At 34.1% G+C, this 115,343-nt stretch carries 119 protein-coding genes and 1 pseudogene (2 of these 120 only partly in view); 113 read left to right on the top strand and 7 right to left on the bottom strand.

What is annotated here, in order from left to right:
* From nadB to CaldiYA01_RS06410, 16 genes are all read left to right on the top strand, one after another.
* On the top strand, positions 1-262 hold the 3' portion of the coding sequence (nadB, locus tag CaldiYA01_RS06485; RefSeq protein ID WP_207178052.1) for an L-aspartate oxidase. It extends 1,355 nt beyond the left edge of the window; only the last 262 of its 1,617 coding nucleotides appear in the window; its start codon lies off the left edge, out of view; its stop codon occupies positions 260-262.
* A complete protein-coding gene (gene nadC / locus CaldiYA01_RS06480) occupies positions 263-1,099 on the top strand; it encodes a carboxylating nicotinate-nucleotide diphosphorylase (protein WP_207178050.1) in 837 nt (278 codons plus the stop codon).
* 22 nt (positions 1,100-1,121) lie between these two features.
* Positions 1,122-3,053, top strand: coding sequence for a molybdopterin-dependent oxidoreductase (locus CaldiYA01_RS06475; RefSeq protein WP_207178048.1), 1,932 nt, complete (start codon positions 1,122-1,124; stop codon positions 3,051-3,053).
* Positions 3,050-3,646 carry a molybdenum cofactor guanylyltransferase gene (locus CaldiYA01_RS06470; RefSeq protein ID WP_207178046.1) on the top strand — a complete coding sequence of 199 codons (597 nt, stop codon included), beginning with the start codon at positions 3,050-3,052 and terminating at the stop codon, positions 3,644-3,646. Before CaldiYA01_RS06475 ends, CaldiYA01_RS06470 begins: the two co-directional genes overlap by 4 nt.
* On the top strand, positions 3,609-4,205 hold the full coding sequence (locus CaldiYA01_RS06465; protein WP_207178044.1) for an NUDIX hydrolase: 597 nt from the start codon (positions 3,609-3,611) through the stop codon (positions 4,203-4,205). Before CaldiYA01_RS06470 ends, CaldiYA01_RS06465 begins: the two co-directional genes overlap by 38 nt.
* A gap of 21 nt (positions 4,206-4,226) precedes the next feature.
* The gene (locus CaldiYA01_RS06460; RefSeq protein ID WP_207178042.1) at positions 4,227-5,396 is read left to right on the top strand and encodes a class I SAM-dependent rRNA methyltransferase; all 1,170 of its coding nucleotides are present in this window, start codon (positions 4,227-4,229) and stop codon (positions 5,394-5,396) included.
* Between the two features lie 26 nt (positions 5,397-5,422).
* Positions 5,423-6,790: an RsmF rRNA methyltransferase first C-terminal domain-containing protein gene (locus CaldiYA01_RS06455; protein ID WP_207178040.1), complete on the top strand. Its 1,368-nt coding sequence runs from the start codon at positions 5,423-5,425 to the stop codon at positions 6,788-6,790.
* Positions 6,791-6,792: 2 nt separating this feature from the next.
* On the top strand, positions 6,793-7,494 hold the full coding sequence (locus CaldiYA01_RS06450; RefSeq protein ID WP_207178038.1) for a pseudouridine synthase: 702 nt from the start codon (positions 6,793-6,795) through the stop codon (positions 7,492-7,494).
* 24 nt (positions 7,495-7,518) lie between these two features.
* Complete coding sequence (locus tag CaldiYA01_RS06445; RefSeq protein ID WP_207178036.1) at positions 7,519-8,103, top strand: ECF transporter S component; 585 nt, start codon at positions 7,519-7,521, stop codon at positions 8,101-8,103.
* 12 nt (positions 8,104-8,115) lie between these two features.
* On the top strand, positions 8,116-8,466 hold the full coding sequence (locus CaldiYA01_RS06440) for an Asp23/Gls24 family envelope stress response protein (RefSeq protein WP_207178034.1): 351 nt from the start codon (positions 8,116-8,118) through the stop codon (positions 8,464-8,466).
* Positions 8,467-8,487: 21 nt separating this feature from the next.
* The gene (locus tag CaldiYA01_RS06435; protein ID WP_207178032.1) at positions 8,488-10,128 is read left to right on the top strand and encodes a DAK2 domain-containing protein; all 1,641 of its coding nucleotides are present in this window, start codon (positions 8,488-8,490) and stop codon (positions 10,126-10,128) included.
* A 7-nt stretch (positions 10,129-10,135) separates the two neighbouring features.
* A complete protein-coding gene (gene recG / locus CaldiYA01_RS06430) occupies positions 10,136-12,175 on the top strand; it encodes an ATP-dependent DNA helicase RecG (RefSeq protein WP_207178030.1) in 2,040 nt (679 codons plus the stop codon).
* Between the two features lie 98 nt (positions 12,176-12,273).
* Positions 12,274-12,471, top strand: coding sequence for an alpha/beta-type small acid-soluble spore protein (locus CaldiYA01_RS06425; protein ID WP_013290621.1), 198 nt, complete (start codon positions 12,274-12,276; stop codon positions 12,469-12,471).
* 124 nt (positions 12,472-12,595) lie between these two features.
* A complete protein-coding gene (gene rsmD, locus CaldiYA01_RS06420; RefSeq protein ID WP_207178028.1) occupies positions 12,596-13,150 on the top strand; it encodes a 16S rRNA (guanine(966)-N(2))-methyltransferase RsmD in 555 nt (184 codons plus the stop codon).
* Positions 13,147-13,653, top strand: a complete 507-nt coding sequence (coaD, locus tag CaldiYA01_RS06415; protein WP_013403385.1) for a pantetheine-phosphate adenylyltransferase — start codon at positions 13,147-13,149, stop codon at positions 13,651-13,653. The genes rsmD and coaD overlap by 4 nt, the downstream gene beginning before the upstream one ends.
* Positions 13,653-14,111, top strand: coding sequence for an ATPase (locus CaldiYA01_RS06410; RefSeq protein WP_207178026.1), 459 nt, complete (start codon positions 13,653-13,655; stop codon positions 14,109-14,111). The genes coaD and CaldiYA01_RS06410 overlap by 1 nt, the downstream gene beginning before the upstream one ends.
* On the opposite strand, the gene CaldiYA01_RS06405 is transcribed toward CaldiYA01_RS06410, so the two are convergent.
* Positions 14,106-15,083 carry a nucleoside recognition protein gene (locus tag CaldiYA01_RS06405; RefSeq protein ID WP_207178024.1) on the bottom strand — a complete coding sequence of 326 codons (978 nt, stop codon included), beginning with the start codon at positions 15,081-15,083 and terminating at the stop codon, positions 14,106-14,108. The genes CaldiYA01_RS06410 and CaldiYA01_RS06405 overlap by 6 nt on opposite strands.
* A gap of 67 nt (positions 15,084-15,150) precedes the next feature.
* Between CaldiYA01_RS06405 and CaldiYA01_RS06400 the strand changes: the two genes are divergently transcribed.
* The gene (locus CaldiYA01_RS06400; RefSeq protein ID WP_207178022.1) at positions 15,151-15,909 is read left to right on the top strand and encodes a patatin-like phospholipase family protein; all 759 of its coding nucleotides are present in this window, start codon (positions 15,151-15,153) and stop codon (positions 15,907-15,909) included.
* Here the strand turns inward: CaldiYA01_RS06400 and CaldiYA01_RS06395 are convergent.
* Positions 15,898-17,100 (bottom strand): nucleotidyltransferase, encoded by a 1,203-nt coding sequence (locus CaldiYA01_RS06395; protein ID WP_207178020.1) that lies wholly within the window; start codon positions 17,098-17,100, stop codon positions 15,898-15,900. The genes CaldiYA01_RS06400 and CaldiYA01_RS06395 overlap by 12 nt on opposite strands.
* 190 nt (positions 17,101-17,290) lie before the next feature.
* On the opposite strand from CaldiYA01_RS06395, the gene CaldiYA01_RS06390 reads away from it, so the two are divergent.
* The 16 genes from CaldiYA01_RS06390 (at position 17,291) to CaldiYA01_RS06315 (ending at position 33,461) form a co-directional block, all read left to right on the top strand.
* Positions 17,291-18,436 (top strand): acyl-CoA dehydrogenase family protein, encoded by a 1,146-nt coding sequence (locus CaldiYA01_RS06390; protein WP_207178018.1) that lies wholly within the window; start codon positions 17,291-17,293, stop codon positions 18,434-18,436.
* A gap of 32 nt (positions 18,437-18,468) precedes the next feature.
* Positions 18,469-19,257, top strand: coding sequence for an electron transfer flavoprotein subunit beta/FixA family protein (locus CaldiYA01_RS06385; RefSeq protein WP_207178016.1), 789 nt, complete (start codon positions 18,469-18,471; stop codon positions 19,255-19,257).
* 34 nt (positions 19,258-19,291) lie between these two features.
* Positions 19,292-20,290 (top strand): electron transfer flavoprotein subunit alpha/FixB family protein, encoded by a 999-nt coding sequence (locus CaldiYA01_RS06380; RefSeq protein ID WP_207178014.1) that lies wholly within the window; start codon positions 19,292-19,294, stop codon positions 20,288-20,290.
* A gap of 31 nt (positions 20,291-20,321) precedes the next feature.
* Positions 20,322-21,209 carry a ComEC/Rec2 family competence protein gene (locus CaldiYA01_RS06375; RefSeq protein WP_207178012.1) on the top strand — a complete coding sequence of 296 codons (888 nt, stop codon included), beginning with the start codon at positions 20,322-20,324 and terminating at the stop codon, positions 21,207-21,209.
* 18 nt (positions 21,210-21,227) lie between these two features.
* The gene (locus tag CaldiYA01_RS06370) at positions 21,228-22,013 is read left to right on the top strand and encodes a lipopolysaccharide biosynthesis protein (RefSeq protein WP_207178010.1); all 786 of its coding nucleotides are present in this window, start codon (positions 21,228-21,230) and stop codon (positions 22,011-22,013) included.
* Positions 22,014-22,057: 44 nt separating this feature from the next.
* On the top strand, positions 22,058-23,167 hold the full coding sequence (locus CaldiYA01_RS06365; protein WP_207178008.1) for a DegT/DnrJ/EryC1/StrS family aminotransferase: 1,110 nt from the start codon (positions 22,058-22,060) through the stop codon (positions 23,165-23,167).
* Entirely contained in the window at positions 23,167-24,480 is a 1,314-nt protein-coding gene (locus CaldiYA01_RS06360) for a nucleotide sugar dehydrogenase (protein ID WP_207178007.1), read from the top strand. Before CaldiYA01_RS06365 ends, CaldiYA01_RS06360 begins: the two co-directional genes overlap by 1 nt.
* Before the next feature lie 27 nt (positions 24,481-24,507).
* Positions 24,508-25,632, top strand: a complete 1,125-nt coding sequence (locus CaldiYA01_RS06355; protein WP_207178005.1) for a Gfo/Idh/MocA family protein — start codon at positions 24,508-24,510, stop codon at positions 25,630-25,632.
* Positions 25,629-26,369: an acyltransferase gene (locus CaldiYA01_RS06350; RefSeq protein WP_207178003.1), complete on the top strand. Its 741-nt coding sequence runs from the start codon at positions 25,629-25,631 to the stop codon at positions 26,367-26,369. The genes CaldiYA01_RS06355 and CaldiYA01_RS06350 overlap by 4 nt, the downstream gene beginning before the upstream one ends.
* Positions 26,335-27,525, top strand: a complete 1,191-nt coding sequence (locus tag CaldiYA01_RS06345) for an O-antigen ligase family protein (protein ID WP_207178002.1) — start codon at positions 26,335-26,337, stop codon at positions 27,523-27,525. The genes CaldiYA01_RS06350 and CaldiYA01_RS06345 overlap by 35 nt, the downstream gene beginning before the upstream one ends.
* The gene (locus CaldiYA01_RS06340; RefSeq protein ID WP_207178000.1) at positions 27,509-28,798 is read left to right on the top strand and encodes an O-antigen ligase family protein; all 1,290 of its coding nucleotides are present in this window, start codon (positions 27,509-27,511) and stop codon (positions 28,796-28,798) included. Before CaldiYA01_RS06345 ends, CaldiYA01_RS06340 begins: the two co-directional genes overlap by 17 nt.
* A complete protein-coding gene (locus CaldiYA01_RS06335) occupies positions 28,795-29,895 on the top strand; it encodes a glycosyltransferase family 4 protein (RefSeq protein WP_207177998.1) in 1,101 nt (366 codons plus the stop codon). The genes CaldiYA01_RS06340 and CaldiYA01_RS06335 overlap by 4 nt, the downstream gene beginning before the upstream one ends.
* Before the next feature lie 31 nt (positions 29,896-29,926).
* Positions 29,927-31,264: an LCP family protein gene (locus CaldiYA01_RS06330; RefSeq protein ID WP_207177996.1), complete on the top strand. Its 1,338-nt coding sequence runs from the start codon at positions 29,927-29,929 to the stop codon at positions 31,262-31,264.
* Positions 31,265-31,346: 82 nt separating this feature from the next.
* On the top strand, positions 31,347-31,853 hold the full coding sequence (locus CaldiYA01_RS06325; RefSeq protein WP_207177994.1) for a CarD family transcriptional regulator: 507 nt from the start codon (positions 31,347-31,349) through the stop codon (positions 31,851-31,853).
* A gap of 15 nt (positions 31,854-31,868) precedes the next feature.
* Positions 31,869-32,795: a YesL family protein gene (locus CaldiYA01_RS06320; protein WP_207177992.1), complete on the top strand. Its 927-nt coding sequence runs from the start codon at positions 31,869-31,871 to the stop codon at positions 32,793-32,795.
* A gap of 63 nt (positions 32,796-32,858) precedes the next feature.
* A complete protein-coding gene (locus tag CaldiYA01_RS06315; protein ID WP_207177990.1) occupies positions 32,859-33,461 on the top strand; it encodes a 50S ribosomal protein L25/general stress protein Ctc in 603 nt (200 codons plus the stop codon).
* A 344-nt stretch (positions 33,462-33,805) separates the two neighbouring features.
* Here the strand turns inward: CaldiYA01_RS06315 and argH are convergent, their stop codons facing one another.
* Both argH and CaldiYA01_RS06305 read right to left on the bottom strand, forming a co-directional pair.
* The gene (gene argH, locus CaldiYA01_RS06310) at positions 33,806-35,194 is read right to left on the bottom strand and encodes an argininosuccinate lyase (RefSeq protein WP_207177988.1); all 1,389 of its coding nucleotides are present in this window, start codon (positions 35,192-35,194) and stop codon (positions 33,806-33,808) included.
* Positions 35,187-36,398, bottom strand: coding sequence for an argininosuccinate synthase (locus tag CaldiYA01_RS06305; RefSeq protein ID WP_207177986.1), 1,212 nt, complete (start codon positions 36,396-36,398; stop codon positions 35,187-35,189). The genes argH and CaldiYA01_RS06305 overlap by 8 nt, the downstream gene beginning before the upstream one ends.
* 157 nt (positions 36,399-36,555) lie before the next feature.
* Here CaldiYA01_RS06305 and nadD point away from each other — a divergent pair, with 157 nt between their 5' ends.
* From nadD to leuS, 5 genes are read left to right on the top strand one after another with little or no spacing between them, the layout of a single operon-like run.
* Positions 36,556-37,146, top strand: coding sequence for a nicotinate-nucleotide adenylyltransferase (gene nadD, locus CaldiYA01_RS06300; protein ID WP_207177984.1), 591 nt, complete (start codon positions 36,556-36,558; stop codon positions 37,144-37,146).
* Positions 37,143-37,721: a bis(5'-nucleosyl)-tetraphosphatase (symmetrical) YqeK gene (gene yqeK, locus CaldiYA01_RS06295; RefSeq protein ID WP_207177982.1), complete on the top strand. Its 579-nt coding sequence runs from the start codon at positions 37,143-37,145 to the stop codon at positions 37,719-37,721. Before nadD ends, yqeK begins: the two co-directional genes overlap by 4 nt.
* On the top strand, positions 37,718-38,929 hold the full coding sequence (locus tag CaldiYA01_RS06290) for an LCP family protein (RefSeq protein ID WP_207177980.1): 1,212 nt from the start codon (positions 37,718-37,720) through the stop codon (positions 38,927-38,929). The genes yqeK and CaldiYA01_RS06290 overlap by 4 nt, the downstream gene beginning before the upstream one ends.
* A gap of 21 nt (positions 38,930-38,950) precedes the next feature.
* A complete protein-coding gene (rsfS, locus tag CaldiYA01_RS06285; RefSeq protein WP_207177978.1) occupies positions 38,951-39,283 on the top strand; it encodes a ribosome silencing factor in 333 nt (110 codons plus the stop codon).
* 46 nt (positions 39,284-39,329) lie between these two features.
* Positions 39,330-41,783, top strand: a complete 2,454-nt coding sequence (gene leuS / locus CaldiYA01_RS06280; protein WP_207177976.1) for a leucine--tRNA ligase — start codon at positions 39,330-39,332, stop codon at positions 41,781-41,783.
* A 28-nt stretch (positions 41,784-41,811) separates the two neighbouring features.
* Here leuS and CaldiYA01_RS06275 read toward each other — a convergent pair whose 3' ends face one another.
* The gene (locus CaldiYA01_RS06275; RefSeq protein ID WP_207177975.1) at positions 41,812-43,167 is read right to left on the bottom strand and encodes a D-alanyl-D-alanine carboxypeptidase family protein; all 1,356 of its coding nucleotides are present in this window, start codon (positions 43,165-43,167) and stop codon (positions 41,812-41,814) included.
* A 150-nt stretch (positions 43,168-43,317) separates the two neighbouring features.
* Between CaldiYA01_RS06275 and CaldiYA01_RS06270 the strand changes: the two genes are divergently transcribed.
* The 21 genes from CaldiYA01_RS06270 to CaldiYA01_RS06170 all read left to right on the top strand — a co-directional run bounded on the left by CaldiYA01_RS06270 (position 43,318) and on the right by CaldiYA01_RS06170 (position 62,387).
* A complete protein-coding gene (locus CaldiYA01_RS06270) occupies positions 43,318-43,977 on the top strand; it encodes a helix-hairpin-helix domain-containing protein (RefSeq protein WP_207177974.1) in 660 nt (219 codons plus the stop codon).
* Between the two features lie 65 nt (positions 43,978-44,042).
* On the top strand, positions 44,043-44,564 hold the full coding sequence (locus CaldiYA01_RS06265; protein ID WP_207177973.1) for a YceD family protein: 522 nt from the start codon (positions 44,043-44,045) through the stop codon (positions 44,562-44,564).
* 6 nt (positions 44,565-44,570) lie between these two features.
* Complete coding sequence (rpmF, locus tag CaldiYA01_RS06260) at positions 44,571-44,747, top strand: 50S ribosomal protein L32 (protein WP_207177971.1); 177 nt, start codon at positions 44,571-44,573, stop codon at positions 44,745-44,747.
* Positions 44,748-44,852: 105 nt separating this feature from the next.
* Entirely contained in the window at positions 44,853-45,452 is a 600-nt protein-coding gene (locus CaldiYA01_RS06255) for a 5-formyltetrahydrofolate cyclo-ligase (protein WP_207182753.1), read from the top strand.
* Positions 45,433-46,503, top strand: coding sequence for an HD-GYP domain-containing protein (locus tag CaldiYA01_RS06250; RefSeq protein ID WP_207177969.1), 1,071 nt, complete (start codon positions 45,433-45,435; stop codon positions 46,501-46,503). Before CaldiYA01_RS06255 ends, CaldiYA01_RS06250 begins: the two co-directional genes overlap by 20 nt.
* Before the next feature lie 31 nt (positions 46,504-46,534).
* Positions 46,535-49,957 carry a DNA polymerase III subunit alpha gene (locus CaldiYA01_RS06245; protein WP_207177967.1) on the top strand — a complete coding sequence of 1,141 codons (3,423 nt, stop codon included), beginning with the start codon at positions 46,535-46,537 and terminating at the stop codon, positions 49,955-49,957.
* 48 nt (positions 49,958-50,005) lie between these two features.
* Positions 50,006-50,254, top strand: coding sequence for a trp RNA-binding attenuation protein MtrB (gene mtrB / locus CaldiYA01_RS06240; protein ID WP_013403351.1), 249 nt, complete (start codon positions 50,006-50,008; stop codon positions 50,252-50,254).
* Between the two features lie 19 nt (positions 50,255-50,273).
* Positions 50,274-50,465, top strand: a complete 192-nt coding sequence (locus CaldiYA01_RS06235; protein ID WP_207177965.1) for a hypothetical protein — start codon at positions 50,274-50,276, stop codon at positions 50,463-50,465.
* Between the two features lie 26 nt (positions 50,466-50,491).
* Positions 50,492-51,460, top strand: a complete 969-nt coding sequence (pfkA, locus tag CaldiYA01_RS06230) for a 6-phosphofructokinase (protein ID WP_307729578.1) — start codon at positions 50,492-50,494, stop codon at positions 51,458-51,460.
* Positions 51,461-51,481: 21 nt separating this feature from the next.
* Entirely contained in the window at positions 51,482-53,233 is a 1,752-nt protein-coding gene (gene pyk / locus CaldiYA01_RS06225; RefSeq protein ID WP_207177963.1) for a pyruvate kinase, read from the top strand.
* Positions 53,234-53,260: 27 nt separating this feature from the next.
* Positions 53,261-53,680 carry an acyl-CoA thioesterase gene (locus CaldiYA01_RS06220; protein ID WP_207182678.1) on the top strand — a complete coding sequence of 140 codons (420 nt, stop codon included), beginning with the start codon at positions 53,261-53,263 and terminating at the stop codon, positions 53,678-53,680.
* A gap of 98 nt (positions 53,681-53,778) precedes the next feature.
* Positions 53,779-53,955: a 30S ribosomal protein S21 gene (rpsU, locus tag CaldiYA01_RS06215; RefSeq protein WP_011917352.1), complete on the top strand. Its 177-nt coding sequence runs from the start codon at positions 53,779-53,781 to the stop codon at positions 53,953-53,955.
* A 19-nt stretch (positions 53,956-53,974) separates the two neighbouring features.
* The gene (locus tag CaldiYA01_RS06210) at positions 53,975-54,421 is read left to right on the top strand and encodes a GatB/YqeY domain-containing protein (protein WP_207182677.1); all 447 of its coding nucleotides are present in this window, start codon (positions 53,975-53,977) and stop codon (positions 54,419-54,421) included.
* A gap of 140 nt (positions 54,422-54,561) precedes the next feature.
* On the top strand, positions 54,562-54,864 hold the full coding sequence (gene yqfC / locus CaldiYA01_RS06205; RefSeq protein ID WP_207182676.1) for a sporulation protein YqfC: 303 nt from the start codon (positions 54,562-54,564) through the stop codon (positions 54,862-54,864).
* Between the two features lie 3 nt (positions 54,865-54,867).
* Positions 54,868-56,013: a sporulation protein YqfD gene (locus tag CaldiYA01_RS06200; protein WP_207182675.1), complete on the top strand. Its 1,146-nt coding sequence runs from the start codon at positions 54,868-54,870 to the stop codon at positions 56,011-56,013.
* Positions 56,014-56,035: 22 nt separating this feature from the next.
* Entirely contained in the window at positions 56,036-57,013 is a 978-nt protein-coding gene (locus CaldiYA01_RS06195; protein ID WP_207182674.1) for a PhoH family protein, read from the top strand.
* 3 nt (positions 57,014-57,016) lie between these two features.
* Positions 57,017-58,468, top strand: a complete 1,452-nt coding sequence (locus tag CaldiYA01_RS06190) for an HD family phosphohydrolase (protein ID WP_207182673.1) — start codon at positions 57,017-57,019, stop codon at positions 58,466-58,468.
* A gap of 28 nt (positions 58,469-58,496) precedes the next feature.
* Positions 58,497-58,973, top strand: a complete 477-nt coding sequence (ybeY, locus tag CaldiYA01_RS06185) for an rRNA maturation RNase YbeY (protein WP_207182672.1) — start codon at positions 58,497-58,499, stop codon at positions 58,971-58,973.
* Complete coding sequence (locus CaldiYA01_RS06180) at positions 58,970-59,668, top strand: diacylglycerol kinase (RefSeq protein WP_207182669.1); 699 nt, start codon at positions 58,970-58,972, stop codon at positions 59,666-59,668. Before ybeY ends, CaldiYA01_RS06180 begins: the two co-directional genes overlap by 4 nt.
* A 13-nt stretch (positions 59,669-59,681) precedes the next feature.
* Positions 59,682-60,749, top strand: a complete 1,068-nt coding sequence (locus CaldiYA01_RS06175; protein ID WP_207182667.1) for a DUF3048 domain-containing protein — start codon at positions 59,682-59,684, stop codon at positions 60,747-60,749.
* A 15-nt stretch (positions 60,750-60,764) separates the two neighbouring features.
* The gene (locus tag CaldiYA01_RS06170) at positions 60,765-62,387 is read left to right on the top strand and encodes an MBL fold metallo-hydrolase RNA specificity domain-containing protein (RefSeq protein WP_207182665.1); all 1,623 of its coding nucleotides are present in this window, start codon (positions 60,765-60,767) and stop codon (positions 62,385-62,387) included.
* 9 nt (positions 62,388-62,396) lie between these two features.
* On the opposite strand, the gene CaldiYA01_RS06165 is transcribed toward CaldiYA01_RS06170, so the two are convergent.
* Positions 62,397-62,912 (bottom strand): hypothetical protein, encoded by a 516-nt coding sequence (locus CaldiYA01_RS06165; RefSeq protein ID WP_207182663.1) that lies wholly within the window; start codon positions 62,910-62,912, stop codon positions 62,397-62,399.
* A 101-nt stretch (positions 62,913-63,013) separates the two neighbouring features.
* On the opposite strand from CaldiYA01_RS06165, the gene aroC reads away from it, so the two are divergent.
* Together aroC and CaldiYA01_RS06155 are read left to right on the top strand one after the other, a co-directional pair.
* Positions 63,014-64,165: a chorismate synthase gene (aroC, locus tag CaldiYA01_RS06160; RefSeq protein WP_207182661.1), complete on the top strand. Its 1,152-nt coding sequence runs from the start codon at positions 63,014-63,016 to the stop codon at positions 64,163-64,165.
* A gap of 59 nt (positions 64,166-64,224) precedes the next feature.
* The gene (locus CaldiYA01_RS06155) at positions 64,225-65,349 is read left to right on the top strand and encodes a D-alanyl-D-alanine carboxypeptidase family protein (RefSeq protein WP_207182658.1); all 1,125 of its coding nucleotides are present in this window, start codon (positions 64,225-64,227) and stop codon (positions 65,347-65,349) included.
* 40 nt (positions 65,350-65,389) lie between these two features.
* Here CaldiYA01_RS06155 and CaldiYA01_RS06150 read toward each other — a convergent pair whose 3' ends face one another.
* Positions 65,390-65,620, bottom strand: coding sequence for an HPr family phosphocarrier protein (locus CaldiYA01_RS06150; RefSeq protein ID WP_207182656.1), 231 nt, complete (start codon positions 65,618-65,620; stop codon positions 65,390-65,392).
* A 203-nt stretch (positions 65,621-65,823) separates the two neighbouring features.
* Between CaldiYA01_RS06150 and mtaB the strand changes: the two genes are divergently transcribed.
* From mtaB to CaldiYA01_RS05890, 52 genes and pseudogenes are all read left to right on the top strand, one after another.
* Positions 65,824-67,128 (top strand): tRNA (N(6)-L-threonylcarbamoyladenosine(37)-C(2))-methylthiotransferase MtaB, encoded by a 1,305-nt coding sequence (gene mtaB, locus CaldiYA01_RS06145; RefSeq protein ID WP_207182654.1) that lies wholly within the window; start codon positions 65,824-65,826, stop codon positions 67,126-67,128.
* Positions 67,129-67,153: 25 nt separating this feature from the next.
* Positions 67,154-68,176: a phenylalanine--tRNA ligase subunit alpha gene (gene pheS / locus CaldiYA01_RS06140; protein ID WP_207182649.1), complete on the top strand. Its 1,023-nt coding sequence runs from the start codon at positions 67,154-67,156 to the stop codon at positions 68,174-68,176.
* Positions 68,177-68,203: 27 nt separating this feature from the next.
* Positions 68,204-70,579, top strand: coding sequence for a phenylalanine--tRNA ligase subunit beta (gene pheT, locus CaldiYA01_RS06135; RefSeq protein WP_207182648.1), 2,376 nt, complete (start codon positions 68,204-68,206; stop codon positions 70,577-70,579).
* A 6-nt stretch (positions 70,580-70,585) separates the two neighbouring features.
* Positions 70,586-72,730, top strand: a complete 2,145-nt coding sequence (locus CaldiYA01_RS06130; RefSeq protein WP_207182643.1) for an ATP-dependent helicase — start codon at positions 70,586-70,588, stop codon at positions 72,728-72,730.
* A 7-nt stretch (positions 72,731-72,737) separates the two neighbouring features.
* On the top strand, positions 72,738-73,184 hold the full coding sequence (locus CaldiYA01_RS06125) for a divergent PAP2 family protein (protein WP_207182635.1): 447 nt from the start codon (positions 72,738-72,740) through the stop codon (positions 73,182-73,184).
* Between the two features lie 724 nt (positions 73,185-73,908).
* A complete protein-coding gene (locus CaldiYA01_RS06120; protein WP_207182633.1) occupies positions 73,909-74,460 on the top strand; it encodes a hypothetical protein in 552 nt (183 codons plus the stop codon).
* 18 nt (positions 74,461-74,478) lie between these two features.
* Positions 74,479-76,329, top strand: a complete 1,851-nt coding sequence (gene dxs, locus CaldiYA01_RS06115) for a 1-deoxy-D-xylulose-5-phosphate synthase (RefSeq protein WP_207182631.1) — start codon at positions 74,479-74,481, stop codon at positions 76,327-76,329.
* Positions 76,326-77,135: a TlyA family RNA methyltransferase gene (locus CaldiYA01_RS06110; protein WP_207182629.1), complete on the top strand. Its 810-nt coding sequence runs from the start codon at positions 76,326-76,328 to the stop codon at positions 77,133-77,135. Before dxs ends, CaldiYA01_RS06110 begins: the two co-directional genes overlap by 4 nt.
* A 20-nt stretch (positions 77,136-77,155) precedes the next feature.
* Positions 77,156-77,509 carry a hypothetical protein gene (locus CaldiYA01_RS06105; RefSeq protein ID WP_207182627.1) on the top strand — a complete coding sequence of 118 codons (354 nt, stop codon included), beginning with the start codon at positions 77,156-77,158 and terminating at the stop codon, positions 77,507-77,509.
* A gap of 5 nt (positions 77,510-77,514) precedes the next feature.
* Complete coding sequence (locus tag CaldiYA01_RS06100) at positions 77,515-77,934, top strand: ATP-binding protein (RefSeq protein WP_207182625.1); 420 nt, start codon at positions 77,515-77,517, stop codon at positions 77,932-77,934.
* A 32-nt stretch (positions 77,935-77,966) separates the two neighbouring features.
* Positions 77,967-79,298, top strand: a complete 1,332-nt coding sequence (locus CaldiYA01_RS06095; protein ID WP_207182623.1) for a [Fe-Fe] hydrogenase large subunit C-terminal domain-containing protein — start codon at positions 77,967-77,969, stop codon at positions 79,296-79,298.
* A complete protein-coding gene (locus tag CaldiYA01_RS06090) occupies positions 79,298-79,636 on the top strand; it encodes a DRTGG domain-containing protein (protein WP_207182621.1) in 339 nt (112 codons plus the stop codon). The genes CaldiYA01_RS06095 and CaldiYA01_RS06090 overlap by 1 nt, the downstream gene beginning before the upstream one ends.
* On the top strand, positions 79,633-80,334 hold the full coding sequence (locus CaldiYA01_RS06085; RefSeq protein WP_207182619.1) for a PHP domain-containing protein: 702 nt from the start codon (positions 79,633-79,635) through the stop codon (positions 80,332-80,334). The genes CaldiYA01_RS06090 and CaldiYA01_RS06085 overlap by 4 nt, the downstream gene beginning before the upstream one ends.
* Before the next feature lie 108 nt (positions 80,335-80,442).
* Positions 80,443-80,925, top strand: coding sequence for an NADH-quinone oxidoreductase subunit NuoE (nuoE, locus tag CaldiYA01_RS06080; RefSeq protein ID WP_207182617.1), 483 nt, complete (start codon positions 80,443-80,445; stop codon positions 80,923-80,925).
* 42 nt (positions 80,926-80,967) lie between these two features.
* Complete coding sequence (locus CaldiYA01_RS06075; RefSeq protein WP_207182615.1) at positions 80,968-81,525, top strand: ATP-binding protein; 558 nt, start codon at positions 80,968-80,970, stop codon at positions 81,523-81,525.
* A complete protein-coding gene (locus tag CaldiYA01_RS06070) occupies positions 81,522-81,911 on the top strand; it encodes a (2Fe-2S) ferredoxin domain-containing protein (RefSeq protein ID WP_207182613.1) in 390 nt (129 codons plus the stop codon). Before CaldiYA01_RS06075 ends, CaldiYA01_RS06070 begins: the two co-directional genes overlap by 4 nt.
* Before the next feature lie 17 nt (positions 81,912-81,928).
* A complete protein-coding gene (nuoF, locus tag CaldiYA01_RS06065) occupies positions 81,929-83,725 on the top strand; it encodes an NADH-quinone oxidoreductase subunit NuoF (protein ID WP_207182611.1) in 1,797 nt (598 codons plus the stop codon).
* 19 nt (positions 83,726-83,744) lie between these two features.
* Positions 83,745-85,484, top strand: coding sequence for an NADH-dependent [FeFe] hydrogenase, group A6 (locus CaldiYA01_RS06060; protein ID WP_207182603.1), 1,740 nt, complete (start codon positions 83,745-83,747; stop codon positions 85,482-85,484).
* A gap of 162 nt (positions 85,485-85,646) precedes the next feature.
* On the top strand, positions 85,647-86,255 hold the full coding sequence (locus tag CaldiYA01_RS06055; RefSeq protein ID WP_207182591.1) for a Maf family protein: 609 nt from the start codon (positions 85,647-85,649) through the stop codon (positions 86,253-86,255).
* Positions 86,255-87,286, top strand: a complete 1,032-nt coding sequence (locus CaldiYA01_RS06050; RefSeq protein ID WP_013403314.1) for a rod shape-determining protein — start codon at positions 86,255-86,257, stop codon at positions 87,284-87,286. The genes CaldiYA01_RS06055 and CaldiYA01_RS06050 overlap by 1 nt, the downstream gene beginning before the upstream one ends.
* Before the next feature lie 16 nt (positions 87,287-87,302).
* Positions 87,303-88,154, top strand: coding sequence for a rod shape-determining protein MreC (gene mreC, locus CaldiYA01_RS06045; protein WP_207182589.1), 852 nt, complete (start codon positions 87,303-87,305; stop codon positions 88,152-88,154).
* A gap of 522 nt (positions 88,155-88,676) precedes the next feature.
* On the top strand, positions 88,677-90,782 hold the full coding sequence (gene mrdA / locus CaldiYA01_RS06040; RefSeq protein WP_207182587.1) for a penicillin-binding protein 2: 2,106 nt from the start codon (positions 88,677-88,679) through the stop codon (positions 90,780-90,782).
* A gap of 15 nt (positions 90,783-90,797) precedes the next feature.
* Positions 90,798-91,445, top strand: coding sequence for a septum site-determining protein MinC (minC, locus tag CaldiYA01_RS06035; RefSeq protein WP_207182585.1), 648 nt, complete (start codon positions 90,798-90,800; stop codon positions 91,443-91,445).
* A gap of 27 nt (positions 91,446-91,472) precedes the next feature.
* Positions 91,473-92,273 (top strand): septum site-determining protein MinD, encoded by an 801-nt coding sequence (gene minD, locus CaldiYA01_RS06030; protein ID WP_207182584.1) that lies wholly within the window; start codon positions 91,473-91,475, stop codon positions 92,271-92,273.
* A gap of 11 nt (positions 92,274-92,284) precedes the next feature.
* The gene (gene minE, locus CaldiYA01_RS06025) at positions 92,285-92,587 is read left to right on the top strand and encodes a cell division topological specificity factor MinE (RefSeq protein ID WP_013403308.1); all 303 of its coding nucleotides are present in this window, start codon (positions 92,285-92,287) and stop codon (positions 92,585-92,587) included.
* A gap of 1 nt (position 92,588) precedes the next feature.
* Complete coding sequence (gene rodA, locus CaldiYA01_RS06020) at positions 92,589-93,698, top strand: rod shape-determining protein RodA (protein ID WP_207182582.1); 1,110 nt, start codon at positions 92,589-92,591, stop codon at positions 93,696-93,698.
* A gap of 10 nt (positions 93,699-93,708) precedes the next feature.
* Complete coding sequence (gene mgsA, locus CaldiYA01_RS06015) at positions 93,709-94,137, top strand: methylglyoxal synthase (protein WP_207182580.1); 429 nt, start codon at positions 93,709-93,711, stop codon at positions 94,135-94,137.
* Positions 94,134-95,249: a putative cytokinetic ring protein SteA gene (gene steA, locus CaldiYA01_RS06010; RefSeq protein WP_207182579.1), complete on the top strand. Its 1,116-nt coding sequence runs from the start codon at positions 94,134-94,136 to the stop codon at positions 95,247-95,249. The genes mgsA and steA overlap by 4 nt, the downstream gene beginning before the upstream one ends.
* 6 nt (positions 95,250-95,255) lie before the next feature.
* Positions 95,256-96,200 carry a copper transporter gene (locus CaldiYA01_RS06005; RefSeq protein ID WP_207182578.1) on the top strand — a complete coding sequence of 315 codons (945 nt, stop codon included), beginning with the start codon at positions 95,256-95,258 and terminating at the stop codon, positions 96,198-96,200.
* A 40-nt stretch (positions 96,201-96,240) separates the two neighbouring features.
* Positions 96,241-96,909, top strand: coding sequence for a glycosyltransferase family 2 protein (locus CaldiYA01_RS06000; RefSeq protein ID WP_207182575.1), 669 nt, complete (start codon positions 96,241-96,243; stop codon positions 96,907-96,909).
* A complete protein-coding gene (locus tag CaldiYA01_RS05995) occupies positions 96,906-97,727 on the top strand; it encodes a hypothetical protein (protein ID WP_238480609.1) in 822 nt (273 codons plus the stop codon). Before CaldiYA01_RS06000 ends, CaldiYA01_RS05995 begins: the two co-directional genes overlap by 4 nt.
* An 85-nt stretch (positions 97,728-97,812) precedes the next feature.
* On the top strand, positions 97,813-98,640 hold the full coding sequence (gene speE / locus CaldiYA01_RS05990) for a polyamine aminopropyltransferase (protein WP_207182748.1): 828 nt from the start codon (positions 97,813-97,815) through the stop codon (positions 98,638-98,640).
* A gap of 17 nt (positions 98,641-98,657) precedes the next feature.
* A complete protein-coding gene (gene speB / locus CaldiYA01_RS05985) occupies positions 98,658-99,518 on the top strand; it encodes an agmatinase (RefSeq protein ID WP_207182571.1) in 861 nt (286 codons plus the stop codon).
* Positions 99,519-99,720: 202 nt separating this feature from the next.
* Positions 99,721-101,265, top strand: coding sequence for an acyl-CoA carboxylase subunit beta (locus CaldiYA01_RS05980; RefSeq protein WP_207182570.1), 1,545 nt, complete (start codon positions 99,721-99,723; stop codon positions 101,263-101,265).
* A 37-nt stretch (positions 101,266-101,302) separates the two neighbouring features.
* Entirely contained in the window at positions 101,303-101,494 is a 192-nt protein-coding gene (locus tag CaldiYA01_RS05975) for a hypothetical protein (RefSeq protein ID WP_207182569.1), read from the top strand.
* 8 nt (positions 101,495-101,502) lie between these two features.
* On the top strand, positions 101,503-101,886 hold the full coding sequence (locus tag CaldiYA01_RS05970) for an acetyl-CoA carboxylase biotin carboxyl carrier protein subunit (protein WP_207182568.1): 384 nt from the start codon (positions 101,503-101,505) through the stop codon (positions 101,884-101,886).
* Between the two features lie 28 nt (positions 101,887-101,914).
* Complete coding sequence (locus CaldiYA01_RS05965) at positions 101,915-103,306, top strand: oxaloacetate decarboxylase subunit alpha (RefSeq protein WP_207182567.1); 1,392 nt, start codon at positions 101,915-101,917, stop codon at positions 103,304-103,306.
* Between the two features lie 122 nt (positions 103,307-103,428).
* On the top strand, positions 103,429-103,593 hold the full coding sequence (locus CaldiYA01_RS05960) for a YpmA family protein (RefSeq protein WP_207182566.1): 165 nt from the start codon (positions 103,429-103,431) through the stop codon (positions 103,591-103,593).
* A gap of 13 nt (positions 103,594-103,606) precedes the next feature.
* A pseudogene (locus CaldiYA01_RS05955) lies at positions 103,607-104,469 on the top strand (MurR/RpiR family transcriptional regulator).
* A 6-nt stretch (positions 104,470-104,475) separates the two neighbouring features.
* Positions 104,476-105,105, top strand: a complete 630-nt coding sequence (locus CaldiYA01_RS05950; protein WP_207182564.1) for a histidine phosphatase family protein — start codon at positions 104,476-104,478, stop codon at positions 105,103-105,105.
* A gap of 22 nt (positions 105,106-105,127) precedes the next feature.
* Positions 105,128-105,550: a HutP family protein gene (locus CaldiYA01_RS05945; RefSeq protein WP_207182562.1), complete on the top strand. Its 423-nt coding sequence runs from the start codon at positions 105,128-105,130 to the stop codon at positions 105,548-105,550.
* A gap of 45 nt (positions 105,551-105,595) precedes the next feature.
* On the top strand, positions 105,596-105,970 hold the full coding sequence (gene aroH, locus CaldiYA01_RS05940; RefSeq protein WP_207182560.1) for a chorismate mutase: 375 nt from the start codon (positions 105,596-105,598) through the stop codon (positions 105,968-105,970).
* On the top strand, positions 105,967-106,647 hold the full coding sequence (gene cmk / locus CaldiYA01_RS05935; protein ID WP_207182558.1) for a (d)CMP kinase: 681 nt from the start codon (positions 105,967-105,969) through the stop codon (positions 106,645-106,647). The genes aroH and cmk overlap by 4 nt, the downstream gene beginning before the upstream one ends.
* Positions 106,637-107,212, top strand: a complete 576-nt coding sequence (locus tag CaldiYA01_RS05930) for a lysophospholipid acyltransferase family protein (RefSeq protein WP_207182555.1) — start codon at positions 106,637-106,639, stop codon at positions 107,210-107,212. The genes cmk and CaldiYA01_RS05930 overlap by 11 nt, the downstream gene beginning before the upstream one ends.
* A gap of 23 nt (positions 107,213-107,235) precedes the next feature.
* Positions 107,236-109,227 carry a 4-hydroxy-3-methylbut-2-enyl diphosphate reductase gene (gene ispH / locus CaldiYA01_RS05925; RefSeq protein WP_207182553.1) on the top strand — a complete coding sequence of 664 codons (1,992 nt, stop codon included), beginning with the start codon at positions 107,236-107,238 and terminating at the stop codon, positions 109,225-109,227.
* Positions 109,228-109,247: 20 nt separating this feature from the next.
* The gene (locus tag CaldiYA01_RS05920; protein ID WP_207182549.1) at positions 109,248-109,694 is read left to right on the top strand and encodes a PRC-barrel domain-containing protein; all 447 of its coding nucleotides are present in this window, start codon (positions 109,248-109,250) and stop codon (positions 109,692-109,694) included.
* A gap of 11 nt (positions 109,695-109,705) precedes the next feature.
* Complete coding sequence (locus CaldiYA01_RS05915; RefSeq protein WP_207182547.1) at positions 109,706-109,867, top strand: hypothetical protein; 162 nt, start codon at positions 109,706-109,708, stop codon at positions 109,865-109,867.
* Between the two features lie 69 nt (positions 109,868-109,936).
* The gene (locus tag CaldiYA01_RS05910) at positions 109,937-110,992 is read left to right on the top strand and encodes an AI-2E family transporter (protein ID WP_207182546.1); all 1,056 of its coding nucleotides are present in this window, start codon (positions 109,937-109,939) and stop codon (positions 110,990-110,992) included.
* Between the two features lie 103 nt (positions 110,993-111,095).
* Complete coding sequence (alaS, locus tag CaldiYA01_RS05905; RefSeq protein ID WP_207182543.1) at positions 111,096-113,741, top strand: alanine--tRNA ligase; 2,646 nt, start codon at positions 111,096-111,098, stop codon at positions 113,739-113,741.
* A 2-nt stretch (positions 113,742-113,743) separates the two neighbouring features.
* Positions 113,744-114,088 (top strand): histidine triad nucleotide-binding protein, encoded by a 345-nt coding sequence (locus CaldiYA01_RS05900; protein WP_207182541.1) that lies wholly within the window; start codon positions 113,744-113,746, stop codon positions 114,086-114,088.
* Between the two features lie 42 nt (positions 114,089-114,130).
* A complete protein-coding gene (locus tag CaldiYA01_RS05895) occupies positions 114,131-114,916 on the top strand; it encodes an NAD(+)/NADH kinase (protein ID WP_207182539.1) in 786 nt (261 codons plus the stop codon).
* A 28-nt stretch (positions 114,917-114,944) separates the two neighbouring features.
* Positions 114,945-115,343: the 5' portion of an arginine repressor gene (locus CaldiYA01_RS05890; RefSeq protein ID WP_013290515.1), read on the top strand. It continues 60 nt past the right edge of the window; only the first 399 of its 459 coding nucleotides appear in the window; it begins with the start codon at positions 114,945-114,947; its stop codon lies beyond the right edge, outside the window.

Here is a 115,343-nt window from a genome sequence, read left to right as displayed (position 1 = left end):
GCGAACAAAAGAAGGGCTTGAAAAATTGATAGATTACATTGTCTCAAGGTTAGAAATATTGAATACAATGAAACTCAGCACACAAAAAGAGATAGAATATTATAACATGCTCATGATAGGATATATTCTGGCAAATGCAGCGCTGATGAGAAAAGAAAGCAGAGGTTCTCATTACAGAAAAGATTTCCCGTACCAGGACGATGCTAACTGGAAGAAGCATTTGGTATACTCAAACATTTATGGATGGGAGGAAATATTTTAAATGCTAAATTTTTTGGTAATTGATAAAATTATTAAGGATGCACTTGTAGAGGATATGCCATATGGAGATATTACGACAGACTTATTAATTCCGCAAGAGAGCACGTCGAATGCTGTTTTATTGGCTAAAGAGAATGGAATTTTATGTGGAATAGATGTGGCAAAAAGGGTATTTGAGATATTAGATGGCGGCATAAAATTTGAAAAGTTAAAAACTGATGGAGACTATATTCAAAAAGGTGATGTTTTGGCCAAAATACAAGGAAAAACACGAGCAATCTTGATGGGTGAAAGGCTTGCTTTAAACCTTCTTCAAAGAATGAGCGGTATTGCAACATTTACAAATATGCTTGTCCAAAAGGTGAAAGGATACAGGGCAGCTGTCACTGATACTCGAAAGACCATTCCTCTTTTGAGAATGCTTGATAAATACGCTGTTTTTGTCGGTGGTGGAAAAAATCATAGGTATTCCTTGTCTGATGCGGTGCTAATTAAGGATAATCACATAAAGGCTATAGGGAGTATTACAGAGGCTGTAAAAAGGGCAAAAGAGAATGTCCCACATACAATGAAGGTTGAAGTGGAAGTGCGTAATATGCAAGAGTTTGAAGAGGCATTGCGATCGGGTGCAGATGTAATTATGCTTGACCATTTCACAGTTGATGAGATGAAAAGGGCTGTTGAGAAAGCTGAAGGAAGAGTTTTAATAGAAGCATCGGGAAATATAAATATTGATAACATTGAGGAGATTGCAAAAACAGGTGTTGATATTATTTCTGTTGGTTCTATTACCCATTCAGTAAAAAGCCTTGATATTAGCCTTGACTTTGTAGACTAAAGTTTTTTGGAGGCAAATTCTTATGAAAAAAAAGACATTTTGTCCACTTGACTGTTTTGACAGTTGTGCGATTGTTGCTCAGGTTGAAGATGGGAAAGCAGTAAAGCTTTATGGTGATAAAGACCACCCTATCACTAATGGTTTTTTATGCCCGAAAGGTTATAGATTGCTTGAGAAGGTTTATTCAAAAGAGAGGGTAACCACTCCTCTTTTGAGGGTCAAGAATGAATTTCACCAAATTTCCTGGAACCAAGCTTTTGACATGATTGCAGAGCAAATAAAAGAGATTTTAAAAAAGCACAACTCAAGTGCCATTTTACACTATAGTGGAGATGGGTACGAAGGGTATTTGAGAAATATTGAAAGATTGTTTTTTGATTATTTGGGAGGTACGACATACTCTGAAGGGAGTTTGTGCTGGGGAGCAGGTCTTCTTGCCCAGAAAATAGATTTTGGAAATTCGCTTTGTCATTCACCGTTCGACATTTTTAATTCTAACTGGATTGTTCTTTGGGGAAGAAACGCTCTGTGGACAAATCTTCACCTTTTTTATTTTGTCCATAAGGCAAAAAAACAGGGTAAAAAAGTAGCAGTGATTGACATTTACCCTACCGAAACATTCAAGGTAGCTGATATTGGGCTGATTATAAATCCTGGGTCTGACTCTTACCTTGCCTATGGAGCAATAAAGTATATATTGGAAAATGGAAAGGAAGATAGAGAATTTATCGAAAAGTATACCATTGGATTTGAAAAGGTAAAAGAAATTGCGAATAGATTAACATATGAAGAGATAGAGAAAAAGTGCGGTGTGAATAAAAAAGATATAGAAAACATTGCCAATATTTATATTCAAAGACCAGTGTCAACTTTTATTGGCTATGGTCTACAAAGATATACAAATGGAGTAAATACAATAAGAACAATTGACTATCTTGTTGCAATCTCAGGTAATGTGGGAATAAAAGGCGGAGGTTCAAACTTTGCTCACAGGTTCACTAAAAATATAGTTTCGGTTTTCAAAGACGATACCAGAGCTATAAATAAGCGCTTTTATAACAGAGCAAAACTTGGAGAATATCTAAAAGACCAGCAAAATCCACCAATTGAGATGGTTTATATATCTGCCGGAAATCCCGTTTCACAGTGTCCTGATTCAGATTTGGTATTTAGAGAACTTCAAAAAAGATTTGTGGTTGTTGTTGACATGTTTTTGACAGCAACAGCTAAGGCAGCAACCATTATACTTCCTGCTGCAAGTTTTCTTGAGAAAGAGGATGTATTTGTGCCCAATATGTGGCATGATTATATTGGGGTTTCTGAGAAGGTTATTGAAAACATTGGTGAGTCAAAGTCAGAGGTTGAAATAATAAACCAGCTTGCAAAAAGGCTTGATTTAGATTTTCCTATGAAATCAGAAAAAGAATGGGTAGAATATGTAAAAGCTCATTTTGAGAAAGCTTTGAACATTAAATTTGACAAGCATTTTGTGCGTGCAACCAGAATGGATGTTCCATGGGAAGATAAAGTATTTGTAACAAAGAGCAAAAAATTTGAATTTGAAGACGAAAAGATGGGTGTAGCTGTACCATCTACAGATGAAGAAAGAGTGTTAAAAAACCAGCTCAGACTTGTGACCGTTCATTCTCAAAAAACATTGCATTCTCAGGAGTTTTTTGAAAGAAGACCAGTTGCTATTTTTAATATTGAGGATGCAAAAAGACTTGGAATTGGAAATGGCGATAAAGTGCTTCTTTACAATGGCTGTGGAGGTTTTGTTGTTGAAGCAGTGCTGAGACAGCGTATAAAAAGAGGGTATATAATAGTTGAAGAAGGTTATCAAAACCAGAATATTGAGACAATAAACTCTTGCATCTTTTCCAAAACGGCAGAGATGGACAGTCAAGCAGCATTTAATTCAAATTTTGTATTTGTGAAAAAGGTGGCAACATGAAAAATTTATTTATTTTGGCGGGTGGAAAGTCAAAAAGGCTTGGATTTAACAAATTACATCTTAAGATTGGTAATCAAAGTGTTATACAGTTAATAGACAAGAGTATAGGTGGCCTTTTTGACAAAAAGTTTATTGTGATAAAAAACGGGTATCCAGAATTTGAAGGATTTGAAGTAGTAAAAGATAGATTTGAAATAGATGCGCCTGTTGCAGGAGTCTTAACAAGTTTAATGGTAAGCATGACAGACAAGAATTTTATAATAGCATGCGACATGCCGTTTGCCAAAAAAGAACTTGTAGAGTACATGTTTGGGTTTGATGGGTACGATGCAATTGTTCCTTATTATAATAGTTATTTTGAGCCTCTTTTTTGTGTATATAGCAAATCATTTTTGGAAAAAGGATTGGATTTTATAAACAAGGGTATATTTTCTCTTTCTGCTATTTTACAAAATTCAAATGTAAAGAAGATTGAGCTTAACGAAATTTTGAGATTCGATCCTTATCTTGAAAGTTTTAAAAACATAAATACTCAATCTGATTTGGAGGAGGCAAATGAAAGGTTTAGAAGAGTACTTTCAAGCCAGGTTTGATTTAGGAAAAATACCAATTGCTTCAGATTTGATTGTTAAAGAGGTTACTGTAACGATAGAAGATAGAAAGTTCTTTGAATATGTTAAAAGCAAAATAAATGTTGATAGAATAGGTGAAGTGGTGTTTGCAATAAAAGATGGTGATGAAGTGCTTGTTGTGAGACAAAAAGAGTATCCTGATAAAGTTTATAGAGTACCTTCTGGTGGTATCGGTCTTAACGAGGATGTGGATGAGGCTTTGAAAAGAGAAGTAAAAGAAGAGCTTGCACTGAATATTAAAGATTTTTTGCTGATTGGATCGATAAAGTATAATCTTCTCTATTTGCAAGAACATTTCGATTTTTATTCGTTTATATTTTTGATTGAAAAATATGAAAATGATAATCTTGCAAAAACTGATGGAGAGATTTCAGAGGTTATAAAGGTATCTTTGGATGAATTAAAAAATCTTTGTGATATTCTAAAAGGACAAAAGGGTTTTTGGGGTGATTGGGGCAGGTTTAGGTTCTATTCTACTTATCTTGTATATGAGTATCTTGTACGAAAGAAAATAAACTAAAAAAGAGGTGTTGTTTAAAGTATGGCAAAAGTGTTTTTGGCAAAAGGGAAGGGACTGAGAGTAGAAAACGGTCATCCGTGGGTTTTCAGGCATGAAGTACAGAAGATAGATGGGGAGTTCGAGGATGGTCAGATTGTTGATGTGTTTAACTTTAAAGGGAAGTTTGTAGGAAAAGGATTTATAAATTCCAAGTCTCAAATACTTGTAAGACTTCTTACACGAAAAAATGAGGAGATTAGTATTGACTTTTTTAAAAAGAGAATCCAAGATGCCTGGGATTACAGAAAGAGTATAGGCTATACACAAAATTGCCGGCTCATATTTGCTGAGGCTGATTTCTTACCAGGACTTATTGTTGACAAGTTTGGTGATGTTCTTGTAATGCAGACATTGTCAAAAGGTGTTGACAAATTTAAAGATAAACTGGTAGAAATATTAGTTGAGGTTGTCAAACCAAAAGCTATATATGAAAGAAATGATGCAAGAGTGAGAGAAATTGAAGGACTTGATTTAAGAAAAGGATTTTTATATGGCAGCTCGCCTGTGGAAGTTGAGATAGAAGAAAATGGTATCAAGATGATAGTAGATATAGAAAATGGACAAAAAACAGGATATTTTTTGGACCAGAAAGAGAACAGAGTTGCAATAAGGAACTTTGTAAAGGATAAGGTAGTTTTGGACTGTTTTTGTCACACAGGAGGATTTACCATAAACGCAGCCAAATTCGGTGCGTCAAAGGTTATAGGTATTGATATTTCAGATACAGCAATTGAACAAGCAGTGAAAAATGCTAAGTTAAACGGGGTTGAATCAAAATGTGAATTTGTGGTTGCAAATGTTTTTGATTATCTTAATGAACTTGACGACAAGAAAGAAAAATACGATATGATAATACTTGACCCTCCTGCATTTGCAAAAAGCATACACACTTTGGAAAATGCAAAAAGAGGTTATAAAGAGATAAACTTGCGAGCTATGAAGATACTCAAAAAAGGTGGAATTCTTGTGACCTGTTCATGTTCACATTATATGAAACCGGATATATTTTTTGAGGTTATTAAAGATGCTGCAAAAGACGCAAAAAAGACGTTAAGGCTCATTGAGTACAGAACACAGGCAAAAGATCATCCGTATCTTGTAAACTATGAAGAGTCTTTGTACCTCAAATGTTTTATTTTTCAGGTTTTATAAGATTTACAAGGAGGTCTAACTTAAAATTGAACTTGCCAGAAGAATTTTTATCGAAGATGAAAGAGATTTTAAATGATGAATTTGACCAGTTTATAAAAATATACGACTTTGACAGTTATAAAGGTTTTAGGGTCAACACTGCCAAAGTTTCAGTCGAAGAGTTTGTAGAGAAAATGGGAATTGAATTTGAAAAGGTCCCATGGTGTAAAGACGGCTTTTACTACACTGAAGAGATAAGACTGAGCAAACACCCATACTATTTTGCTGGGCTTGTGTATATTCAGGAACCATCTGCCATGTTTCCGGTTGAGGCTTTGGATGTAAAGGAAGGCGAAAAAGTCTTGGACTTGTGTGCCGCACCTGGGGGGAAGAGCATTCAGATAGCAGCAAGACTTGGTCAAAATGGCTTGCTTGTATCCAATGATGTAAAACCATCAAGAATCAAGGCGCTTGTAAAGAATGTTGAAAATCTCGGGCTTACAAATGTTGTAATTCTGAATAACAAGCCGAAAGAGATAGCTGAAAGCTATGGTGCATATTTTGACAAGATTTTGGTTGATGCACCTTGTTCTGGTGAAGGAATGTTTCGCAAAGACCCGACGGCAGCTAAAAAATGGACTTCCAATCACCCTGAAAAGTATGTTAATCTGCAGAGAAGTATCATGACAGAGGTAGATGAACTTTTAAAAGTGGGTGGCGAGATAGTATATTCTACCTGTACGTTTGAAGTAGAAGAGAATGAAGGAATTATTGACTGGTTCTTGAAAAAACATAAAAACTATGAAGTTGTTGAGATAAAAAAATATGAGGGTTTTTCGGATGGGATTGAAATAAATGGTAATAAAAATTTAAAAAAAGCGGTGAGAATTTACCCACACAGGGTCAGAGGTGAGGGACATTTTATTTGCAAGCTAAAAAAGGTGAGAGAAAGTGGAGATGAGTGGACTTTTCAGCCACAAAGATTTGAGGTGGACAGCAATGAATTGAAAATTTTTGATAAATTTTGCAATAAATATTTAAACATAGACTTAAGTCACTTCAAAAATAGGGTGTTTTATAAGAAAGCAAGCAAACTGTATTTGGGTTTTGATGGACCTTTTGATAAGATAACACCGCTTCGAAATGGTCTTTTGCTGGGAGAAGTTTACAAAGGAAGATTTTATCCTTCTGCTCATTTGATTGCAAGTTTAAAGTATGAAAATCTCAAGGTTGCTATTAACTTTTCTCAAGATGATGAAAGGCTGGTGAGATATTTAAAAGGTGAGACAATAGAGAATAAAGAGAATCTAAGTGGATTTGTAGGAATATGTGTAGACGGCTTTACCCTTGGATGGGGTAAAGCAGAGGGACATATAATAAAAAATTATTTTCCAAAAGGATGGAGATTGGAATAAAAATGAGACTTGACAAGTATCTGAATCACTGTGGATTTGGTTCACGAAGTCAGGTTAAAAAACTAATAAGAGAAGGAATTGTGACTGTAAATGGGAAACAAATAGTAGAAGTTGATTTTAAGATTAATCCCGAAGAAGATGTAGTAGAAGTCGATGGCAGGATTGTAAAGTTCAGTAGACGGATTTATATCATGATGAACAAACCGAAAGGTTATGTGTGCTCAAATGACGACCCGGCATCACTTACAGTGTTCTCACTTATTTCTAATGATTTAAAGTATCCAGATTTGCATACAGTTGGTAGGCTTGACAAAGATGCAGAAGGTCTTTTGATAATTACAGATGATGGTGAATATACGCATAGAGTTATCTCACCCAGAAAAAGAATTGAAAAAGAGTATTTAGTTAGGCTTGAAAAAGCGGTGGATGAGGAAAAGCTGAAAGAGTTTGAAAATGGGATTATTTTAGATGATGGTTATAAGACACTTCCTGCAAAATATACTATTATTGATAGTACCAAAGTCAAATTGTGTATATATGAGGGTAAATATCATCAGGTTAAAAGGATGTTCGAAGCAATTGGAAATAAGGTGATTGATTTAAAACGCCTGAGAATAGGAGGTCTTAATTTAGACGAAAGTTTAAAACCGGGTGAATACAGAGTGATGAAAGAAGAAGAGGCTTATTTGGTATTTAGTAAGTAAAAAGAGAGGAGAGATAATTGAAAGATGAAACAGGTTGAGTTAAAAAATCTTGTTAAGGTTTCAATTTTCGGTGCTTTGGCATTTGTTGTAATGCTTATAGAGTTTCCTTTAGGAATATTTCCGGACTTTTTAAAACTTGATTTTAGTGACTGTGTAGCATTGATAATTTCGTTTGCTCTTGGACCTGCTTGGGGTGTGGGTGTTGAATTTTTGAAAAATGTACTTCATCTGTTTGTTACCAAAACGGCCGGGATAGGCGAATTTGCTAACTTTATGATTGGCGGCTTTTTTGTGTACATTGCGGGATACATATATGCCAAGAATAGAACTAAAAAAGGTGCTGCAATAGCTCTTATTATTTCTACCATTGCATTTTCTATCTGGGCAGGCTTGCTAAACTACTTTGTACTTCTTCCTCTTTACGAAAAGGCTTTGAAATTTCCAATCTCAGAGATAGTAAAAATTGCTTCAAAGGTAAATGGTTTTGTGACAGATAAGTTTACATTAATTTTGTTTTCAATAATTCCATTTAATTTGGTAAAAGGTGCAATTATTTCGGTGGTTACTTTTATTCTTTATAAAAGGTTGTCGAAGATAGTAAAAAGATAGGAGATGAAGATTATGGGCGTTCATTTTGAAAATGAATTTGGGAAGATAGAGATTACCAATGATTGCATTGCTACAATAATTGGGCTTTCGTGTATGGAAAGCTATGGTGTTGTTGGTATGGCATCAAAGAGTGTAGCAGACGGGATAGTTACACTTCTTGGCAGGGAAAACTTGCAAAAAGGTATAAAGGTTTTGGCAGAAAACGGTGTTGTCAATATTGATATTCACATAATTGTGGAGTACGGCACCAGAATTCCTGTTGTTGCTGAAAATATCAGAGAAAGAGTTTCATATGCTATTGAAAAATACACAGGTCTAAAACCGGGGGCTATAAATATCTTTGTAGATGGTATTCGTTTGTAACTTGCTGAGGAGGATTGGACTATGAAACTTTTAACTGCAGATGTATTGAAAAACATGTTAAAAGCTGCAAATAATTACTTAAAATTGCACATCGATAAAATAAATTCTTTAAACGTTTTTCCGGTGCCCGATGGTGACACAGGCGCCAATATGTCTGCGACTCTTGACAGCAGCATAAAAGAGATAAACGGGAAGACTTTTGAAGATGTGGACAAACTTATGAATGCAGTTGCTTTTGGCAGCTTAAAAGGTGCACGCGGCAATTCTGGAGTTATTCTTTCTCAGCTTTTGCGAGGATTTGCCAAAGAGCTGAAAGGCAAGGATGTTATAGATATACAAACATTTGTTGCTTGTTTAAAATCTGCGTCTGCAAGTGCTTACAAAGCAGTGATGAAACCTACAGAAGGTACGATGCTCACAGTTGCACGCGGGATCGCAGAAGATGTTGAAAAAGAAGTAGCAGAAGGCATTGTAAGCGAAATAGAGGATTTGCTGGAAGTGTGCGTCTCAAGCAGGAAAAAGTGGCTTGCAAAGACACCAGAGATGCTTCCAATCTTAAAAGAGGCAAATGTAGTTGACAGTGGCGGTATGGGTCTTGTCATAATTTTTGAAGGGATGTATAAATTTTTAAAAGAAGGGATGGTATTTGAAGAATCGTCACAGCAGGAAGTTTATACAGCCCTTACTTTTAAACCTGAAGAGATTAAGTTTACTTACTGTACGGAGTTTTTTATTACTGGTTTGAAAAAGAATATTGAAAAAGAATTTAAGGAATATCTTGATACAATTGGTGATTCAATTATTGTTATCCAGGATGGTGACATTCTCAAAACTCACGTTCACACAAATTCGCCTGGCAAGGTAATAGAAAAGGCTTTGAAGTATGGTGAGCTTATAAACATAAAGATTGATAATATGAAATATCAACACCAGGAGTTTATAGGTAAAAGAGAAAGCCTTAAGACAGAAGTTCAAACACAAGCTGAGGTTATTATAAAAGAATATGGTTTTGTAGCTGTATCACAGGGAGAAGGATTCAATGAAATATTAAAAGGTTTGGGTATTGATTTTATAATTGAAGGCGGACAGACTATGAATCCAAGCGCTGAGGACTTTGTAAATGCTATAAAGAATGTACCAGCCAGAAATATATTTATTTTCCCAAACAACAAAAATGTGATTATGTCTGCAGAGCTTTCTTTGCAGCTGGTAAATACAAATAAAAATGTAGTGATTATGAAGACAACCAACATTCCCGAGTGCATTGCTGCAATGATAAAGTTTGATTTGAGTAAAAGTGTTGAAGAAAATATAAAGCTCATGCAAGAAGCTATAAATTCAGTAAAGGTTGTAGAAATAACTAAAGCGGTGAGAAATACAAAAATAAACGGGTTTGAGATTGAGGAAGGTGATTTTATAGGGATTTCAAAAAAAGAAATTGTGGCATGCGACAAAGATATGCAAAAAGTAGCTCTGGCTTGTGTGGAAAAAATTGTTGATTCTACAACCCAGATTTTGAGTATCTACTATGGCAAAGATGTGGCTTTAGAAGATATAGAAATGCTTGTTAAAAACATACAAAAAAGATACCAGAAAATTGATATTGAGAGTTATGAAAGTGGAAATGAAGTTTACCAACTAATTATTGTGGCTGAGATGTGATGATAAAATGAATATTCTTGAGAAAGACATAAGATACTTAAAAGGTGTTGGAGAAAACAGAGAAAGGCTGTTTAAAAAGCTGGGTATAAAAAAAGCCGAAGATTTGCTTTGGCACATACCCCGAAAATATCTTGATTATAGCAGGCTAAAGAAAATAAGAGAGCTTTGCGATGGTGAAATAGAGTCATTTGTTGGAAAGGTTGCTGGCAAGCCTATGGAGATAGAGACAAAGTCAGTAAAGATAATAAAAATTCCTGTTGAAGATAGTACAGGCGTTGTTACAACAGTATGGTTTAACCAGGACTATATAAAAAACGTTTTGAGAGAAGGAGAAGTGTTCTGCTTTTCTGGGAAGATTGAGAGAAAAGGCTTTTATATTGAAATTAAAAATCCAGAATTTGAGAAATATGACCAACATCTTATTCATACAGGCAGGATTGTTCCTGTATACAATTCGACAGAAGGTCTTTCTCAAAAGGTGATTAGAAATATTGTGAACAATCTTCTGCAGCAAGTTGATGGAGCACTTATAGATATAATTCCACCTTATATAAGGCAAAAATATAATTTGTGCGAAGTTAATTTTGCAATTAAAAATATTCATTTTCCAGAGAACAAATTGAGCTTAGAACTTGCAAGGAAAAGGCTTGTATTTGAAGAATTTTATCTTCTTCAACTATCCCTTTTGCTTTTGAAAAAAAGCATAGAAAAAAACGAAGGAATTAAAGTTGAAAATGTACAAAGTAGCTTAAAAGAGTTTGAAGAGCTTCTTCCGTTTGAGTTGACCGAGGCGCAAAAAAGAGTGCTAGCAGAGATTGCACATGATTTAGAGAGTACAAAGCAGATGAACAGGCTTATCCAAGGAGATGTTGGTTGTGGAAAAACAGTTGTAGCTTTGGCAAGCGCGTATGCAACAATAAAGGCAGGATATCAGGTTGCATTGATGGCACCAACAGAGGTTTTAGCATTGCAGCATTATAATGAATGTAAGAAGTACTTTGGTAATCAATTTAATGTAAGACTTCTAATTGGGTCGACTCCAAAAAAAGAAAAAGAAATAATCTTAAAAGAGCTTGAACATGGACTTTGCAAAATGGTCATTGGAACCCATGCACTTATCCAAGATGAGGTAAAATTTAAAAACCTTGGCTTGGCAATTACTGATGAACAGCACAGATTTGGAGTTATCCAAAGGGTAGAACTCACAAAAAAAGGAAGTTCGCCAAACATTCTTGTTATGACAGCAACTCCAATTCCCAGAACTTTGAGTTTGGTTTTGTATGGAGACCTTGATATTTCTATTATTGACCAGCTACCTCCCGGAAGAAAAAAGATTTTAACTTACGCTGTTGATGAAAGTTTTCGACAGAGGGTTTTTAATTTCATAAAGAAACAGTTAGATGAAGGAAGGCAGGTTTACTGGATATGTCCTTTGATTGAAGAGTCAGAAACTTTGAATGCAAAATCAGCAGTTGAATTTGCGAAATCCTTAAAAGAAGGATTTTTTAAAGACTACAATGTTGGGTGTCTACACGGAAAACTTTCTGCAAAAGAGAGAGACAAAATCTTAAATGATTTTAAAGATGGAAACATTCAAATATTAGTTTCAACCACAGTTGTTGAGGTTGGAATAAACGTTCCAAATGCAACAGTAATGGTGATTGAGAATGCTGAAAGATTTGGACTTGCCCAGCTGCATCAGCTAAGGGGACGAGTTGGCAGAGGCGAGCACCAGTCGTACTGTATTTTGTTTAATCAAAGCGATTCAGAGATTGCCAAAAAAAGAATGATAGCTATAACCAGAAGTCAGAACGGCTTTGAAATTGCTGAAATGGACCTAAAACTTCGAGGGCCTGGTGATTTGTTTGGGACAAAACAGCACGGTATTATGAACTTTAAAGTAGCCGATATCATAAATGATATGGATATTCTAAAACAAGCGAGAATAGCTGCAGAAGAGACCATTAGACTCAATCTTGTTGATAACAAACTTTTAGAAAAAATCAACAAACAATTTTACAATAATATAGAAAATATAGGCCTTTAACCCTTTTCAAAAATTTCTTGTTATAATGTTTTTAAAAAGAGGGCATATTAAATAGTGAAAAAAGAAAAGTCTCAAACAAAAAAAGGGGGTTGAAGGCCATGGCAAGAAATAGAAAGCTTGTTCCGGAAGCAACTAAGGCTCTTGACCAGTTAAAAGCAGAGGTAGCAAGTTCAATTGGAGTACCACTTAAACCTGGTTATAATGGTGACTTGACAGCAAAACAGGCAGGTTCAATTGGTGGTTATATGGTAAAGAGAATGATTCAGGATTATGAAAATAGAGCAGCAGGCAAATAACCTCACTAAGGTGCTTAAAATTTACCAACAACGAAGGGACTTTTTGAGTCTCTTCGTTGTTGTTTTTTTAGAGTGATTTTTATATAATCAATATATAAACAAATTGTAAGAAGTTGCTTAAAAGATGAGGGTTATAAGTGGTCTACAAAAAGGTAGAAAATTAAAAAGTGCCAATATTGAAGGATTAAGACCCACATCAGATAGAGTAAAAGAAGCTATTTTTAATATTATAGCACCTTTTTTGAATGAAAATCTTATTGTAGCTGATTTTTTTGCGGGGACAGGAAATGTGGGGATTGAGTTTTTGTCAAGAGGTGTCAGAGAAGTTACATTTGTCGAAAAAGATATAAGGTGCATTAATCTGATAAAGGAAAACCTTAAAAATTTAGATTTGCTAAAGAGGGCGAGGATAATAAAAGGTGATGTATTAAAATTTTTAAAGTCTACAAACTGTCCAGTATTTGATATCATCTTTTTAGACCCACCATACAAGTCTGGTTATGCAAAAGAGTGTATTTCTGAAATAATAGAAAACTGTAGAATAAATGAAAATGGTCTTATAATTGTTGAATCCAATTTAGAGTTTCAGTATGAATATGAGAAACTTTCTATTTTAAGAGAGAGAGAATATGGTGACACTAAAATCACAATATTTTGTTTTGGGGGTAAGAGAAGTTGAAGATAGGAGTATATCCGGGAAGTTTTGACCCCGTAACGAATGGTCACCTTGATATAATTGAAAGGGCTTCAAAAATTTTTGATAAACTTATTGTGGCTGTTCTGGTCAATCCAAATAAAACTCCTGTGTTTGACATTGAAGAGAGGGTTGAACTTCTAAAAGAGACAACAGAACATTTGCCGAATGTTGAGGTAAAAGCTTTTAAAGGTCTTTTAATTGATTTCATGAAACAAGAAAATGCTAAGGTTATAGTAAAGGGATTGAGAGCAGTGTCTGACTTTGAATATGAATTTCAGATGGCACTCTTGAACAAAAAACTTGAACCTTCGATTGAAACAATCTTTATGATGACAAATAGTAAGTATTCATACCTCAGTTCAAGCATGGTCAAAGAAGTAGCAAGATTTGGCGGGTGCATAGAGGACTTGGTGCCTGAAAAGATTGCTAAAAAGGTAATGAAAAAATTGAATAAGAAATATGCAGAAACGGAGGAAAATAAGTGATGGGTGAGCTGAGCATATTAGAGCTTTTAGAGAGAATGGAGGAAATAATAGAAAATAGCAAATCAATACCGTTTACATCAAAGGTTATGGTAGAAAAGGATGAGCTTTTAGAGATAATAAAAGAAATAAGGCTTTTATTGCCACAGGAACTTTCTCAAGTCAAGTGGGCAAAAGAAGAAAGAAAGAAGATTTTAGAGAGAGCTCAGAAGGAAGCAGAAGCAATCATAAATGATGCTGAGAGCAAGGTAAAAGGGCTTGTAGATGAAACAGAGATTGTCAAATTGGCAGAAAAGAGAGCGGAAGAGATTATACAAAAAGCTAAAGAACATGCAAAAGAATATAGACTTATGGCTCAGAGTTATACCATCGAGCTATTAGAACAGACAAAGAAAACAATTGAAAATGTTGTGAAAGAATTGAATGACAATATCGACCAAATAAAGCAAAAAAATTCATAATAACAAAGTCATTAAAATTATAATTGTAAGAAGAGCGGATAAAACACAATGAATTAATTTTCCAATAATATAGTGAGATGATTGCAAACCTACTGCGGTCAAAAAGGATATTGTTTGAAAGTGTACAGAAAGTCCGCCCCAGGAAATTATGAGTTCAGATGCTATTAATTTTTGCCAGATAGGAAGAGGGTTTATGTTTATCTGTAAACACCCATTTGTTATTTCGAAAAATCCGTATAAAAGTCCTTTTATTAAAGAAGCATCGACACCTGTATATCTTAAGAGATTACATATTAAATGGTAAATTTTGAAATATTCGAGGATACTGTTCAAATTAAAGAAGAGTGTTATAAAGCCTCCTATAATAAGTATGGACTCAATTGAATCTTTCACTGATTTTGATAGTACATTGCCAATATCAAAATTTAAAGGTTTGTAAAGTTCTGAAACTGATAATATTTCACTTTGTACAAATCGAGTGGAGCACAGGGCTATTATCAAACTTGCAAATATATGAGTAAAAAATAGTATATATCCGTACTTTCTAGAACCGAGCAGGTTGATTCCAACCGTTCCAATGATAAAAAGAGGACCGGAATTATTTACAAAATAAAGGAGCCTTACAGCTTCGTTTTTACTGATTAATTTTTGGCTATATAAGTTACATACCATCTTGCTTCCAACAGGATATCCTGTTAACATTCCTATTATCATAGCTAAAAAGCCGTTTGGCGAAAGTTTGAATATCTTTTTGGAGGGCAAAAAGAAGATGTTAGAAAGATAATTTATAAGTTTTGATTCGATAAGTACATTTATAATCAAAAAGTATGGAAAGAGAGAAGGAAGAACTTTTTCCCACCATATGATTGCTGATTTTGTTGTTGATTGAATGATAAGTTGAGGATTTAAAAACATAGATAAAAAATAAAGTATACATAATATTATTACGGTAAAGTTAAATATCTCTCTCAAGTCCTCTGCTCCAATACATATTTAAATGGTATTCTACTTAAAATATTATTGCTGTATGGAGGGTAAAATGAAAAAAGTTTCGCTTGCACTTGGCTCTGGTGCAATGAGAGGATTTGCACACATAGGGGTTATAGAAGTGCTGGAAAAGGAGTTTAAATTTGAAGCTTTTTCTGGCTCGAGCATTGGTGCTGTTATAGGTGCGTTTTACTGTCTTGGGTATGATCTTAATCTTATATATAAAGTTGCAAAGCAAATAAGAAATGATATACTTATAGATTTTAAAGTAAGAAAAAATGCTCTCATTTCAGGTAAAAATATTGAAGAGATTTTGAAACTTTTTTTGAGAGATAAAAGGTTTTCAGATTTGAAATATCCGTTTTATGTTGTTGCAACAGACCTTCTAAGAGGTGAGCAGGTGGTCTTCAGTGAGGGAAGCTTATATGATGCTGTGCGAAGCAGCATATCTATTCCGGGTGTTCTTCCACCATATAAAATAGGGGATGCTGTACTGGTTGATGGAGCGGTAGTAGACAAAGTGCCGGGAAAGGTCTTGAGAGAAAACGGTTGTGAATTTGTAGTTGGAGTTGATGTTTCAGGTAAAAATTCACTTAAAGAACCCAAAAATATTTTTGAAATGATTATGACTACCATTGATATTATGGGTGAAGAGATACTCAGACTGAAACAAGGTTACTTTGATTATCTCATAAAAATTAATCTTGAAGATATAAATCCATATACTCTTGTAGATGTAGAAAAGGCGTATAAAAGAGGGAAAAAAAGGGCAGAAGAGGAGTTAGCAAACTTAAAAATTTTAGCTTCTTGAACTAATGTAGATAGGAGATGATTTAAATTCTGTCAACAAATATTTGTGAAAATCTTTATACTGCAAAGCATGTAACATTGAAGACCTGATTTCAAGTTCAAGAAGTTCTTTATATTGAGGTTTTTTTAACCACTGCTGATTTATTTTTGTGATATACTCAATTTTGCCTTTTATCTTATTGAGATATTCTTTTCCTTTTTGGTTGAATCCCAAAACTCTTACATAGGGTGTAATGGAAAGAAGAGTTTTTTGGTCAAGATTATTTCTCACAATAGCGTGTATAAATATTCTCTGAAGTCTTGTGAGGGTATATCTTTTAGTTTTTACATTCTCAAAGAGATTTTTAACTGATTGAGAATTGAAAATGTACTTTTCAAATCTATTTTCAAGTCCTTCTTTGACATCAATTTTATTTTTCAAAAAATCTGGTACAACGATGGCGTTGTAGATAAAAAACTTAAAGTAATCCTCAAGAAAAACAGGACCTCTTCCATTTTCAAATTCTTCTATCAGTATTTCATATGAAACAGATGGCATTTTGTTTTTGATTTCGTGTAAGTTATTTATGTTTCTTCTTATAGCAGTAGCAGAAGCGTATGTGTCTTGCGTGAGGTTGGGGTCATTATAAGAGGTACCTATCCTTCTTATAGTAAATGGTTCAATCTTTGAATTTAACCTGTAAATCCATTTGATATATTCAATTCCGAGTATGTTATTTGAAGAAAATTCAATACTGGTTTTACATGTTTTGGTAAGAGCAAGTTCACGAGCTTTTGGAAAGGAATGCCCTTCTTTCAAATAACTTTTCAAACTTGACTTGAAATCATCTTCTTCAAATGCTAAGTGTTTAGCAGTTTCTTTAAGCTTATTTATATCACCGCATTCTGAGCCAAAGACAATAAAGTCAACGCCAAGCTGGTTTAAAATGGATATTGCGCCATATGCGAATATTTCAGCACTGTTACAGGCATATGCAAATGGAAGCTCAAAGACAACATCCACTCCATTTAAAATGGCCATCTTTGTCCTTGCCCATTTATTTACAATTGCTGGTTCTCCTCTTTGAATAAAATTGCCACTCATTACGCCCACAACTATGTCTGCCTTTGTTATTTCTCTTGTCTTTTGCAAATGGTACAGGTGTCCATTGTGAAAAGGGTTGTATTCTACTACTATTCCAGCAACCTTCATTTTGTATTCCTTCCTTAGGACAAACTTTTTTATATGAAATATAATATCAAAAAACAATTGAACGATACAACAAATATAATTACAATATAGTCCTGTTAATAGAGGATATTATGGCTGTTTGACAATAGAGAATTTCATCTGATAAACTATGAAGAAGGATACAGAAAAAGTAGGGGGCGAGTTTTTTAAGATGGAGTATTTTTTAAGCGAAGAGCAGAAGATTATAAAGAAACTTGCAAAAAGAATTTCAGATGAATATGTGTCAAAGGTTGCAATAAAATATGACAAAGAAGGTATATTCCCAAGAGATATATTGAACCTTTTGGCGTACACTGAGCTCACTGGGGTATATATTCCTAAAGAATATGGTGGGTTTGGTGGCGGTGTTATGGAAATGTGCCTTGTTGTGGAAGAGCTTTCAAGAAACTGTGCAGGTGTTGCGGTATCATATGCAGCTACAGCTCTGGGTGCATATCCCATAATTCTTTATGGAAATGAAGAACAAAAGAAAAAATATTTGCCTAAAATAGCAAAAGGAGAGTTAATAGCTGCTTTCGCATTGACAGAAGCTGACGCTGGAAGTGATGTGAGCAGTATAAAGACAGTTGCAGAGAAAAAAGGAGATTATTATATTTTAAATGGTAGCAAGCACTGGATAACAAACGGAGGTGAAGCTGATATATATGTAGTATTTGCAGTAACTGATAAGTCTAAAGGACCGCGCGGAATTTCAGCTTTCATTGTTGAAAAGGGGTATGAAGGATTTTATTGTGGTAAAAAAGAGGACAAGATGGGAATAAGATCATCTTCTACTACAGAGCTTATATTTGAAGATTGTAAAGTTCCCAGGGAAAATCTTTTAGGTCGTGAAGGGACAGGGTTTATTGTTGCAATGAAGACGTTTGACAGGACACGTCCTGGAGTGGCTGCAATGGCTGTTGGGATTGCCCAAGGTGCCTATGAGCACGCAGTCAGGTATGCAAAAGAAAGGTTTCAATTTGGGCAACCTCTTTCGTCCTTTCAGGCAATCCAGCATATGCTGGCTGACATGTACATAAACATCGAAGCTGCAAGATCTTTACTTTACTCAACATGTAGGATGATAGACAGTGGGATAAAGGATTTTTCAAAGGAATCTTCAGCATGCAAAGTTTTTGCATCTGATGTTGCTATGAAGGTCACCACTGATGCTGTTCAGATTATGGGTGGAAATGGATATGTTAAGGATTATCCGGTTGAAAAGATGATGAGAGATGCTAAGGTAACTCAGATATTTGAAGGAGCAAATCAAATACAGAGAAATATTATAGCTTCCGAGATCATAAAAGAGTATTAAAATAATAAAGATTCAAGGGGGACTTTTTAGAAATGAAAATTCTTGTATGTATAAAACAAGTAATAAACTCGGATAAAATAGAGTATAATGCTCAAACAAAGACGATAAAGAGAAGTGCTCAACATTTAATAAACAATCCTGCAGACCTTAGCGCTTTAGAATTTGCTTTAAAAATAAAAGATGCGTATAATGATGCTTATATCACAACACTTTCAATGGGTCCTGATGAATGTAAAAACAAAATAAAAGAACTTATTGAGGTTGGTTGTGATAGTTGTGTCCTTTTGACAGATAAAAGACTTGTTGGTTCTGATGCGTATTCTACTGCGTATGCACTAGCAAAGTCTATTGAAAAACTTGGCGATTTTGACTTGATACTGTGCGGAGAGTCTTCTTTAGACGGTGAAACATCTATTGTTCCACCTCAAATTGCTGAATATCTCAATATCCCTCACATTGCATCCGCATCTGATATAAAGGTTTTAGATACACAAAGAATTGAAGTTGAAAGAAAATTGGAAAATCAATTATTTAGATTTGAAGTGAAGTTACCTGCACTGATTTCTGTAAAGAAAGATAGTGCATATCTCAGACTTCCAAAACTGAGTTTAATGCTAAAAGCTCTTTGTTATACTCCTCAAATCGTTAATTTGGCAGACTTAGAAAATTTTGATTTTAGTAAAGTGGGGATAGAAGGTTCAAAAACCTTGGTCAATAGGTTTATTGAACAAAGCTTTGATAATAATAAGTGTGAAATTTATGAAAATATTGATGATAGCCAAATAGAGTGTATAGCTAACATTGTTATGAGATTAATATAAAAATTTCAATTTTATAAGGGGGATAAAGTGAGAAATGGAACATGTTATATTTGTACCAGCAATTTATCATATTGGTGATGTTTCACAACTTGGTTCTCTTTTTTCTTTTATTGATAGCAGAATTACAATTAAAGGTAAAAAAATTATTTTGTATCTATATACAAATAGCCAAGTGAAAGATAAAGATATAAATTACCTGAAGACTCTTCCGGTAAGTCAGATTGTCATTTGTGAAAACAAACTTTTTTCAGGTTGGGAATTACCATACATTGATGCTATAACCCAGCATATAAATATAATAAAACCTCATGCTGTCATTTCAATATCAAGTGATTTTATAAAGTCAATTTTAGCAAGAGTTGCTGCACGCTTTTCATGTGGGTTTGCTGTTGATTGTACAGACATTATATTTGATGAAAGTACTTACAAATATAGTTTTTTGAAGCCTGCGTATGCAGGTAATATAAACGCTGAGATCTTAGTCAAAAATTCATCTATTGTATTTGCAACTTTAAAAATAAAAAATGCAGATGAATGTTCTTTTGAGACCATTGATAACAAGGTGGAGGTTATTAATACTCTCATTGAAAATATTGAACCTTTTGCTGTAAAGGTTATTGAAAAAAATTTAGCTCATGATATTGATAACAAACTTGAAAGTGCTAAAATAGTTATTGGTGTAGGAAGGGGAATTAAAGACAAGGAAAATTTAAAATATGCTTTTGAACTTGCAAATATTTTAAATGCTGCAGTAGGTGTTACAAGGCCGCTTGTTGACATGGGGTGGGTTGACAAAGAATATCAAATTGGTCAAAGTGGAAAGATTATATCACCACAGATATATTTTGCGTTTGGTATTTCGGGTGCAGCCCATCATGTTTGTGGGATTGGTAGTCCAAAACTCATAATAGCAGTTAACAAAAACAGGGATGCACAAATTTTTAAAATTGCACATTACGGGATTGTTGCTGATGCTACCCATGCTTTAAAAAGTTTTGTAAAGATTTTTAAAAGCAAGGTTAAAGGTTGCTGATTTCTATGAAGTAACGGAGGAAGTTTAAGTAATGACGAAAAAACTTTCGTTATATATTCTATTAATGACAATTATATTCTTTCTTTTTTTAAGTGGATGTTCGTATCTATTTCAAACTTCTGACTTTTGGGGAACAAATTCAGCCCAGTTTTTAGATAAGCAAGTATGTAGTGTATTTTTTTTGGATGTAGGTCAGGGAGATAGTATACTGATAAAAACTCCCGAAAATAAGTTTGTATTGATTGACTCAGGACCAAATTCTGCTGAACAGAATGTTTTACAAACCTTAGATAGATTAAATGTCAAAAAATTAGATGTGGTGATTGTAACTCATCCGCATGAGGACCATATTGGCAACATGGACAAGATTATTTCTAAATATGACATAGAAAGATTTTATACAACAAATAAAACAACAAATACTCAGACATTTGAGGATATGCTAAATGCACTAAAGAAAAAAAACCTAAAGATTTCAATTGCAAGACCATTTGACAGATTAAAATTAAATGGTGTCACATTGACTTTTTTGTCACCTCTTAAAGATTATGATGATTTGAATGATTCGAGTGTGGTTGTTATGCTTGAATTTGCAAGAAGAAGGTTGTTATTTACTGGTGATATTTCAAAGAACGTAGAATATGACATAATAAGGGATATTCATGATATAGAGGCAGATATTTTAAAGGTTTCTCATCACGGAAGCTATGCTGCAACATCAAGCTTGTTTTTGGAAAAGGTAAATCCCAAAGTTGCTATCATAAGTGTGGGGAAGGACAATCCGTACGGTCATCCGCATTCATCCACAATAAGGAGATTGGAGAAATTTAAAGTCAAAATATTTACAACAGAACGAAATGGCAATATTGTTGCATTGATATTTCCAGATGGCACATTAAAACTCATTACACAAAGATAGAAAGGAGAAAAGCAAAAAATGATTTATATATTCAAGAAAAGAATTAAGGAAATGGTAGTAATAGTTGTATTATTTTTAATACTATCAGCTGTGGTTGTACAATTTTTCACAAAAACATTGTGGACAGCTGAGACAAACCTAAGGCTTGATAATAATCTTCTGAATCCATTCAACTTTAATACTTTATCCACCAGTGTTTCTAATATAGTACAGGGATTGTATTCAAATATAACCTCATTGGATTTAAACAAAGAATATTTAGAGATGGTGGCACTGAACCCTCCTTTTATTGACTATGTCACAAGCAGATATGGTGAAGATGAGAGATTTGGAATTTTTATTGAACCTAAAGCTTCAAAGAGCGGAATAAATTATGTTATGGTTAGAGCTGTTGCAGATTCACAGACTGCTGCTCAGAATATGCTAAATGAATATCTCAAAAGTTTGGATAACCAGGTAATCTCAGATTTGAAAAGTAAATCAGAAGCAGCTCAAAAACTTTTAGATGAGCTTTTACTTGAAAGGAGAAAATATGAAAAAACAAGCTTAACTTCAAGTGAACAAGAACAGCTAAGCCAAATCTCAGCTGCTATAAATCTTATAAAATGGGTAAATAGTCATTTCAACAAAGTGATTGATTTGAAAAATGCTATTTATCAGTATGGAAAAGTAAAGGTGTATGAATCTGCTGGTAGCAAGTTTGAGAAGGCTTTGAGAGTTGTTGCTGGGATGTTAGCAGGTGTAATTGTGGCAATTTTGTATGTAATATACAGAGAGAGAAAATATATTATCCAGAATTTATAAATTTGTTCAAATATCAAATTTAGAATGGAGATGAGGATTTAAAGATGATCTCGCTTATTGATTTGAAAAGACAGTACAAAAATATTTCCAGAGAAATAATGGACAGCGTAAAAGAGGTATTTGAAAGTGGACAATATATCTTAGGACCGAAAGTCACAGAATTTGAAAAAAAGTGTACTGAATATCTGAATGTAAAACATGCAATAGGTGTTGGAAATGGGACAGACGCCTTGGTCATAGCACTTGAAAGTCTTGGTATAGGAAAAGGTGATGAGGTTATAACTACTCCTTTTACCTTTTTTGCAACAGCGGAGGCAATAGTAAGAGTGGGTGCAAAGCCGGTATTTGTTGACATTGATCCTCTGTCGTATAACATAGACCATGAAAAGATAGAAGAAAAGATTACTAAACATACAAAAGCTATTATTCCTGTCCACATATTTGGTCAAGTGTGTGATATGAAGAAAATAGTACAAATTGCCCAAAAGTATAACCTGTATATTATAGAAGATGCTTGCCAGGCGTTTGGTGCTGAATTTGAAGGGAAAAAGGCAGGCACAATTGGAGATGTGGGATGTTTTTCATTCTTTCCTACGAAGAACTTGGGTGGGTTTGGCGACGGAGGTTTGATTGTAACAGATTCTGATGAGATTGCGTCAAAAGCAAGGATGCTCAGACAGCATGGTTCAAAAAAGAAGTATTTCAATGAGATGATAGGATTTAACAGCAGGCTTGACGAAGTGCAGGCAGCAATACTTCTTGTTAAATTAAAATATATTGACAATTGGAATAGAAGAAGAATAGAAATAGCTCAAAAGTTTTCTCAAAATTTAAAACTCGATGGGTTAGTCACCCCTAAAAAATGTAATAATTTTGAGTTTGGTCACATATATCACCTATATGTTCTCCAACATGAAAAAAGAGATTGTATAATGGAGTATTTAAAACAAAAAGGAATCGCAACAGGCATATATTATCCTGTGCCATTACATCTTACTAAAGCTTTGAGCTTTTTGGGGTATAAAGAAGGTGACTTTGAGGTTGCCGAAAGGTTGTGCAGACGGTCATTTGCAATTCCAATGTATCCTGAACTGACTGATGAAGAAATAGAATATATAACAACTTCAATAAATCAATTTGGAGGGAGTTTATAATGAATGAAATTGCGCAAAAACTTCTTGAAAAGATTGAAAACAAAACAGCAGTGATTGGAGTTGTAGGACTTGGATATGTAGGTCTTCCTCTTGCTGTCGAAAAGGCAAAAGCAGGGTACAAGGTTATTGGATTTGACATACAGCAAAAGAGAGTTGACATGGTAAACAAAGGCCAAAATTATATTGGCGATGTTGTGGACAAAGAACTTGCTGATCTTGTAAAGGAAGGTAGAATCTTTGCCACAACTGACTACAGCAAGATTGGAGATGTTGATGCTGTTGCTATATGTGTTCCCACTCCACTTGATAAATACAAACAGCCTGACATTTCGTACGTTGTAAACTCTACAAGAGAGATTTCAAAATACCTTCATAGAGGAATGCTAATTGTTTTAGAGAGTACTACATATCCGGGAACAACTGAAGAAGTTGTGAAACCTATTTTAGAAAAGAGTGGACTAAAATGCGGTGAGGATTTCTTTTTAGCTTTTTCACCTGAAAGGGTTGATCCGGGTAACAAAGTGTACAATACAAAGAACACACCAAAAGTTGTTGGTGGAGTAACAAAAATATGTACAGAAATAGCCGCAAGGCTTTATGAGAATGTTTTGAAAGGAGAGGTATTCAGGGTAAGCTCGCCAAAGGTTGCGGAAATGGAAAAGATTTTAGAAAATACATTCAGGAATATCAATATTGCTCTTGTAAACGAAATGGCTATTTTATGTGAGAGGATGAACATTGATATATGGGAGGTAATTGAAGCGGCGAAAACAAAACCTTATGGATTTATGGCATTTTATCCCGGACCTGGGCTGGGCGGTCATTGCATACCGATTGACCCGTTTTATCTTACTTGGAAAGCACGTGAATACGATTATCATACAAGGCTCATTGAAATAGCTGGTGAGATAAACAACTATATGCCAGAGTACGTGGTAGAAAGAGTTATGAAAATCCTAAACAAATTCAAAAAACCTTTGAACGGCTCAAAAATTTTGATTTTAGGCGTGGCGTACAAAAAAGATATTGATGATATAAGAGAGTCACCCGCATTAAAAATTATTGAAATATTTGAAAAAGAGAATGCAGAGATAGATTACAATGATCCATATGTACCGAGTTTTACTTATAACGGGAAACAGTATTTTTCGGTGGATTTTACTGCAGAGTCGCTCAAAAAATATGATATAGTGGTTATCACAACAGACCATTCAAAATATGATTATAATTTTATAGTAGAAAATGCTAATCTTATTTTTGACACAAGAAATGCAACAAAAGGCATTAAATCTGATAAAATTTATAAACTATAAAAATCTAGCATAGTGGAGGATTTGTTGATGGAGAAGCTAAAAATTTGTCTTGTTGGATGTGGAAGGATATCATTTAAACATGCTGAGGCTTATGCCAACAACTATGATCAACTTGAGGTTGTGGGATTTTGTGACTTAGATAGCCAAAAAGCTTTGAGGACAAGACAAAAGTATTATGAACTGCTTGCAACCAAAGGAATTGAAATAAAAAAGGATATACCTATATACACGGATTATATCAAGATGTTAAAAGAACAAGAATGTGACATAGTTGACATAGCCACATACAGTGGGTGCCATGCTGAGCAGACACTTGTTGCTTTGGATTTTAATAAGCATGTGATTGTAGAAAAGCCTATGGCACTTTCAATAGAAGATGCGGATTTGATGATTAAAAAAGCAAGAGAAAAAAAGAAGATACTTAGTGTATGTCTTCAAAACAGGTTTAACAAAAGCGTACAAAAACTTAAAAGTGCTGTAGATAGTGGGAAATTTGGTAAGTTATTGTATGCAGTTGCAAGTATCAGATGGAATAGGAACGATGAATACTACAGACATGATAGTTGGAGAGGTACTTGGGAACAAGATGGTGGTGCGCTTATGAACCAATGTACCCACAACATTGACCTTCTGCAATGGATAATAAGTTCTGAAGTTGACGAGATTTATGGTGATATAGAAACATTTTTAAGACCGATTGAAGCAGAGGATACAGGTTTTGCTATTTTGAAATTTAAAAGTGGAGCAAGAGGAGTTGTCGAAGGAACAACATGCGTTTGGCCTTCAAATTTAGAAGAGACGCTCAGTGTTTTTGGTCAAACAGGTACTGCAGTTCTTGGTGGTACATCGGTTAACAAAATTGTTGTATGGCGTGTACCTGATGAGGATGAAAAAGAGGCTTTAGAGAAGTTTGCCGAAAATCCAGATAATGTATATGGGTTTGGCCACACCCCTTTTATCAAGAATGTTATTGAAGCCATCAAAAGTGGACAAAATCCACTGGTTACTGGTGAGGAAGGTAAAAAGTCCTTAGAGATAATTCTGGGTATTTACAAGTCTGCAATTGAGAAAAGACCAATAAAAATACCACTTACTAATTTTTCTACAATGGATATGAAAAAGGTTTATGAAAGGCAGAGGTTGGTAAGATGAGATTTATAAGTGAGAAAGCAAAGATATCAAAAGACGTTGAAATGGGCTATTTTGTGGTGATAGAAGATGATGTTGAGATAGGTAGCGGATGCAAAATTGGTCACAACGTAATTATAAAAAAAGGAAGCATTATAGGAAACAATGTTGAAATTTCTGATGGGACAATTATAGGAAAATTTCCTCAAAAGGCTATTTCGAGCAAAACCACAGAAGAAATTGTTCTTCCACCCACTAAAATAGGTAACAACGTCAAGATTGGAGCAAATAGCATAATCTACAGAGGTGCTGTAATCTCAGACTATGTCTTTATAGCTGATCTTGTGACAGTAAGAGAAGATGTAAGTGTTGGTGAGTACACCATTATTGGTCGTGGTGTTTGCATAGAAAACAAGACAACTATTGGAAGTTATTGCAAAATAGAGACAAATGCATATATTACTGCACTTTCAACAATTGAAGATTGGGCTTTTATTGCACCATGTGTTGTGACGTCAAATGACAATTTTGCGGGAAGAGGGAAGGACAGGGCAAAATATTTCAAAGGTGTTACAGTGAAACGAGGTGGTAGAATTGGTGCAAATGCTACTGTGCTTCCTGGAAAAGTGATAGGAGAAGAAGGATTTGTGGGTGCTGGCAGTGTTGTTACAAAAGATGTTATGCCGAGAAAGATTGTTGTGGGAAATCCTGCAAGGGAGATAAAAGATGTACCAGTTGATCAGTTACTTGAAAACCAATAAGTACGAATTGTTACTTGCTGTTAGCGCTGTTATTACTTTACAGTTTGTTAGGTATTCATATATTCCTGTATATTTGTTTTTTGTAGTATTATTTTTTATCTCATTTTATGTCTATAAACCTAAAATTATGTTCAATATTTTAAATTTTATTCCATTATTTTTCTATGCAAGCCTTACATTAATTTCTTTGTTGTTACTAAATATAAGTTTAGATAAGCACAAGGCTATTATAGGTATATTAAATGCTTTTGTATTACCAGCATTATTTTATATCTTACTCATTTCATGCAACGAAGATTTTATTAGAAAAATCGAGGAAATGTGCCTATTACTGCTGATAATTGCCTCATTTGTCTGTATATTTGAGTTTTTATATTATATAGTTTTCAAAACTTTTAGAGAGAGAACAGTTTCAATCTTTTTTAATCCAAACACATTTGCGTTTTTTTTAGTTATGATGTATCCACTTGTTATAAATAAATTGAAAGATGAAAGGTCTAAATTTGTAGTATCACTTTTGATTTTTATTGAAATCTTACTTTCAGGTTCAAGGACAGGTTTTGTTTTGTATATATTCGAACTTTTTCTTATAAATATTAACCTTATTAAAAAAAATATCTTAAAGTTTTTCTTAGCAACAGCTGGTATATTGACTGTTTTTCTTCCGAAGATTCTCTATAGAGTTCCAAACATGAGGGATATAACAAATACTAAAACAGCTGTTGGGCAGAGGATTTTTTTAATTGAATTTGTTTTGAGATATTTTTCACACAGAAGTTTGTTTACAGGAATTGGCGCAGGTCAATTTGAGCTATTTTTTAGAAGGTTAAAAGCGCCCGGTATAGTTGCCCTTCACTCGGCCCACAATTTGTTTTTAAATGCACTTATTGAATATGGTATAATAGGATATATGATTTTAGTTTTTATAGTTTATTTTTCGGTTTTTCTTTCTGCATATAATTTTTTTAAACACAAAGAGGAATATGATAGAAATATTCTTATTGGGTTTATTCTTATAACCATTTTTCAGATGTTTGATATGGCTGAAATTACAAATAGTAGAATGCTATTTATTAATATGCTATATACATATTATCTTTTCTTACCTATTTACAGATTAAGAAGGTGGAGATCTTTAGATGGAGAATGCATTTAGAGTTAGATTGAAGCAGCGGGTTATTCCAGCTATTTTGTACTTGACTTTTTTTAGTGGTTTTTTTGGAAGTACTCTTGCATATCCAAAGCTAAGTTACCTTTTTGCATATAGAATATTTTTGGCATTTTTGTTTTTTTTCATTTTTATCGACTTGATGTTAAATGGGATTAATCTTAAGAGTTTTCTTAACTTTTCGGCTTTTTTTCTAATAGGGTGGTGTGCCTACTCACTTTTAAGTTTTTTATGGGCTCAGGATGTAAAAAGTGCAGCAAGAGACCAAGTTTTTTTAACTTTCAATATATTTTTGATTCTAATATTCATGTATTACGCAAAATATCTTAGATGGGATGTTCTTGAAAATATAATTTTGATTTCATTTATTATCCATCTTACTGTAGGCTATTTTGAAGTAGTGACTGACAAACATTTGTGGACATCTAAGGTACCTTTATACAATCTTCATAGAACTCCTTCAACCTTTTTTGCAAATCCAAACGATTTTGCGACTTATTTGGTTTTATATTTGCCTTTTATTTTAGCTGTTGCGATAAATAAATGTAGAAAGAATTTTTTCAAAAAGTGGGTAGCTATTTTAGGTGCTGTTTTGAATATTCCACTTTTGATATCTACCACAAGTAGAGCAAATTACATAGGATTTTTAATAGCTTTGATTGTTTATTTTCTTTTGGCTGGTAAAGACCAGAAAAAGAGTCTTCTGCAGTACGGAGCTATATTTTTAGTTTTTTTGATGCTTATAATAGGTTTTAGACTGGATTTTGGAACGTTTAATAAGGCAGTTGAAATGATAAAAATTCAGATTTCTTCGCTTGCTGATTTCTCAAAGACTTCTCTTTCTTCTAATGTGCGGCGTGAACTTTTGATTGTATATGGTCTTTCGTTTTTGTATGACTACTTCTTTTTTGGAGTTGGTTCGGGCAACAGCAGGATTTTGATGGAAAAGGTAAAACAGTATACTATAAATGTTGAACTTCATAATTGGTTATTGGATATTCTTGTATGTTATGGCATATTAATATTTATCTTGTATCTCATTTGGATATTTTACTTGATTTATAATCTTATCAAGATAAAAATGGAAAATGTTTTTTTAAGTATGCCTGCAGTCTCTTTAACGAGCTCTATTTCTGCATTTTTTATATCAAGTATAAGTTCATCGAAGATGATTGAGATGAGGGTAATGTGGTTTGTATTTGCGCTTTCGGTTTTTGTTTTAGAAAAATCAAGAGAAGAAAAAGGAGAGTCTAAGGTTTGAAAAAGGTATTGGTTTTATCATCTGCTCATCCATGGGATGATGAAAGAGTGTTAAACAAAATAACAAAAAGTCTTTCGAAAAAATATGAAACAGCTCTATGTGCTGTTGCAGACAAGGAATATTTTGAAGTTGATGGGATAAAGATTTTTGGACTTCTTAAATTGCCACGAACAAGGAGATATAAAAATTATTTAAAAATCATAAGGATAATAAATAAATTTAAACCCGACATTATTCACTTTCATGATCCTGATCTCTTGATTTTGTCTTTATACTTTAAATTCTTTTTAAGAAAAAAAGTAATATATGACGTACATGAGGACTATCCTTTGGCATTTAGAGATAGAAGATATTTTCCAGAGCCATTTTCAACAGTATTCTCAATTTTTTTTAATTTCTTGGAAAAAACTGTAAGTAAACTTTTGGATGGTGTTATAACTGTTACAGAAGATATATATTTAAAATTTAATTGCAAAAATAAAGTAATTATCAAAAATTATCCTATTTATGATTCATTTTTTATTGAAAAAGATGTTGCTATTGATGGAACCCTAAACCTTGTGTATATAGGAAGCGTTTCGCAAAGCAGAGGAATAACAAACTTGATTTTGGCCGTAAAAAGTTTGTATGAACTTGACATAAGATTAGACATTATTGGTCCTGCTGAAAATCAGAAATACTTTGAAGAGATAAAGAAATACGAGGATGAAAGAATAAGGATATGGGGAAGAGTACCTAAAAAAGATGTTCCACAAATTCTAAAAAGTGCTCATGTTGGGTTTGTAACTCTTTTACCACTTTTACGGTATAAAAACTCACTTCCTTTGAAGCTTTTTGAATACATGGCTGCAAAGGTAGCTGTGGTTGCTTCTAACTTTGAACTTTGGAAAAAGATAATTGAAGAATCAGATTGTGGAGTTTTAGTTGATCCTACAGATATCCAGGATATTAAAAATGCTATATTATTTTTTTACAACAACAGAGACCAGATAGTAAAAAAAGGCTTAAATGGTTACAAGGCATTTATAGAAAAATACAATTGGACAAAGGAAGAAGAGAAACTTTTTCAATTTTATGAGAGAATTATAGGCTATTGAAAAGTGCGGGGAAAGGGGAAACAAGATTGGTATGGATAGGACAAAGAAAAAGAAGATTATAATTTCTATTATAGCTTCGATTTTGGTTATATGCATAGCTGTGGCTGGGTATGTTTACAAGGTTTTTGTTATTGATGCAAGGCATATTGAGAAGGTTTTTACGAAAAAATTACAGGTATCGAAAAACCCTTCACTAAAATATCCTTTTGATAACAATAGTATAAACATCTTGATTGTTGGACTTGATAAGGCAAGCAATAGAACAGTGTACGATATGCATCGAACAGACACAATTTTGTTTGTAAATATTAATTTCAAAGACAAAAAAGTTAGAGGAATTTCTATTCCAAGAGATACGCTTACACAAATATACAAAATTGAAAAATGGGACAAGATTAATAGTGCATTTGGTTATGGAGGAGGAGAGAAAAAAGAGGGTTTTATATATACTATGGAAACTGTAAGTAAGCTCTTAGGTGGGATGCCAGTAGATTATTACATCGGATTTGACCTTGATGCAATAAGAAAGGTTGTAAATATATTAGGTGGTGTTTATGTCAATGTTGAGGTACCTGTTAGGGTAAAGACCAAGTGGGTAGACATTGATTTAAAACCAGGATATCAGAAACTGAATGGGATAGAAACTCTTTATTACGCTCTTTGGAGAAAGACTCCTGGGGGTGATATAGACAGAATAAAAAGAGATAAAGAGCTGATTCTTTCGGTTTTTCAGCAGCTCAAAGAAAGTAATAAAATAATAAAACTACCGGAAATATATTGGAAGATAAGAAAACACTTTTTTACCAATCTTTCTTTTCAGCAGGTGACATCGCTTGCTTATTTTGCCCAAGGAATGAACAAAGAAAACATTGTATTTGAGAGTATTCCTGGCACTTATTTTAACTATGCGGGAGTGAGTTACTGGAAACCGGACTATGAGGGGATAAAAAAGCTTGTAAAGGACTTACTTGGCTATGACATTGAGATAGACCTTCAGCTTCCTGAAAAATTTAAATATGTACAGAAGGTTGTAAAACATAAAACCAGTAATTCTTCACAGAAATCTGTTGGGAATAATTTACAGATTGCAGTTCAGAAACACCAGAAAACAACAGAAGAACAAGGTCAGCAAAAAAGTTCAGTTGATATTTCTTTGCCAGCAAAAAATTCGGATAATTCTTCAAATGGGGATACTACTGCTAAGACTCAGCAAACTTTGCAAGCACTGGAGGATCAGCAAACTTTGCCACCAGAAAATTCTCAAGATAGCTTTTACAAAAATCAAGGGCAAACTTTATCACACCAAAGTAATTCATTGCCATCTACAGACTCAGATGTAAATACAAATGTCTACAATGAGGTCAGATAGGAAGAATTTTTGACAAAAGTTTTTAAATTGGATATACTTTATTTATGTAAAGTTATTGTAAGATAGCATGGGGTGGCAAAGAATGTATAAGGTGGGAGATACTATAATACACCCTTTGCATGGAGCAGGCAGGATAGTTGAGATAGTTGAGGAGAAGGTCTTAGATAGTGTTCAGAAATATTATGTGCTGAAGATACTTTACAATGGAATGAAGGTATTAGTTCCTGTCAAAAGCGCATCAGAGATTGGTATTCGGAATGTTATTTCTGAAGAGGAAGCAAACAGAGTATTTGAGCTTTTGAAAGACAACAGTTTTAAAGTTGATATAAATGGATGTGGAAATTATAATAAACGAATAAGAGAAAATCAGCAAAAACTGAAGAGCGGGAATATTTACTGTGTGGTAGAGGTTTTAAAGATGCTTGCAATGAGAGAAAAATTAAAAGGACTTTCAACAAATGAAAAGATGATGTTCAACACTGCAAAACAAATTTTAGTAAGTGAGCTTGGACTTGCAAAAGGTCTTGACATGGAAGAAGTTGAGAGAATGGTTGACAGTATTTTATTTGAGCTTGAAACGGCAGAGTAAGGGGGAAGTTTTATAGTGGCAGGTTTTTTTGGATTTTTTGACTATACAAAGCCTGGGCCGGGTGTACCGGAAAATGAGCCTCCAAAATCAAAGTTTATAGTGTTTTTTGAAGTGCTTACAAGGAAGTTCTGGAAACTATGTTGGTTGAATATTTTATACTTTCTTGTCTCGCTACCAATACTAATATTGCTCTATTTTATAATTGGCAATTATTTAGCTCCTATTATTCAGTCTGCAACAAAAGGAGCTGGAAATGTAAAAGATATTCAGTCGTTACAAGGTTTTTTGATGACAGCTTTTGGTTTGACACTTTTAAGTGGATTTATGGTGTTTGGTATAGGGCCAACAACTGCAGGTTTCACGTATATTGTGAGAAATTTTGCAAGAGAAGAACATGCATGGGTTACTAGTGATTTTTTTGAGCACACAAAAAAGAATCTCAAAGAGGGAATAATTAGTTTCATTATAGACTTATTAATACTGTGGGTATTTTCTGTAGCTATACGATTTTATTCAATTCAAAGTCTCAAATATCCAAGTGTAGGAATTATAAAATATTTTTTAGTTTTCACACTTTTTGTCTATTTCATGATGCACATATATATTTACCCTATGATGGTAACATACAACCTGAAAGTAAGGCACATTTATAAAAATGCTTTTATTTTCACCATTTTAAAACTTCCCCATACTATTGGAATGTTTTTGTTATTAGTAACTGTATGGTTAATTCCTTTCTTACTTTTATTTGTAACACGGTTTATCCCAGTGCTGTTTCTTTATCCTTTAATATGGGTGAGTGTAATTGGGCTTACTCAAAATTTTTATACAAATTACATCTTCGGGATATATCTTAATCCTCATAAGGAAAATGAAGAGCAGCTTGAAAGTCAAGAAAATACTGAACTTTCTTCAAACAAAGATGATGACAGACATAGTTAAGATAGTGTATAATATATAATACTATGCGAAAATTTAAAATACGTGAAGGGAGGTTATATCTTTATGGAACCAGTACTTGTTTACAACAGAAGGGACGTGTTTACAAAGAGCAATTTAAACAAACTCAGAAAAGAAGGTTACATCCCTGCTGTTGCATATGGTAATGACATAAAGAGCCTTCCTGGTTATGTTTCTAAAAAAGAATTTGAAAAATTGTATCATCAAAAAGGTTTGGCTGGTAAAATAAAGATTTTTATTGATGGGAAAGAAAGAACTGCTCTTATAAAAGAGGTTCAGATACATTATACAAAAGGGAATATAATTCATGTAGATTTTCAAATACTTTCTGAAAACAAGCCTATTTATGTTGAAGTGCCTATTATATTTGAAAATGCAGAGATTTTAAAATCAAGAGGACTTGTGCTTCAAAGACAGATGGACACAGTAGAGATAGAAGGGCTTCCAAAGGATATTCCTGAACATTTAGTAATTAACCTCATGGAGTATGAAAAACCAACAGCTATAAAGTTAAGAGATATAAAGCTTCCAGAGGGAATCAAAATAACAGAAGACTTGGATGAGGTTGTTGCAGTAATTGATATAAGCGAGATTACAGAAGAGCCAGAGATAGAAGAGAAGAAAGAAGAGACTTCTTCAAATGCATAATAACACAGAAAAGATTAAAAAATGTGACTAATATAAAATTGCGAATAAAGAAAGGTGGCAACAACAAACAAATATGCCACCTTTTTTCGTTATCATCTATTTCAAATCAAAAATTCGGCATCAAAGTTCGAAAAGATGTATTTTTCACAGCTTCTTAAGAACATGGTTGGTAACAAGCTTCTGTGAGCATATTGTTATTAACGTTTTTGCCAACTATACTTCCATATACTTTTTTATACTCTTTCTTAAAAATCTAAATAGATTCTGGCTACAAAAAACAAAAAAGGTGAGTGATTAGCATCCACCTTGAACACCCACCTTAAATCTAATTCATTTTCAATATATTATTCTAAGTTTTTTAAAAATTCTTTAAGATTATCAATTTGCTTTCTTACACTCTCCAGTGAAGTCCCGCCATAGCTTTTTCTCCGATTTACGCAGGTTTCAATATTTATAAATTGATATACATCCTCTTGAATCTTCTCACAAAATCTTTTATATTCCTCTAACGATAAGTCTTCAAATGTTTTGCCGCTTTCAATACAGTACTTTACAATGTTTCCTACAATAAAATGGGCATCTCTAAAAGCTAATCCCTTTGCAACCAAGTAATCTGCAAGGTCTGTTGCATTGATAAATCCAGATTTGCAGGAACTTATCATATTCTCTTTGTTAATTTTGAGAGTTTTGAGTATTTCATTTATTATTATTAAACTCATTTCTCCCGTTTCAATGGAATCAAATAAAAATTCTTTGTCTTCCTGCAAATCTTTGTTGTATGAAAGAGGCAAACCCTTTAGTACTGTTAAAAGTCCAATCAAGTTTGCATATACTCTTCCTGTCTTACCACGGATAAGCTCCAGAGCGTCAGGATTTTTCTTTTGTGGCATTATGCTACTACCTGAACAGAAACTATCATCAAGTTCAATAAATTTAAACTCGTCAGTATTAAATATAATAAAATCTTCTGCAAGTCGAGAAAGATGCATCTGAATCATGGCAAGTGAAAATAACATCTCAAGTATAAAATCCCTATCAGACACAGTGTCGATACTGTTTTCTGTTACGCTTTCAAAACCAAGTTCATTTGCCACAAAGAATCTATCTATTTTAAATGTGGTTCCTGCTAAAGCAGCACTACCAAGTGGACTGGAATTTGTCATACTGTAGTTATGTCTTAGTCTTAACAAATCTCTTTTTAACATATGAGCATATGCTAGAATATAATGAGAAAAAAGAACAGGCTGAGCTTTTTGCAGATGAGTAAACCCTGGCATAATTACATCAATATTTTCTTCGGCTAAGTTTACAATGGTGTTTATTAATGTTTTTATCAGTTCTTGAAGATACAAATTCTTTTCACGACAAAATAGTCTCTCGTCAAGAACAACTTGGTCGTTTCTGCTTCTGGCTGTGTGAACCTTTTTGCCAACTTCTCCTATTCTCTTTATGAGCTCTTTTTCAATCAGCATGTGGACATCTTCATCAGAAACTTCAAATTCGATTTTACCTGATTTAAAATCTTCTAATATTTGATAGAGACTATCTATGATAAGTTTTGACTCATCCTCAAGAATAATATTACACCTTGCAAGCATTTTAACGTGGGCGACAGACCCAAGAATGTCGTATTCAAAGAGTTTTATGTCAGTCATAATAGAAGCATTAAAAAGATCAAAAATCTGTGCTGTAGACTTTGAGAACCTGCCTTCCCAGAGTTTCAGATTATTCATCCTCCCTTCTGTTTATCATTCCAAATACCTTCAAAGGCAAGCCAAACAAGTTTATAAATCCCTCGGCATCCTTTTGATTATACATTTGGTCTTCTTCAAAGGTTGCAAGGTCTTTAATATATAGCGAATTTGGTGATTTTGAGCCAGCTGAATAGATGTTACCTCTGTATAGTACGAGTTTTACTGTGCCATTAACAACCTCTTGGGTTTTGTCAACAAAAGCTGAAAGTGCTTCTCTTAACGGCGAAAACCAAAGTCCATCATAAACAAGTTCAGCAAATCTGATAGCTACCATCTCTTTAAAATGCAAAGTAGCTCTGTCAAGGCAAAGATATTCTAATTCTCTATGAGCATAGTGCAAAATTGTCCCGCCAGGAGTTTCATACACGCCACGCGATTTCATTCCAACAAGTCTGTTTTCAACTATATCAGCAATGCCGATTCCATGATTTGCCCCTAATTCGTTCAAGGTTTTTAGAAGTTCCACTCCATTCATTTTCTGACCATTTATCTTCACAGGAATCCCTTTTTCGAATTCAATTTCCACGCTTTCTGGAGAATCAGTAAGTTTAAGTGGATTTTTTGTAATTTTTAATACCTTGTCATAGTCTGGCATATTCCATGGATCTTCTAAATCAAGTCCTTCATGTGAAAGATGCCATATATTCCCATCCATGCTATAACTATCCTCTTTTTTAAAAGGAATATCAATTCCTTTTTGGGCAAGGTAATTAAGCTCGGCATCGCGCGATTTTAGATTCCAAATTCGCCAAGGAGCTATTATCTTTATTTGTGGCATAAGCGCTTTAATTGTCACTTCAAATCTTACCTGGTCGTTTCCTTTTCCTGTTGCACCGTGCGCTATTGCATCGGCGTTTTCTTTTTTTGCGATATTGACAAGTTTCTTCGCAATTAAAGGTCTTGCCATTGATGTTCCAAGCAGATATTTTCCCTCATAAATAGCTCCAGCTTTTAAAGTGGGGAATATATATTCATTCACAAACTCTTCTTTAGCATCTTCAATGTAAACCTTTGAAGCACCTGTCTTGAAAGCTCTTTCTTTTATTTTTTCAAAGTCATCTTCCTGACCTACATCAACAACAACAGCAATTACTTCGCAGTCATAGTTTTCTTTAAGCCAAGGGATAATAACTGAAGTATCAAGTCCGCCTGAATATGCCAAAACTACTTTGTTCAGCTTCATTTTGTTTATCTCCCCTCATGTAAATTAATTGATTTTATAAAATTATACACCTAAATGAATAATTATGCAACGAGCTAACTTAATTTTTCTTGAGATTTAAAAGGATTTATTTTATTATAATATCTTAGATATGAAGAATTTTTCAAGGAGTCTGTAAATGAAAGTAGCGTTATTTGGAGGTACTTTTAATCCTATACACATTGGGCATCTAATTATGGCTCAGTATGTTTTAAATTTCTCTCAAGTACAAAAAGTTATATTTGTTCCTAATGGGCGTCCCCCGCACAAAGTTGAGGATGTAGCAGATGCCTTCGATAGATTTGCAATGGTTAAACTTTCAATAGAAGATAATCCAAGTTTTGATATAAGTGACTATGAAATTAAAAAAGACGGTCCAAGTTGGACAATAGATACTCTTGAATATTTTTCATCTCTTTATGAAAAAGTGTATTTTATTATTGGAAGTGATAATTTGACAGAGATAGTAAATTGGTACAAGGCAGAAGAGATTCTTAAAAGATACCCTCTTATTGTTCTTCCGAGAGAAAGAGATTTATGTTCGATAAAAAAAGAAATAGAAAATCTTTATTCTAAATACATGCAAGAGATTACTCTAATTCAAGTGCCTATTGTTGATATATCATCAACAGAGATAAGAAAATTGATTCGTAAAAACAAAAGTATAAGATATATGGTTCATCCAAAGGTGGAAGAATATATAAAGAGAAAGGGGCTTTATAAAAGGTGAAAATTGAACAGATTAAAGATAAATTAAAAGAACTTTTGGATGAAAAAAGGTATGTGCATTCGATCGGGACAATGGAGTGTGCAGTAAAGCTTGCAGAGAGATTTGATGAAGATACAAAAAAAGCGATGATTGCAGGTCTTGTTCATGATGTTGCAAAATGCCTTGATAAGCAGCAGTTGTTGAATTGTGCATTGAAATCTGGTATAGTTATAGATAACGTTATGAGAAATCAAATAGAACTTTTACACGGTCCTGCTGGAAGTTATTTAGCAAGAAAGCTCTTTGGAATAGAAGATATTGATATCTTAAATGCTATTGCGTATCATACAACAGGAAGAGAAAATATGTCAAAATTAGAAATGATAATTTATGTGGCGGATTTGATTGAACCTTCAAGAAAGTTCGAACATGTAGAGAGGCTTAGAGAAAAATCGTTTGAAAATTTAGCAAAAGCTGTTGTAATGGCTATGGATAACACTTTAAAGTATGTAATTGACCGTGGTGGATTAATACATCCCAATACTATTTATGCAAGAAACTGGCTTATCTTACGAGAAAGCGGTGAAACAAAGTGAAGAAGATACGAATCAAGAAAGAAGCAAAGATGTTTTTAGCTTCTTTTTTAGTAACTGTAGCAATTTTATTTTTGTTAACAGTTATAACAGCCCTCTATTATAAAAATACAAAGACACTTCCGCCAATTATAAATAGTCTCATTGAAAAAGTTACAAATACTGAAACAAATGGTCTTGAGAATAATTTGCCAATGAACATTTTGGTTTTTGGAGGAGATGAAAAAGAAGGTGGAAGGTCAGACACCATAATGCTTATCCGTATCCAGAAAGATTTTCAACCGGTTATTATTTCTATTCCAAGGGATACACGAGTAAAGATAGAGGGCATAAGGGGATATTCAAAAATAAATGCTGCATATGCCTATGGCAAGTCAAAATTGGCCATAAATACTGTAGAAAATCTTCTGGGCATAAAAATTGACAGGTATGTAGCATTAAATTATGAAGCGGTCAAAAAAATTGTTGATGCAGTTGGTGGAGTGGATGTTGAAGTTCCTTTTCATTTATACTACAAAGATACAACACCGGGCAAAGAGCTTTTTATAGATATTCCTGCGGGTCTTCAACATTTGGATGGGGAAAAGGCAGTTGAATTTTTGCGCTGGCGACACAATTCAAACGGCAAAGAATATGGAAGAGGCGGGGATTTAGGCAGAATTGAGATGCAGAAAAAATTTGTGTTTGCTTTGATTGAGAAGGTATTAAAACCACAAAACCTTATAAAACTCCCAAGTATTATCCAAACAGCAACAAAATACGTTGACCATAATTTTACGAGAAGTGAAATGATTTGGTTTGTCCAAAATGCAGGTAAATTCAGTAGCCAAAATATAATGACAGCTGTACTGCCGGGCTATCCTAAGTATATTGATAATGTTTCTTACTATATATTGGATGAAGAAAAATGCAAACGGTTTGTTGAAGATTTAAATGAGCCAGAGATAGTAAAGGAAAATATCAGAATAAAAGTGATAGGAGAAAGTGGCAGTGAAAAGGCAGCTTTGCTCAAAAGTGAGCTTGAGTCAAAAGGATATGTAAATGTTGTATTGGTGAGTCAAAAGAGTATTCAAAATTCTACAATTGAGCTAAAGAGAGTTAACAGAAAATATATTGAACAATTGAGAAATGACATTGATCTTTCAACTTTTCAGGTGGTTTATTCACCAGACTATGATGAAAAATATGATATTTATATTAAAGTAAAATAAAAAAGGGGTGAAAAAAACAAATTGGAACAAAAAATATATGAGATTGTAAAGCTTTTATCTGACAAAAAAGCTCAGGATATAGTGGTTTTGGACATTTCAAAGCTAACCATAATAGCAGACTATTTTATTATATGCAGTGCTTCGAATGTTCAACACGTAAAAGCCATTGTGGATGAGATAGAGGAAAAGGAGCCAGTGCATATTTTAAGAATTGAAGGTAAAGAGAGTTTCAGATGGGTTGTTGTAGACTTTGGTAATATAATTCTTCATATCTTCCACGAAAAAGAGAGAGAATTTTATAACCTTGAACGTTTGTGGATAGATGCTCAAAAGATTGAGATTGCAGCATTGTAGTAATAACTAACTGATTCAAATGAAAAATCAATGGGGGTATGAAAAAATGGAATATAATTTTAAAGAAATTGAAAAGAAATGGCAGCAAAAATGGTTTTCACAGAACAAATACAAAGTATCAGAGGACAGTCCAAAACCAAAATATTATGTTCTTGAGATGTTTCCATATCCTTCAGGAAAGCTTCATATGGGACATGTTAGGAACTATTCGATTGGAGATGTATTTGCTCGATTTATGAGATTAAAAGGATACAACGTTTTGCACCCGATGGGCTGGGACGCTTTTGGATTACCAGCTGAAAATGCTGCTATAAAGCATGGAATTCATCCTTCTGACTGGACATGGTCAAACATTGAGAATATGAAAAAACAGCTTATGGAACTTGGAATTAGCTATGATTGGGATAGAGAAGTAGCCACATGTCATCCAGACTATTATAAATGGACTCAGTGGATGTTTTTGCAGTTTTATAAAGCCGGACTTGCCTATAGAAAGAGGTCATATGTGAACTGGTGTCCATCGTGTGAGACAGTGCTTGCAAATGAACAGGTTGTAAATGGTAGATGTGAAAGATGTAAATCACTTGTTGGTAAAAAAGATTTAGAGCAATGGTTTTTTAGGATTACCAACTATGCAGAAAGACTTCTTCGTGATATAGAAAAGCTCGACGGTTGGCCAGAAAAGGTAAAGATAATGCAAAAAAACTGGATAGGGAAAAGTGAAGGTGCAGAGATTGAGTTTGAAATTGAAGGCTTAGGTAAAAAAATAAAAGTGTTTACTACAAGACCTGATACTCTTTTTGGTGTCACATACCTTGTTTTGGCTCCAGAACATCCCTTAACAAAAGAGATAATAGCAGGAAAACCTCAAGAGAAAGAGTGTTTGGAATTTATCGAAAAGATGCAATATCTAAATGAGATTGAGAGAACTTCTACAGAAACAGAAAAAGAGGGAAGGTTTACGGGTGGATATGCTATTCATCCTCTAACAGGTGAAAGAGTTCCAATATATATTGCAAATTATGTGCTGGTTGATTATGGAACAGGGGCTGTAATGGGTGTTCCTGCGCATGACCAAAGGGACTTTGAGTTTGCTAAAAAATATAATCTCCCTATTAAAGTTGTAATAAAAGGTGAAGGTATTGACATCGAAAATCTTCAAAATGCCTATGAAGACGAAGGTGTCTTGATTAATTCTGGAATTTTTGATGGGCTTAAAAATACAGAGGCCATGAAAAAGATAACACAGCATTTGGAACAAAAAGGTGTTGGCAGGGCATGTGTAACGTATAAACTTAGAGATTGGTTAATATCGAGACAGCGTTATTGGGGAGCTCCAATTCCTATTGTATATTGTGATAAATGTGGGGTTGTTCCTGTACCTGAGGATGATTTGCCTGTTTTGCTGCCTTACAATGTTGAGTTTAAACCAACAGGGCAGTCACCACTTTCTTACTGTGAAGAGTTTGTCAACACTACATGTCCAAAGTGTGGGGAGCCTGCAAAGAGAGAAACTGATACAATGGACACATTTATATGTTCATCATGGTATTATTTTAGATACACAGACCCCAAAAATGATCAAAAACCTTTCGAAAAATCCATTGTTTCTTACTGGCTCCCTGTTGACCAGTATATTGGTGGGGTTGAACACGCTATATTGCATCTTCTGTATTCTAGGTTCTTTACAAAGGTGCTATATGACCTTGGCTATGTACCTTTTGAAGAGCCTTTCAAGAACCTCTTGACGCAAGGCATGGTGTTAAAAGATGGAGCAAAGATGTCAAAATCGCTTGGAAATATAGTCAGTCCTGAAGACATAGTAGAAAAGTATGGAGCTGACACAGCAAGGCTATTTATACTTTTTGCTGCACCGCCGGAGAGAGATTTAGAGTGGTCAGACCAAGGTGTTGAGGGATGTTTTAGGTTTTTAAATAGGCTGTGGAGACTTTATATAGAACTTAAAAACAAACTTGCAGATGATAATCTTATTGGTGAGTCTGAACTTGACGATGAACTAAAATATAGATTAAATTATACAATTAAAAAGGTCACAGAGGATATAGGAGAGAGGTTCAACTTTAACACTGCTATCAGTACTATCATGGAACTTTTGAATTTTTTGTATGAGTATAAGGAGAATGGAAAATTAAATAAAGATTTAATTGTTGATACACTCAGGAATTTGTTAATATTGATTTATCCATTTACACCCCACATTGCATGTGAGCTATGGGAGATTATGGGGTTTGGTGAGGACATTGAAGAGGTAAGCTGGCCGCAGTACGATGAAGCTGCTCTTGTTCGAAAGAACGTAGAGATTGCTATTCAGATAAATGGCAAGGTAAGGTCAAGGATGAACATCTCTGTGGATATGACAGAAGAAGAAGTGAAACAGGCAGTTATCAATGACCAGAAACTTAAAGCGCTTTTGAATGGGAAGGAAATAGTTAAGTTTGTGTATGTGAAAAATAGACTTGTTAACATTGTTGTAAAATAATAAAGAGGGCATTTACGTTGTGCCCTCTTTATTTTAATTTTTTATTTTGTAATGTTGAAAAATCTATTGTTTTTGTCGACCTGAGTTTTAGTCTCATTTTTTTACGCTTAAACCTGATTATAGTTATAACTGTAAATAGTAGCACACACAAGATAATTCCTGCCAAGATTTCTATCACTACTTTAGTACCCTTTATCAATCCATTTTTTACATTCTGTAAAATTTTCTTTGAAGTTTGCATTTCATATCTTTCATATGAAAGAACAGGTATGGAACTGATGAGATATCCCTTACTGTACACATACACATTTCCGATGACTGTGTCTTTATATACTGGCAGTTTTAAGTCTTTTAAAAAGTCTACAGTGTAAGTTAAGTCAGATTCTGCTGGAGAGTAAACATTTTGAAGAACATAAACAGGAGTTTTAAGATATCCATCCAGCCATTTATGATTTGTTTTATCTATCAATACTTTACCAACAATTTGATTCTCTGAAAAAAGTTTCTCTCTTTTAAAGTTGTTAAAACCGTAATTAAATAGCTTAATTGCATCTGAAAAAGCATCTTCAGAAGAGAGAATAACAGCGATAAGTTCAATGTCGTCTTTTTTAGCAGAGGCAATTAAGCATCTTTTTGCCTGGGCTGTATAACCTGTTTTTATTCCTGTTGCATATGGGTAATAATATTTAGAGTTTTTACGCAGAAGTTTATTTATATTATAAATTATCTGCCACTCAGTTTTTTTATGCATTGAAGCGGTTGTAATTCTATATTCAACTGTAGAAAATATCTTTCTCAAAATCTTATTTTGATAAGCCTGTCTTGCAATAAGGCTCAAATCATAAGCAGTTGTATAGTGCTGAGGAGAATGAAGTCCATTTGGATTTACAAAATGAGAATTTTTGGTACCAATACTTTTTGCGTATTGGTTCATTTTTTCAACAAATGCTGGGATATTACCAGCTATATTTTCAGCAATCACATTAGCTGCATCGTTTGCAGATATCAAAAGCATAGCATAAAGGAGGTCCTGGAAAGATATAGTCTCCCCTGGGTTAAGATAGTAACTGCTACTTCCTGGTTCAATCATTGTGGCTTTTGAAGAAACTTTAAATATCTTGTTAAGATCATGTTCATATGATATAGCAACAAGTGCTGTGAGAACCTTGGTAGTACTTGCAGGAAAGCATATTAAATTAGGATTTTTTTCAAATAAAATCTGCCCCGTATGTGCTTCAACTAAAATGGCTGATTTTGCGCTCAAGCCAAGTTTGTCTGGGGACTCTTGCTGTGAGTATGTATATAAAGGGTATGTAAAAAGTATTGCAAAAAGAAGTGCAAAGATAATTAGATATAACCCTATCTTTTTTAGAAACTGAGACATTAAATACTGTCACCGCCTTTAAAAATTTTGTTTGCATGTGATAAAATAAGTATATATTATGACCAGCTTTTATGTCAATTGCTGGACTTCTGGCAAAACTTTTTATTCTCCTGTGAAGTACTACAATCAAAAAAAAGAAGGTGAAATAAAATGCCTATATTTACAAAAAGAGAAAAGGTTATGATTGTGATAATTGCTGTGCTTCTTACACTAAATATATACCAGTATTTCACACGCAATAATTTTTTAGACAAAAGCACCGGAGAAGTGGTTACCCTTGAGTCACAAGAAAGCGACAATGACATAATGAACAATGAAGGTGGAAAAACAGCTGAGACAAATATCCAAGATTCTCAGCAAAAATATGTTGTCTATGTGTGCGGAAACGTAAAAAATCCAGGAGTTTATGAGCTTTTGCCAGGCAGCAGAATAAACGATGCCTTAATTTTGGCGGGTGGAGCTTTGCCAGGAAGTGACTTGAATTCAATTAATCTTGCCGAGAAAATTTCTGATGGGCAAAAGATTTATATTCCAAAGATGAGCGAAATACAGTCAAAAAGTATGTTGCCTCCTTCCTCAAGTGGGACGAAACAAGAAACAATTTCTGCAGGTGAAGGAAAAATAAATATCAATACTGCAACAAAGGAGGAGTTGAAAACTCTTGATAGAATTGGTGATAAACTTGCTGAAAGGATAATAGAATATAGACAAAAGCATGGTCCATTTAAAAGTATTGAAGAGATAAAGAATGTAAATGGTATTGGGGAGAAGATATTCGAGAGTATTAAGGATTCCATCACAGTGCAATAAATCAATTGACAAAACTCAAATAAAAGTTTATAATACAACCGTTATGATACGAGGTGACTATAAAGATGAGATTAGATGTGTCAAAATTAAAAACAAATGGTGACTCTGAAGAGTTTGAATTTTGTGAATCTTGGGAAAAGCTTGAATTTAGAGGTGATATTTTATTTTTCGTTGAACCTGTCTATTTTTATGGGGTGGCTACAAAGAAGGGAAATTTAATTGAGGTCAGTGGAAATGTCAAAACAAGGCTAAAAACAATATGTTACAGATGTACAGATGATGCTTATGTTGAAGTTGACGTTCCTTTTTATGAAGAGTACTCTAATAGAGAAGATACTACAGATGATGAAGTAATTAAGTTTGTGGATGATATCATTGAATTTGATGATAGCATAGTAGCAACAATTGTTCTATATCTGCCAATGAAGTATCTATGCAAGGAAGACTGCAAGGGGCTTTGTCCTGTATGTGGAACAAACCTGAATGTGAGTTCATGTTCTTGTGAAAAAGATGATATTGACCCAAGACTGAGCATTTTAAAAACCATTATTAATCAATTAGACACAGATGAAAAAAAGGAGGTGTGATAGAAAATGGCACAACCAAAAAGAAGATGGTCAAAACAAAGAACACACAAACATAGAGCTAATTGGAAATTGGAAATTCCAAATCTCGCAGAGTGTCCACAGTGTCATGAAATGAAACTTCCTCACAGGGTATGTCCAAATTGCGGGTATTATAGAAATAGAAAAGTTGTAAACCAAGACTAACGAAATAGCCCTGATTTATTTTCAGGGCTATTTTACTTTGAATCCATAAAAGGTATTTCAATTGTAATAAAAAAGTGATAAATTAATAGAAAAGGGTGATGAAAACTGGTCAAACGAAAAATAAGAAAAGTTATAGGAATCAGGCGAAAATTGGTTGAACCAAGGAGAAAATTATATCTTGATATATTGGTATACAGAAACTTGAAAAAACTTCTTTCAACATTTGTATTTCAAACCATCTTCATTTACATGAGTCTTCCATATGAAGTTGATACTAAAAGAATTATAGAATATCTAATCAAAAAGAACAAAAGGGTGTATGTACCCAAAGTTGTAAATAGTGCAGAAATGGTGGCTTGTGAGTATAAAAGAGAGGATAAGCTTCACAGAAATAAGCTTGGTATCTTAGAGCCGTCAAATACATACCAGATACCTCCATCACAAATAGATGTGTGTATTGTACCAATTGTTGCGTTTGACAATAATTTAAACAGGGTGGGGTTTGGTAAGGGTTACTACGATAGGTTTTTGAAAAATGTAGATCCGCATTGTATAAAAATTGGAGTTGCTTACCATTTTCAAAAAATAAAAAGAATAAAACCAGAAAATCATGATGTAAAACTTGATATAATTGTGACTGATAGGTTTATCATACTGCAAAAAAATGCATATAGGGGAGAATACGATGAGAAGAATACTCCTTAAAAATGCAAAAGAAGGTATGCTACTTGCTCGGGACATATACAGTGAAGATGGAAAGGTTTTGATTGCAAGTGGGCAGAAACTCACAAATAGTATCATAAAAAGATTAAAAGAATTTGGAGTTTATGACATTTACATTGTAGATGACAATACCGAGATTTACATAGAAGATGTTATAACCAAAGAAATTAAAGAAGAAGCATTTGAGATTGTAAATGGTGTTTTCTCATCGAGATATATAAATGCACAAGAGATTACTCCTGAAATAAAAGAACTTGTTGGCAAAATAATTTCTTCTCTTTTGAACCAAAAAGAGGTTATTTTAAATTTATGTGATATACGCACAGTTGGGAACTACACACTTTTTCATTCGCTCAACACAACAGTTCTTTCAATTCTAATTGGAATAAAGCTTGGATATGAATTTGATAAACTAATGATACTTGGTATGGGCACTTTACTTCATGATATTGGCAAAATAAGAATTCCCAGGAATATTTTAAGTAAAAGAGGACCTCTTCAGGAAAAAGAATATGAAATGATAAAAATGCACACAATTGTTGGATATGATATCTTGAACTCTGAGTACAAATTTGAACAGAATGTTGCAGAGATTGCACTTTTCCATCACGAAAGATTAGATGGCAGTGGTTATCCGTTTGGCAAAACCAGAGATGAAATCCCGCAAATGGCTAAAATTGTAGCTGTAGCAGATGTGTTTGACGCTTTAGTAAGTGATAGAGAATTTAGAAAACGCCTAAAACCTCATATGGCGATTGAATATCTATTAAATTCGTGTTCGACACATTTTGATAGTTACATCGTTTCAAAATTTGTCACATTTATTTCTCTTTTTCAAATAGGAACACCGGTTGTACTCAATACTCGAGAAAAAGGGATAGTTGTTCATAATAATCCCAGGTTTCCATCCAGACCAATTGTTAGAATTTTTTATGATAGCGAAGGTAAAAGGCTCGCATTTCGCAAGGATATAGATTTGGCTTTGAATTTCCATTATTATATTGTTGATGTTTTGGATGATTTAGAGATATAAAACCAGAAAAGAAGAAAGGTGCAAAAGAAAAATGAATTTTGTTCATCTTCACCTTCACACAGAGTATAGTTTGTTAGACGGGGCTTGTAGGATCGATAGGCTTTTTGAAAGGGTAAAAGAGCTGAATATGAATGCTGTAGCAATAACTGACCATGGAGCAATGTATGGTGTTATAGATTTTTATAAAGCTGCCAAGGAAAATGGTATTAAGCCTATAATTGGATGTGAGGTATATTTAGCTCCACGAACTCGCTTTGATAAAGAACCAAATATCGACAATGATATCCATCATCTTGTCCTTCTTGCTATGGACAATGATGGTTACAGAAATCTTTCTAAGATAGTTTCAATTGGATTTGTTGAAGGATTCTACTATAAACCAAGAGTTGATAGAGAAGTTTTGAGTAAGTATTCAAAAGGGCTCATTGCTCTTACAAGTTGTCTTGCTGGGGAAATTCCTAAGCTAATTTTGAGAGAGCAAAAGGAAAGATTGCATAATGCGATAAATTTCTATAAAGAGGTATTTGGCAAAAATTTTTACTTTGAACTTCAATATCATTACATTGATGAGCAAAGGTTTGTAAATAATGAACTTATGAGGCTGTCAAAAAAATATCAAATTCCGCTCGTGGCAACTAATGATGTCCATTATTTGAGGAGAGAAGATAGAAATCTTCACGATATCTTACTTTGTATTCAAACGGGAAAGACTATAAATGATTCAAACAGAATGGAATTTCCAACTGATGAATTCTACCTCAAATCACCTGAAGAGATGTACCAACTTTTTGGTTACATTCCAGAAGCATTAAAAAATACATTGGAGATTGCTGAAAAATGCAATGTTGAGTTTGAGTTTGGTAAGATTAATCTTCCGAAATTTCAACTGCCCAAAGGCAAAAATGACGCATTTGAATATCTTAAAGAGTTGGCTTTAGAAGGATTCAAGAAAAGATATTCAAAAGATGACAAAGCAGCATATGACAGGCTTATGATGGAGCTTCAAGTGATAAAAGATATGGGATTTGTTGAATACTTTTTGATAGTTCAGGACTTTATAAACTATGCTAAACAAAATAACATAATGGTAGGACCTGGGAGAGGTTCTGCAGCTGGGAGTATTGTTGCATACTGTCTGGGTATCACAAATGTTGACCCAATAAAGTATGACCTTATTTTTGAGAGATTTTTAAATCCAGAAAGAGTATCTATGCCCGACATAGATATTGACTTTTGTTACCAAAGAAGACAGGAAGTGATTGATTATGTTACTCGCAAATATGGAGAGGACAGAGTAAGTCAAATAATTACATTTGGAACGATGGCGGCGAGAGCATCAATCAGAGATGTTGGAAGGGTTCTGGGAATCCCATATTCTCAGGTAGACGAAATTGCTAAGATGATTCCGTTTTCTCCAGGGATGACCATTGACAAAGCACTTGAGATAAACCATGAGCTTAAAAAAGTTTATGAACGAAATAATACGGTAAGAAAAATAATTGATACAGCAAGAAATCTTGAGGGTATGCCAAGACATGCATCTGTTCATGCTGCCGGAGTTGTGATTTCAAGTTGTCCAATTACAGATTTAGTGCCGTTGGCAAGGACTGATGATGCTATTGTTACTCAGTTTCCAATGACAACTTTAGAAGAACTTGGGCTTTTGAAGATGGATTTTCTTGGTTTGAGAACACTCACTGTCATTCAAAATACGTTGGAGCTTGTGAAAAAAAATAGAGGTATTGAGATTGATTTGGACAAGATAGACTATAATGATAAAAATGTTTATGAATTTATATCAGAAGGAAACACGAATGGTGTGTTTCAGCTTGAAAGTAGTGGCATGAAACAGTTTATGAAAGAACTCAAACCTGAAAACTTGGAGGATATTATTGCAGGAATTTCTCTATTTAGACCAGGACCTATGGACCAGATTCCAGTTTACATTCAGAACAAAAACAATAGAGAGAAAATTGAATACTTACATCCTAGCCTTGAACCAATTTTAAATGTAACCTATGGATGTATTGTGTATCAAGAACAAGTTATGCAAATTTTTAGAACACTTGCTGGATACTCGCTTGGGAGAGCTGACCTTGTGAGAAGAGCAATGGCAAAGAAAAAAGCTGATATACTGATGGAAGAAAAGAGCAGATTTATTGAAGGAGCTATAGCTAATGGAATAGATAAGGAAGTAGCTGAAAAAATTTTCGCCATTATAGAAGATTTTGCAAGTTATGCATTTAATAAGTCACATGCTGCTGCATATGCTATATTAGCATATCAAACAGCATATTTGAAAAGGTATTATACTATCGAGTTTATGACAAGCTTAATTACAAGTGTCATGAACTCAAATGAGAAGGTGGGAATGTATATTGAAGAGTGCAGGAAATTTGGGATATCTATTTTACCACCTGATATAAACAAAAGTAGTTATGACTTTACAATTGAAGGAAACAGTATAAGATTTGGACTTAGAGCTATAAAAAGTTTGGGCGAGAACATCATTGCCCACATCCTAAAGGAGAGAGAAGAAAAAGGTGAATTTAAGGATTTATACGATTTTATAATGAGGGTTGACACAAATACTGTAAACAAAAGAATTATTGAAAATTTGATACGTTCAGGTGCATTTGATTTTACAGGTTTAAATAGGAATTCGCTTTTAGCTTCAGTCGAAGACATACTTGTTATAAAACAAGCTAAAAAGAAGAATGCCAATCAGTTTAGTTTTTTTGAAATATCAGGTAACGAAAATGAAAGTTTTGAATACAAAAATATGCCACAACCAACAGCTCATGACCTCATAAGAATGGAAAAAGATACAATTGGAGTATATATAAGCAGTCATCCACTTGAAAAGTATATAGAGGAAATTTCAAAATATAATGTAACTCCTCTCTCTGAAATATCTACAATGACTGAAGAAGATGAATACAAGTTTGGGCAAATACTCGTGTGCGGAATATTAAAAGACATTAAAGTAAAACTTACAAAGAATAATCAAACAATGGCATTCGCAAAATTAGAAGATTTAACAGATTCTGTTGAAGTATTATTTTTTCCTACTGTTTACGAAAGGTATTCTCAGTTGATAAAGGAAGATATGATTGTGATAATGGAGGCAAAGGCAACATTCAGAGAGGACGAAGGAGTGAAAATTATTGCTCAAAAAGTAGACAGACTGGCTAATGACAAGCATCAGGAAGGTCAAGAAAGCGGTGAAAAAGCAATTGCAATAAGGGTGAGTGATGATACAATATTAAAGTCAAAAAAATTCTTAGCGTTTGTAAAATTCTTTGCAGGGAAGTCTAAAATAGTTCTTTATTATAATCAGAAAAGGCTGATTTCCAAGTCAAATTTATGTATAGAAATAAATCCTACAGTGATTGAACAGCTCAGAGAGTGGTTTGGCAATGAAAATGTTTGGTTAGAAGATATAGATTCTTGATTTTTAGACCGTTTTGTTATAATATTTGAAAAGAGGTGAGATTGAGATATGGAAAATGAAAATGTATACGAATACAAAAATGGTGACTATATAGTAGTCAAGGCACTTGAAAACGGAGTAAATGTCATAGGGCTTACAAGAGGCAAAGATACAAAACTTCATCACACAGAAAAACTTGATAGTGGTGAAGTTTTACTTGCTCAATTTACCGAAGTTACATCTGCAATTAAAGTAAGAGGAAGGGCAGAAATTTACACAAAGTTTGGACTAATTGTTTCAGAGTCCCAGAATAAATGATAGTGTAGAAGGTGTTTTTATGTGGGAAGTTGTTTATGTAACCTCAAATAGTGAGATTGCCAACAAAATTAAAGAAGAACTTGAGAAGGTAGGGATTCTTGCAAAGGTCAAATCTATTTCTCAGGAAGGGAAAGAGGGTTATTTTGAAATAATAGTGCCAGAAACTGAAGTTAATGAAGCACACAACATAATAATTGAAAAAGGATTTTAAACTAAAAAGAAAGGGGAATAAAATATATGCCAGAAGTGAGAACTATTGGTGTTTTGACAAGTGGTGGCGATGCGCCGGGAATGAATGCTGCTATTCGAGCAGTTGTGAGAACAGGTATCTACTATGGATTTAGAGTAATGGGTATAAGACGAGGTTATAATGGCCTTATTGAGGGCGATATTTTTGAGATGAACCTAAGGTCTGTTTCAGACATAATCCAGCGTGGTGGAACAATACTATTAACAGCAAGATCGCCTGAATTTATGACAGAAAATGGACTCAAAAAAGCTGCTTCAATGTGTAAGATATTCAAGATTGATGCTCTTGTTGTAATTGGCGGAGATGGGTCTTTCAGGGGAGCAAGAGACCTAAGTAAATTTGGTATAAACGTTGTTGGAATTCCAGGAACCATTGACAATGATATCGCATGTACAGATTATACAATAGGGTTTGACACAGCATTGAATACAGTGCAGGATGCGATTAACAAAATAAGAGATACAGCAACCTCTCACGAAAGAGTTAGTATTCTTGAGGTAATGGGACGTCACGCAGGATATATTGCTCTTTATAGTGGTATCGCAGGTGGTGCTGAGTCAATCGTGATTCCTGAAAAAGGTCTTGACAAGGATGAGATAATCAGAAGAATAATTGACGGCAAAAACAAAGGAAAGCTCCACAACTTGATTATATTGGCTGAGGGAATTGGTGGAGCAACAGAGCTTGCAAAAGAGATTGAAGAAGCAACAGGAATAGAGACAAGAGCGACCATTCTTGGGTATATCCAAAGAGGTGGTTCACCAACTGCGTACGATAGAGTTGTTGCAAGTTTGATGGGTGCAAAAGCTGTTGAAGTTATTAAAGAAGGTAAGAAAAACAGGATAATTGCTATGAAGGATGGAAAGATTGTTGATTATGATATTGATGAAGCACTCTCTATGCAAAAGACAATTGATGAGTATATGTATAATTTAGCTACTATCCTTTCTTTATAACTTTTTGTGGAGGGTTTAAATTTGAGAAAGACAAAAATAATTTGTACATTAGGTCCAGCGACCGATACAGAGGAAATAGTAAAAGAACTTGTTGAAAATGGAATGGATGTTGTTAGATTAAATTTTTCTCATGGTACTCATGAAGAGCATAAGAAAAAGATTGACATGGTAAAAAAAATAAGAGAAGAACTTGACAAGCCTATTCCTATTTTGCTTGACACAAAAGGACCAGAAATAAGAATAGGTTTTTTTAAGGACGGCAAAGTAGAACTAAAAGAAGGTCAAAAATTTGTTCTGACCACGGAGGAAATTTTAGGAAACGAAGAAATGGTGAGTATAACTTATAAAGAACTTGTTGAGGATGTAAAACCAGGTGATAAAATTCTTATTGATGATGGACTTATTGAGCTAATTGTTGAAGACAAAACAGAAAAGAATATAATCTGCAAGGTAAAAAATGGAGGAATTTTAACCAACCAAAAAGGGGTAAATGTACCAGGTATACCCATAAGACTTCCTGCACTTACCCAGAAGGATAAAGAGGATATTCTGTTTGAAATAGAAAACGATGTAGATTTTATTGCAGCCTCATTTATAAGAAAGGCAAGTGACGTTGTTGAAATCAGAGAATTTCTTAATAAAAATGGAGGAAAAGACATTTTAATAATTGCCAAAATAGAAACTCAAGAAGGTGTTGCTAACTGTGACGAAATAATAAGGGTTGCAGATGGTATTATGGTTGCAAGAGGAGACTTAGGCGTAGAACTTCCTTTTGAGGAAGTTCCGCTTGTCCAAAAGATGCTGATTGAGAAGTGTTACAAAGCAGGAAAGCCTGTCATAACAGCAACCCAGATGCTTGAATCTATGATACGAAATCCAAGACCTACGAGGGCAGAGGTTAGCGATATTGCCAATGCTATATTTGATGGAACTTCTGCGATAATGCTTTCTGGCGAAACAGCAATGGGCAAATACCCCGTTGAAAGTGTTGCTACAATGGCAAAGATTGCTGAGAGAGTGGAAAATCAGATTGATTATATCAAGAGATTCCAATCTCAGATATTTGATATGCCTGTTAATGTGACAAATGCAATTTCACATGCAACTTGTACAACCGCACATGACCTTGGTGCAAAAGCTATCATAACTGTGACAAAGTCAGGTAATACTGCAAGAATGGTTTCAAAATTCAGACCTGCATGTCCAATTATTGCAACCACACCTTGTGAGAAGGTAAGAAGACAGTTGAATCTGTCATGGGGTGTGTATCCATTTTTGGCTGAGTACAAGAGTTCCACCGATGATATATTTGACCATGCTGTTGAAATAGCTGTGAAATCCAAGATTGTAAAAAATGGAGATTTAGTTGTTATCACTGCTGGAGTTCCTGTTGGTGTAAGTGGAACAACAAATATACTTAAAGTTCACGTTGTAGGACATGTTTTGGTTGAAGGGCGAGGCTGGGGAAGCGGCAAGGTAACAAGCAGGGTATGTGTTGTAAGAACAATTAATGATCTTAAACAGAATTTTGAAGATGGAGATATTATTGTTACAAATCAAACAAATAACGAATTTATACCGTATATGAAAAGATCATCTGGAATTATTACAGAAGAAGGTGGACAGAACTCTCATGCTGTAATTGTAGGTGCTGCACTTGATATACCCGTAATAACAGATGCAAAAAATGCTTTGGAGATATTAAAAACAGGGATTGTGGTTACAATTGATACTCAAAAAGGCATTGTATTTAGTGGAGAGCAGAAAGTATAGGATAAAAGATTTTAGGGGTAATAAATAATGGTAGAAATAGAAATAATAGTTAGATATGCTGAAACAGACAGAATGGGTATTGTACATCACTCAAATTATTTTATTTGGTTTGAGGCAGCTCGTACAGAGCTTATAAAAAAGGTAGGTGTTTCATATTCTCAAATTGAAAAAGAATTTGGGGTGTATCTGCCGCTTATAAGCTGCTTTTGTGATTTTAAAAGAGCTTGTTTTTACGAGGATAAGATAACGGTAAGTGCAAGGGTTAATAATTTAGCGCCTACGAGAATAAAATTTTACTATGAAGTTAAAAGAGATGGGGTTTTGTGTGCAACAGGTTTTACAGAACATGCTTTTGTAGATAAAAATTTTAAACCGTTAAATTTGCAGAAAAAAAACAGGGATTTGTTTTTGAATTTTGAAAAGCTGTGGGTGGAAGATAAACTGTAATATTTAAAACTGTTTGACATATATTAAATAAGTGAGTTATAATAATACCATAATCCTGAAGTAGTGTTTTTGAGCCTGGTTTGAGGGGAGGGAAATTGATGTCAGAAGTAAGAGTGGGTGAGAATGAATCACTCGATAGTGCCCTCAGAAGATTTAAAAAGAAATGTGCAGAAGCTGGGGTTTTAGCTGAGCTCAGAAAAAGAGAGCACTATGAAAGCCCAAGCGTTAGAAGAAAGAAAAAATCAGAAGCTGCACGTAGGAGAAAGCGTAGATAAGGAGTAGGAGGCGTTTTTGTTGAGTCTCAAAGATAAGCTCCTTGAAGATTATAAAACTGCAATGAAAGAAAAAGATGTTGTCAGAAAAAATGTTGTTGGTATGGTAAGAGCTGCTATATTGCAGTTTGAAAAGGACAATAAAGTTATTCTTGACGATAATGGGGTGTTGAATGTTATTTCTAAGGAAATTAAGAAGAGGAAAGATAGTTTACCTGAATATATAAAAAGTGGAAGACAAGATTTGATTGATGAATTAAATAGAGAGATTGAAATTTTAGCTTCTTACCTTCCACCTATGCTCAGCGAAGAAGAGATAGAACAACTTGTGAAGGAAACTATAGAAGTTATGAAACCTAATGGTGTAAAAGATATGGGTAAGGTAATGCAAGAGGTTATGAAAAAGGTAAGTGGCAGAGCAGAAGGGAAAGTTGTAAGTGAGATTGTTAAAAAATTTTTACAACAGTAAAAATAGAATAATTTAAAATTAAAGTGGCCTTCCTTAAGTAGAAGAAGGTCACTTTTTTTATTTTTTGGATAAGTTATAAAAAAAATTGAGTAGAAATAAAATAGAGGTGGACCTTAAATTTTTTTAAATAAGTGAAGTTGATGTCAAAGATATCGAAGAAAAATTTAAGACAGTTTGCTTTGTTATCTCAGTTTCCACAAGAGGTTATAACAAACCAGCCAAGGATTATATTAATAGGTGATCAAGAAATTACTGTTGAGAACCAAAAAGGACTGATAAGTTATGAAGATACTTTTGTTAAGATAAACACAAGTGTCTTTCCTCTTATAGTTGAAGGAGAAAAACTTATAATTGAAAGGATGGACAGCGAAACAATTATAATTAGGGGAAGAATAAAATCAGTGAAATATTCTTCTGAACCTACACAAGGGAGAAGTGGTTAAAAGGTGTGTAGTGGAAAACTTGTTTTAAAAGTAGAAGGAGAAAATCTAAACAAGTTTTTAAATTTACTTACTTTCAATAAGATTTTACTTAAATTATACTTTAAACAAGATAATACTATTATTATTGAAATATCAACTAATAATTATAGAAAAGTAACAAAAATTGCTAAAAGAATAAATTGCAAGATAAGTATATTAGAAAAAAATGGGGTATATTTTTATTTAAGAGAACTAACATTATGGAAATTAATAACATTCGGATTGTGTATTTTTATTTTAATAGTCTTTAACCAGTTTATTTTTGACATAGTTATTTTAAATCATGGTCATACAGATATATTTTTTGATAAAAAAATAAAAGAAAAACTTTACCAATACAATATAAAACCAATTATTCCAAAATATAAAATTGATGAAAAAATACTCGAAAAAAAACTTCTTACTGATTTAGGTGATTTGATGTGGGTTAATGTAAAAAAAGAAGGTGCTCGTTTGTTTATAGAGTATGTAAAAAGAGAAACAACAGAAATAGAGAACTATAAAGGACAGATATTTGCAGCAAGTAGTGGAATTATTAAAAAGATAATTCTAAAATCTGGGAATTTACTTGTAAAAGAAGGTGATACTGTAGTAAGTGGACAGCTTCTTGTAGATAATAAAGTATTCTCTAAGGATGGAATTAAATATTTTGAAGATGCAAATGCTCAAATAGAAGCAATCACATTTTATACCGTTTCTACGGATTTTACTATTCCCTTATATCAAAAAGAATATATTTCAAAATCAACAATTCCATACATAAAAGTTGGAAATTATGAAATCAAACTTAAAAATATAGTTACTAAAAACGAGAATTGTGATAAAATTAAAATAAAAGAGTATAAACTTTCACCTTTGGATATTTGGGTGGGAGTGTATGAAATCAGAAGATACAAGTTGAAAAGGTTTATACCTACGTTTACTCAAATAAAAGTAAAGATTATAAAAGAATGTGATAAAAAGTTTATGACACTTACAAAAAACAAAAAGATATTAAATGTTTTATCAATTCGCACAAATATAAAAGTAATAAAGCAAAAAGGTGAGATGAAGAAAATTGAATGCCAAAGAAATTATGAATGCTTAGAAGAAATTGGCATTAAAAAATAAAATATTAGGAGGTCAGAAATATTTGGAAGAAAGGCTTGTTTCAACTTTAAGTATTGAAGATACTCAAGAACTTTGGAATATATTTGGTGAATTTGATTCCAAAGTAAGAACATTAGAAGAGCTTTTGAATGTAAATATTGTGTTTAGAGACAATGGGATAAAAATCATCGGTAGTAGTCCAGATAATATAAGTAAGGCTGAAAAAACAATCAAAATATTACATGACATGGAGAAGAAAAAATTGGATATTGATGAACATACCATTCGTTATATAGTAGAGACCTTAGAAGATGAAGAAATAAGAAGCTTAGAGAACGATGTTATTTTTATAACTCACAGAGGCAAACAGGTAAAACCTAAAACTCTTGGACAAAAAAGATATATAAATGCAATTATGAATAATACAATTGTGTTTGGGATTGGACCTGCAGGTACTGGTAAGACTTATTTGGCTATGGCAATGGCTGTCTATTATCTCAAAAAGAAAGAAGTAAGCAAGATTATTCTTACAAGACCAGCTGTTGAAGCAGGTGAAAAATTAGGATTTTTACCTGGAGATCTACAAACAAAAGTAGACCCATATTTGCGACCAATTTATGACGCACTTCATGACTTAATTGGCACAGAAACATACCAAAGGTACATGGAAAGAGGAGTAATTGAGGTTGCTCCGCTTGCGTACATGCGTGGAAGGACCTTAGATGATGCTTTTATAATTTTAGATGAGGCGCAAAACACAACTTCAGAGCAAATGAAGATGTTTTTGACAAGACTGGGGTTTGGATCAAAGGCTGTAGTGACTGGTGATATTACTCAGATTGATTTACCAAGTGGGGTTGAATCTGGACTTGTTCAGGTAACGAAGATACTTAGGGATATTGAAGGAATAGAATTTGTTTTTTTGACGTATCAGGATGTTGTTCGTCATCAACTTGTTCAAAAGATTATTAATGCTTACAACAGATATGAAGAAAAACGAAAGGAGAAACAAAAAGCATAGACCATGTTAAAATTTTTTCAACGATGGCAAGAGAGAAAAAGGATTTACTATTATCGATTTATTCTTTTTTTCTCTTTTTTTGGGTTTTCGTTGCTATTGATATCACTGTCTAAAAGAAAAGGAACATCCATAGTATGGAATAAAATTTTTCGATTTTTTAATCCTGACATAAAATATTCTAATTTTAAAATAGCAGGTGATTTATCAGCTGCAGTTTTATTAATTTTGATACTATCTCTCATAATGGGGGTTTATTTTTATCTTTTTGAGAGGAAATTTATTGATAACTGTAGAGATATGGCAGCAACAAGTGCTATAATAGCCTTAAATCTTCTTTTAATAAAGTTTCTTCTTCCCATACCAACTTATGCTGTGCCAGCTTTTGTAGGGGTTATTTTAATTTCTCTACTGATTGATGTGAGAGTATCAATAATTTTTAATATTATACTCTCTGTTGTAACTTTATTAATTGTTGGGATGAATAGTCTAAGTTTTGCTCTTCATCTTTTTGTGACAGGAAGTTTGTGTGCAATTGTATCACATAATATTCAAAATAGGCTGCAATTTATATCTCACGGGTTTTTAGCCAGTTTAATTTCTGCACTTTTTGTTTTATCAGCTGAACTGGTATTTAAAATAAACGGGGCTGAGGTGTTGATCACTTCAGCAAATTCTTTTATTGGTACATCACTTTCGTTTATTATTGCATATGGAACTTTACCTGTATGTGAATATTTATTTGATTTTACCACCCCCATTAGACTTATGGAGCTTTCTAATCCCAACCATCCACTACTGAAAAGACTTTTACTTGAAGCTCCAGGTACTTATCATCATAGTTTAATAGTGGGGAATTTAGCCGAGATTGCATGTGAAGCAGTTGGTGGGAATTATCTTCTTGCCCGCATAGGTGCTTATTATCACGACATTGGAAAGTTAAAAAGACCTTTTTATTTCAAAGAAAATCAGATTATTGAAGAAGACCCTCACAACAAGATAACCCCTACTCTTTCAGCTCTTATAATAATCTCACACACAAAAGATGGTGTGGAGATTGGGAAAGAATACAAGCTACCGAGACAGGTTCTTGACATTATAAAACAACATCATGGTACTACTAAAGTGGCATTTTTTTATGGAAAAGCGTTAAGTCAAAATCAACAAGTGAGCGAGGAAAAATTTAGATATGATGGACCAATCCCGCAAAGTAAAGAAGCTGCAATTGTTATGTTGGCTGATTCTGTTGAAGCAGCTGTCAGGGCACTTTCTTCTCCAACGCCTCAGATTATTGAAGCTACTATAAGAAATGTTATCCAAGAAAAGCTTCTTGATGGACAGCTAAATAACAGTGATTTGACATTTAAAGAGCTTGAAATTATATCCGAAAGTTTTATCAAAGTTTTAACGGGTGTTTTTCATAAGAGAGTTAGTTATAATATATTCGAAGATTCTTAAAACAAATCAGATGAGGTGATGGTAAGAAGTGAAAATATTCATTCAAAATCAGCAGGATAAGGTTGATATAGATCAACATATTTCGAAGATAATTGAAGAGTCGATTGTAAATACAATTAAAGTTTTCTTGGAGGAAGAAAAATTTGAAATAAGTGTGCTCATAGTTGATAACAGCTTCATAAAGGACCTCAATAGAAATTATAGAAATGTCGATAAAGAAACAGATGTCCTATCTTTTCCTATATTCGAATTTAAAAATGGTAAGCTTTTAGAAGATATAGTAATTATGGAAGATGAAATTCCTCTTGGTGACATTGTAATTTCAATAGAGAAAGCAGCGCAGCAGGCTAAAGAATTTGGTCACTCATTGGAAAGAGAGATTGCATATTTAACTGTACATTCTGTTTTACATCTTTTAGGTTTCGACCACATAGAAGAGAATGATAGAAAAATAATGAGGGAGTATGAAGAACAAATTTTACAGAGTATGGGGTTGACAAGATGAACAAAAGAAGAACCTTGCTGGAGAGTTTTGACAATGCAATAAATGGTATAATAATTGCTTTTAAGACCCAAAGAAATATGAAGATTCATTTTATAATAGCTTTTACAATTCTTTTTTTAACTATTGTTTTTAAACTTAATAAGATTGAAACTGTATTAGTACTTATTTGTGTCGGCCTTGTTATTGCAACAGAACTTATAAATACTGCAATAGAGAATACCATAGACCTAATAGCAAAAGAGTTTGAACCGAAAGCAAAAATAGCAAAAGACGTAGCAGCGGGATCTGTATTTGTTGCTGCCTTAATGTCATTGACTATAGGATATTTTCTTTTTTATGATAAAATAAAGTTACCAATAGAATTAACACTTAAACATATAAGAGGTATTTCTTTTCATGTAGTATTTTTATCCCTTATAATTGTAGCAATGGTCATAATAGTTGTTAAGGCTATTACAAATAGAACAAAATTTATGCAGGGTGGAATGCCAAGCGGTCATACTGCCTTAGCTTTTGCTGCAGCGACTGCTATTTTAATGCTCACAAATAACCTCATAATAGTATCACTTGCTTTATTTTTGGCTCTATTGGTACTTGAAAGTAGAATAGAAGCAAAGATTCATACAGTTTGGGAGACAGTTGTGGGTGCCATTATTGGAGTTCTTGTAACCCTTTTGATATTCAAAATAAAATGAAAGAGGGACCTTTATGAAACAAAAAAATGAATTTTATTTAAAAAAGATTTTACTATTGATAATAATGGGAATAATAATTTTTTCCTTATCAGCATGTAGTAAAAAAGGAACTAAAAATGGAATCTCTAAAACAAGTAAAACATTACAAACAATCAATAAAGAAGAAAAAGATAATAGTCACTCACAGCAATTTGACTATTTTTGCAGATTCACTGGACAAGCTATTTATTCAAAAGATGAACATCAAATAATAGCAATTATGGTTAATAATGAGCCTGGCGCAATTCCTCAATCTTCGTTAAACCAAGCTGAGTACATTTATGAGGCTTTAATTGAGGGTGGGGCAACACGAATTATGGCAATATATCACCATACATATCCTAAAAAAGTTGGACCTATAAGAAGTGCAAGACCATATTTTATGCAGATAGCAAAATCACTTAATGCCTACTTTGTACACTGTGGTGGAAGCCCACAAGCTTACAGGCTTTTCAAACAGAATTTTATACCTCATATTGATGCTATTTACACAGGTGGTGGAATTTTCTTCAGAACCTCAGATAGAAAAGCACCGCATAATCTTTATTCTTCTATGGAAAAACTTACAGCTTTTTTCGATAAAAAGGGTTACAAAATGCAGAAAACTTACAAAACATATCCTTTAACAGATGAAGTTGTAAATAAATGGATTTCAGAAAACACTAAAATAAAAATTACTTTTTCTGGATGGTATTATGTAAGATATGAATATGATGAACATAAAAAAGTTTACAAGAGGTTTATCAAAGAAAAACCTCATCTTGACAAAGAGACAGGTGCGGTACTTACTGCAAAAAACTTAGTAATAATTTTTGCTCACTATGACACAATAAAAAACGATGACAAAGGTAGGCAGGAAGTGAATTTTTCAAGAGGGGAAGGGTATGTTCTGCAAATGGGAAAGACTATTCCAATCACTTATGAATTTGATATGGAAAATTCATTTATAATAAAAGACGAAAATGGGCAGGAGATTAAGCTTTTAAAAGGTAACACATGGTTTGAGATTGTACCACAGTATGGTAAGGTTAAGTTTGAATGAAAGGAGAGAAAAAATTTGAAGATAACTTTTATAGGTGGAGCTCAGAGTGTGACAGGATCATGCTACCTTTTTGACATTGAAGATAAAAAATTTTTATTAGATTGTGGTATGTTTCAAGGTGGTTTGACAGAAGAACTGCTCAACTATGAATCATTTCCTTTTAATCCATCTGAAATTGATTTTGTTATTCTTTCTCATGCTCATATTGACCACAGTGGAAGAATCCCCAAACTTTATAAAGATGGTTTTAGAGGTGTAATTTACACAACAGATGCCACGGTGGACCTGTGTAGCATTATGTTACCAGACAGCGCTCATATTCAGGAAAGTGAAATTGAGTGGAAGAACAGAAAAAGGAAAAGAGAAGGGAAAGAACAACTGCAACCGCTTTATACCTCAGAAGATGCCGAAAATGTCTTGAAACATTTCAGAGGGGTAAAATATGAGCAAAAAATTCAAATAGACAAAAAATTGAGTTTTGTTTTTAAAGATGCTGGCCATATGCTTGGTTCAGCAATAGTTGAGCTCTATATAAAAGAAAATGGTAAGGAGTACAAACTTGTTTTTTCTGGTGATTTAGGAAACAGGAATATTCCTATTTTGAAAGACCCTACCATATTAGATGGTTGCGATTATTTGTTTATTGAAAGTACTTACGGAAATAGACTTCATGTAGACGGTGAAAACAAATCTAAAAAACTAATAGATATAATTAGTACAACTCTTTCAAACGGCGGAAAGGTTATAATTCCATCTTTTGCAGTTGGTAGAACCCAGGAAATATTGTACGAGATTGCAAAAGAAATCAATACTAACACTAAGGAAGCCAAAATTTTGAAAAATATAGAGATATTTGTTGACAGTCCACTTGCAACTTCTGCAACAACTATATATAAAAAACATATAGATTATTTTGATTCAGAGGCAGCTATGTTTATAAAAAATGGTATATATCCCCTTGAACCACCTAATTTGAGGTTCATAAAATCTGTTGATGAGTCAAAATGGTTGAATGAGTATGACAGAAGTTGTATAATAATTTCTTCGAGTGGGATGTGTGAGGCAGGAAGGATAAAACATCATCTTAAACACAATTTATGGAATGAGAAAAACACAATACTCTTTGTTGGTTATCAGGCACCAAACACGCTTGGAAGAAAGCTTTTGGATGGACAAAAAAAGGTAAAAATATTTGGTGAAGAGGTAGAAGTTAGAGCAAAGATTGAGTATATCGAGGCATATTCTGGCCATGCAGATAAAAATGGGCTTTTTTCGTGGATTGAACAGATGAACCAAAAACCAAAGAAGATTTTTGTAGTTCATGGAGAGAAGGAAGTTCAAATTGAATTTGCAAGAGAATTACAAAAACGATTTAACACAGATGTCATTATCCCTATGCGTGGCGAGATGTATGAAATTACACCTGAATATATTTCACAAAGTGAGAGAATATTCTCAGAACTTCCTTCATTTGTAAATCTTTCGGTACTTGCTCAGATTGAAGAAATTGAATATGAACTTGATAGAATAAAAGAAGGTGTTAAAAACTCTGCTATTTCTCCAGAAAGGCTATCTACACTCAATTCGAATTTAGAAGAACTGAGATACCTTCTCAGCCTTGCGTTGAATGATTATTGAAAAGAATGTTTATCTTATATCGACATTTTTAAGAATAAATAGCTTACCTTCAAATTTAAAATAGATATTTATTTCAGAAATATTATGTGGTAATAGATGAAATTTAGCATAAAATTTTGCTTTATACCATATAGGTTGGTCTTGAGGAAAATTCTCTATTTCAAAATAAGGAATTGGATAAAATTTTTGTTTTGTGTTTGCGTCTTCAATGTAAATGTATTCGAATGCAGCTTTATTAATCTTTTTTTTCTCTAAGTTCTCTAAAATAAGAGTTAAGCCAAAATAACTCTGATTTCCGGTAACTTGTGAGTATGTGATATAAAATTTTTCTTTTGTTGCTTTTTCAAGGCTTACTTTTATATTCTGAATAATTATTGAGTATTCTGATTTTCCATAACGGTTGGATAAATTTGAAGGTTCATGATAAATGTATACGTATTTATCCGTATTTTTAATAATAAATATGCTCAAGATTATATAAACTGTCAATAATGTAAAGAGTATGCGAACAAGTCTTCTTTTCATATTTACTTTCTACCCAGAAATAATAATAGTTTAGTATATTACCATTATATTTGAGAGGAATAGTTTATTTGATACAAAAAATAAAAAACTGAGGTGAAATAATGAGATTCTTAGACGCTGGTGAAACCCACGGAAGAGCTTTAATAGCCATAATAGAAGGATTTCCCGCACATGTAAAAATAGGCATAGAAAATATAAACCGTCTTTTACAACTACGCCAAAGAGGTTATGGTAGAGGAAAACGAATGGAGATAGAAAAAGACAGAGTAAAAATTTTATCAGGGGTGAGGAACTCTTTTACCACAGGATCTCCTATTACATTGGTAATTGAAAATAATGATTACGAAAATTGGAAGAATTTTATGGATTCAATGCAATGTGATATGGATACCAAAAAAGTTACAGTTCCACGGCCTGGTCATGCAGATTTGGCTGGCTGTTTAAAGTATGAATTTGATGATGCAAGAAATGTATTGGAAAGAGCCAGTGCAAGAGAAACCGCTATAAGGGTAGCAGTTGGAGCTGTTTGTGAAGAACTTTTGAAAATGTTCGGTATAAAACTTTATAACCACGTTATTGAGATTGGGAGAGTACGGCTTACAAAATCGTATTCATTTGATGACACAGAACTTTTTGAACAGGCTTTATCTTCTTCTGATCTGTTTTGTATTGACAAGGAAGCTGAAATGAAGATGAAACAAGAGATTGAGATAGCAAAACAAATGGGTGACAGCGTAGGTGGTATTGCTGAAGTAATTTGCAAAAATGTTCCCTATGGTCTTGGCAGTCATGTTCACTGGGACAGAAAGCTTGACGCACAGATTGCATATTCTGTGATGAGTATTCAGTCTGTAAAAGGTGTTGAAATTGGCATGGGTTTCGAATCAGCCAGGCGGTTTGGTTCTGAAGTTCATGATGAAATTTATTATGATGAAAAGATAGGTTTTTATCGAAAGACGAACAATGCAGGTGGTATAGAGGGCGGAATTTCAAACGGTATGGATATTGTGGTTCGTGCTGCTTTTAAACCAATTCCAACTTTATATAAACCCCTCAAAAGTGTAGATATAAGAACATTTCAACCTGCTGAGGCAGCAGTGGAAAGGTCTGACATATGTGCTGTGCCTGCGGGAAGTATTGTTATGAGGGCGGCAATTGCGTATGTTTTGGCAAATGCTTTAATAGAAAGGTTAGGAGGAGATTCTGCTAAGACTATGTTAGAGACTTTCAAAAGAATTTATAATAAAGGGTAAAATACATATTCCCTCACATCCATGGGTATACTGAGTAGATGTGGGGGTGTTTTTTTATAATGAAATCAAGGGCATTTGTCCTTATATTTACATTAATAATGATTACAACATTCGGTAACATATGCTATGCAAATGAGAAAAAGAATTTGCCACAACTGAGCTCTAAATCTGCAATAGCTATTGAATGGGTAACAGGGAAAATTCTCTTTGAAAAAAATAAGGATTTAAAACTTCCGATGGCAAGCACAACAAAAATAATGACAGCAATCCTGGTGTTAGAAAACTGCGATGTAAATAAAGAAATTGAAATTCCGCCACAGGCTGTGGGAGTTCCAGGGTCATCTATGTACCTCGAAAAAGGAGAAAAATTGAAAATAATAGACCTTTTATATGGGCTTATGCTTTCTTCTGGAAACGATGCTGCTGTTGCTTTGGCGATAGCAACAGCTGGTGATGTAAAAAAATTTGTTAATCTTATGAACAAGAAAGCAAAAGAACTTGGACTTTCAAATACTGTTTTTTCATCTCCACATGGTTTGGAACAAGGTCAACACTATACAACAGCTCACGATCTTGCGAAACTTACAGCATATGCTATGAGAAATCCAGTGTTTAGGCAGATAGTAAAAACCAAAGAAAAAGAAGTACCGTGGACTACAAGACCTTACAACAGAATTCTCAGAAATAAAAATAAGATGTTACGATTATATCCTGGGGCTGATGGTGTAAAAACTGGATTTACAAAAAAGGCAGGTAGGTGTCTTGTAACTTCTGTTTACAGAGATGATTTTAGAGTTATATGTGTGGTTTTAAATGCTTCGGATATGTGGAATGATACACAAAAGATTCTCGACTATTGTTATAATAACTTTAAAGTGATAAAACTACTACCTGGCGAAATGGGTTATGTTAAAGTTAAAAATGGAAAAAGTGATTGGGTAAAAGTTGGAACGACACATGAATGTTATTGGGTGATTGAATCAAGCTGTTTTCCGAAAATAGATATGCTTTTGCAAGCAACGGAAGCTCCTGTCGAAAAAAACAAGGTAGTTGGTCGGTTGAATGTGTATCTTAAAAATGAAAAACAGAGCCTTCCCCTTCTTGCATTACAAGAATGTCCAAGAAAATCTTTATGGGATAGAATAAAAGAAAAATTGTTTGAAAATAGGAGGAGACAAAAATAAATTTAGCGTGGATTTTTCATCCACGCTAAATTTATTTTTCTTATTTTTCTATAAACGGTTCAAGTTCTTTGATTAATTCATCGCAATTGTCTGAGTGAATTTCAACTTTAATAGGTTTGCTTAGATCCAAACTAAATATACCCATAATGGACTTTGCATCAACAACATATCTTCCTGATGTAAGGTCAATATCAAACGGGTACTTACTAACAATGTTGACAAAGTTCTTGACAGCGTCAATTGTGTTTAGCTTTACTGTTACTGTTTTCATTTTAAATTCCTCCCTTCACAACAAAAATAATACTCATTATTTATCATATCATGTTTATGAGCTTTAAATCAATTAACTCCTTACACATTTTCTATACCCTTTTTTCATAGAAAAATAACAATCAAAGATATATTTTTTAGCTCTTCACTAATTGGCAACTAAATATTATAATATAACTTAAATGTGGAGGTGAACAAGTCAAATTGAAGGTTGCTTTTTATACACTTGGATGTAAGGTCAACCAATATGAAACTCAAGCAGTAGCTGAACTTTTTAAAAAAATCGGGTTTGAGATTGTCGACTTTGAAAGCAAGGCAGACGTGTACGTGATAAATACATGTACAGTTACCAACGCAAGTGATAGAAAATCACGACAGGTAATAAAAAAGGCTAGAAAGCTTTCTCCTCAAAGTATCGTGGTTGTAATGGGATGCTATCCTCAAGTGTATCCCCATGAAGTTGAGAAGATAAAAGATATAGATATTATAATTGGGACTAAAGATAGACAAAAAATTGTTGATTACATTAAAGAATATTTAGAGAACAAAAAGAAAATTGTAGCAATAGATGAAGGATATAAAAGGGAAGCCTTTGAAGAGCTTAAGATATCAGAATTTAATGAACGCAGTCGAGCTTTTATAAAGATAGAAGAAGGCTGTGAACAGTTTTGTTCTTATTGTATAATCCCATATGCAAGGGGAGCTGTTAGAAGTAGAAGTTTAAAAAGTATAGAAGAAGAGGTTATAAGGCTTGTTAAGAGGGGTTACAAGGAATTTGTTATAACAGGAATTAACATCTCATCTTATGGGAAAGATTTAAATGGAAATGTTACCCTTATAGATGTTATTGATAGGGTAAATAAAATTGAAGGTGTTAAAAGAATTAGACTGAGTTCTTTAGAACCGGTTATAATGAATGATGAATTTATAGAGAGGTTGCTTAGTTTTGACAAGCTGTGCCATCATTTACATCTTTCGCTTCAAAGTGGCAGTGATAAAATATTGAAACTTATGAACAGACATTACACTACAGCACAGTACCAAGGTATAGTAGATAGAATAAGAGAAGAATGGGAGGATGTAGCATTTACCACTGATATTATAGTGGGTTTTCCAGGAGAAACAGAAGAAGATTTTAATGCTACTTTAGAGTTTGTTCAGAAGATAGGTTTTTCACGAATTCACGTGTTCAGATTTTCGCCAAAGAAGGGTACCAAAGCTTTTGAGATGCCCAACCATGTAGATAACAAAGAGAAAGAAAGACGAAGCAAGATAATGAAAGAAGTAGCAGAGAGACTTTCATATCAATTTCATAGTAAGTTTGTTGGGAAGACGTTAGAAGTTTTGATTGAACGGGATTCTGATTTCGACGGATATTACGAAGGATATTCGGGAAATTATATCCGTACGTTAGTAAGAAAAACCCATACGATAATACCTGGTGAAATTTACAAAGTTAAGATTATACAAGCATTTGAACAATATGTTAAAGGAGAAATAATCCAATAAAAATACAAAAAGGTGGTGTGTAATATTGAACACTGATATAGCAAATTTAAAAAGCCAATGTGTGGAAGAATTGTCAAAAATCAAGAATTTGCAAGAACTTGAAGATTTTCAGGTCAAGTATTTGGGTAAAAAAGGCATTTTGAAAAGTAAACTGAAAGAGCTATCAAAGTTTGAACCAGAAATTCGTGCTCAAATGGGAAAAGAATTAAATAGTCTAAGAGAGTACCTTGAAGAAAGTATTGCTGTCATGCGAAAAAAGTTTTTAGAGGAAGAGAAGCAAAAGAGGATACAAAATGAACGCATTGATGTTACTATACCTGGCAAAAGAGTAGAAATTGGGTCTATTCATATTCTTTCTCAGGTTCAAAATGAAATAGCAGAAATCTTTTTGAATATGGGATATGAAATTGCAGAGGGGCCGGAAGTAGAGCTTGATTATTATAACTTTGAGGCATTGAATATTTCCGCTGATCATCCTGCAAGAGATACTCAAGATACTTTTTATATATATGACGACGTGCTTTTAAGAACACATACATCCCCTGTTCAAATCAGGGTAATGAAAAGTAAAAAACCTCCAATTAAAATAATTTCTCCTGGAAGGGTATATAGGTCGGATGAGGTGGATAGTACACACTCTCCAATTTTTCACCAAATAGAAGGACTGTTTGTTGACAAAGGGGTTACAATGGCTGATTTAAAAGGAACCCTTGAAGTGTTTGCAAAAAGATTTTTTGGTGAACAGACCAAGGTCAGGTTCAGACCGCATCATTTCCCGTTTACTGAACCCTCGGCCGAGGTTGATATTTCGTGTATCTTCTGTGGTGGGAAAGGATGCAGAACGTGTAAGGGTGAAGGTTGGATAGAAATACTTGGCGCAGGAATGGTTCACAGAAAAGTTCTTTTGAACTGTGGAATTGATCCCGATATATACACTGGTTTTGCATTTGGTATGGGTGTTGAGAGAATAGCGCTTTTGAGATATGAGATTGAAGATATCAGACTCTTTTACGAAAATGATTTAAGATTTTTGAAACAATTCAGATAAAACTTTGTACAGAAGGAGTGAAGAATATTGAAGGTTTCGTTGGAATGGTTAAAAAGTTATGTTGATATAGATTGTTCGGTTGATGAGCTTGTTGATAAACTTACTATGAGCGGAACAAAGGTAGAGGGATATGAAAAGAGACTTGAGAATATTAAAAATGTAGTAGTAGGTAAAGTTTTGGAAATTTCTTTGCACCCCCATAACCAGAATCTTTTTGTTTGCAAAGTAGATACAAAAGATAAAATACTTACAATAATAACTGCAGCAAAAAACGTAAAAAAGGGTTTACATGTCCCTGTAGCAAAACCAGGTGCTGTCTTGGCAAATGGTAAAACAATTGATGTTCTTGAGTTCAAGGGGATAGTATCAGAAGGAATGTTGTGTTCGTTGGAGGAGCTTGGGCTTACCCGTAGCGAGTTTTCATATGCTGATGAGAATGGCATATTTATTCTTGAAGGTATGGATGACAGCATGATAGGAAATGACATAAAGACTGCACTTGGAATAGATGATGTGATAATTGATTTTGAAATAACCTCAAATAGACCCGACTGTTTAAGTATTGTGGGTATTGCAAGAGAGATAGCTGCTATTTTAAATAAACCCCTTAAATTTCCAAATTTAAGTTTCAAAGAGGCAGATGAACCGGTAAAAAATTATATAGATAGTATTGAAATTCAGAACAAAAAGATTTGTAGAAGGTATATTGGGAGAGTGGTAAAAAACGTAAAGATTGAAGAGTCGCCTCTGTGGCTGAGAAGAAGACTTATAGCTTGCGGTGTAAGACCAATAAATAATATTGTTGATGTGACAAATTATGTAATGCTCGAGATGGGTCAACCTCTTCACGCGTTTGACCTCAACAAAATTTATGGCAGGAGTATTTTTGTAAGACTTGCAAGTGATGGCGAAAAGATTATAACTCTTGATGGTGTGGAAAGGATTTTGCGGTCATCCGACATTGTTATTGCAGATGAAAAAAGGGCTATAGCTGTTGCAGGTGTGATGGGTGGATTAGATACTGAAGTTGATGAGAGTACAACTTTAGTACTTTTAGAATCTGCAACTTTTAATCCTGCAATGGTAAGAAGGACAGCACGATATTTGGGGCTTAGAACAGAAGCTTCAAACAGGTTTGAAAAAGGTTTGAGTCCATATTTTGCAGAACTTGCAATTCAAAGAGCGTGTGCTTTGATTGAACAAATTGGAGCAGGCGAGGTTGTACAAGGAATTGTAGATACTTATGTTAGCCCATGGCAGCAGGTAGAAATAAAAGCTGATTTTTCATATATAGAAAAACTTCTTGGTCTTAGAATTGAAAAAGACGAAGTGGTGAATATTCTTAACAGACTTGAAATAAAATATGATGAAGAAAAAAATGTGTTCATAGTACCCCCTTTTAGGACTGATATTGAAGATATGGCCGATATTTCTGAAGAGGTAATAAGAATATATGGGTATGATAAACTACCTTCGCGGGTTTTCATGGGAAATGCTATATCTTCTGGTCTTACACAAAAACAAAGAATGGTAAATAGTGTAAAAAATTTTCTTGCCAACAGTGGTTATTATGAGATTTATTCGTATTCATTTGAATCACCAAAGGTTTATGAAGTTTTAAAAGGGTATAACTTGGATGATGCTGTCAAGATTTCAAATCCACTCGGAGAAGATTTTTCTATCATGCGAATGCAGCTTTTGTCTTCCATATTAAAAACAGTTTACCTCAATATATCGCGAAATATAAAAGATGTGAAAATATTTGAGCTATCTACAGTATTTAAGAAATCAGGCGAGAAACTTCCGGAAGAAAAACCTGTTTTGGCAATAGGAAGTTCGTCTCAGGATTTTTATTCTTTAAAGGGTGTACTTGAAAATCTTTTTGACATGCTAAGAATAAAAGATGTTAAGTTTTCATCGCAACATCAAAATCCAAATTTGCATCCTACACGTTCAGCAAAGATTTATACCGATGAGAGTTTTCTTGTGGGCTACATTGGAGAAGTTCATCCGGATATATTAGAAAAATTTGACATTCCCACAAGAGTTGTATATGCAGAACTTTTTATAGATGAGCTGCTTGAGGCAGAGAAGAAAGAAAAGCGGTATGTTCCGCTTCCAAAATATCCTGCTGTTGAGAGAGACTATGCCTTTGTTGTGCCAGACGATTTAGAAAGCAGGGTGATTGAAGAAATCTTCAAGAAATATAGCTCTGACATTTTAGAAGAGTTTCGTCTGTTTGACGTGTACAAAGGGCAACAAATAAAGCCAGGTTTTAAAAGTTATGCCTATAAAGCGGTTTTTAGGTCAAAAACAAAAACACTTTCAGATAGTGATATTAACCAGCTTCAAGAAAAAATCTTGGATGAGCTTAAAAGCTACAATATAAGTTTGCGGGAGTAGAAAGAGATGGAATGGTTAAAAGAATTAAATGAACAGCAAAAAGAGGCGGTTCTTTCAACAGAAGGGCCGCTTTTAGTATTGGCTGGTGCAGGTTCAGGTAAAACTCGTGTCATAACATACAGGATAGCATATATTTTGAATATGGGGTTAGCAAGTCCGGCCAATATTCTTGCAATTACTTTTACAAATAAAGCTGCTGATGAGATGAAAGAAAGGATAAAAAGGCTTGTAAGTACTCAGTCGTTTTCAGAGATGTGGGTGTCTACTTTTCATGCTGCATGTGCAAGGATTTTGAGAATGGAAGCTCATAATATAGGATTTTCAAACAACTTTGTAATATTTGATACCCAGGATAGAAACCAGCTTTTGAAAGAGTGTTTTGACAAGCTAAACATCGATACAGAGCGCCTTGATATTAGATATGTATCAAGGCAGATTAGTAATTTTAAAAATCAGTTAATTGGACCTTCCGATGTATACAGATACGGTGAGGTTGATGGTCGTGTTGTTGAAGTGTATAAACTTTACAATAAACTTTTGAGAGAATATAACGCATTTGACTTTGATGACCTTCTATATTATACTGTAGTTCTTTTTCAAACAAACCCTGATATTCTGGAAAAGTATCAGAATAAGTTTAAGTATATCTTGGTAGATGAGTACCAGGACACAAATCATGCTCAGTTTTATTTTGTTTATCTACTTTCACAGAAACACAGAAATGTCTGTGTTGTCGGTGATGACGACCAAAGTATATACAGTTTCAGAGGAGCAAATATAAAAAATATTTTGGAATTTGAAAAGGTGTTTAGCGATGCCAAGGTGATAAAATTAGAAAAAAACTACAGGTCTACAAAGACAATACTCTCAGCTGCAAATGAGGTTATAAAAAACAATTACTACAGAAAATCTAAAAAGCTGTGGACAGACAACCTTGAGGGTGAAAAGATTTTTCTATACTCAGCATTTGATGAAGTAAATGAAGCAGAGTTTGTTGCATCAAGCGTGAAGAACCTCATTGAAAGCGGACTTTCACCATCCGAAATAGGAGTGCTTTACAGGACAAATGCTCAGTCTATTAACTTTGAGAATGTACTTTCGGCTTATTCTGTACCATATAAAGTTGTAGGTGCTTTGCGTTTTTATGAAAGAAAAGAAATAAAAGATATTATTGCTTATTTAAGACTCATTACAAATCCGCATGACGATTTGAGTCTATTTAGGATTATTAATGTTCCTAGAAGAGGAATTGGAAACAGTACCATAGAAAAAATAAAAGTTTTGAGTGAAGAGTATGGTGTTTCAGCGTATATAGTTTTACTCGAGCGAGCAAAATTTGATTTTGACAAAAAGACATATGAAAAGTTAAAAGGCTTTATATCTCTGATAGAAGATTTAAAAGCCGAAGCAGAAAATTTGTCTGTAAGCCAGACCATTAAACTTGTGCTTGACAAGACAGAGTATTTAGAAAGTTTGCTCAGTAGCAAAAATGAAGAGGAGTTTCAAAGAGCCAAGAATATTGAGCAGCTTATAAGTGCTGCAGCTATTTTTGAAGAAGAAAATGAGGAGCCAACCTTGCAAAATTTTTTGAACTCTATTACTTTAAGTTCTGATGATGAGGATACTCAAAAAGAGGAAAAAGTTTCGCTTATGACAGTTCATGCTGCAAAAGGATTGGAATTTGAAGTTGTCTTTCTCACAGGACTGGAAGAAGGACTGTTTCCACTTGTCAGGGCTGAAGAACCAATCGAGGCTGAAAAAGAACTTGAAGAAGAAAGAAGACTGTGTTACGTTGCAATTACCAGAGCAAAAAAACTTCTTGTTCTGACATATGCTAACAATCGAAGAGTATTTGGCAGACTTTCTTCACGACAAAGGTCTTGTTTTATTGAGGAGATTCCTCAAAAATACATTCAAGTTGTTAATAGTCCTATTATTAAAACTCACCAAAAATTTTCTGTTAAGATTAATCAGGCTGAAGATTTTTCTATTAACAATCTACAAGTGGGCAACAAAGTCCAGCATGGGAAGTTTGGAGTTGGTAAAGTTGTATGGCTTTCAGATGATATGAGAGAGGTGATAGTAGATTTTGAAAAGATAGGTCAAAAAAGACTACTTCTGTCCTATGCAAATCTTAAAAGGATTGGTTGATGGAAAGATGAAAGAGGTTATTTTAGAGATTTTAAAGAATAGAGCGTTACAGGTTGGCGTTGTCAGCTGGTTTGCTGCACAGTTTTTAAAGATTGTGATAGGGTTTATCATGACAAGAAAAGTTAATCTTAAATGGTTCATAAGCTCTGGAGGAATGCCAAGTTCTCATTCAGCTTTTGCATGTGGGCTTTCAACTGCTGTAGGACTTTTAGATGGATTTAGCTCAACTAATTTTGCTATTTCATTGACATTCACTTTAATTGTAATGTACGACGCAGCGGGAGTAAGAAGAGAGGCTGGAAAACAGGCACAGACCTTAAATGAAATAATTGAGATATATCTCTCACCACATTACAAGCCTCAATATAAACTAAAAGAGCTCATAGGGCACAAACCTACGGAAGTCTTTGCAGGAGCTATAGTTGGAATATTAATTGCCACAATAATGATTTGAAGCAAGACAAAAGCTGTGATATAATAATACTCTGTAAACTGAATAATCAAGAATGTTAAATGGGATAGGGTGATGCAGTATCCTAGTCAGAGTGGCTGCTTTCGAAGGCGGGCCTAAAAATCCGCCAAAGGGCACACCGATGAAGTTCCTGGTTTCGGCTTCTGACGCCCAGTCAGGGGTTGAAGCTGGGAGTAAGGGTTAAGGGAGTCCTGCAATGGCATGCAGGATGCAACCCTTTTCCCGTGGAGGCTAACGCACAAAAAGAAATAAAGCTTTTTGTGCGTTAGTAAAACCTACCGCCAGGTACATCTTTTTTGAAAAAGGATGTGCTTGGGGTAGTGTAGCCTGCCTTGAGCGGAATAGACGGATGGCCGAATTTCTGGCCTTCCTAAAAATAGGGCCCGTTTTTAGGAAGGTCTTGGGGTCTGAAATCTATTTCGCAAAAGAGGCTAAGAAAGCATGCCCTCTGCCGAGGAAAGCTCCTAGGCTGTGCCATGTATTGGCTTTACGAAGGGGATTAAAGTGCGGACTAAGTGGCGATCTGGTTGTGTGTTGGGCAACCGCACACCCAAACTTTTAAAGGGAAACCGCCTCCTGGTGACGGGAGGTAAGTTTGGGGGAAATCCTACCAGACCTTAAGCCGCAAAATTTACCCTTCGTAAAATCACCCTATCCCAATAAATTTATATGTCTTCTTGAAATAGAATATCATGGGAGATAAAAAATGAAAAATAAAAAAAAATTTCAGAATAAAAAACGAGAATATTTAAAGTGGACATTGATATTATTTGTTTTATCGTTTTTATTGTCAGCTACTCTAAATTATATTTCAAGCTGTGTATCAGAAAGATTACCTATAATAACTTCATTCACACTTTTATTTTGTATAATGCTGTTAGGGATAATCTTTGACATAATTGGAATTGCAACAACTGCAGCCGATGAAGTTCCTTTCCATGCAATGGCTGCAAAGAAAGTAAAAGGTGCAAAAGCAAGTGTATGGCTTATAAAAAATGCAAGCAAGGTATCTTCTATTTGCAACGATGTTATAGGGGATATTTGCGGAATATTGAGTGGTGCACTTTCTGCAAGTATTGTATTTTATATAACTAAAAATAGCAAAGCAAATCCAATTCTTCTTTCTATACTTCTGACTGCAATGGTTGCTGCTATAACAATATCTGGTAAGTCAATCGGAAAGTATTTTGCAGTCCATAAGAGTAATGAGATTGTTAAAATATGCGGAAAGATTATTGGAATATTTTTAAAAATGTAACTTGGGAAGTGAGAGGTATTGGGTATATTAGAAAAAGTGAACTATCCTGAAGACGTAAAAAAATTGAGTGTATTTGAACTATATGAACTTGCAGATGAGATAAGAGAATTTCTGTTGTATAACATTGCAAATACGGGTGGACACTTGGCAGCAAATTTAGGGGTTGTTGAACTGACTCTTGCTCTGCTGAAAGTATTTGATCCACCAAAAGATAAAATTGTGTGGGATGTAGGACATCAGTGTTATGTTTATAAAATTTTAACAGGAAGGAAGCAAAAATTTAATACTTTAAGAAAATTTGGTGGTCTGAGTGGTTTTCCAAAGTCAAAAGAAAGCATTTATGACTCGTTTGATACTGGACATAGCTCTACTTCTATTTCTGTTGCCCTGGGATTTGCAGTTGCGCGCGATCTTAAAAATGAAGACTACAAAGTGATTGCTGTTATTGGTGATGGAGCTTTAACTGGAGGACTTGCATATGAAGGACTTAATAATGCCGGCAGATATAATGGAAAACTTCTTGTTATTTTGAATGATAATGAAATGTCAATCTCTAAAAATGTTGGTGCAATTGCAAAATATCTATCAAAGGTACGAACAAAACCACGTTATTTTAAGTTAAAAAAAGCTGCCGATAGTTTAGTAGAAAGAATACCGGTTGTTGGGAAAAACTTAAGTAAATTTGTAAGAAAGGTAAAGGGAAGTTTAAAATATTTTTTCTTTCCTGGAACTTTGTTTGAAGCTCTTGGATTTGAATATTATGGACCTATTGATGGTCATGACATAGAAAGACTTTGTGAAGTGTTTGAAAGTATCAAGAATTTTGAAAGACCTGTTTTGGTTCATGTTGTTACACAAAAGGGTAAAGGATATGAACATGCAGAAAGATTTCCAGAGAAATTCCATGGTGTTCCACCATTTGACATAGAAACAGGCAATCATTTATCTGACAATACTTCAAAGACATTTTCTGAGGTTTTGGGTGATAAACTTTGCGAGCTTGCCAAGTACAATCAAAAAATATTAGCAATCACCGCTGCGATGCCAGATGGTACTGGCCTTAGTAGGTTTGCAAAGATGTATCCTCAGAGGTTTTTTGATGTTGGAATAGCAGAAGAACATGCGGTTACTTTTGCAGGTGCTCTTGCAAAAGAAGGATTTAAACCGTTTGTTGCAATATATTCAACTTTTCTACAAAGGGCTTTTGACCAGATTATTCATGATGTGTGTCTTCAAAACTTAAACGTGGTTTTCTGTGTAGACAGAGCGGGTCTTGTTGGTGAGGATGGAGAGACACACCATGGAAGTTTTGATATATCGTATTTGAGCTTGATTCCAAACTTGATATTGATGGTACCGAAAGATACAAAAGAATTTGAAATGATGTTGGAATTTGCAGCTTTTTATCAAGACGGACCTATTGCGATAAGATATCCACGCGGAAGCTGCAAACAGGTAGGTATTTATGATGAAATTAAACTTTCTGAGCCAGAGGTACTAAAAGAAGGAAAATACCTGGCCGTATTTTCTATTGGAAGACATGTTTCAATGTTGTATGATATTATTAGCAGAAACAAGTTGGATGTAACACTGGTAAATGTAAGATTTATAAAACCATTGAATAGCGCGATTATAAAAAGAATAGCAAGTACACATCAAAAGATTTTGATTGTAGAGGATAATAGCGTCATTGGTGGGCTTGGTGAAAAAATAAAAAGTATCATAGCTGAAGAAAGATCGGCAGAGATTAAGCACATTGCTATACCTGATAGATTTATTCCTCATGGTTCAATTTCTCAGCTTTATTCTATGCTCGGGATGGACAGAGAAAACTTAACAAAAATTATCATGGAGTTGATAGAGAGTTGAAAAAGAGGGCTGATATACTTCTTGTTGAAAGAGGTCTGGTAGAATCACGTGAAAAGGCAAGAGCGTTAATTTTGAGTGGCAACGTTTATGTTAATAATCAAAAGATAGAAAAAGCAGGAGAGATGATAGATGAAAGCAGCCAGATAATAATAAAAGAACCACTAAAATATGTTAGTAGAGGTGGTCTTAAACTTGAAAAAGCTTTAGAGTTTTTTCAAATTGACGTTGAAGGTAAGATTGCACTTGACATTGGTGCTTCAACAGGAGGGTTTACAGACTGTTTGCTCCAACATGGCGCTAAAAAGGTTTATTGTGTGGATGTGGGATATGGTCAGCTTGCATGGAAGTTGAGAGAAGACTCGAGAGTAGTAAATTTTGAAAAGACTAATTTTAGATATTTTGATAGAAAAAGTATTCAGGATAATATTGAGATAATAGTATGCGATGTCTCCTTTATTTCTTTGAACCTGATTTCGGAAAAGATAAAGGAGTTTATGGAAAATGGAACAGAAGGTGTTTTGCTGATAAAACCTCAGTTTGAAGCGGGAAGAAAGGAGGTTGGAAAAAGAGGAGTTGTAAAGTCTAAAGAAACTCATAAAAATGTAATCAAAAAGGTAATTGATCACTATTTTTCGCTTGGAATCTCAATTAATGGCCTGACGTATTCGCCAATCACAGGACCAGAGGGAAATATTGAGTATCTTCTCTACATTAAAATGGAAGATTCAACAAAAAATTGTGTGAACGATATGTTAATAAAAGAAATTGTCAATCAGGCGTTTGAAGTATTAAGCGGAAAAAAGTAAAAATTTGGAGGTTATTTGTTATGAAATTAACAAAAATTAAAGAGCTTTTAAATTGCACGGTTTATTTCGAGCCTGAAGAGCTATATAATGAAGAATTTTTAAATGCATGTGGTTCTGATCTTATGAGCGACGTTTTGGCATTTGTAAAAGAGAAGGTGATTTTATTGACGGGTCTTGTAAATCCTCAAGTGATAAGAACTGCAGAGATGATGGATATAAAAGCTGTGATAATTGTTCGAGGTAAGCAACCATCTGAAGAAATGTTGAAACTTGCGAAAGAAAAGTGTATAGCTCTTCTCGGAACGGATTATCCTATGTTTCAAGCATGCGGAATACTTTATGAAAATGGACTTGGGAAAGAAAGGTGCTGCTGAAAAAGATGCTTATTGATCTGGAATTTGAGATTGAACCGGGCAATTTTATATTAGCAGGTGAAGCTTCTTCTAAAATTAAAGAGACTTTAAAAAAACTTGGAGTAAAACCAGAGATACTTAAAAAAGTTGCAATTGTCTCTTATGAAGCAGAGATGAATATTGTTATACATTCAATTGGTGGTATTTTAAAAGCCATAATTTCAAAGGACAAGATTGAAATAATAGCTCAAGACAGTGGACCTGGAATTGAAAACATTGAGCTTGCTATGAAAGAAGGATATTCCACAGCTCCGGAAGAGATAAGAAACTTAGGATTTGGAGCCGGGATGGGACTTCCAAACATGAAAAAGTACTCAGATTATTTTGAGATTGATTCACAAAAAGGCAAAGGTACAAGGGTATATATGGTTATTTACAATAAATGACCATCTTTGAAATGTGGGGAAGTGAACTATAAATGAAAAATTTACATTCTATTATGCTTGACAAAGAGAAATGTAAAGGGTGTACAAACTGTATTAAAAGATGTCCTACTGAAGCCATTAGGGTGCGAAACTCAAAAGCAAGGATTATTGATCAGAGGTGTATAGACTGTGGAGAGTGCATAAGGACATGTCCATACCATGCAAAATATGCTGTTACTGATAGTTTAGAGGAAATCAATAAATTTCAATATAAAGTTGCACTGCCAGCTCCTTCTTTTTATGCTCAGTTTGAGGTTGACGATGTGAATAAGCTTCTGTATGTTTTGCTTGACATAGGGTTTGATGATGTATTTGAGGTTGCAAAAGCAGCCGAGATAGTAACCCACTTTACAAAACAGTTTATTCTCAATAATAAAAGCAAAAAACCAATAATTTCCTCTGCATGCCCGGCAGTTGTCAGGCTTATCCAGACAAAATTTCCAGACCTTATAGAGAATATCCTGCCAATTGCCTCGCCTATGGAAGTTGCTGCATATATTGCTAAGAAAAAGATACAAAGAGAAAAGAGAATTGAAGAAGGTAAAATAGGGGTTTTTTTTATCTCTCCATGTGCAGCAAAGATGACATATGTAAACAGTCCCCTTGGTTTTAAACGCTCATACGTGGATGGAGTAATAGCGATAAAAGATGTTTATGGACTTGTAAGAAGTAAGCTAAGAGAAATAAAAGATGTAAAGCTTCTTTCAATTGCCTCAGGTAAGGGTATTGGTTGGGCAGCATCAGGCGGTGAAAGCTTAGCGTTGGAAATTGAAGAGTATGTAAATGTAGATGGTATTCACAATGTAGTAAAAGTTTTAGAAGAGATTGAAAATGGCAGACTCAAAGATATTGTATATTTTGAAGGTCTTGCATGCAGCGGTGGGTGTGTCGGAGGACCGCTTACAGTGGAAAATCCGTATGTTGCTAAAAATCGTATTAAAAGATTGTCTTCCAAATTAAAAGACAAAGAAGAGAGTTTTTCATGGTGGACGGAGGAGATTATTAATAGTTTTTCTCTTAAGCTTGAGGATATTCTTTTTGAAAAAGAATTAGAAACAAACCCTGTCCTTGAACTTGACTCTGATATTGAGAGAGCTATGGAAAAGTTTGAAAAGTTAAATAATATCCTTAGTATGTTACCTGGTTTGGATTGTGGGGCTTGTGGTTCACCTACATGTAAAACTCTTGCAGAGGATATAGTACGTGGTTTTGCTAATGATACAGATTGTATTTTTATTCTTAGGGAAAGCATAAAAGAGCTTGCAAACAAAATGGTTGAACTTTCGAATAAACTTCCACCATCACTTGAAAGGAATGATGAATAGTGCCAAGTATTTTGGATTTAGGCAAGTATTTTGAATTAGCAAATGGGGTTGTAAAGAATGAACGGTATGAAAATGTATACATTGGAGATGTGTTAAGTTTTGCAATATCACATATCAAGGATAACAGTATATGGATAACCATTCAAAACAATGTAAATGTGGTTGCTATAGCAACTCTCAGAGAAGTAAAAGCAATAATCTTAACAGAAGGAGTAAAACCCGATTCTGATATGCTTAAAAGATCAATAGAGCAGCAAATACCAATTTTTACAACAGAACTTTCACATTTTGAAACAGCAAGGCTGTTGATTCTTAAAGAAAAGGAAGATAAATTATGAAACTTTATTATGACCTTCATATTCATTCGTTGCTTTCTCCTTGTGCAGACAATGATATGACCCCGCATAATATAATAAATATGGCTAAATTAAAAGGATTAGATGTTATAGCTGTGACAGACCATAACTGCACCTTAAACCTTGAAAGTTTTTTAGAAGTGGCAACCTTGCTTGACATCTTGTTTATACCTGGGGTTGAGATAGAAACAGAAGAGGAGATACATGTTCTTTTGTATTTTAAGCATAAAGATGTTCGTATTATAAGAGAATTTCAGGACATTATTGAAAAGCATCTACCTTTTATAAAGCTCAGAGAAGATATTTACGGTAATCAGTATACTGTTGATATTCAGGACAATGTAATTGGAAGCTATGAAAAACTTCTTCTTCAACCACTTTTACTAAGTTTAAAACAAGTTTACGAAATATCTAAATTCTATAATATGGTTTTTGTACCTGCACACATAAACAGACAGTCTTTTGGTGTAATTGGGAGGCTTGGCTTTTTGCCTGAGGATCTAACTGATTTGACTTTTTTAGAGGTTTCTAAAACCTCTGAAATAGAATTTACTAATTTTCTTCCTCAAAACAGAAATTATGTTTACTTATATTCATCAGACGCTCATCATCTATGGGAGATAAATGAGAGAGAATTTTTTATTGAAAGTGATATACTGTATACAATATTTTTCAATTAAATTCTCCAAAATTTATACTTCATTTATAACCCATTGTATGTTACAATATTAACAGTAGTTTTAACTCAGTATGTTAAATTTCTAACAATAGAAGGGGGATGCAGATTTATGTCTTGTTGCCAGGGTAAGAATCTAACAGAAGAGAATTTCAAAAAACTTGATGAAATTATTGAAAAAAATAAATCAAGGAAAGGGGCTTTAATTCCAGTTTTGCATGAGGCACAGGAACTTTTTGGATATTTGCCATATGAAGTTCAAAAAAGAATAGCAGAAGGGCTCAATATACCAATGGCTGAGGTTTACGGTGTTGCGACATTTTATACAAGGTTTACCTTAAAGCCAACAGGGGACCATAAGATAAGTGTGTGCATGGGTACAGCTTGTTACGTTAAAGGTGCAGACAAGATTTTGGATAAGTTAAAAGAACTTTTAAAGATTGACGTAGGGGAAACAACAGAAGATGGAAAATTTTCAATTGAAGCAACCAGATGTTTGGGAGCTTGTGGACTGGCGCCGGTTGTTGTAATTGACAATACTGTGTATGGAAAGTTGAGTGAGGATGATGTTACAGATATTTTGTCAAGATATTAACTTAACAAATTGACAATGGTAAGAAAATATAAGGTGATATAATTGAACGATCTTTCGCTTTATATCCTTGATCTTGTGCAAAATTCAATAGAAGCGGGTGCAAGTTTAGTTAAGATTGAGATTGTCGAAGATTTGGAAGAGGACCTTTTTACCATTACAATAGAGGATAATGGAAGGGGTATTCCTAAGGAAGTTATTGATATAGTGACAGACCCTTTTTACACCACAAGAAAAACACGAAAAGTAGGACTTGGTCTTTCTTTAGCAAAACAACTTGCAATGGACTGTGAAGGAAGCTTCACTGTTGAAAGGCTCGAAAGAGGCACTAAAATAGTGCTTAAGATGAAACATTCTCATATAGACAGACCTCCTCTTGGAAATATTGCAGAGACCCTACTTGCACTTATAAGTGGAGCACCAGATGTAGATTTTATATTTTGTTACAGAAACAATCAAAGTGAATTTACTTTTGATACAAGAAGCATCCGAGAGGTTTTGGGCGATGATATTCCTTTGAATACTCTGAGCGTACTTGACTTTATTCGAAGCCAGTTAGAAAGTGGTTTATCAAATTTAACCGGAGGTGTAAATAATAAATGATTAAGTCTATTCAGGAGCTTGAAGAAATAAGGAAAAAGGCGTTAGAAGAGCTTGAGTTCAGAAAACAACACGGTGAAGGGATAAGAGTTGTTGTTGGTATGGCAACATGTGGAATAGCAGCGGGTGCAAGACCTGTTATGCTCAAGTTTGTTGAAGAAATTCAAAAAAGAAATTTAAGAAACGTTACAGTTGTGCAGACTGGCTGTATTGGACTTTGCAAGTATGAACCAATTGTAGAGGTTTATGAACCAAATAAAGAAAAGGTCACATATGTTAAAATGACTCCTGAAAAAGTTTTAAAGGTTGTTGCAGAGCATTTGGTCAACGGAAAACCAGTATATGAATACACAATTGGCTATGAAGAAAATAAAGAGGCAAATAACTAAAAGGAGGGAAGACTAATATGCCATTGTACAGAGCGCACGTTCTTGTATGTGGTGGGACAGGTTGTACATCAGGTGGGTCAGATAAAATATATGATGCATTTCTAAAAGAGATCGAAGCTCAAAATTTAAAAGATGAGATTCAAGTAATTCGTACAGGATGTTTTGGCCTTTGTGCAGAAGGTCCAATTGTCATTGTTTATCCAGAAGGAGCTTTTTACAGCAAGGTTGCAGACTCTGATGTAAAAGAGATTGTTGAAGAGCATCTTTTAAAAGGAAGAATAGTAAAGAGGCTTTTGTATAAAGAATCCATAGAAGAAGGTCAGATAAAATCATTAAATGAAGTTAAATTCTATAAAAAGCAGATGCGAATTGCTCTTAGAAACTGCGGCGTTATAAATCCAGAAAATATTGAAGAATATATCGCATATGATGGATACAAGGCTTTGGCAAAGGTTCTTACAGAAATGACACCTGAACAGGTGATTGACTGGGTAAAAAGGTCAGGTCTTAGAGGAAGAGGTGGCGGTGGATTTCCAACAGGACTTAAATGGGAATTTGCAGCAAAAGCTCCAGGTGATGTTAAGTATGTTGTTTGCAACGCAGACGAAGGTGACCCAGGGGCATACATGGACAGAAGTATCTTGGAAGGTGATCCGCATTCTGTAATTGAGGCAATGGCAATTGCTGGGTATGCAATTGGTTCAAAACAAGGTTATGTGTATGTCAGAGCAGAATATCCTTTGGCAGTAAAGAGATTAGAAATTGCTATTGAACAAGCAAGACAGTATGGACTTTTAGGTAAAAATATACTTGGTACAGGATTTGAATTTGATATAGAGATAAGGCTTGGTGCTGGTGCATTTGTTTGCGGAGAGGAAACAGCACTGATGACATCAATTGAAGGACACAGAGGAGAACCACGACCAAGACCACCATTCCCAGCTGTAAAAGGATTGTGGGGAAAACCTACTTTACTTAATAACGTTGAGACATACGCAAATATTCCAGTAATAATTCTAAAGGGTCCAGAGTGGTTTGCATCAATTGGAACAGAGAAGAGCAAAGGGACAAAAGTTTTTGCACTTGTTGGAAAGGTTAACAATACAGGACTTATTGAAGTTCCAATGGGAACAACTGTAAGAGAGATAGTTGAGGATATTGGTGGCGGAATTCCTGGTGGCAAAAAATTTAAGGCAGTTCAAACAGGTGGACCATCAGGTGGATGTATTCCAGCATCGCTTATGGACACACCAATTGATTTTGATTCTTTAACAGCACTTGGTACAATGATGGGTTCTGGCGGAATGATTGTGATGGATGAAGACACCTGTATGGTTGATATAGCAAAGTTCTTCTTAGAGTTTACAGTTGATGAGTCATGCGGAAAATGTCCACCATGTAGAATAGGAACAAGGAGAATGCTCGAAATTTTGCAGAAGATAACAAGCGGAAATGGCACAGAAGAAGATTTAGAGAAGTTAGAAGAACTTGCATATTCAATTAAAGACAGTGCTCTTTGTGGACTTGGTCAGACTGCACCAAACCCTGTTTTAAGCACGCTGAGATATTTCAGAGATGAATATGAAGCGCATGTAAAAGAAAAGAGATGTCCAGCAGGTGCTTGCAAGGCACTACTCAGAATTGTGATAGACAAAGATCTTTGTAAAGGCTGTGGCATATGTGCTAAGAATTGTCCTGCAAATGCTATCACAGGACAGATTAAAAAGCCTTTTGAGATTGACCAGAGCAAATGTATCAAATGCGGAGTTTGCATAGAGAAGTGTCCATTTAAAGCAATCTCCAAGAAGGCATAAACAAGGGAGGGTATGACAAATGGAAATGGTGAATATCACAATAGATGGTAAGAAAATTCAAGTGCCAAAAGATTATACAGTACTCCAAGCTGCACGCGAAGCAGGAGTTGAGATTCCAACCCTGTGTTATCTTAAAGGTATAAATGAAATTGGTGCTTGCAGAATGTGCGTTGTTGAAGTAAAAGGGGCAAGAAGCTTGCAGGCTGCTTGTGTTTATCCTGTGTCGGAAGGCATGGAAGTTATCACAAACAGTGAAAGGGTAAGAAGAGCAAGAAAGGTCAATCTTGAGCTTATATTGTCAAACCATGACAGAAGCTGCTTGACATGTGTCAGGAGCGGGAACTGTGAACTTCAAAAACTTGCTGAAGATTTAAATGTTAAACAGATTAGATATGAAGGTGAAAATATAAGAAGACCTCTTGATGATTTTTCACCTTCTGTTGTAAGAGATCCTAATAAATGTATACTTTGTAAAAGATGTATAAATGTATGTAGAAATGTTCAAGAAGTCGGAGTTATAAACGCAAATTATAGAGGTTTCAGAACAGTTATATCTACTGCATTTGACAGAAGTCTCAATGAAGTTGCATGCACAATGTGTGGTCAATGTATTCAGGTTTGTCCAGTTGGAGCTTTAAGAGAGAAAGATTCAACAGATATTGTATGGAGAGCACTTGCAGATAAGAACAAATATGTAGTTGTTCAGACAGCTCCAGCTGTTAGAGTTGCTCTTGGTGAAGAGTTTGGACTTCCAATAGGCACAAGAGTTACAGGCAAAATGGTAACTGCTCTTAAAATGCTTGGCTTTAATAAGGTATTTGATACAGACACAGGTGCAGACCTTACCATTATGGAGGAAGGTACAGAGCTTATCAACAGAATTAAAAATGGTGGTAAGTTGCCTTTGATAACTTCATGTTCACCAGGTTGGATTAAATTCTGTGAACACTATTTTCCTGAATTTTTAGACAATTTATCAACCTGCAAATCTCCACACGAGATGTTTGGTGCAATTTTAAAGACATATTTTGCACAGAAAATGGGAATTGACCCTGCAAACATGTTTGTTGTGTCAGTTATGCCATGTACTGCTAAGAAATTTGAAGCTCAAAGGGAAGAACTTGCGGCAAGTGGATATCCAGATGTTGATGCAGTTTTAACAACAAGAGAACTTGCAAGAATGATAAAAGAAGCGGGAATTGACTTTGTGAACCTGCCAGATAGTCATTTTGACGATCCAATGGGAGATGCAACAGGTGCCGGTGTTATATTTGGAACAACAGGCGGTGTAATGGAAGCAGCACTGCGAACTGTATATGAAGTGCTGACAGGAAAAACCCTTGAAAATGTTGAAATTACACAGGTTCGCGGTCTCGAGGGAATAAGAGAAGCTGAGATTGATGTCGGTAGTATGAAGATTAAAGCAGCCGTTGCTCATGGCCTGGCAAATGCTAAAAAACTTCTTGAGATGGTCAAAAACCGAGAAAAAGAGTATCATTTTATAGAGATTATGGCATGTCCCGGTGGTTGCATAATGGGTGGTGGACAGCCAATTGTCCCTGCAAAGATAAAAGAAAAAGTAGATGTTGCAAAACTCAGATCAAGTGCAATATATGATGAAGATAGGTCTTTGCCAATAAGAAAGTCTCATGAAAATCCTACTGTAAAAAGATTATATGAAGAGTTCTTAGGTCATCCAAATAGCGAAAAAGCTCATCATATTTTGCATACACACTATAAGAAAAGGCCATTGTATTAATTTTAATTTCAACCTTAAGAAAAAGAAGCTGGTAATACTGATTTGCCAGCTTCTTTTTTTATCAAAAGTTATTTTTTTTGTAACATATTAATGATATAATAGAATATCAGAGAGTCAAGAAAGGCTGAGCAAAATAACTACATTAAAAGAAAGGGGTTAGATTTGGCAAAATTGAAAAGAATAATTCTTGCCTCTTCATCACCCAGAAGAATAGAGCTTTTAAAGCAGTTTGGCATAGAGTTTGAAACAATTCCATCAAACGTTGATGAAAGTATAGATCAAAGTCTTTCGGTTGAAGAAAATGTAATGCAGCTTGCTAAAAAGAAAGCTCAAAAGATTTTTGAAAAACTTGGAGAGGATAAAAAGTGCAGCTTGGTTATTGCAGCTGACACTGTGGTGTATGTTGAAGAAGTCATTCTTGGAAAGCCCTCAAATGAAGATGAAGCTTTCTGGATGCTCAGAAAAATAAGCGGTAAGTGGCATACTGTTTACACCGGTGTATGTATAATTGATGGACCAAGCGAGAGAATTTTGGTGGAATACGAAAAAAGTAACGTTTATATAAAGCATATGTCCGATGAAGAGATTTTAAGATATATCTCAACAAAAGAGCCTTTTGATAAAGCAGGGGCATATGCAATCCAAGGTTTTGGAAGCTTAATTGTTGAAAGGATAGAGGGCTGTTTTTACAATGTAGTTGGTCTTCCATTGTACAAACTAAACATCATGCTACAAAAACTTGGATATGACTTAATGAAAGGAGAGTTGTGATGGGACTTTTAAAGTCACTCTACAGAGATTTGGGAATTGACTTAGGAACTGCAAACACACTTGTACATTTGCGTGGAAAAGGTATTGTTGTAAATGAACCATCTGTTGTAGCTGTTCAAAAGGACACTGGGAAGATTTTGGCAGTTGGGAATGAAGCAAAAGAGATGATTGGCCGCACACCAGGCAACATTGTGGCAATAAGACCATTAAAGGATGGCGTTATTGCTGATTTTTATACAACTCAAGTTATGTTAAAGTATTTTATGGAAAAAGCATACAAAAAATCATTTCTTGGTTTAAGACCAAGAGTTGTTATATGTGTTCCATCAGGTGTGACAGAAGTTGAGAGAAGAGCTGTGGAAGAGTCAGCTTACAAAGCAGGGGCAAAAGAGGTTTATATAATGGAAGAACCCATGGCAGCGGCCATTGGGGCAGGACTTCCAGTTGATGAACCGTCAGGAAGTATGGTAGTAGATATTGGTGGTGGCACTTCAGAGGTTGCAGTGATATCCTTGGGTGGAATTGTCACCAGTAAATCCTTAAGAATTGCTGGGGATGAGTTTGATGAGGCAATTTCAAATTATATAAAGAAGGAATATAACTTAATGATAGGTGACAGAACTGCAGAAGAAATAAAAATAAACATCGGCTCTGCGTATCCTCTTGAAAAAGAAGAGTGGTATGAAATAAAAGGAAGAGACCTTATAACTGGTCTTCCAAAGACTATAAAGGTTTCATCAACAGAAATAAGGGATGCTTTAAAAGAACCTGTTATGGCAATAGTTGATGCGATAAAACAAACTCTTGAAAAGACTCCGCCAGAGCTTGCAGCAGACATTATGGAAAGAGGGATTATGCTGACAGGTGGTGGTGCGCTTTTAAAGGGACTTGACAAACTTATAAGTAAAGAAACTGGTCTTCCTGTTCACATAGCTGAAAGACCTCTTGATTGCGTTGCTCTGGGGGCGGGAAAGGCATTAGAAGAAATTGAAACCTTGCAAAAGGTAATGATTAACAGGAGTTCAAGGTAGTGGAGGATGAAATGTTTTGAAAAGAAATATTTTATTAACCGTTGTGGTTTTATTTGCATTTTTATTTAGTATAGCTGCAACTGTAATATCCCTAAAAAACTACGATTCAAATATTATCTCAAGAAAATTGAAAGACGGATATATCCCTGTTAATTCCCAAATAGTTAGGATTATAAGAGATATAAGAGAGTATATAAATGGAATATTTCATCTCAACCAAATTATTGCTGAGAATAAACGATTAAAAGAAGAGATGAATAAATTAAAGATTGATAAAATTACCATTGAAGAAGTAAAAAGTGAGAATATAAAATTAAAAGAACTTTTGAAGCTAAAAGAGCAAATTGGATTGACTACAAGTTTTGAAATTGCCAGAGTTGTTCAGAGGTCTCAAGAAGCTTGGCTTAGTTTTTTTATCATAGATAAAGGTGAAAAAGATGGTGTAAAGAAAAACATGGTTGTTATCAATAATCAGGGATTGATAGGATATGTTGCAGATGCTGGCTCAAACTGGGCGAGGGTGATAACTGTTCTTGACCCTGACTTTTCAGCATCTGCTATGGTTGTCAGAACACGAGAAATTGGTGTTGTAAGAGGGAGTGTCAATCTTTTATCAAAAAGGTTATGTGAGTTGAGATATATCTCGAAAGATTCTAAGATTAAAGTTAATGATATTGTAATGACTTCTGGAATGGGTGAGATATTTCCAAAAGGAATTGCAATTGGCAGGGTTGTGCAGATAAAAAACGACAGGTTTGAACTTACCAAAAACATTTTAATAGAGCCTTTAGCTGACATCGAAAACGTGGAATATGTTATGGTAATAAAGCAAGTAAAAGATATAAATTTATCGGTAGGTGTTAAATAAGTTGCTAAAGAATAAGTTGATTTTACATGGAATAAACATTATTGTTGTAATTTTTTTTCAAACAATATTGCAAGAAGTCATTCAAATTAAAGGGAACACTGTATTACTATTTTTACCGCTTATTATTAGTTATGTTATATTTTTTGATTTTTTAGATGCAATAATAGTTAATCTGTTTATTATTTTTGTATTTTGTTTTTTATTTACAAATAGTTTTTTCTTGAATCTCTTTTTAATAGTTGTACTTGCAATAATTTCCAACAGACTTAAGGAAAAGATTTATCTGCAAAGAGTTGAGATATTTCTCTTATTTCTTTTAATCTACATCTTTTCTTTAAATTTTTTGGAATATACTGCAGTAAGTATTGCTTTTAATAAAATACCAGTTCCTTCAGTATTATTGAGTAATTCTATGGTTCAATTTATTCTGAGCTCAGTATTTGGGATATTCATTTATTTTATGGTGTCGAGAGAGAGCAAATACTTACTGAAACTTAAAAAGGGGAGAAATTTGAGAGAAGAATGAAGATGTTATATATAGAAAAGTTAAGAGAAAAGAATATATTTAACAGATGGACATTTTTATACATATTTTTTATCTGCCTTGTGGTAATTTTAGTTGTGCGATTGAGTTATTTGCAGATTATAAAGGGAGATTATTACTATGAGCTTTCAGAAAAGAAATTAATGCAAAAAGCAAATTTAGAAGCACCAAGGGGCATTATTTATGATAGAAATGGTAGACCACTTGCTGATAATAGACCTGCTTATGTTCTTCAGATCATGAAAACTCAGCAACTTAGAACTGAAAGTCAAAAAAGAGAATTTACAAAAAAGATAATAGAAATCGTGAATATTTTAAATAAAAATGGAGACAAAATTATAAATCAATTTAAAATTGACATAAATCCCATCAGATTTAATTTTGGTATTACAGACAAGAAACTTGCAAAAAAGGTTGAAACCCAATGGAAGAAAGATAGAGACATTCCTTTGAACTTTTCTGCCAAGCAAGCTTTTGAATTATTAAAAAAGAAGTTTTATATTCCAGAAAATCTTGACCAACAAACAACTCTTCAAGTCATGGCAATTGAAGATATGTTATTTTATAATTATTATCAAATGTATCAACCTGTTACAATTGCAATTGATATTTCAATGAAAACAATTGCTGAGATTGAAGAAAGGCGCAGAGATTTTTCGTTTGTTAACATAGATACAAAGGCAGTAAGAGTTTACAAAGATGCAATATACAATGCGTTTGTAGTAGGAAGAATAGGTAAAATAACTCAAGAGCAATATGCAATTCTAAAAGACAAAGGATATTCACAGGATAGTTTAATTGGAGTTGAGGGAATAGAAAAAAAGTGCGAAAATTATCTACGTGGCAAGGATGGACTTCAGCTTATTGAAGTTGACAAGTTTGGAAGAATAAATGATGTCAAAATAGAAAAACAACCAATGAAGGGTGCAAATGTCTATTTGACAATAGATTCTAAACTTCAAAAAGTTGCTTATGAATCGCTTAAAAAAGTTTTGGAGAAGATAAGAAATGGTGATTATGGTGAGAGATTCCCAAAAGCAAACAGCGGTGCGGCTGTAGTAATTGATGTCAAAACAGGTAATGTTCTTGCTCTAACAAGTTATCCTTCATACAATCCTAATGTATTTATAAAAGGTATTACTGCAAATGAATGGAATAAGCTAATTAATGATCCAACAAGACCAATGTTCAACAGGGCAATTGCTGGGGTTTATCCTCCTGGTTCAACTTTTAAGATACTGACAGCAATTGCAGGTCTTCAAGAAGGTGTCATCAAACCGGATGAAAAAATATTAGATACAGGTAAATATTTGTACTATGCAAAATCAGGATTTACACCCGCCTGCTGGATATGGAATAGATACCGTACAACACATGGCTGGGTAAATGTTGTAGATGCCTTAAAGGTCTCTTGTAATGTATTTTTTTATGAAACAGGTAGGCGACTTGGAATAGGAAGAATTGATAAATACGCTACACTGTTTGGGCTTGGTGGCAAGACTGGCATCCAGCTTGATGGTGAGTCGAATGGTATACTTGCAAATGAAAAGAATAAAAAGAAAATATTTGGTCAACCGTGGTATCCAGGTGATACCGTTTTAGCAGCTATTGGTCAGTCTATAAACGCATTTACACCTATACAGATGGCAAGTTTTATTGCAACTGTTGCAAATGGTGGGACAAGATATCAGGTGAATCTTATAGACAAGATTGTAGATGCAAATGGGAAAGTTATTTATAAGTCTGTACCAAAAGTACTTAGCAGGGTGAAGATGTATGAATCAACTAAAAAAGCTGTCTTTGAAGGAATGAAGAGTGTTACAAGCGAAGAGGGTGGAACAGCAAGACAAGCGTTCAAAGATTTGCCGTTTACTGTAGCAGGAAAAACAGGAACTTCGCAGTATTCAAACTCATCGGCTGCACATGCTTGGTTTGTTGGTTTTGCGCCGTATGATGACCCCCAGATTGCCTTTGCTATAATTTTGGAAAACGGTGGACACGGTTCATATGCAGCATATGTTGCAAGGGATATAATAGATGCTTATTTTAATTTACCTCAGCAACAAGAGAATAGGGAGCAATAAAGGGGGAGGATTTTTTTGAGTGAACCTGTTATTTTAAAGGGATTTGGAAAAGGAATTGCAGTAATTTTGGACAGTAGCTGTGATTTTGATATAATCTGTGACCATTTTAAGCAAAAAGTTATAAACGGAAAAAATTTCTTTTCAGGGTATGAAATACCTATACAGTTTATTGGAAGAAGACTTAATAGTTATGAGTTACAAAAACTAATTGAAATAATGAAGACATTTGGAGGAGTGCATGATATAATATTCCCATGGGATGAGATTAGTTTTCATAATCTTATTTCAACTTCAGAAGAACGAGTTGAAAATATAAAAGAAGAAAAGCTCAATGCGAAGGTACATAAAGGTACTCTGCGTTCAGGACAAGTTATAACCTCAGAGTCTGATATAATAATTATAGGAGATGTTAATCCAGGAGCTGAGGTAATATCCAAAAACAATATAATTGTCTTGGGAGCACTCAGAGGAATTGCACATGCTGGCATTTCAGGTAACAAAGATGCTGTTGTTTTTGCGCTTGAGATGGACCCTGTTCAAATCAGGATTGCCAATATAATTGCAAGAGCGCCCGATGAAGGAAACAAACACGAAAAGTCAGTTGCAGAAATAGCATATATAGAAAATGATTCAATAGTTGTTAAGCCTGTTACACAATTTTAAAATAATCAAAAAGGAGAGTTTTAGAAAATGGGAGAGGTTTATGTAATTACTTCTGGTAAAGGTGGAGTTGGAAAAACAACAACAACTGCAAATGTAGGAACATATTTAAGTGTTTTAGGGAAAAGAGTGCTTTTGATTGATGCTGATATAGGTCTTAGGAATTTAGATGTTGTTATGGGACTTGAAAACAGAATTGTATTTGACATTGTAGATGTTGTAGAAGGAAGATGCAAACCAAAACAGGCTTTAATTAAGGATAAAAGGTTTGATGGACTTTACTTGCTTCCTGCTGCTCAGTCTAAGGACAAAACTGCTGTCTCACCTGAGCAAATGAAGGCTTTGTGTGAACAGTTGAAAGAAGATTTTGATTATATATTAATTGACTGTCCTGCAGGGATTGAACAAGGTTTTAAAAATGCAATTGCAGGTGCGCAGAAGGCAATTGTGGTAACAACTCCGGAAGTTTCAGCTGTACGTGATGCCGACAGGATAATTGGTCTTTTAGAGGCATATGAACTGCACAATCCGAAACTTATTATTAACAGGATAAGATTTGATATGGTCAAGCGTGGAGATATGATGGATATTGATGATATTCTTGAGATTCTTTCGATAGAACTTCTTGGGATAATACCTGACGATGAAAAGATTATAATATCTACTAACAAAGGAGAACCTGTTGTGATGGATGAAAAATCGAGAGCAGGACAAGAGTATAGGAACATAGCAAGAAGGATTTTGGGAGAGAATATTCCAATTTTGAGCGAAGAAGAGAATCTGGGTTTTTTAGGTAAACTTAAAAGGTTTTTAGGGTTAAATAATTCTTAGGAGGAATAAGAATGTTTGAATTTTTTAACAAGTTTTTTAACAAGCAATCTTCAAAGGATATTGCAAAAGAGAGGTTAAAACTTGTTATTATTCACGACAGAGCAAATGTGTCACCAGAACTTTTAGAATTGATAAAAAATGAAATTTTAAAGGCTATACAAAAATACATAGTGATTGATGACAAACTTTTAGAAATTCAAATAACTAGAACACCGTCTGAGCAGAAAGGGGAATTTGTTCCTGCACTTATTGCCAATATTCCTATAAAATCTGTAAAGAAAACCGAGATTTTAAACAACGAGGCTGACGACTGAAATGATGGTCCAAAACGAACAAACAATAAAAAAAAGGTTCAACGTTGTCATAACCATTTTAATGATAATTCTTTGTCTTACAGGATTTATTCTAATTGCAAGTGCAACTAATGTTCTGGAGACAGGAAAATATAAATTGGTCATTTCGCAATTCATATGGTTTTTTTTAGGATTGAGCTTGTACTTCATTTTTTCGTTAATTGACTATAGAATAATTGCAAACTTTTATGTTATTATTTATATGATAATGTTTATTCTGCTTTTATACGTAGATATAAAAGGTATAAATGTACTCGGTGGTCAGAGATGGATAAAAATTGGACCTTTTTCGTTTCAGCCATCTGAAATTTCTAAATTGCTTATGGTAATATTTTTTGCAAAAGTTGTAACTTTGCAGGGAAACATTAATAAACTTAAAACATTGGCTAAGGTACTAATTTTCGCTGGAGCTCCTATAATTCTTGTTTTAAAGCAACCTGATTTAGGAACAGCTTCAGTTTTTGTTGCTATAATTGCTACAATTTTATTTGTTGCAGGATTAAACCTTAGATATTTCTATGCAGCAATTGGTGCTCTTTTGGTGTTTATTCCTATTGCATGGGAGTTTGTTCTCCATGAATATCAAAAAGATAGAATAAGAATATTTTTAAATCCTCAGCTTGACCCGATGGGGAAGGGGTGGCAGGTAATATACTCGCAGATAGCAATAGGGTCAGGAAGATTATTTGGTAAAGGTTTATTTATGGGAACAATTAACAGACTTGATTATCTTCCAGTTAAAGAATCAGATTTTATATTTGGCGTAGCAGGTGAAGAACTTGGATTTGTAGGATGTATAATTATAATTGTGGTATATGCCCTACTTATAATGAATCTTATTAGAATAGCTTCGACTTGTAAAGATAAGCTTGGTTCTTATATTGTTGCTGGAGTTGCAGGAATGTTTGGTTTTCAAATGTTTGTAAATATTGCAATGACTCTTGGGATAATGCCAGTAACAGGAATTCCCTTGCCATTTGTGAGTTATGGTGGAAGCTCAATGCTTACTTCCATGGCATCACTTGGAATAGTGCAAAATATCTATAAGGAAAATATAAAAACTATGTTTTGAGGTGAAGAGAATGAATATAGCACTTATTGCCCACGATAAGAAAAAAGAACTCATGGTTCAATTTGCAATAGCTTATAAGTTTATACTGTCAAAACATACATTATATGCGACAGGAACCACTGGAAGATTAATTCAGGAAGCAACAGGGCTTGAAGTTCATAGATTTCTTCCAGGTCCACTTGGTGGTGACCAACAAATAGGATCGTTGATTGCATACAATCAAATTGACATGGTAATATTTTTAAGAGACCCGCTTACAGCTCAACCCCATGAACCAGATGTAAATGCGCTTTTGCGTCTTTGTGACGTTCACAATATTCCTCTTGCAACTAACATTGCAACAGCCGAACTATTGATAAAAGCTCTCGACAGAGGAGACTTATCTTGGCGTGAGATTGTAAACCCAAAATTGCAAAAAAATAAGAGTGATAAGCGATGATAAAAGGCAAGGTAAGGATAGATAGAAGAACCAAAAATTTGGTTAAAAGATTAAGACCAGGTGAAATACCCGTCATATTACACGAAGATATTGATGAGGTAGCTGCATATTCTCTCTTAGAAAAAAAAGTTAAGGTAATAATAAACTGTGCAAAGTCTTTTACTGGTAAATTTCCAGCCGTTGGTACAAAGATTCTTCTTTCACACGATGTGATTATAATTGATGATTTAGGTGAAGATGTATTTAATCGAATAAGAGAAGGGGACATAATAGAAATCAAAGATGATAAGATATTTTTAAACGGCAATTATCTGTGCATTGCAAATTATCTTTCTAAAGAAGAATTTGAATCCTTTTATCAGAAGAGTTTTAAAGAAATGGAAAATCTTTTAGAAGATTTTATAGAAAATACATTAGAATATGCAAAAAAAGAAAAGGGATTTATCTTGGGACAATTTGAAATACCTGACATTTCAACAAAAATAGCTGGAAGACATGTACTTGTTGTGACAAGAGGAAGCAGTTTTAAAAAAGATATTAAAGCAATAAAAGGTTATATTACAGAGGTAAAACCAGTTGTAATTGCAGTTGATGGTGCTGCTGACGCATTGCTTGAGGAAAAGATAAGACCAAACATTATAATTGGTGACATGGACAGTGTATCTGAAGAGAGTCTTTTTAAATGTGATGAAATAATTGTTCATTCATATCCAAATGGATATGCACCAGGACTAAGAAAGATACAGACTTTAGGACTTGAGGCAAAAACAATAGCATGTCCTGGTACAAGTGAAGATGTCGCTCTTCTTTTGGCTTATGAAAAGGGAGCAGAACTGATAGTTTCAGTTGGTTCTCACAGTAGTATGCTTGATTTTTTAGAAAAAGGTCGAAAAGGAATGTCAAGCACTTTTCTGGTCAGGCTAAAAATAGGTTCAAAGCTTGTGGATGCAAGAGGTGTGTCTAAACTTTATACTGAAAAGGTAAGTTTTAAGTACATCGGCGTTTTGTTATTTTCTGCGCTTATTCCTATACTTGCAATCCTCATGGTAACTCCACCTTTTCAGTACTTTTTCTATTTGATTCAACTAAAACTTAGAGTAATTTTGAGGTAGTTAAGAATGAATGGAATTAGTATAAAGTATTTTGTCATTACTATTGCTTCAATTTTTGTTGCTCTTGGGGTTGGAATTCTTATTGGATTTTCTGTAAATAGTGAAAAATTTGTTCAGAAACAGTTTCAGCAGCAGTTGATTCTCATAGATAAGAATTTAGTTGAGTTGAAAAAAGAAAATGATAGGCTTTTAAAAGAGATTGATGAGTACAAAACACAGATAAATCAGTTGGGAAAAATAAATGACACTCTTGTGAACGCGTACCTTAAAACATGCAAAAGTAATGCAGTTGTAAGTCTAATTGTAACGTCAACAGATTATTCATATAATGACCTTATAGATTTTTTGAGAAAAAACCAAATAAAGTTAGCAAGGATTGTAAAAGTAAAAAAATCTTTTATTGATGTTTTAAATAACAAAACAAATGCTATTTCAGAATATAATCCTCATGAAGACATGATAGCCAGTTTAGCTCTGTACACCACATTTAATATTGAAAATAGTACCCTTGTTAAACTAATAGAAAACAGATATATAGAAACAAATAGACTATCAGGAGAGATTGCTGATACAATTTTAATAGCTGGTGGGAATACACTTCAAAATGATACTTTTAACGCGGTTGATAGAAAAGTTATTGAAAAGTTGAGAAATATAAACGACCTTAATGTTATTGGTGTTGAGCAATCATACAGTGAGATAAACTATTGTGAAAAGTATAAAAGTATGGGCTTGGATACAGTTGATAATGTTGATGAACTGACAGGTAAAGTTTCTCTTGTAGAGCTCATAAGAGGTGGAAATGGCAATTATGGTACTAAAAAAGAAGCAAACTTTTTAATGCCCAATGCTTTTACAAGTATTGATGTTTCTGAAAATTCATTGAAAAAGAGAAGAGAAAGTTTACTTGAACAATTTAAGAGGTTACAGTCTTCAAATGCTATGCAATAGAATTTGTGTTTTCAAACTACTTGCGAGAGGAAGAAGACAATTGAATATAGTCGTGGTAATTCCTGTATATAATCCTCCACAATCTCTTGAAAAGTTAATTATAGATTTGTCTAATATATGGTTTGTAAAGAATATAATTGTTGTCGATGATGGCTCTAAGAAGAAAATTTCGCTAAAGTGTGATAAGTGCACTATACTAAGGCATAATATAAACAAAGGTAAGGGTGCGGCTCTTAAAACAGCATTTGAATATCTTAAAAACAACAATTTTGATAAATTGATACTTTTAGATGGCGACATACTGGTAAATAAGGAAGACCTGCAAGCATTTTGCGAAAAAGTTTTTATCCTAAATGATAAACAAATAATAATTGGTTATCCTATAAAAGTGAGTAAAAAGGGTTTTGGAATTGTTAAAAGATTTGCCAAGTTTGTTGTTAGAATTTATACCAAAAAAAAGATTGATCATTGTCTTAGTGGGCAGAGGATAATTCCATTTTCTCTTTTAAAAGATATTAAATGTATTCCCAATAGGTACGGAGTAGATATTTCAATGTTAATTGATTTTATTAAGATGGGTTATGAGATTAGAGAGATTGAGTTTGATTTTTCACACAATGAAAAAGGGAAAAGTTTAAAAGATTTATTACATAAAATTCGACAGATGAAGGATATTTTTTTGGTTTTTATTACGAAATGGAGGGCATGAAAAATCTGGTAAAGGATTATTTGATTTTTTGTGGACTTGAAATAGTAATGCTGTTTTTTTTCACTTTATATCTTAAGAAATACAACATTTTATTGAAAGAGAATTTTAGAGGCGAGAAAATTCCTTGCTGTATGGGAATTGTTTTGTCACTGGTCTGGGTTATATATTTATTGAAGATATTTTTTTATACCTTAGGGATAAAATGGTTAATTTTGGCTGTTTCGATGTGGTGCATATCTTTTATAGGTTTTTTGGATGACATTTTTGGAGACAATAAAAGTAAGGGTTTCAAAGGACATATTATAAGATTTATAAAAAACGGAGAATTTTCAACTGGACTTTTAAAGATGATATCAATACCTTCTGTGATTTTTATCTCAAGTATGATTTTACACAAAGAAGTAGCACAGGCAGTTTTTGATGCTATTTTTGGTTCTCTTTGTGTTAATCTCTTTAACTTATTTGACATTCGACCTGGCAGATGCATAAAAGTGTTATGGATATTTGTTGTTTTACTAAGCTTTTTTATTCATTTAGATAGTACAGCAATTTTGTTTTTAACTTTGACCATTCCGTTTTTTATAGGTGATTTGAGGGAATTATACATGCTTGGAGATGCAGGTTCTAACGTAATAGGGTATTTGTTCTTTTTGTTTTTGACAAATAGTTATTCAGAGACATACAATTCAGTTTTGATATGGATGGTATTTATAGCTGTCTTTGGACTCAATATTTTATCTGAACACATTTCATTTTCAAGGATTATTGAAAAAAATACGTTTTTAAATTTTATAGATATGTTAGGGCGAAAAAATTAAAAACTTGAATTTGTTTATTGGATATTGTAATATATTCACTGTTGTTTAAAGTTTTCGGCAAGGAGGTAAATAGAAATTGGCTGAGATGGAACTTTGGTTTACTGAGCAGCAGACTCCTGACTTGGGATTTACATGCAAAATAACAAAAACTATTTATACTGCAAAGACTCAATACCAAGACTTAGCAATACTTGAAACAAAACAGTTTGGAAGAATGCTTGTATTAGACGGTGCTGTTCAGACAACAATTGCAGATGAGTTTTGTTACCATGAGTTAATTTCTCATGTTCCTTTATTCACCCATCCAAATCCCAAAAAAGTTGCTGTTATAGGTGGCGGAGACGGAGGCGTTATCAGAGAAATTCTCAAACATGACGAGGTTGAAAAGGCATATTTAATCGAGATTGATAGAGAAGTTATAGAAGCAAGCAAAAAATACCTTCCTGAGATAAGTTGTGCACTTGATGATGAAAGGGCAGAGGTTGTTATAACTGACGGAATAAAATTTGTGTCAGAGAACAAAAATATGTTTGATGTTATAATTGTAGATTCAACAGACCCTGTTGGTCCTGCAGTAGGACTTTTCCAAGATAGTTTTTATAAGGCAGTGTTTGAATGCTTAAAAGAAGATGGACTTTTTGTTGCGCAGACTGAGTCACCTTTTTATGATCAGGACCTGATAAAGAATGTATTTCACGCAGTGAAGTCCATTTTCCCTATAACAAGACTTTATCTTGGGTTTATTCCAACATATCCGAGTGGACTTTGGAGTTTTACTCTTGGTTCAAAGAAGTATGATCCGCTTGAGGTTGATATTTCAAAGATAAAAAGGATTGATACAAAGTATTATAATCCAGAATTACACAAAGCTCTATTTGCACTCCCAACTTTTGTACAGGAAATTATAAAGTAAAAAAGGAGTTAAAATGAATGGGCTTTAATCTCTACAAACCCTTTTTCCTATGTGCTTCAGAGAAGTACGAAGATAGCCTCATAGTTTTAGCAGGAATTCCTATGGATTTTACAGTAAGCTTTAAACCAGGTTCACGTTTTGCTCCTATAAAGATAAGGGAAGTCTCATTAGAACTTGAAGAGTATTCTGTTTATCAAGATAAAAGCCTGTATGACAAGACTTTTTGTGATATGGGTGATTTGGAACTTCCTTTCGGAAATATTGAAAGAAGTATTGAAACTATATATCAGTTTGCTTATAAGCTGTTTGAAGAGAAAAAAGTACCTATTTTTCTAGGCGGTGAACATTTAATTACCTTTCCTATCGTAAAGGCGGCAGCAAACTCAAATAAAGAGGAATTTTATGTGCTTCACTTTGATGCTCATGCTGATATGAGAGAGGAGTATCTTGGTGAAAAGTTTTCACATGCCACTGTCATGAGAAGAGTGGGTGAGGTAATAGGTTTTAAGAATGTATACCAATTCGGTATAAGGTCTGGGTCTAAAGAAGAAATTGAATTTGCGAAAAAGAATAGCAATCTCTATTTTGTTGACAAATGGGATAAGATTGATGAAGTAATGAAAAATTTAAAAGGCAAAAAGGTATACTTATCAATAGATATAGATGTTTTTGACCCAGCTTTTGCTCCTGGTACAGGAACACCTGAACCAGGTGGAATTTTACCTTCAGACCTTTTTGATACTTTATTTAAATTAAAAGATCTTAACATAATAGGGGTAGATATAGTTGAAGTTTCTCCATATTATGATATCTCTGATAGAACAGCACTACTTGCTGCAAAGATAGTTAGAGAGCTTATATTAATGATTGATGGATAAAAAGTTTAAAGATATATGCGTTTTAAATAATAAAAGGGTGTGGGCCTCTTAAAATAGTAGCTTCTTAAAGTCCACACCCTTATTTTATTTTTCAAATTTTTCTTGCTAAAAATGCTTAGATGTTATAAAATAGAAACTAGTATAATATATTAATACCAGATATTAATACTACATGATAAATCACCTTTGAGGAGGATTTTTAATGACAGACAAGCTCAAAGAGCTAAAACAAAAAAGAGAAAGGATACTAAAGCTTGGTGGAGAAGATAAAATAAAGAAACAGCATGATAGCAAAAAACTTACCTGCAGAGAGAGGATAGAATATTTACTTGATCCTGGTAGTTTCAATGAAATAGATATGTTTGTTGAACACAGATGTCAAGAATTTGATATGAATGATACATTTGTCCCCTGTGATGGTGTTGTAACAGGTTATGGAACAATCAATGGCAGAAAAGTTTTTGTTTATGCTCAAGATTTTACTTCAATAGGCGGTTCACTTGGGGAGATGCATGCAAAGAAGATTTGTAAAGTCATGGACTTAGCATTAAAATATGGTTGCCCGGTGATAGGTATAAATGATTCTGGTGGTGCAAGAATTCAAGAAGGTGTTGATGCATTAGCTGGGTATGGTGAAATCTTCTATAGAAATACCATGGCATCAGGTGTAATTCCACAAATTGCAGCTATCATGGGACCTTGTGCAGGTGGAGCTGTATACTCTCCTGCTATTATGGATTTTATTTTTATGGTGGACAAAACCAGCCAAATGTTTGTTACAGGACCTCAGGTTATAAAAGCGGTAACTGGAGAAGAGATATCATTTGAAGAGCTTGGTGGTGCTTACACTCACAGTTCAAAAAGTGGAGTTGCTCATTTTATTGCAGAGGATGAGTATCACCTACTTGACATGATAAAGTATTTATTGTCATTTATACCCTCAAATAATATGGAAGACCCACCTTTTATAATATCATCTGATTCAGAAAAGAGACTTGTCCCTGAACTCGAAGGTATAATCCCGCAAGAGCCAAACAAAGCTTATGATGTAAAAGAAATAATTTACAAAGTAGTAGACAACCAAGAATTTTTAGAAGTACAACCTTATTTTGCTCAAAATGCTGTAGTAGGATTTGGCAGAATAGGGGGCTATAGTGTAGGAATAGTTGCAAATCAACCTAAAGTGAACGCTGGAGTACTTGATTATGATTCGTCTGACAAGATAGCACGATTTGTAAGATTTTGTGATGCTTTTAATATTCCCATAATAACATTTACAGACGTGCCTGGATTTTTGCCAGGTGTTAACCAAGAGCACAATGGAATAATTCGTCATGGAGCTAAGGTTTTGTATGCATACTCAGAGGCAACAGTTCCAAAGATAAATGTAATTTTGAGAAAAGCATATGGTGGGGCTTACATTGCAATGAGCAGCAAACACATTGGTGCAGACTTTGTGTTTGCATGGCCAACTGCCGAGATAGCTGTTATGGGACCAGATGGCGCTGCAAATATTATATTTAGAAAAGAGATACAAAGCGCTAAAAATCCCGAAGAAGAAAGAAAAAGAAGGATAGAAGAGTATACTCAAAAGTTTGCAAATCCATACATTGCAGCTTCTCGAGGGTATGTTGACGATGTGATTGAACCTCAGTTTACTCGTAATAAAATTATTGAAGCGCTCAAAATTTCTATTACAAAAAGAGAACAAAGACCACCAAAAAAGCATGGTAATATTCCATTGTAAAATGTATTTTTATTGAAATAAAGGAGAGTGTTTTAAAATGTATGCTCAGGTCAGCACTATTTCAACTATTACCAAAGAAGAGCTTGCTTGTATTTGTGCATGTCTGCACATTGTAATAGGTGAAGGTCAATATAAAATTACCAACATAACTAAACAGCAAAACAAGTGGGTCAAAGGTGCAAGAGAAATGATACTCAATCAGTCACAGATGTTTTATAGATGGAGGTAAAGCTTGTGATGAGAAAGTTCAAGGTAAAGATAAATAGCCAAGAATTTGTTGTAGAAGTGGAAGAGATAAGAGTTGAAAATGCTACTCCTGTTGTACCAAGGCCTAAGATTAGCCATTTTGAACCAAAACAGGAAAGATATGAGGATAAAGTAAAACAAAGTTCTGTACCTTCTTCTGATAAAAATTCGGTTGTTGCCCAGCTTCCGGGTACTATTGTAAGGCTGCTGAAAAGTGAAGGCGATGTTGTGGATGCAAGTGAACCTGTTTTGATTCTTGAAGCCATGAAAATGGAAAATGAAATAACTGCACCGGTAAATGGAAAAATAAAAAAAATACATGTAAAGGAAGGACAGAAGGTAGCAAAAGGAGATTTGTTGTTTGAAATAGAGTAAGAAAAATTTTCTGGAGGTTTTAAAAATAATGGGGGTAAAAATAACAGAAACAATACTCAGAGATGCTCATCAGTCACTTATTGCAACCCGCATGACAACTGAACAGATGATTGAGATTGCTCCTGTGCTTGACCAAGTTGGCTACTATTCGGTTGAGTGCTGGGGCGGGGCTACATTTGATGCGTGTTTGAGGTTTTTCAATGAAGACCCATGGGAAAGATTAAAAAAGCTGAAAGCCGCTTTTAAAAAAACTAAGCTCCAGATGCTTCTTAGAGGACAAAATCTTGTTGGTTACAGGCACTACGCTGATGATGTTGTTGAAGAGTTTGTAAAAAAGGCTATATACTATGGCATTGATGTTATAAGAATATTTGATGCGCTCAACGACATTCGGAATATTGAAATAGCTCTAAAAGCAACAAAAAAAGAAAAAGGACATGCCCAGGTTGCCATATCATACACTATCTCTCCTTATCATACTATTGAAAACTATGTGAATTTAGCAAAACAAATAGAAGAACTTGGGGCAGACTCAATTTGTATAAAAGACATGGCTGGGCTTCTCTCTCCATTTGATGCTTATAAACTTGTAAAAGCGTTAAAAGAGCAGGTAAAACTTCCTATTCATCTTCACACACACTACACCACAGGATTTGGGTCAATGACATATTTGAAAGCTATCGAAGCAGGTGTGGATGGTATTGACACGGCTCTATCTCCGCTTGCACTGGGCACTTCCCAGCCGCCAACTGAAACAATTGTGTATGCACTTGAAAACACAGAATACGCTCCGAAACTCGATTTAGAAATGATAAACAGGGCAAGTGAATATTTTAAAGTACTCAGAGAAGAGTATATCAAAAAAGGACTGCTTGACCCGAAAGTATTAAGTGTTGATATAAATGCTCTTCATTATCAAATACCTGGTGGTATGCTATCAAATCTTATTTCTCAATTAAAGGAACAAGGACAGGAAGATAAATTAGATGAAGTTTTAAAAGAAGTACCCGAGGTTCGAAAAGATTTTGGATATCCGCCACTTGTAACACCCACAAGTCAAATTGTTGGAACACAAGCTGTTTTGAACGTTTTAGCAGGTGAGAGATACAAGCTTGTCACAAAAGAAACAAAAGCATATTTTAAAGGTGAGTACGGAAAACCTCCAGCTCCTGTGAATGAGGATGTAAAACGAAAAATATTGAAAGATGAAAACGAGATAACATGTCGACCAGCAGATTTAATTCCTCCAGAGCTTGAAAATGCAAAAGAAAAGATTAAGGAATATATTGAAAATGATACTGATGTGATAACTTACTGTTTATTCCCTCAACTTGCAGAGAATTTCTTCAAGTTCAGGTATGCAAAAAAGTACAAGATTGACGTTGATCTTGTTCAAGGTAACAAGGTCTATCCTGTGTAAAAGGAAGAACAAAAATAGTGTTCTTCCTTTTTTCTTTATAAAATGCTCTTATAAGAGCATAAGCATTGTGATATAATTAATAAGAAGAATAACAAAAAAAGAATAGGATGTGGGATTTAAAAATGGAAAATGAAAGACTTGAACTTATCTCTTCAATGGAATTTGAAGAGAATGTTCCAATCTATAAGATAATAGACTTTCTTAACAAAAGCTTAAAAGACAAAAATATTATTGTGGGGCTTTCAAGAAGTCACAATAAGATTGTTATAAGCATATACCAAACATAAGGAGAAATGCAAGATGACCCACGATTTAGAAGCCAGGATAATTGAACTTATGCCAGAATTTAGTAAAGGGCAGAAGAAAATTGCCCAGTTCATTTTAGAACATGGGGAAAAAGCAGCATATATGACAGCACTTGCACTTGGCAATTCGTGGGCGTGAGTGAGTCAACAGTTGTAAGATTTGCTGAAAGGCTTGGTTTTGAAGGTTACCCTGAATTCCAACGGGCTTTGCAAGAGCTTATGAAAAGCAAGCTTACGTCGGTGCAAAGGGTAGAACTTTCTGCAAGTAGAATAAACGAAAAAGAGGTTTTAAAAAGTGTTCTCCTCTCAGACATGGACAAGATAAAACAGACCTTAGAGCAGATAGACGAAAACATTTTCAACCAGGTTGTGGATGAGATAGTAAATGCAAAAAGGATATACATCATTGGAATTAGAAGTTCAGCAGCACTTGCTGATTTTTTGGGTTTTTATTTGAACATGATTTTGGATAACGTTAAGGTTATTACAACAAGTGGCATCAGTGATATTTTCGAACAGGTATTTAGAATTACAAGTGATGATTTAATAGTTGGTATTAGTTTTCCGAGGTATTCAAAACGTACTTTAAAGGTTTTGCAGTATGCAAAAAAACAGGGTGCTAAGATTGTTTCGCTTACAGATAGCAAAATATCACCTCTGTGCAAGTACAGTGACTATGTACTTATTTGCAGAAGTGATATGGTATCATTTGCTGATTCGTTGGTGGCCCCTTTGAGTGTAATCAATGCATTAATTGTTGCAACAGGTCTTAGGAAAAAAGAAGAGGTTGCAAAAACACTTGAAAAACTTGAAGAAATATGGGATGAGTTTCAGGTTTATGAAAAGGAAAACAGGTGATGCAGCTTGAGAAGAATTTATTTAGTAAGACATGGCGAGACAGACTGGAATAGGTTTAACCTTGTTCAAGGTTCAATTGACACAGATCTCAATTCAATTGGAATTGAACAGGCAAAAAAGATTGCTGAGAGGCTTAAAAATGAGAAGATTGATATAATATTTTCAAGTACATTAAAAAGAGCCTATACTACAGCAAGTTATATAAAATCTTATCATCCTTATGCTATGTTTGAAACCTCTGAAAAACTCAATGAAATAAATTTTGGCGAATGGGAGGGATTGAGCTTTAATGAACTCGAAAAAAAATACTATCACACATACTTGATGTGGAAAGACAATCCCGATAAAGCCATTTTTCCTGGTGAAGGCAACCTCAATGTCGTTATGAAAAGAGTTAAAAGTTTCTATGATGAGCTTTTGCAGAAAGATTATAATAACATTGCAATTGTTACTCACGGTGGGATAGTAAAACTTTCAATCATATATCTTTTAACCCTCCCTCTTGATTTTTATAAAAAATGTTGGATTGGTAATGCTAGTTTGAGCATTGTTGATATAAAAGGGGAAAGGAGGATGCTAAGTCTTCTTAATGATATGTCTCATTTAACATCAGAACAAGTTCGTCCAATAATTTAAAATAAAAAGTGGGGTATATAAAGTGGTGGAAAGAAGAGAATTTGGTAGCAAGGATGTTTCAAGAGTAGCTATTTTAATGGCTTTAAGTCAGAATAGACAAGAAGAAAAGAAGATTCAAGAGGACTTTTCAAAAATAGGTATTAGATGTGCAGCAGTAGATTTTGGTGGAGAGTTTATAACCTCCGTTATGAAAATTGTTGAAAGATCAGTTGTTGCTGCAAAAAGAGAAGGTGTTATAAATGAGGTACATCAAGAGGAAGGCGCTGTTGCAGGAGCCACAAGAGAAGCAATATCTCAAATCATGCAAAAAGCAATTGGACTTAATGTAGGTGGGAAGATTGGCATTGCAAGGTATGAAGAGCATGTTGCAGTTGCCATATTTTTTGGGATAGGTCTTTTACATTTAAATGAGGTGGCAATAGGACTTGGTCACAGGGTTATATAAGAGTCTTTATTCAAAAGATAAAAGATTACTTTAGGGGGAATAACTTTGGTTTTTGCAATAAGAGGTGCTACTACTGTTGAGAGAGATTCCAAAGACGAAATTATCAGTTGTACTCAGGAGCTTTTGAATGAGATAATTTTTAGAAACAATCTTAAAAAAGAGGAGATTGTTTTTATTTTGTTTACAATGACCAAAGACCTAAAATCAGCTTTTCCAGCATATGCAGCAAGACTCATGGGATTTGTGGACATTCCTCTTATTTGTGCTCAAGAGCTCGATATTGAAGGAGCGTTAAATAGGTGTATTAGGCTTCTTATGCTTATACAAAGAGATAATGGCTTTACTCCTAAACACGTTTATTTGAAAGAGGCAGCAAAACTTAGAGAAGATTTAGCTTTTGGGAAAGGTGAAGATTTATGAAAAAGATTAACATTGCAATAGATGGTCCTGCAGGTGCTGGAAAAAGTACAATTTCAAAACTTTTAGCAAGCCAACTTGGATATATTCACATTGACACAGGTGCAATGTACAGAGCTGTCGGACTAAAAGCACTTAAAAACAATGTTTCTCCACATGATAGTAGAAAGATTGTGGAGATATTAAACTCAACTGATATATTAATAAAACTTGTAGATGGCAGGCAACTTGTCTTTTTAGATGGTGAAGATGTCACAGAAAAAATTCGTCAGCCTGAGGTTTCGATGTATGCATCTGACGTCTCAAAGATCAGGGAAGTACGAGAAAGACTTGTAAAGATGCAGCAAGAGTTAGCAAAACAAAAAGGGGTTATAATGGACGGAAGAGATATAGGAACGCATGTTTTGCCTAATGCTGAACTAAAAATCTTTTTGACAGCCACGGCAGAGGAAAGAGCAAAAAGAAGATTTTTAGAACTTAAGCAAAAAGGATATGAAGTAGACTATTATCAACTTTTAGATGAGATAAAAAAAAGGGATCAAAATGATATGACAAGAGAGTTTGCGCCTTTGAGAGTAGCTGATGATGCCATTGTTATAGATTCTACTTCTCTTTCAATTGAAGAGGTTTTACAAAAGGTTTTAGAGCTTTTTCATAAGGTGGTCAAAGATGAAGTATAATTTTTTTCTTAATTTTATTAGGAAAGTTGCTTTCATCCTCTTGAAGTGTATTTTTTTTATAAGAGTTGAAGGTAAAGAAAATATACCAGAAGACCCTTTTATTATCTGTGCAAACCATAGAAGTTATCTTGATCCAGTCTTGATTATACTTATATTTGATAGAAAAGTATATTTCATGGCTAAAAGCGAACTTTTTAGAATATGGTGGCTTGCTCCAATCATTAAAGCTTTTGGGGCTTTCCCTGTTAAACGTGGCAAAAGCGATATTGGAGCAATAAAAAGAGCTATAGATGTTATAAAATCGGGCAATATTTTGGGTATTTTTCCAGAAGGAAAAAGAAACAGGACAAAAGAAGTTATCTTAAAAGGTGAAAAAGGCGTTGCAACTATAGTTAAGGCAACAGGTGCAAAAGTTTTGCCAGTTGGTATTTCTGGTAGAATTATCCCCTTTGGTAAGATAAGAGTAAGAATTGGGAAACCTATAGAATTTAGAAATAACACAATTGATAACCAAGAGATTGTTGATAAAATTATGAATGAAATTAAAGAACTAATTCTAAAATAAAGTTAAGAGGTGGAATGAAAATAATGATTATTAAGGTTGCGCAAAGCGCTGGATTTTGTTTTGGTGTTCAAAGGGCAGTAGAAGGCGTTTTGGCATGGGCAAAAGCAAATAAGGGAAAATCTATAAAGGTGTATGGAATGTTAATACATAATAGTTATGTTATAGATAAATTAAGAGAGTTAGGTGTAGATGTTATAGAGGATATTGAACAAATTGGGAAGGAAGATATAATTTTTATACGTACTCATGGTGTTTCAATGAAGGAGTATAACGAGATTAAAAAAAGGACAGATAAGGTTTATGATTTTACATGCCCATATGTTAAAAAGATTCATGAGATTGTAAGGGAACATTCAGAGAACGGGTATGATATAATTGTTGTTGGAGATATGAACCATCCTGAAGTAAAGGGAATTGTTGGCCATGTTAGCAATAATAGAAAATGTTTTGTTGTAGATGGTATTGAAAAAGTAAAAGAAGCGATTAATCAAATTGAAGGCAAAACTGCAGTTGTCTGTCAGACTACGTTTGATAGCAAGAAGTGGACCAGTATAAAAGAATTTTTAGAGTCTCATACCAATTATAAAGTATTTGATACCATATGCAAAGCAACAATAAACAGGCAAAAGGAAGCAGCTGAACTTGCACAGCATGTAGACATAATGTTGGTGGTCGGTGATAAGAAAAGTTCCAATACCAACAAATTGTATCAGCTTCTGAAGGAGATAAAACCCACATTTTTTATTGAAAAAGTTAAAGATTTAGATTCAATTAAATTAGATAGTAGTGCAAAGAGTATTGGGGTAACAGCAGGAGCTTCCACTTCGCCAGAGCAGATTGAAAAGGTGGTAAAACATCTGGAAGAAATATTTAATGAGATGAATTTGAAAGATTTCGAGAGACTTATTGATAGAAGTTTTTTAACAGTGCAAAAAGATGAAGTTGTAAAAGGCAGGATAATAAAAATTGAGGAAGATTATCTACTTGTTGATATTGGTTACAAGGCAGAGGGTATAATTTACAAAGACGAGGTAATTAAAAATGGGAATGTAAATTTGAAGGACCTATTTAAGATAGGTGAAACAATTGAAGCGGTTGTGATAAAAGAGTCAGATGTAGAAGGAAATGTGGTTTTATCAAAGTATCGAGCAGATGTACTTCACGGGTTTGAAGAGCTGCTTTCGAGGTATGAAAATAAAGAACCTTTAAGAGTGGTTGTAAAGTCAATCAAAGAAAAAAGCATTGTTTGTGACTTTAGAGGAACAAATGTGTATGTGCCAATTTCTCAGTGGGGTGAAGATATTCAAACTTCTGATATAGGAAAGATATTTGAAATAGAAATTACAGATGTCAACAAGGAAAAAAAGATAGCCTTTGGTAGTCGGAAATCTTTGTTAAAACAAAAAGAAGAAGAGAGATTTATTAAACAGATTGAGTCTTTAGATTTTTCCAAAGAGTATGAGGGCTTTGTTCTTGAGGTAAAACAAAAAGGCGTTGTAGTAAATTTTGAGAATCTACGGGGTTTTGTACCTGCAAGTGAAGTTGGATATTTGAAAAAAGGTGCAGACCTTAAAAAATTATTTGAAATTGGCGAAAAAGTCAAAGTGAAGATTCTTGATATAGATAAGAATAAAAGACAGATTTATCTTAGCATAAAAAAGACTCAAGACGATGAGTGGACAAAAAGGATTAAGAACTTATATTTAGGAATGCTTGTTGATTGTGAAGTGACAAAGGTGTTACCTTTTGGACTTGTTGTGTGGATCACAGAACATGATGTGGATGGTTTTACTCACATTTCAAATATTCCACTTGGATACAACCAAAGACCACATAACGTATATAAAGTTGGAGATAGCTTGAAAGCAAAGGTTATAGAGATTGATGAAGAAAAGCGAAGAGTTGCGTTGTCTTTAAAAGATTTGCACGAAGAAGAAAACATTGATACTGAACATAGCGAAGACTTTGTAATAACACTTGCTGATTTTGTGAAGAATATAAAGTTAGAACAATAAATTTAATGTTTTAAGAGCCTATGAAGATTTCATTTTCTATCTTGAAAAACAAACCCGTCCTTAATTTAGATAATAAGATAACTGGAAAAGTAGAAGATATGTTACTCAGAGATGATAAGGTGATTGGGTTTAAGGTACGAGTCAAAAACTCATTTAAAATACCATCGTGCGCATATGTTCCGACAGAGGACATTGAGTCTATAAACAATCAACTTTTGATTGTCCGCAGCATCCATACTTCCATTGACAGCTTTCCATTTTTAAGAGCACAAGAAATTTTTTTGAAAGAAGTAATAGACGAAAATGGGTTTTTGATAGGGATTGTAATTGACATTATATTTGATCCAGAGAACTTTAAAATTTTAGAATATCAGGTTGCAGAGAGTATTTGGAGTTATATAAAAAATAAAAAAATAATATTGAGCCCTGAGGAAATAATATTAAGAGAAAATAAAATATTAAGCTGAGGTGTGAAATCTTGAAAAGAATTTCTGCAAAACATGTATTGATAGGAAGCATAGTAGGCGGGATTATATCTGCCATGCTGTCCCAGGCATCTCCAAGGAGCATGAAAAATAAACTTTTAAAAAGAATGATTGCTAAAAAGCTGATGACTATGGTAAATAAGCTTTTGCGATAGGGAAGGTTTTCTTCCCTACTTTTTTAATATTTTAAGGGATAAGAATAATTCTATTTGAGGTGTTAAAAAGTGCACATAATAAAATTGGTAAAAAGATATTTTACAGATATATTGTTCATAGCTCTAATTGCAATTGTTATTTATTTTTTTGCGAATATGAAGGCATTTTGGCCGATTATGATTCCATTTTTGATTGCACTATTTTTGTCTTATCTATTAAAACCTTGCGTAGATTTTTTAGAAACAAAGATTTGGTCAAGAGATATTTCAATCCTTATTTCGTTTGTAATAATCTTTGGTATCACCATTATGGTCTTTGTATATTTTATTCCTTTATTTGTTAGCGAAACTAAGCAGCTTATTCAAAACGTTCCTGAATATATAGCACTTATTCAAAAGTGGTTTTTTGAGATTGATTCAAAGCTTCTGGATAAACTAAATATTGACATTAAGGAAATACTAAATGCAAATTCTATCAATATCGAAGGAATTTCCAAACAAACATTATCAATATTTTTAAACATTGTAAAGAGTATTTCCTCTAACATTTTGTATTATCTTCTTATTCCTATTATATCTTTTTATATCCTGAGGGATTGGAAAAGGTTAGTCATGTGGATAAAATGGTTATTACCCGAGAAATATAGAAAAGAAGGACTTTATATATTTGCGGATATAAATAGGGTTCTTCATCAGTATATTCGAGGTCAGCTTCTTGATGCTGTTATAGTTGGGCTGTTGAGCTTTTTGGGATTTTCACTACTTTCTGTAAGATACGCAGCTCTTTTGGGTGTAATAACTGGTATCGGCAATTTGATTCCCTATTTTGGACCAATATTTAGCAGTATTCCAGCAGTAATAATTGCTCTTTCTGACTCCTACATAAAGGCTATAATGGTTATAATTTTTTTAGTCCTTCTTCAGCAAGTAGACAGTTTTATCATATCCCCACGAGTTATTGGTTCAAAAGTCGGTCTTCACCCTCTAACAATTATTATTGTTATCATACTAGCGAACAAAATATTTGGATTTGTAGCCATGTTCTTTGCTATTCCCATTGCTGCGGTAATAAAAATTATATTTATTAATATTATGAAAAGAATAAAATCTGAAAAGATTGAGTGAATATTGTTGACTTTGCATTTTGGCTTTAATAAAATTTTGATTGTATTGAAAAAATATAAAAACCATTTTTCAAAAAATACCATAAAGAAGGGCTGATTGAAAGATGTACATGTCTACTGATGAAATAAGAGAAAAATTTCTCCAATTTTTTGAATCAAAAGGACATTTGAGACTACCAAGTTTTTCACTTATTCCAAAAAACGATAAAAGTCTTCTTTTGATTAACGCTGGTATGGCCCCACTAAAACCATATTTTTTAGGAATCGAAGAACCTCCCCGCAGAAGGATTACCACATGCCAAAAATGTATAAGAACACCAGATATAGACAGAGTGGGTAAAACAGCAAGACATGCAACTTTCTTTGAAATGCTGGGCAATTTTTCGTTTGGTGATTACTTCAAGAGAGAAGCAATTATATGGGCATGGGAATTTGTTACAGAAGTTTTGAAACTTCCAAGAGAGAGGTTATGGGTTACAATATATGAGGAAGACGATGAGGCATTTGAGATTTGGCACAAAGAGGTAGGCTTAGAACCAGATAGAATCAAAAGAATGGGTAAGGAGGATAACTTCTGGGAAATAGGAACAGGACCTTGCGGACCATGTTCTGAGATATACTTTGATAGAGGCGAGGAAAAGGGTTGTGGCAAGCCCACTTGTGGTATCGGATGTGATTGTGACAGATTTGTTGAGTTCTGGAATCTTGTTTTTACTCAGTTTGACAAGGATGAAAATGGTGTATACCACAGGTTAAAGAATCCAAATATAGATACAGGTATGGGTCTTGAGAGAATTGCTGCAATTATGCAAGAAGTTGATTCTCTTTTTGACATTGATATAGTGAAGGCTATTCGTGACAAGGTATGTGAAGTCACAGGCTATGAGTATGGAAAAGATATTGAAAAAGACGTATCAGTACGTGTCATTACAGACCATATTCGTGGTACAGTGTTTATGATTGGTGATGGTATTTTACCTTCAAACGAAGGAAGAGGATATGTTTTAAGAAGGCTTATAAGGCGTGCTGCACGACACGGTAGGTTGCTTGGTAAAAAAGAAGCGTTCCTGCACCTTATTGTAGACACGGTTGTAGAGTCTTACAAAAATCCATATCCAGAACTTGTTCAAAAAGCTGAGTATATAAAGAAAGTGCTCTATAACGAGGAAAGCAGGTTCAATCAGACAATTGATGTTGGGCTTGAGATACTTGAAAGTGAGATTGAGAAGCTTAAAAAGAACAAGGAAACCATTTTAAATGGTGAAATTGCATTTAAGATGTACGACACTTACGGATTTCCTCTTGACCTTACCAAAGAGATAGCTGCAGATAAGGGGATTATTATTGACCAAGAGAAATTTGATGAGCTTATGCAACAACAAAAAGAAAGAGCAAGAGCTGCTCAAAAAGAGCTTGAAAATGCTGGGTGGAAGGATATAAACATTGTCATTGATGAGGACATTGAAACAATTTTTGTTGGTTATGATACCTTAAAACAAGAGGCGAAGATACTAAAAATATTTCTGGGCAATGAAGAGACAGCATATGCAAAAGAGGAAGATGTATGTTTTGTTATCTTAGATAAAACTCCTTTTTATCCAGAAAGCGGTGGGCAAGTTGCAGATAAGGGTTTTTTAGAAAGTGAAGGGGTTATAGCAAAGGTTTTAGATGTAAAGAAAGGCCCAAAAGGAACAATTCTTCATAAGGTAAAGGTTTTAAAAGGTGAGATATCTGTTTTGTCAAGTGTAGTTGCTAAAGTAGACGAAGAGCTAAGACTTGCAACAATGAAGAATCATACAGCAACACATCTTTTACACAGTGCACTGAGGAAAATATTAGGGCAACACGCACAACAAAGTGGCTCGCAGGTTGGCCCCGACAGACTCAGATTTGACTTTGCTCATTATGAACCGTTATCCGAGGAGCAAATAATTAAAATTGAAAAGATGGTCAATAACGTTATTCAACAGGCTGTCCCAGTTGAAAAAATTGTAACAGATTTAGACAGTGCCTTGAAGATGGGTGCAACAGCCCTGTTTGATGAAAAGTACTCAAATATGGTAAGAGTTATAAAAATAGATAATTTTAGCATGGAATTGTGTGGTGGAACACATGTTGATAACACTGGTCAAATAGGAATGTTCAAGATAATATCTGAGTCAAGTGTAGCTGCAGGTGTTAGAAGGATTGAGGCAATTACTGGAAACAAGGTCTATGAGTTTATTTTAAATACCCAGCAGACGTTAAAACAGTTAAGAAACAAAGTGAAAGTCAGCAATGATTCCGAGATAATACCAAAAATAGAACAGCTTGAAAACAAAATAAAGAGTCTTGAAAACGAAGTAGAGAAATATAAACTTATGGTGGTTGAAAATGAACTTTCATGGCTTTACAGTAAAGCGGTTGATTATGGTGAGTTCAAGCTGATTGTAAACAGAAAAGAGACAGACGATATGGACTATGTAAAACTTCTTACTGACAAGATTAAAGAAAGAGATTCAAAAGCAATTGTGCTCAATATCATACAGCAGGGTAGCAAGGTCACTGTACTCATGTCATGTTCAAAAGAGGCAGTTAAAAAAGGAGTCGATTGTGGAAAAGTAGTAAAAGAAGTATGTACAGTTCTTGGTGGAAAAGGTGGGGGAAGACCAGATTTTGCCCAAGGCGGTGGAAATGATGTATTGAAGATAGACATGGCACTGCAAACAGCTGAGAATATCTTGAAAGATATATTAAAGGAGAGTGTTTAAAAATGAGCGAATGTATCTTTTGTAAAATATTAAATAAGGAGATTCAATCTGAGATTGTGTATGAGGACCAGATTGTTTGTGCTTTTAAAGACATAAATCCCACTGCACCCGTACACATCCTTATAGTTCCTAAGACACACATAGAAAATTTAAATGCTGTCCAGCAGCAACACAAAGAACTCATAGGTCATGTATTTGTTGTATCAAAAGAATTGGCAAAAAAGTTTGGAATTGACGAGAAAGGATATAGAATTGTGGTAAACTGTGGACCTGATGGGGGTCAGACTATTGACCATTTGCATTTTCACTTGCTCGGTGGAAGAAAATTTTCATGGCCAGCTGGTTAAATGAATAATTTGCTGTGGCTATGAAGGAGTTTGATTTTACAAATGGAAATTGGTATTTTTGTGAATTTTCAGAAAGAACGCAGTAGCGAAATCTTACAAAACATTGTATCAATCCTTAACCACAATAGAGTTAATTGGTTACTGGTAAATGAAGAAAACAAAAAAACAAAAAACTTTGATCTCCTTATCACAATAGGAGGAGATGGCACACTTCTGCATGTAGTTGAAAAGGCTTCGATAGAAGCCACACCAGTCCTTGCCATTAACTGTGGAAGGCTGGGGTATCTTACCGAAGAGGTAGGAGATGATATTGAAAAGGCTATTTTCAATCTGTTGAAGAAAGAATATTTTATTGAAGAGAGACACATTATTGAAGCAAAGGTAAAAGGGAAGGTTTTTTTGGCTTTAAACGATGTGTGTATCATCAGAAATACTTTTAATATAGTGGATTTGTGTCTTTACATTGACGGTGTGTTTGCTCAGGAGTATAGAAGTGACGGTATCATAGTAGCAACAGCTACAGGGTCAACTGCTTATTCGCTTTCGGCAGGTGGACCTATAATAGAGCCACAGCTGGGGGTGATTTTAGTCACCCCTATTTGTCCTCATTCTTTGAGTTCAAGAAGTCTTATACTTGATAGCACAAGGACAATAAAAGTGGAGAATTTATCAGTAGAAAATGTTCAGGTAGTAGTAGATGGCAGGTTTGCAAATGAGCTTGCACAAAAAGAATTTGTTGAATGTAAGATTTCTCAATACAAATTAAAACTTATAAGGCTTAAGCAAAGAAACTTTTACGAAATTTTAAGGGAAAAAATAAAAGAGTAACAGTAAAAGATAGAGGTGAGTTTTTGCTATGAAATCTGAAAGACAACAGAAAATTTTAGAAATAATTCAAAATGAAGATATAGAAACACAGGAAGAACTTGTTGAAAGACTTAAGGCACTCGGATATGATGTGACACAGGCTACAGTCTCAAGAGACATAAAAGAGCTAAGACTTACCAAGGTTTTGACTGAAACAGGGAAGTACAAATATGCAGTTTTATCAGGTCCAGAAGCAAATATTACTGAAAAACTTATAAAGGTTTTTTCTGAATCGATAATCAAATATGACACTGCTGATAATCTTGTTATTATAAAGACAATTACAGGTGCTGCACAGGGTGCTGCTGCTGCCATTGATTCATTGAGCTGGCCCGAGGTTGTGGGAACAATTGCAGGCGATGACACCATTTTTATAGCAACTAAAGGC

Origin of the sequence: Caldicellulosiruptor diazotrophicus, from assembly GCF_017347585.1 — a bacterium.
In the GTDB taxonomy this organism is placed as follows: Bacteria; Bacillota; Thermoanaerobacteria; order Caldicellulosiruptorales; family Caldicellulosiruptoraceae; genus Caldicellulosiruptor; species Caldicellulosiruptor diazotrophicus.
The sequence above is the reverse complement of the archived record's forward strand: the minus strand, read 5'-3'. Positions and strand labels throughout refer to the sequence as shown.

Excerpts from the sequence above, each read along its gene's own strand:
- nadC (WP_207178050.1), top strand. The coding sequence starts at position 263 with ATGCTAAATTTTTTGGTAATTGATAAAATTATTAAGGATGCACTTGTA.
- CaldiYA01_RS06475 (WP_207178048.1), top strand. The coding sequence starts at position 1,122 with ATGAAAAAAAAGACATTTTGTCCACTTGACTGTTTTGACAGTTGTGCG.
- CaldiYA01_RS06470 (WP_207178046.1), top strand. The coding sequence starts at position 3,050 with ATGAAAAATTTATTTATTTTGGCGGGTGGAAAGTCAAAAAGGCTTGGA.
- CaldiYA01_RS06465 (WP_207178044.1), top strand. The coding sequence starts at position 3,609 with ATGAAAGGTTTAGAAGAGTACTTTCAAGCCAGGTTTGATTTAGGAAAA.
- CaldiYA01_RS06460 (WP_207178042.1), top strand. The coding sequence starts at position 4,227 with ATGGCAAAAGTGTTTTTGGCAAAAGGGAAGGGACTGAGAGTAGAAAAC.
- CaldiYA01_RS06450 (WP_207178038.1), top strand. The coding sequence starts at position 6,793 with ATGAGACTTGACAAGTATCTGAATCACTGTGGATTTGGTTCACGAAGT.
- CaldiYA01_RS06445 (WP_207178036.1), top strand. The coding sequence starts at position 7,519 with ATGAAACAGGTTGAGTTAAAAAATCTTGTTAAGGTTTCAATTTTCGGT.
- CaldiYA01_RS06440 (WP_207178034.1), top strand. The coding sequence starts at position 8,116 with ATGGGCGTTCATTTTGAAAATGAATTTGGGAAGATAGAGATTACCAAT.
- CaldiYA01_RS06435 (WP_207178032.1), top strand. The coding sequence starts at position 8,488 with ATGAAACTTTTAACTGCAGATGTATTGAAAAACATGTTAAAAGCTGCA.
- recG (WP_207178030.1), top strand. The coding sequence starts at position 10,136 with ATGAATATTCTTGAGAAAGACATAAGATACTTAAAAGGTGTTGGAGAA.
- CaldiYA01_RS06425 (WP_013290621.1), top strand. The coding sequence starts at position 12,274 with ATGGCAAGAAATAGAAAGCTTGTTCCGGAAGCAACTAAGGCTCTTGAC.
- rsmD (WP_207178028.1), top strand. The coding sequence starts at position 12,596 with ATGAGGGTTATAAGTGGTCTACAAAAAGGTAGAAAATTAAAAAGTGCC.
- CaldiYA01_RS06410 (WP_207178026.1), top strand. The coding sequence starts at position 13,653 with ATGGGTGAGCTGAGCATATTAGAGCTTTTAGAGAGAATGGAGGAAATA.
- CaldiYA01_RS06400 (WP_207178022.1), top strand. The coding sequence starts at position 15,151 with ATGAAAAAAGTTTCGCTTGCACTTGGCTCTGGTGCAATGAGAGGATTT.
- CaldiYA01_RS06395 (WP_207178020.1), bottom strand. The coding sequence starts at position 17,100 with ATGAAGGTTGCTGGAATAGTAGTAGAATACAACCCTTTTCACAATGGA.
- CaldiYA01_RS06390 (WP_207178018.1), top strand. The coding sequence starts at position 17,291 with ATGGAGTATTTTTTAAGCGAAGAGCAGAAGATTATAAAGAAACTTGCA.
- CaldiYA01_RS06385 (WP_207178016.1), top strand. The coding sequence starts at position 18,469 with ATGAAAATTCTTGTATGTATAAAACAAGTAATAAACTCGGATAAAATA.
- CaldiYA01_RS06380 (WP_207178014.1), top strand. The coding sequence starts at position 19,292 with ATGGAACATGTTATATTTGTACCAGCAATTTATCATATTGGTGATGTT.
- CaldiYA01_RS06375 (WP_207178012.1), top strand. The coding sequence starts at position 20,322 with ATGACGAAAAAACTTTCGTTATATATTCTATTAATGACAATTATATTC.
- CaldiYA01_RS06370 (WP_207178010.1), top strand. The coding sequence starts at position 21,228 with ATGATTTATATATTCAAGAAAAGAATTAAGGAAATGGTAGTAATAGTT.
- CaldiYA01_RS06365 (WP_207178008.1), top strand. The coding sequence starts at position 22,058 with ATGATCTCGCTTATTGATTTGAAAAGACAGTACAAAAATATTTCCAGA.
- CaldiYA01_RS06360 (WP_207178007.1), top strand. The coding sequence starts at position 23,167 with ATGAATGAAATTGCGCAAAAACTTCTTGAAAAGATTGAAAACAAAACA.
- CaldiYA01_RS06355 (WP_207178005.1), top strand. The coding sequence starts at position 24,508 with ATGGAGAAGCTAAAAATTTGTCTTGTTGGATGTGGAAGGATATCATTT.
- CaldiYA01_RS06350 (WP_207178003.1), top strand. The coding sequence starts at position 25,629 with ATGAGATTTATAAGTGAGAAAGCAAAGATATCAAAAGACGTTGAAATG.
- CaldiYA01_RS06345 (WP_207178002.1), top strand. The coding sequence starts at position 26,335 with ATGTACCAGTTGATCAGTTACTTGAAAACCAATAAGTACGAATTGTTA.
- CaldiYA01_RS06340 (WP_207178000.1), top strand. The coding sequence starts at position 27,509 with ATGGAGAATGCATTTAGAGTTAGATTGAAGCAGCGGGTTATTCCAGCT.
- CaldiYA01_RS06330 (WP_207177996.1), top strand. The coding sequence starts at position 29,927 with ATGGATAGGACAAAGAAAAAGAAGATTATAATTTCTATTATAGCTTCG.
- CaldiYA01_RS06325 (WP_207177994.1), top strand. The coding sequence starts at position 31,347 with ATGTATAAGGTGGGAGATACTATAATACACCCTTTGCATGGAGCAGGC.
- CaldiYA01_RS06315 (WP_207177990.1), top strand. The coding sequence starts at position 32,859 with ATGGAACCAGTACTTGTTTACAACAGAAGGGACGTGTTTACAAAGAGC.
- argH (WP_207177988.1), bottom strand. The coding sequence starts at position 35,194 with ATGAATAATCTGAAACTCTGGGAAGGCAGGTTCTCAAAGTCTACAGCA.
- CaldiYA01_RS06305 (WP_207177986.1), bottom strand. The coding sequence starts at position 36,398 with ATGAAGCTGAACAAAGTAGTTTTGGCATATTCAGGCGGACTTGATACT.
- nadD (WP_207177984.1), top strand. The coding sequence starts at position 36,556 with ATGAAAGTAGCGTTATTTGGAGGTACTTTTAATCCTATACACATTGGG.
- leuS (WP_207177976.1), top strand. The coding sequence starts at position 39,330 with ATGGAATATAATTTTAAAGAAATTGAAAAGAAATGGCAGCAAAAATGG.
- CaldiYA01_RS06275 (WP_207177975.1), bottom strand. The coding sequence starts at position 43,167 with ATGTCTCAGTTTCTAAAAAAGATAGGGTTATATCTAATTATCTTTGCA.
- CaldiYA01_RS06270 (WP_207177974.1), top strand. The coding sequence starts at position 43,318 with ATGCCTATATTTACAAAAAGAGAAAAGGTTATGATTGTGATAATTGCT.
- CaldiYA01_RS06265 (WP_207177973.1), top strand. The coding sequence starts at position 44,043 with ATGAGATTAGATGTGTCAAAATTAAAAACAAATGGTGACTCTGAAGAG.
- rpmF (WP_207177971.1), top strand. The coding sequence starts at position 44,571 with ATGGCACAACCAAAAAGAAGATGGTCAAAACAAAGAACACACAAACAT.
- CaldiYA01_RS06250 (WP_207177969.1), top strand. The coding sequence starts at position 45,433 with ATGAGAAGAATACTCCTTAAAAATGCAAAAGAAGGTATGCTACTTGCT.
- CaldiYA01_RS06245 (WP_207177967.1), top strand. The coding sequence starts at position 46,535 with ATGAATTTTGTTCATCTTCACCTTCACACAGAGTATAGTTTGTTAGAC.
- mtrB (WP_013403351.1), top strand. The coding sequence starts at position 50,006 with ATGGAAAATGAAAATGTATACGAATACAAAAATGGTGACTATATAGTA.
- CaldiYA01_RS06235 (WP_207177965.1), top strand. The coding sequence starts at position 50,274 with ATGTGGGAAGTTGTTTATGTAACCTCAAATAGTGAGATTGCCAACAAA.
- pfkA (WP_307729578.1), top strand. The coding sequence starts at position 50,492 with ATGCCAGAAGTGAGAACTATTGGTGTTTTGACAAGTGGTGGCGATGCG.
- CaldiYA01_RS06220 (WP_207182678.1), top strand. The coding sequence starts at position 53,261 with ATGGTAGAAATAGAAATAATAGTTAGATATGCTGAAACAGACAGAATG.
- rpsU (WP_011917352.1), top strand. The coding sequence starts at position 53,779 with ATGTCAGAAGTAAGAGTGGGTGAGAATGAATCACTCGATAGTGCCCTC.
- yqfC (WP_207182676.1), top strand. The coding sequence starts at position 54,562 with ATGTCAAAGATATCGAAGAAAAATTTAAGACAGTTTGCTTTGTTATCT.
- CaldiYA01_RS06190 (WP_207182673.1), top strand. The coding sequence starts at position 57,017 with ATGTTAAAATTTTTTCAACGATGGCAAGAGAGAAAAAGGATTTACTAT.
- CaldiYA01_RS06180 (WP_207182669.1), top strand. The coding sequence starts at position 58,970 with ATGAACAAAAGAAGAACCTTGCTGGAGAGTTTTGACAATGCAATAAAT.
- CaldiYA01_RS06175 (WP_207182667.1), top strand. The coding sequence starts at position 59,682 with ATGAAACAAAAAAATGAATTTTATTTAAAAAAGATTTTACTATTGATA.
- CaldiYA01_RS06165 (WP_207182663.1), bottom strand. The coding sequence starts at position 62,912 with ATGAAAAGAAGACTTGTTCGCATACTCTTTACATTATTGACAGTTTAT.
- aroC (WP_207182661.1), top strand. The coding sequence starts at position 63,014 with ATGAGATTCTTAGACGCTGGTGAAACCCACGGAAGAGCTTTAATAGCC.
- CaldiYA01_RS06155 (WP_207182658.1), top strand. The coding sequence starts at position 64,225 with ATGAAATCAAGGGCATTTGTCCTTATATTTACATTAATAATGATTACA.
- CaldiYA01_RS06150 (WP_207182656.1), bottom strand. The coding sequence starts at position 65,620 with ATGAAAACAGTAACAGTAAAGCTAAACACAATTGACGCTGTCAAGAAC.
- CaldiYA01_RS06130 (WP_207182643.1), top strand. The coding sequence starts at position 70,586 with ATGGAATGGTTAAAAGAATTAAATGAACAGCAAAAAGAGGCGGTTCTT.
- CaldiYA01_RS06125 (WP_207182635.1), top strand. The coding sequence starts at position 72,738 with ATGAAAGAGGTTATTTTAGAGATTTTAAAGAATAGAGCGTTACAGGTT.
- CaldiYA01_RS06120 (WP_207182633.1), top strand. The coding sequence starts at position 73,909 with ATGAAAAATAAAAAAAAATTTCAGAATAAAAAACGAGAATATTTAAAG.
- CaldiYA01_RS06105 (WP_207182627.1), top strand. The coding sequence starts at position 77,156 with ATGAAATTAACAAAAATTAAAGAGCTTTTAAATTGCACGGTTTATTTC.
- CaldiYA01_RS06100 (WP_207182625.1), top strand. The coding sequence starts at position 77,515 with ATGCTTATTGATCTGGAATTTGAGATTGAACCGGGCAATTTTATATTA.
- CaldiYA01_RS06095 (WP_207182623.1), top strand. The coding sequence starts at position 77,967 with ATGAAAAATTTACATTCTATTATGCTTGACAAAGAGAAATGTAAAGGG.
- CaldiYA01_RS06085 (WP_207182619.1), top strand. The coding sequence starts at position 79,633 with ATGAAACTTTATTATGACCTTCATATTCATTCGTTGCTTTCTCCTTGT.
- nuoE (WP_207182617.1), top strand. The coding sequence starts at position 80,443 with ATGTCTTGTTGCCAGGGTAAGAATCTAACAGAAGAGAATTTCAAAAAA.
- CaldiYA01_RS06070 (WP_207182613.1), top strand. The coding sequence starts at position 81,522 with ATGATTAAGTCTATTCAGGAGCTTGAAGAAATAAGGAAAAAGGCGTTA.
- nuoF (WP_207182611.1), top strand. The coding sequence starts at position 81,929 with ATGCCATTGTACAGAGCGCACGTTCTTGTATGTGGTGGGACAGGTTGT.
- CaldiYA01_RS06060 (WP_207182603.1), top strand. The coding sequence starts at position 83,745 with ATGGAAATGGTGAATATCACAATAGATGGTAAGAAAATTCAAGTGCCA.
- CaldiYA01_RS06050 (WP_013403314.1), top strand. The coding sequence starts at position 86,255 with ATGGGACTTTTAAAGTCACTCTACAGAGATTTGGGAATTGACTTAGGA.
- mrdA (WP_207182587.1), top strand. The coding sequence starts at position 88,677 with ATGAAGATGTTATATATAGAAAAGTTAAGAGAAAAGAATATATTTAAC.
- minD (WP_207182584.1), top strand. The coding sequence starts at position 91,473 with ATGGGAGAGGTTTATGTAATTACTTCTGGTAAAGGTGGAGTTGGAAAA.
- minE (WP_013403308.1), top strand. The coding sequence starts at position 92,285 with ATGTTTGAATTTTTTAACAAGTTTTTTAACAAGCAATCTTCAAAGGAT.
- rodA (WP_207182582.1), top strand. The coding sequence starts at position 92,589 with ATGATGGTCCAAAACGAACAAACAATAAAAAAAAGGTTCAACGTTGTC.
- mgsA (WP_207182580.1), top strand. The coding sequence starts at position 93,709 with ATGAATATAGCACTTATTGCCCACGATAAGAAAAAAGAACTCATGGTT.
- steA (WP_207182579.1), top strand. The coding sequence starts at position 94,134 with ATGATAAAAGGCAAGGTAAGGATAGATAGAAGAACCAAAAATTTGGTT.
- CaldiYA01_RS06005 (WP_207182578.1), top strand. The coding sequence starts at position 95,256 with ATGAATGGAATTAGTATAAAGTATTTTGTCATTACTATTGCTTCAATT.
- CaldiYA01_RS05995 (WP_238480609.1), top strand. The coding sequence starts at position 96,906 with ATGAAAAATCTGGTAAAGGATTATTTGATTTTTTGTGGACTTGAAATA.
- speE (WP_207182748.1), top strand. The coding sequence starts at position 97,813 with ATGGAACTTTGGTTTACTGAGCAGCAGACTCCTGACTTGGGATTTACA.
- speB (WP_207182571.1), top strand. The coding sequence starts at position 98,658 with ATGGGCTTTAATCTCTACAAACCCTTTTTCCTATGTGCTTCAGAGAAG.
- CaldiYA01_RS05980 (WP_207182570.1), top strand. The coding sequence starts at position 99,721 with ATGACAGACAAGCTCAAAGAGCTAAAACAAAAAAGAGAAAGGATACTA.
- CaldiYA01_RS05975 (WP_207182569.1), top strand. The coding sequence starts at position 101,303 with ATGTATGCTCAGGTCAGCACTATTTCAACTATTACCAAAGAAGAGCTT.
- CaldiYA01_RS05970 (WP_207182568.1), top strand. The coding sequence starts at position 101,503 with ATGAGAAAGTTCAAGGTAAAGATAAATAGCCAAGAATTTGTTGTAGAA.
- CaldiYA01_RS05965 (WP_207182567.1), top strand. The coding sequence starts at position 101,915 with ATGGGGGTAAAAATAACAGAAACAATACTCAGAGATGCTCATCAGTCA.
- CaldiYA01_RS05960 (WP_207182566.1), top strand. The coding sequence starts at position 103,429 with ATGGAAAATGAAAGACTTGAACTTATCTCTTCAATGGAATTTGAAGAG.
- cmk (WP_207182558.1), top strand. The coding sequence starts at position 105,967 with ATGAAAAAGATTAACATTGCAATAGATGGTCCTGCAGGTGCTGGAAAA.
- CaldiYA01_RS05930 (WP_207182555.1), top strand. The coding sequence starts at position 106,637 with ATGAAGTATAATTTTTTTCTTAATTTTATTAGGAAAGTTGCTTTCATC.
- ispH (WP_207182553.1), top strand. The coding sequence starts at position 107,236 with ATGATTATTAAGGTTGCGCAAAGCGCTGGATTTTGTTTTGGTGTTCAA.
- CaldiYA01_RS05920 (WP_207182549.1), top strand. The coding sequence starts at position 109,248 with ATGAAGATTTCATTTTCTATCTTGAAAAACAAACCCGTCCTTAATTTA.
- alaS (WP_207182543.1), top strand. The coding sequence starts at position 111,096 with ATGTACATGTCTACTGATGAAATAAGAGAAAAATTTCTCCAATTTTTT.
- CaldiYA01_RS05900 (WP_207182541.1), top strand. The coding sequence starts at position 113,744 with ATGAGCGAATGTATCTTTTGTAAAATATTAAATAAGGAGATTCAATCT.
- CaldiYA01_RS05895 (WP_207182539.1), top strand. The coding sequence starts at position 114,131 with ATGGAAATTGGTATTTTTGTGAATTTTCAGAAAGAACGCAGTAGCGAA.